We start from the raw sequence: 111,489 nt of genomic DNA, 5'->3' as shown, positions 1-111,489 counted from the left end.
CCCGTAACCTGCAACATGGCCAGCCAGTTCGCAGGATGGGCCCGCTTCGGCGTCGATCGCGCTGCCGAGCAGATTCTCGGCTCGCGCCTGGCAAAGATCGAGACTTTCGGCAGCTATTCCTGCCGCACCGTCGCTGGCAGCAGCCGCCTGTCCGGCCATGCCACCGCGAACGCAATCGATGTTTCCGGCTTCGTATTGGAAGACGGCCGGCGTATTTCCGTGCTCGAGGATTGGGACGGCGGCACCTCTGCCGAACGCCGTTTCCTCCGCGTGATCCATGCCAGCGCCTGCAAGCGCTTCGGCACCACCTTGGGGCCAGCCTACAACGCGGCGCACAGGAACCATTTTCACTTGGAAGCCGACGCCGCCAGCTTCTGCCGCTGAGCGCGTCCTATGGTAACGAGTGGCCGGCCTGGGCCATGCATCTGTCGGACCTTCAACCCACCTCCCCTTCTAACAAGGCAGAACTGGAAAAATGCCCCGCCTACGCTCTATCGCCCGCACGTTCGTGGCTCTTGTCGCCGCGAGCCTGACGCAACCTGCCATAGCCGAGACGTCGCACGACGAGCAGGTCTGGTTGAATCTTACCGCCATGGGACCCCTCTCGGGAAATCTGATTTATTTCGCCGAAGTCCAGCCGCGGATCGGCGATGGAGTGTCGCGCATCGACCCCTTGCTGTTGCGGGGCGCGGTGGGTTGGAAACTCTCGCCCAAGGTCTCGGTGTATCAGGGCTACGGCCACATCGTCTCGCCTGTGGAAGGCGGGCGCGACATCAATGAGGAGCGCAGTTTCCAGCAGCTCAATCTGGGGCTTGGCACGCCGCTCGGCGGAGAGCTCTCCTCGCGTACCCGGCTGGAACAACGCTGGCGCTCAGACGGCAGTGACGTCGCCTGGCGCGTTCGCGAGATGCTGCGCTACGAAAAAGCGCTGCGGCCGGCTGACGATGCGGTCAATGCCCTCGTCTATTCAGAACTCTTCGTGGCGCTTAACGATACCGACTGGGGTGCACGCGGCGGCTTCGACCAGCTGCGTACCTTTATTGGCGCCGAGATCGGCCTGCCCGGCACATCTACTGTCGAACTTGGCTATCTCAACCAGACGATCGACCGCACCGGCGGGCGCACCCAGATGAACCACGTCGCCGCAGCGGCGCTGTTCTTCCGTCACTGAGCACAACTTGGGCACAAAAAAGCCGGGGCTCCACATGGTGCCCCGGCCTTTTTCAACTCGCCGTCCGGCGAATCTGATCAGAACGGCAGGTTGTAAAGCTTGACCGCGTTGTCCTGCAGCACCTTCTTCTGGACCGTGCGGTCGTAGCCGCCGAGCACGTCCTTGAGGTGCGCCTGCACGCCCGGATAGAGCGAGGTCGGGTGCGGGAAGTCGGTCTCGAACATCACCTTGTCGAAGCCGATCGTCTCGAGCAGGATCTTGGGCGCGACCTTCTCGAACCAGAAGGTGCACCAGAAGTGATCGCGGAAGTACTCGGCCGGACGACGGTTAAGCGTCTTGGAGAAGCGCGGCAGCATCTCGTTGAACTGGTGCTCCAGCGCCTCGATGGCAAAGGGTACCCAGCCCGCGCCGCTCTCGATCAGACCGATCTTGAGCTTGGGGTGCTGGTCCAGACGGCCCGAGACGCACCAGTTGCCCAGCGTCGCCGCGTTGCCGATCGAGAACATCGTCGCGACGACTGACAGCGTCTGCTCGAACTGGAAGCCTTCCCAGGTCAGCGTGTTGGGATCGACCGCCGAGTTGAGGTGGAAGTTGAGCGGCATGCCGGTCGCTTCACACATCTCGAGGAAACCGGTCCAGTAATCGTGCATGAAGCTGGGCACGCCGACGCGCTCGGGCGTGTCGGGCAGCACGAAGCCACGCAGGCCGATGTCATGGCAACGACGAGCTTCGGCCTCCATCGCCTTCTGGTCCCAGAAAGGCAGGTGCGCCATGTTGAAGATGCGCTGGCCCGAGGCCTCCTGGAACTCTGCGGAGGCGTCGTTGTACATCTGCACGATAGCGAGCGCGAGGTCGTTGTCGCCGAGCGACATCAAAGATCCGGCCTGGGTAACGCCCGAGTTCTGGAAGCCGATCTGCGCGTAGACGCCCATATCGTCCATCGCCTGGAGGCGCTCCTTGAGCTGGTGCCCGCCCGGATGGGCCTGCTCCAGCTTCGGGAACGCGAGGCGGCCCAGCAGCTTGTTGTTGTCGGCACGGATGACGTTGCCGCCCATCGAGCCAAAGTTGCGGTCACCAACGTACCAGCGCTCGACGCCGTCCTTGTCGAGCTTCACGTGCGGCACCTTGTCCTTGTACTTGGCAGGTGCGCGGCTGGTGAAGAGGTCCGGCGCTTCGGTGATGTGCGTGTCGGTATCGACGATCTTAATACCCTCGAACATTGGATCGAGGCCGCCCGACTGGGTGGAGTAGTCGACTTCGCGGATGACACCGCCTTCGGTATAGCCCTCAGCGGACCAGTACTTGCGGGCGTTTTCCGCCATCTCCTTGGTGTCGGCGTCCGACATGGTAATCTCCCGAAATGCGCATAAAGCTGAATAGACATTATTTCGCAGCGGAAGCCCACAAATTCAATGGATAGCTCAACGCCGCCACGATGAATCGGCCGTAACGTAAGCCCTTCGCCTAAGCCGGGCTTGCGAGCCATCGTGGCTCAAGGCACACTCCGCCAGTACGGGAGAAGAGCATGTCAGACCCAGCCACACTGGACGCGATCCGCGTCGATTTCGACGCCCCCGACAATGTCCCAAAGGACCGTATCGTCGATCTCGGTTTTGCCATGGGTTCGGTTCCCAACGATCTTGTCGACCCTTACGCACCCAGTGGATGGCTGTCCGGTCCCGAGATCCCCCGCCTGCTCTATAACCCGCCCGCCATGTCCGGACTCGGCGCGATCTCGGGCAACCGCAGCGGCAGTTGGGTGGTCCCTCACTACGAGGACATAGAGCGGGTCTATTCGGACAACGAGCACTTCTCGAATGCCGGCACTGCCGAGTTCCAGCGGCTGATCGGTGAAACCTTCAAGTCGATACCCCTGGCAATCGACCCGCCCGACCACTCCAAGTATCGCTTGTTCCTGATGCCATACTTCTCACCAGCGCGGATCACCCGCGATATCGAGCCGCGCATCCGCAGCATCTGCGTGGAGATGATCGAGGCCGTCGCCGACAAGGGCGAGGTCGACATGGCCTGGGACTTCGCGCGCGTGTTCCCGGTGCGCATCTTCATGGGCCTGATGGGCTTCCCCGACGAAAAGTTTACGCAGTTCCTCGATTGGGAGTGGGACATCCTGCATTCCGGCAGCTTGGAAAAGATGCAGGGGGCCTTGCGCGGAGTGCTGGAGTACTTGCGCGGCTTCATTGCCGAGAAGGAGCGCGACCCCGACGAGCACCTCGTTTCCGCAATCGTTCACGGCAAGCTGGAAGGCCGCGGCCTTACCGACGATGAAAAGATCGGCATGGTCTGGTTCCTCTGGCTGGGTGGCCTAGACACTGTCGCGGCCACGATCGCGCAGATGTACCGCCGCATGGCCCTTCAGACCGAACTTCAGAAACGCATTCGCGAGAACCCGGAACTCATAAATTCGGCGGTCGAGGAATTCCTGCGCACACAGCCGATCCTCTCATCAGCACGCACGGCCAAGCTGGACTTCGAGTGGCACGGCATCCAGGTTCACAAGGGCGACACCTTCCAGTGCCTGAACCCTGCCGGAAACTTCGATCCCGCCCGCTTCGACAACCCGCGCGAATTCGATCCCGAGCGGAAGGCCAATCGCCACTTCACCTTCGTAGGCGGCGTACACATCTGCCTGGGTGCCCACCTCGCGCGCCGCGAACTGCGCGTGCTGCTGGAAGAGTGGTTCAAGCGCATCCCGGAATTCCGCGTCAAAGCGGGTGCCGACACGACCGTGTTTCCGGGCCTGCTCTCCATCCGCAACCTGCCGCTGGAGTGGGACGTGGCCTAGAGCCGAGCCGATCATGCCGATCCTCCCTCACGATGGGGAGGATCGATCCAGTTGCCTCAGAACGTCACCGCCGATTCCACCGGCAGGTCGCCCCGATGGGCGGCGGCGTAAACCTCGGCAGCCTTCATGACCCGCATCATATTGCGGCTGGAGATCTTCTCCAGGTCCTGCCGCCCGTAGCCGCGCCGGGCCAATTCGGTGAACAGCGCCGGATACGTCGAGACGTCCTCCAGCCCTTGCGGCAATGCCCCAATGCCGTCAAAGTCGCCGCCGATGCCAACGTGATCCACTCCCGCGACCTTGGCGATATGGTCGATGTGGTCCGCCACTTGCGCCAACGTTGCGCGGGGTTGCGGATGAGCCGCGACCCATGCCTCCAGCGCCGCTTTGGCCGCTTCGGGATTGCCGACATGGAGCGCCTCAACGCGCGCCTTCTCCGCTTTTTGGGCTGCTGACCAGACGCGCGATTCCTCACTTACGAAATCCGGCACGAAGTTGACCATGACGAGACCGCCATTGGCCTTCAGTCGCGTCAGCACGTCATCTGGCACGTTACGCGGATGGCCGTTGATGGCGCGCGAACCGGAATGGCTGAAGATCACCGGCACCTTCGCCACATCGAGCGCTTCGTGCATGGTCTCTGCGCTGACGTGGCTGAGGTCCACGAGCATTCCGATGCGCTGCATCTCGCGGACCACGTCGCGGCCGTAGTCGGTAAGTCCGCCATGCTCGGGAGCATCGGTCGAACTGTCAGCCCATGCGGTGTTCTTCGAATGCGTGAGCGTCATATATCGCGCGCCCAGCGCATACATTTGCCGCAGCACGCCCAGCGAGCCACCGATCGAGTGTCCGCCTTCCATCCCGATGAGAGAGGCGATCCGACCCGCTTGCATCGCCTTCTCCACCTCGGCCGTGTTGGTCGCGAGTTGCAACCGGCCCGGGTAGCGCGCGACGAGGCGCTTGAGGACATCGATCTGTTCCAGCGTGGCCTGAACCGCCTGCTGATCGTTCAGTTCAGCGGAGACGTAGACCGACCAGAACTGGGCTCCCACACGGCCTGTTCGCAGTCGGGCAAGATCGGTGTGCATCGCCGTCGCGTTCGTCGCCGGATCGGCTGTTCCTTGCCACTCCGCGAAATTGAAGCCTTCGATCACGTTCTTGCGGCGCTCACGCAGCTGGATCGGCACATCGTTGTGGCCGTCCCACACGGGGGCGGCGCGGAGTGCTGCGGCGGCGACTTGCTCCGGACTGGCGGCGACAGCCGGGCAGGTCAGTCCGATCGCGAGCAAAGGTGCAAACAGGGAGAGGCGGCGCATGGCTATCCTTTGCAGCGGCAGAGGACAGCCATGAAAGGCAATCCGATCAGGTCCGCAACAAAATTCAGAAACTCTGCCGATCCCGGCCGTCTTCTCAGACCGGCCGCCCGCGCCACTTTCGCTCGGCGACGAACTTCAGCGCCTCGTTCATATCTTTGAGACCCTGCGATGCTTTCTTTCCCAAGCTGCGCGGCACCAACCGCGCGAGCGGCCCGCCCATGATCTCGCCGTTCACCACCTGGCAGCGAGTCGGCGAAAGTTCATGGATCTCGACGAACCGCATGATCTTGAGCAGGCCGGCAGGCCCTGAAACCGCGTACTCCAGCAGTTCGTTCTGCCGCACCTTGGTGACCTGCGCCTTGGCCTTTTGAGGCTTCATGCCGGAAAGGTGCACGACGAAGCGGATCTGCTCGCCCTCCTCGGCGTGCCCCAGCGTGTCCTGGTAGAGCGGGTTCCAGCCCCCCCAGCCCTCGAAGTCAGCGATGAAGTCCCAGACCAGCTCGGGCGGGGCCTCGATAGTGGTCCGGTGCCCCAGGCACGCCCCCTTGAGCCGCCCAGGCTCGTCGCACGCTCCTGAGACATCCCAGCTATCTTCCGATGCCTGATTCAAAGCAGCGCCTCCGCCAAAGTCCGCCACTGCTCACGCAGCGGTGCAAACCCAGCCTCACGGTCAACGATGACTTGCAGGCACACGTGGTCGGCACCTGCATCGAGATGGGCTTGCACCCTGGCGACCGAAGTCTCCACCGAGCCGATCGCGAACAGCGCGTGGAGCAGGCGATCGCTGCAAGCATCGATCTCGGCATCGTCAAAGCCGAGCCGCTTCCAGTTATTCCGGTAGTTCGGCAGCCGCGCGTAGTTCTCCACCGCACCAAGCGCCAGCGCGCGGGCCTTGGCGGGATCGCTCTCGATCACGACGCCCTGCTCGGGGGCGAGCAGCTTGTCAGGACCGAGGATCTCCCGCGCTTGCGCCGTGTGATCGGGCGTGACCAGATACGGATGCGCACCTGCTGTTCTCTCACCCGAGAGCGCCACCATCTTCGGTCCAAGCGCGGCGACGCACGTGTGGTCCATCGCCATGCCCGCCCTCTCCAGGCCATCGAGGAAGGCCCCGGTCGCTGCCAGGGGCTTGCCCCACTGCTCGCCGATGATCGGCCCATGACTGACCCCCACGCCCAGAAGGAACCTTGCCTTTTCCTCCTCGCTTCGGACCGCGTACCAAGCCGCAACGTCGGCAGGATCATGCTTCCAGATGTTGAGGATGCCCGTCGCGATCAGCGCCTTCTTGCTTGCCGCGAGAAGGTGCTCAACATCATCCAGCACGCCGGCATCGACGCCTCCTGGAACCCAGAGCGCCCCGAATCCCAGCTCGTCGAGTTCGGCAGTGGCCTCAAGCGCCTCTGCGCGGTCGCCATAGCGCAATTCGAGAGACCAGATTCCCACTTTGCCGATGGCAGGTGCGCTCATGTTCGTTTCCTTCTGGTCGCCGCAGCGCCTTCGGGCATGCCCGTCCTGACATGCCACTCGCCCACTTTGGTTCGCTGCCCGCGTGCGTTCAAGCCATTTGCCATGCCGCGCGATGCCCCATCGCCGGAGCGAGGCTTGATCGGGACGGCCCGCGCGCCTAGCCAAAACGTAATGGACGAGTTCGACTACATCGTCGTCGGTGGCGGCAGCGCCGGGTGCGTGCTCGCCAACCGGCTGAGTGCCGATCCGCGCAACCGCGTGCTGCTGCTCGAAGCGGGCGGGCGGGACAACTACATCTGGATCCGGGTGCCGGTGGGATACCTCTACTGCATCGGTAATCCGCGCACCGACTGGTGTATGTCGACCGAAGCGGAGGAAGGCCTTGGCGGCCGATCTCTGAAGTACCCGCGTGGGAAGGTGCTGGGCGGCTGCTCCTCGATCAACGGCATGATCTACATGCGGGGGCAAGCAGCAGACTACGATGGCTGGCGGCAAGCCGGCAATGCCGGATGGGGGTGGGACGATGTCCTGCCTTACTTCAAGCGAGCCGAGGACCACTACGACGGCGCCAGCGCATTCCACGGCGCTGGCGGCGAGATCAGGGTAGAGAAGCAGCGCCTGCGCTGGGACATTCTCGAGACCTTTCAAGACGCCGCCGAACAGTACGGTCTTGTGCCGATTGCAGACTTCAACACAGGAGACAACGAAGGCTCAAGCTTCTTCCAGGTGACCCAGCGCCGTGGCTGGCGCTGGAGTGCGGCGGACGCGTTCCTCAAGCCGGTGCGGACACGCACCAACTTGCGCGTCATCACCAATGCCCATGTCGATAAAGTGCTGATCGAGAACGGCCGCGCCACAGGCATTTCCTGGCGGCAGGGCAAGGAAGAGCGATTTGCCCGCGCGCGCGGCGAGGTCATCCTGGCGGCGGGCGCGATCGGCTCTCCGGCCATTCTGGAACGTAGCGGCATCGGCGACGCCGCGCGTTTACGCGATCTCGGCATCACGCCGCTGATCGACTGCCCGACCGTCGGAGGCAATCTACAGGACCACTTGCAACTGCGCTGCGCCTATCGGGTCTCCGGTGTCGCCACGCTCAACCAGCGAGCGGGGCACCTCTTCGGCAAGGCCCTGATCGGGTTGGAGTACCTGCTGCGGCGAACCGGCCCGATGGCGATGGCGCCCAGCCAGCTTGGGCTCTTCGCCAAGAGCAATCCGCGCTATGCGACCGCTAATCTCGAATACCACGTCCAGCCGCTTAGCCTTGCTGCATTCGGTGGCGCACTCGACGTCTTCCCGGCCTTCACCGCCAGCGTCTGCAATCTGCGTCCCGAGAGCCGCGGGACCACTCACATCGTCAGCACCGATCCAGACGCCGCCCCCGCCATTCGCCCCAACTATCTCTCGGCGGAAGAGGACCGGCGCGTCGCTGCCGAAGCGATCCGCATCACGCGCCAGATCGTGGCCCAACCCGCGATGGCCAAGTATAAGCCCGAAGAGGAACGGCCCGGCGCGCAGTTTCAAACCCAGGAGGACCTCGTGCGGGCCGCAGGAGAGATCGGCACGACCATCTTCCACCCTGTCGGCACGGCCGCCATGGGCAGCGTGGTCGACGCCCGCCTACGTCTGCGAGGCGTCGCGGGTCTGCGCGTGATCGACGCTTCGGTCATGCCGACGATCACCTCCGGGAACACCAATGCGCCGACCATGATGATCGCGGAGAAAGGCGCAACCTTGATCCTGGAGGACGCGCGCGGCGCCGCAAATGCCTGACCGCCTGACACCCTGACCTGTTTCTGGTCTTCGCCTCGACTGGCGGCAGCGCCCTCTGGCGGCTTCTTCGGTGACCGCCACCTTGACGAACCGCGCGCTAGCCCCCTCCTTGTGGTCTCGGGCTGAGATGCCTCTCGCGCCCGATGCTGGGCCGAGCCGCGACCCGAACGTGACAGAAGGAGCCGACATGACCGTCAACACCGCCACCGCTCGCTACGAAGGCCTCGGCAAGACCGGCAAGGGCCACGTCGCCACCCGCTCTGGCGCGATCGATGCCAGTTATGGCTTCGCCACCCGCTTCGAGGATGCGCCCGGCACAAACCCCGAAGAGATGATCGCCGCGGCCCACGCCAGTTGCTTCACGATGGCCACCAGCTTCGCGCTTGCGAAAGCAGGCTACAGCGATGGCACGCTGGAGACAGAGTGCAAGGTCACACTGACGCCGGATGATGGCGGCTTCACGGTGACGAAGTCCGAGCTGTCCCTCACCGCCAATCTCAGCGGCATCGCGCAGGACGAGTTCGAGCGAATCGCCGCAGAAGCGAAAGCGGGATGCCCGATTTCGAAGCTCCTCAACTGCGAGATTACGCTGACGACGAAGTTCGAGAGCTAAAGCCGCTTAAGGACTCTGCGGTTCGCTGAACGGTTTGCTGTCCGTCCAGGCGCACCCTTCACGAATGTCGCCGCCGATGTTGAGCGTTGCCGTGAAGGGAAAGCGCCGGTCGGACATGCCGTCGCTGCAGGCGCCGGGCGTCACGGTCATATCGAAGGTATCGCCCTGAAAGGTGCCACTCAGCCCCAGGCCGTTGCGGCCGCCAAAGCGTTTGACGGGGATCTTCGTCCCATCAGGCTGCGAAGGCGTGGAATACGTCAGCGTGCCGCCGCGCGCCTTGCCTGCCCAGAACGGTTCTGTCCCTACGAAGTGGAGCGTCTCATCCGGGGAAATCGCGGTGAACGGCTGGTTCGACTGGTCGTCGCCGGGAACCCCGCTCCCCCCGTGGCCCGCCCCGGAATGACAAGCCGTCAGCAAGAGGAGCGCAATCGCAGGTGCGGAGGGCAGTAGGCAGGTTCGGGCAAGCTTCATGCGCGTTCCTTAACAGGCCGAAGCCGCCACTGCATCCTTTCCGAGAGACCGTAGCAAGCCCTGTGCCGCGGCAGGCGCCTTTTCCTTGGCACCGGCGATAAAAAACGCGAACACGTCTCGCCCCTCGCGCGACCAGCCCCGCACCTTGTCCGCCCAGGCATCGAGCTCAGCCTGTGGATAGCCCGCAGTTTCCTCCGTGCGGCAGCGCTGCAGGCGCGCATAGACAAATGGCCCGCAAGCCTCTGCGAACGGCGGGTACTCGTCGCTGTTTGCCACAACGACCGCCACGTCAGCCTTGGTCGCCAAGTCGAAGAAAGCGAAATCGGCAAAGCTCTCATGCCGCGCCTCGATCGCGTGTCGCAGCGGCACTCCGGCATGACTCTTGGGTAGCAGTGCCAGAAATGCCGCGATCTCGTCGGCATCGAAGCGCTTGGTGCTCCTGAGCTGCCAATTGATCGGTCCCAGCTTCTCACCCAGTTCGACAAGCCCTTGATCGACGAACTTCGCGACCGACTCTCCCGCCTCGCCAAGGTTCTTCCGGTTGGTGCAGTAGTTCGAACCTTTCAGCGCAAACCGGAAATGATCCGGCACCGCGTCGCGCCACTTGGCGAAAGTGGCAGGCTTCTGCAGCCTATAAGCGGTCGCATTGATCTCGGTGCCCGTAAGGTGCTGGCCCAAATACTGGAGTTCACGCGTTTGCGGCAGTCCTTCCGGATAGAAAGTGCCGCGCCACGGCGCATAGATCCATCCTCCGATGCCGACCCGGATCGCACCTGTCACCATCGGTCAGGCGCAGCCTTCGACGTATTCGAGGTGGGGCTCGCGGCCGGCATGAATCATGCTGACGTTGCCGTCGCGATCAATCTCGAAGCGCAGACCAGAGCTGCCTCCGCCAGGCCGCCAGTCCAAGTACTTGGCGGGTGTCTCGACATACTTGTGCGGCTGAGCGACGGCATCCGGATAGGCCTCGCGCACGTCGGCCTCGCTCGCGCCGACGGCGATGCCGCGCGCGGTCTTCAGGGACGAACCGTCCATCGCGGTGATCCGCATCACCACGTTGCCGTCGGTTATCGCGTGTAAGCGACGCTGCGGATCGGAGTACGTGACACAGGTCTCGGAAATCTGCACCGCGTCCCGCTTCAGCGTGGCAGGAGGGCTCTGTCCCACAATGATCTCACCCACCCCCTCTGCCCGGAGCGCCTGCGGATCGGGTGCTGTTGTTTCCCCTGAGGGGTTGGATGGTGATGCCAGTGGCGCGCGCCCGTCCTGGCTGCCTTTGTCCGGCAAAGACGCTTCATCCGGCTGTGGCTGCCCACACGCTGTCACCAGCAGGGCGAGTATGGCGGCTGGAATAACACGATTCATTGCCATGGGATCGCACGAGATAACGGCCCGGTCCAGCGCCCCTGTGCTCCCTTGTTCGGAACGGCATGCCGTCAGCGGCGTTGAATATCCGAATGCTCGTACACCACGAGGTATTATTATGAGACGGACAACCCCAAGTGGCGCCAAGCTGGCCAGCGGTGTGCTGGGCGGTGGGGTGGTCGCCGGCCTGCTGCTGTCGCTGGCCGTCCCCACCACGATGAAGCGCGGGGGCGATGGCTGGCGAGACTTGATCCCCGCTGCCGCGGCCGGAGTTGAGGACGACTCCTCAACCTTCTGGATGGAAGCCCCTCCGCAGGATCTCACGCCCGCCGCTTGGCAACCTACGGACAGCTGGGAAGAGCCGCAATGGGCGGACGAAGGGTGGACCCCCTACGCGGATGAGCCGATCTATGGCGATGAGCCTCTATTCGAAGCCGACCTGACAGTCCCGGTGACGCCACTGCCGGCCTACGAACCGGTCGGAGCGCGTCTGGCGAGAGTGGCTGGTCATGTGGCAGCGGATGCGGCCGCAGCTTCCGCCGAAGCCGCGCGGATGGCAGCCGCGGACGTCAGGATGGAGATTGCCGCCGCCTCACAAGGTGAGCAGGACAACACGCGCGAGCCAGAGGATTTCGAGACCGCTTTCGTCGTTCAGTAGTTATCTGCACACCGCCGCGGCAGCCGGAGCGTTCATCGCTCCGAAAGCCTCCAAACCGTAGCTGCCCACTTTTATCGCCAGTGAAGGGGCAAAGCATTGGGCGCCGCGCGCGTGGTTCTGACTATGGCGGTGATAGGCGGCGCGGCAGGAGCAGTCCTGGCAGTCGCTACCGTGCCCGCTTTTGCGCCTTACGAAAGCCGCAGCACTCCTCGCCCCGCTCCTGTGATCGAGGCATCGACGACCGCCCCCGAAGCGCAGGAGCCCGCCTACGACCTTGTGCCGCGTACTGCTCCGGAAAGTCCGTTCGGGGAACTGGACGTTATACCTGAGCTTCAGGACGGGACTGTCGTGGTGGAAGTGCCGCAGTGGACGCGGGAAGGCATGGAGTGGATGCTGTTCGCCCGCCGCGCGATGCGCGAATGGCGCGACATGGCCGTGCCGGGCGAGGATGAGGCGCAAGGCTACTTTGACGGTGAGCAACGCTCCTCACAACGCGACGGCTGGCAGCATGAGCCGCGCTATGGCTACGATGCGCTCCACGAGGGTCGCCCGCGTTCCGGCGATCCGGAGAATGGTGGCTATTACTACGGTCGCCCCGGAAGCCCTCCACCGCCAGTCGAGCCCGGCTTCCGCCCGGCGCCGGAAGGTTTGCCATTCGCCTTCGAGCGTGCCTTTCCCTCTGCGCCAGGCGGCGTAGGTGCCGTACAGCGGCAAGGCCCTCGGACCGGCAACGACGACGCCGCGGCGAGTGCCGCTCGCCGCGCGCGCCAGGCTGCCGAGGACGTCCTGTCAGCGGAAAGCGCCGCTCAGTAGGTCTTTGCTTCCTCTGGTGAAAGCTGCCGGATCATTCGCACCGCACATCGCTGCAGCCCGATCGTGCTCGGGACGACAAGCGTGACGTCGCGGCCATCGCAGATTTGTCCCGGGCCGAATTGATCGAAAGCTATCGTCTCCGACCAGTTGATGTCGGGACAAGGCCCGAGCGTCTGGAACAGGTACTTCCTGTTCGCTCCAATTGTCACGACGATATTCTCGCTGCCCTGCTCCGTCGGGCGAGCACGCTGAAAGCCGTTCACTTGCGACGGGAAGAAGCATGTCCCCGGACTTTTGGCGGTGCTTGCCATGGCCGCCCCTGTGTCACTTGCTCCCAGGGTGGTGCATGCGGAGAGCAAGGCTCCACCCGCGAAGGCAGCGGCGGTCATTAAGGTCAGGCGTGTTCTCATGGCATTCTCCCGGCTGAAGCCGATCCCACCACTGCCAAGCCAACGAGCCTGCCCCCCTCATGTTCCACAATGTGGTCCTCAATCGGGTGGAGTGTTTCTCAAACCTCTGGAAAACGTGGGACAACCCGTTCCGAATCGCTCGCGTCCATGCCTATGGAGGTGCGGGTGAGCGCAACCATCGTTATCGGCCATGATCCCCATGGCGCCCCGGTCGAGATAGACGTCGGCGAACTGCTGGCGACGCGCCTGCTCGTCCAGGGAAACTCAGGTTCGGGCAAGTCGCACTTGCTGCGCCGCCTGCTTGAGGAAAGCGCCCCCCTGGTCCAGCAAGTCGTGATCGATCCCGAGGGTGACTTCGTCACTCTGGCCGAGGAGTTCGGGCACGTCGTGATCGACGGTTCCGCTTATGCCGAGGCAGAGATCGGACGCCTCGCCGCGCGTATCCGCAAGCATCGCGCCTCCGTCGTCCTGGCGCTCGACGAGTTGGAGATCGACCAGCAGATGAAGTGCGCCGGGCAGTTCCTATCGGCGCTATTCGATGCCCCGCGCGAAGAGTGGTTCCCCGCCCTCGTGGTGGTGGACGAGGCGCAGATGTTCGCCCCCGCCGCTGCCGGCGAAGTGAGCGAAGAGGCCCGCCGCATCAGCCTTGCCGCCATGACCAACCTGATGTGCCGTGGCCGTAAGCGCGGTCTGGCCGGGGTGATCGCCACGCAGCGGCTGGCCAAGCTGGCCAAGAACGTGGCGGCGGAAGCTTCCAACTTCCTGATGGGCCGCACCTTCCTCGACATCGACATGATCCGCGCCGCGGACCTGCTCGGCATGGAGCGCCGCCAGGCTGAGGCGATCCGCGATCTTGCACGAGGCCAGTTCCTCGGCCTTGGTCCCGCGATCAGCCGTCGCCCGGTAGCCGTTAATATCGGTGCGGTGCGCACCGGCAGCCGCGCGGTGGTCCAGAGCTTCGCGCCGCCGCCGACTTCCTCGCCCGAGGAACTGCACGCGCTGCTGCACGACAACCTGGCCGACCCCGTGCGCGAACTGCCGCGCCCGACCCCGCCGCGTGCCGACCCGGAAGAACTCGCTGAGCGCATCGCCGCCAATGACGCCCCGCCTCCGCCTCGCCGTCCGGACTTGCCGGAGATCGATCCCGTCGAAACCGAAGCCGCCATCGCCGAAATCCTGACCGAGATGGCCGCGGAGGAAGGCTGCACCTTCCAGCCCTCGGCCACGCTGTTTCAGGACTTCACGCTGCGCTGCCGGATGCGCGGTCTTCCGACCCGCAGCTTCGACGCGGTGCGTTTTCGTCGTCGCTTCGCGATGGCCGTCGCGGGCATTGAGGACCCAGCGGATGAACGCTGGACTGACTTGCTCGCTCTCGCTGCCAGCGTGCCCGATGACCTGCTCGCCCCGTTCCTGCTGATAGGCCGCGCCGCGATGGAGGGGAGGCCTTGCCCTGACGACGCCGAACTCGCCGAAATCTACGGCACCAGCTCACCACGCCGGATACAGCGCCTGCTAGACTACCTGGAGAAGGACGGCTTGATCGTGCTGCGCACGGACTTTTCCGGCAAGCGCTCAGTCGGGCTGCCGCATCTGGGACTCGCCACCGGCGCCGTCGAAGCCTAGGTTTCGCGCGATGGCTGAAATCGTCAATCTGAGGCAGGCCCGCAAGGCAAAGAAGCGCGCCACGGACGCTGCCGATGCGCAAGCGAGCCGCGCTCTCCATGGCGTCACCAAGGCCGAGCGTCTTCAGACGAAGCAAGAGGCGGATCGCCTCTCTCGCACCGTCGACGGCGCGCGCCTGGATGATCGTTCGGGCAACCGCGACTGATGCGCACCACGTATCTTGAGGCCAGCGTGCGCCTTTACCATCTGCACGATGCGGGCGAAGGCGGCGCGGCGACGACACTGTTCTACGGCCCGCTGTCCGAGGCGCTGGTGATCGCAGCTCAGCAGGACGAGGCGACGCAGGCAGGTCTGTGGATCGCCACGGATAACGATGTCGTGCCCTATCTGGACCTGGAACAATGAGTTCGGCTCCTCGATAGCAACCCTCCGTTGTGCGCCGGCCCGGCTTGCCCTACCGGCAGGGTCCATGCAGAGCCTCGACGAACACCTCGAAGCAGCCCTGAGACGCGTCGAACAGGCAGCCCGACTGCGCGTTTTGCGCCCCGCCGGACTGAGAGCGAACGGCCGCGTCGAGCGTGAGGGCCGCACCCTGCTCGATTTCTCCAGCAACGATTACCTTGGCCTCGCCACGCACCCCGTGCTGACGGAGCGCGCCCGCGAATGGACTGCGCGACACGGCACCGGCAGCGGGGCTTCCCGGCTGGTCACCGGCACCAGCGAAGAGGTTCTAGCGCTTGAAGCCAAAGTGGCTGCGTTCAAAGGCACGCAGGCCGCGCTCGTCTTCGCCTCGGGATGGCAGGCCAATGCTGCGGCCATCCCTGCGCTGCTCTCCGCGCTCCCCGGAGCAGCGGTATTCTGCGACCGGCTGAACCACGCCAGCATGCACGCTGGGCTCGCCATCGCCGGCGCCCGCCAGCACCGTTTCCGTCACAACGACCTGGACCACCTGGAGGACTTGCTCGCCACGAAAGGCGCAGAAGCTCCGGCGCGCGTGATCCTGACAGAAAGCGTGTTCAGCATGGACGGAGATGTCGCCGACCTGCGGCGCCTCGTACAAGTGGCGCGCGCGCATGGCGCCTTCCTCTTCGTCGACGAGGCCCATGCCACGGGCGTTCTCGGGCCAGGAGGCGCTGGCCTTTCCGCGACCGTGCCCGGCGGGGTGGACGTGGTGATGGGCACGTTCAGTAAAGCGCTGGGTGGCTTCGGAGCTTACGTGGCGGGATCGCGAGCGCTGATCGACTGGCTGACAAATGTCGCGAGCGGCTTCGTCTTTTCGACGGCGCTACCTCCCGGTGTTCTCGGCGCCGTGGATGCCGCGCTCGACGTCGTACCCGCAATGAACTCCGAGCGCGCGCATCTCACCGCTCTCGCGGATCGCCTCCGTGCCGGACTGGCTCGCCTTGGGCTGGACCACGGCACCTCGGCCACCCAAATTGTGCCCGCCGTGATCGGCGCAGAGGCCGACGCGATGGCGCTCGCAGCGGCGCTGGAGGAGCGCGGCTTTCTTGCCGCGGCCATTCGCCCCCCTACGGTGCCACCCGGTACCAGTCGCCTGCGGCTCGCGCTGCGAGCCACTCACACCGAAGCCGATGTGGACGCCGTCATCGAAGGGATCTCCGCGTGTCGCTAGGCCTGCTTTTCTGTCATGGCTGGGGCTTCGACGGCACCGTGTGGGATGCGCTGGCGGGTGAGCTGGCAGAGTTCGCGCAAGTCCGCGACGATGCAGGTTACTTCGGTGTCCTCGCGCAGCCTGCACCGCCCTGCCCCTATATCGCTGTCACGCACAGCTTCGGGGCCATGCGCCTGCTCGACACACCTCCGCCGGGCCTCATCGGCCTTGTCGCCATCGCCGGGTTCGACCGCTTTACGGCGACGGACGGCTTTCCCGGCAGTCCGCGCCGAGTGGTTGACCGCATGATCAGTGCCCTCGCGCAGGAGCCCCCGATCGTCCTTACCGATTTCCACTCCCGGCTGGGCAGCCGAGCCCCCGTTGGCGCGCCAAACGCAAAGCGCCTTGAAGCCGACCTCGTCACTATGCGCGATGGCGACCTGCGCGCCCGCGCCGCAGCCATTGCCGTGCCAATCCTCTCCCTTCAGGCGGCGCACGACCCGCTGCTCTCTCTCGGTGTGCGCGAGACCGTCTTCGCCGCTGCGCCCGGCGTCATGCGCCGCACGCATCCGGACGCTGGCCATCTCCTGCCAGTGGAAGAACCCGTCTGGTGCGCCGAGGCGATCCGCGCCTTCGCGGGTACCCTGGTATGAGCGGAGAGAGCGTGGCGAGCGCGTTTGCCGCCGCCGCCAACTATGATCGCCATGCCCGCGTGCAGCGGCTCGTCGCACGCGAATTGGCCCGGCGCATCGCCGCGCTGCCGCTTGCGCCCAGCCCGCGCGTGCTCGAGATCGGCTGCGGCACTGGCTTCCTCACCCAAGCTCTGCGCGAGCAAGGGCTAAGCGGCGACTGGCTGATCACGGATATAGCTCCGGCAATGGTGGAGCGGGCTCGCGCTCGCCTGGGCAGCGCGCCCTCCTATGCCGTCCTCGACGGAGAGCATGGGACGCCGGAAAGCGGCCCCTTCGACCTCATCTGCTCCAGCCTCGCAACCCAGTGGTTCGCCAACGAGCCTGCCGCCCTCGCTCGCTGGCGCAAGTGGCTGGCTCCCGAGGGCCACGTCATGATCGCGACGCTCGGCCCCGGCACGTTTGAAGAATGGCGCGCCGCCCATGCCGCCGAAGGCCACGTGCCCGGCACGCCCGCCTTTACGCCCGCCGCTGCTCTCGAGGACCTGCACCCTGCAGAACCGCTGACGTTGGACCGCTATCGCGAGCGTCACGCCGATGCCCGTGCCTTTCTGCACACGCTGCGCGGCATTGGCGCAGACACCTCCGCTCCTGGTCATCGCCCGCTACCGTCCGGCACCCTGCGCCGCGTGATGCGCCGCTTCGAAGCTGCCGGTGCGATTGCGACTTACGAGGTGATGACGTGCCATCTCTCTCAGGCTAGCGGGCCAGCATGAATCATCCACGCATCATCGTCACCGGCACGGATACCGGCATCGGCAAGACTGTCTTCGCCGCCGCCCTCACCGGGGCACTCAGCGGGCATTACTGGAAGCCGGTACAGGCAGGGCTCGATGACGATGGCAGCGGCGATGCCGATACGGTCGCCCGTCTCGCCGGCGTGCCTCGTGCGCAGATCCTGAGCGAAGCCTATCGCCTGACGACGCCTTGCTCTCCCCATCGCGCGGCAGAGATCGACGGCGTGACCATCGATTGCGATGCACTCTGCCCCCCGGCAATTGACGCGCCTCTGGTGATCGAAGGCGCAGGCGGCGCGCTCGTGCCGGTCACCCGCACCACGCTTTATGCCGATCTGTTCGGCCGCTGGGGCCTCCCCGTCGTGCTTGTGGCGCGCACGGAGCTTGGCACGATCAACCACAGCCTGCTCAGCCTCGAAGCTCTGCGGGCACGCAGAGTGCCGGTGCTGGGCATTGCCTTCGTGGGCGAAGGCAATGAGGACAGCGAAGCAACCATCGCGCAGATCGGCCAGGTCAAGCGCCTGGGCCGCCTGCCTCGGCTTGCCACCCTTGACGCGCCGACGCTGACCGCCGCTTTTGCCGCCAACTTCCGAATTGAGGACTTCCACGCGTGACATCTGCGGTATGGCATCCCTTCACCCAGCACGGTCTGGGGGAGCCGATCCCGCTCGTCGAACGAGCCGAAGGCGCACTGCTCCATACGCGCGGAGAAGACGGCGAAGCACGCACCGTGATCGATGCGATCTCCTCCTGGTGGGTTACAACTCACGGGCATTGCCACCCCCGCATCATGGCCGCAATCGCAGAGCAGACAACCAAGCTCGACCAGCTCATCTTCGCCGGCTGGACGCATGAACCCGCCGAACAGCTCGCCGCCGGCCTGACTGCTATCATGCCGGAGAGCCTGACTCGGGTGTTCTTCTCGGATTCGGGATCCACCAGCGTTGAAGTCGCGCTGAAGATGGCGCTGGGTTACTGGTCCGCCCGCGCCGAAAAGGATGGCGGCACGGCGCGCCACAAGATCATCGTGATGGAGCATTCCTACCACGGCGACACCATCGGCGCGATGTCGGTCGGCGCGCGGGGCGTGTTCAACCGTACGTACGAGCCACTGCTGTTCGATGTCGCGCGCATTCCCTATCCCGCCGCAGGCGCCGAGCAGGCCACGCTTGATGCGCTGGAAGCACTCTGCCGCGAACCGGACGCGGCTGCGCTGATCGTGGAGCCGCTGATCCTCGGCTCCGGCGGCATGCTTATCTATCCGCCTCACGTGCTGGCGGAAATGCGCGCGATCTGCGCGGCTCACCAGGTGCTGTTCATCGCGGACGAAGTGATGACCGGCTGGGGCCGGACCGGCACGCTGCTGGCCTGCGAGCAGGCGCAGGTGGTGCCTGATATCCTGTGCCTCTCCAAGGGGCTGACCGGCGGTGCTGTTCCACTGGCGGTCACTATGGCGAGCGAGCCGATCTTCGAGGCGCACTGGTCCACCGACCGGGGAAAGATGTTCTTTCATTCCTCCAGCTACACCGCAAATCCCATCGCTTGCGCCGCAGCCAACGCCAATCTCGCGATCTGGCGGGAAGAACCAGTGCTGGAGCGCGTCGCATTGCTGGCGGCCATGCAGGCCGAACGGCTAGACGCGCTGGGACGGTACTGCCACTTCGACAGCCCGCGCCAACTCGGCACGATCGCCGCGCTCGACCTGCGGACCGGCGAAGCTGCCGGCTATCTCGATAGCCTTGCGCCGCGCCTTATGGCCTTCTTCCGCGAACGCGGCGTGCTGGTGCGTCCACTCGGCAACACCGTCTACGTCATGCCACCCTACTGCATCACTCCTGAGCAGATAGGCACCGTTTGGGATGCCATCGGAGAAGCGGCGATTTCTACCTGAGCTGTTCCGTGCTGCAGCAGTTCCGTCCGAACCGACGTTCTCCGGCCTGCACTGTTCAAAAGAGCAAACATTTGCTATAGACACGTCATCGCCGCCCCCGATCTGCAAATCGGCGACTGAGAGACCACGCGCTCCCGCATTCAGGAGAGCTGCCATGGACCTCAATCAACTTCTCTATCAGCATCAGGTCGCCGTGATCCGCACCGGTGCAGAACCCGTCACAGACTTCGGCTCACGCTTTGATATTGTCTCGCACTACGAGCGGCGCATCGTCAAAATGCGCGAGAAGCTAGGCGTGCCACAGTACCCTACGTGGATTGAGAGCGGCACCCACGCTGCGGACTGACGCGCGAGCAGAGCACGGCCTCACTGCCATTCTCGTTCATCTCCCGTCTGGAAACGCAGTCCTACGGACGGACCGAGTGAACAAAAACTGTAACAATCGGTTCCGGTCCTGCATAGGAGACCGTTCCCGTACCTGAGGCTGCGCACGGCGCATCCGATGGCGCTGGCCGAGGCGACAACGTCGCAGGCGTAGCGTGACGGACGCACGAGAGGACACCATGGACGCCGAGATGAAGACGCTGCGCATCCAGGAGAACATCCTCGCTCGGCATGAGCGCCGTGTGCTCGACTGGCTCTGCGCACGAATGCCGGCTTGGGTCACGCCCGACCTGCTGACCGCGCTGGGCGTATTTGGAGCAGTGCTCACCTTCGCAGGCTACGCAGCCAGCAATCTTGCAGAAGAGTGGCTGTGGATCGCAATCGTCGGCTACGTAGTCCAATGGTTCGGCGATTCCATGGACGGCAGCCTTGCGCGCTTCCGCCGAATCGAGCGCCCTTCCTATGGCTACTTCATCGACCATAGCTGTGACGGATTGACGACAGCATTGATCGTCTGGGGCATTGGCACGACGCCCTACGTCACCATGGACGTGGTCATGGTGGCACTGGTCGGCTACCTCTTGCTCTCCATCCACGCTTACCTCTCGGCGCGCGTGCTTGGCGAGTTCAAGCTCTCCTACCTGGCCGCTGGACCAACCGAACTGCGTTTCCTGCTGATCGGCCTTACGATCATGATGATGGTCCTCGGAGCCGGTCCAGGCCTGTTCGGTGCGATCTCGGGCTTCGACCTGTTCGTGGGTGCAATCGGCGCTCTCTTGATGACGCTGTTCATCGTCCAGACGGTGATTACCGGGCGTCGCCTGGCTATTCGGGAGCGACGCTGAAAAAGCGGCCGCAGCGGCAGCGTCAGCCCAGTTCCATGACGCTTGGCTTGCTCGACCGCTCGATCATACCGGTGGTTTCCTCGCCGTCCCAGATGTAGCGGGCGTGCGCTTGTTGCACGATCGGGAAGTCCGCAGGCAGTATCGGGTGCCCGCGTGAACGCACGTTGGCAAACGTGACCCCTTCGACGGCCACCCGCCGCCCATCGACTGTTTCCAGCACGAAAGGCACGCTCTCGCCGTCCGTCATCAGCTTGCGCAGCCATGGCACCTCGACGGGGCGAGCCGGCGTTCGCCTGCCCTGCGCGTCGATGACGAACCCCTCAGCGTAGCTGGGCTGCCCGTTCTCTCTCGGAGGATAGATATTGAAGCCGAAGGCCCTGCCGCTGGGAAAGACGGCCGATTGCCAGCAGTGGCCCGTGAACCCGGAAAATGCTCGGAAGCCCGTCCGGCGGATGCGCAGGCCGTTGCCGCGAAAGGACCGCTCCTCTCCATCGATGCGCAAGGATCCCTCACAGCGGAAGAGCTGCTCATACCGCGGGCTCATGAAATCACCCTGCTCTCCACCAAGCGCTTCCGCGGCCTCAGGCAACAGCGAACCCGGCACCCATGGAACTGCGGCCATCGTCATGGCGACATCGATGCCGACATCCGCTTGCAGGAGCTGGGTTTCGTCGGGAATCGGGCTGTCGATCAGGCTTTGCACCGTCAGCGCGCTCGCCTCACCCTCGAAAGCGGCAGTCCAGAGGCGGAAGGGATCGACGCAGCGAAAGGAGAGCGGGCCAGTGGCGCGGACCGTCGGAAGTCCATCTAGGCCGGAAGCCTCCCTTGTCTCCCCATCGCCTCGGCGCTGGTAGAGCCTGCCGTCCGGAAACACGACGTCCAGCCACAGTTCGTGCCGGTCCCACTGTTCGGCCACGGCCTCCACGCCGATGCGCATGGCAAAGGCGCCGTTCTCTTCCTCGATCCACACGTTGACCGCGTCGCGCATTCCGGGCTCGGGGCGCTCGGCCAGCACGTACTCGCGCTCAACGGGAATGCCGCCGCTCAGACCGCTGGAAACCATCAGCCTCTCCTCCTGCTTTCATGTGGAGAAGCTGTCACGGCTGGCGTGCGAGGTCACGCCCCTACCCGGCCGCTGGAGCGATATAGGTGAGCGGACGCAGGGCCGGTGGCCCCGCCGCAATCAGGCGTAAGGCGGCTTGTGCTGGCCCTTGGGGCTGAGCGTGAAGATCTCGCAGCCGTCTTCGGTGATGCCGATCGAATGCTCGAACTGCGCCGACAGCGACTTGTCGCGAGTCACGGCCGTCCAGCCGTCGGCCAGCAACTTTACCGGTGGCTTGCCGAGGTTAATCATGGGCTCGATGGTGAAAAACATGCCGGGCTTGAGCTCTGGCCCCGTGCCCGCGCGTGCCGCGTGGACCACTTCGGGCGCGTCATGAAACAAGCGGCCCAGACCATGCCCGCAGAACTCGCGCACCACGCCGTAGCGATGCTGCTCCGCATGCGCCTGAATGGCTGCGCCGATGTCGCCCAAGCGCGCGCCCGGCTTCACCTGCTCGATGCCGATCATCAGGCATTCGTAGGTGACCTCAACCAGCCGACGGGCTTTCAGCGGAACGTCACCGACGAGATACATACGGCTGGAATCGCCATGCCAGCCACCCAGCAGCGGCGTGACGTCGATGTTGACGATGTCACCGTCCTTCAGGGTCTTCTCGGACGGGATGCCGTGGCACACGACATGGTTGATCGAGATACAGCATGAATGCTGATACCCGCGATAGCCGAGTGTCGCAGGAACGGCGCCACCGTCGAGAGTCATCTGACGCACTTTGTCGTCGATCGCCGCAGTGCTGACGCCGGGCTGCACCATGGATGCCACTTCGTCGAGGATCTCGGCCGCGAGACGGCCCGCGCGGCGCATGCCCTCAAACCCTTCGGGTCCATGCAGCTTGATGGTGCCATCACGCAGGACGGTGTCCTGGGCGTCGATCGTCTGGTATTCGGTCATGCCGGCGATATAGCCGCAAAGCCGGCAAATTGCGAGTGGTCAGCGTGGCTTGGTGAAATCGCCCCGATAGTTGGGCTTGACCACGGCAAGAACTGCTTCGGTCACGGGTAGCGTGATCTCGTAAGTTCCCTCCGCGTAAGGACCGGCTGCATACGGGCCGACCAGTATGCCAAGGCGATCAAACGTCAGGTCGTCGGACGAGCCCAGGATCAGCGTACTTTCGACCGGGTCGATGCACTCGTCGAACTGATCGCCGCCATCGCGCTCCACTGGCTCACCACGCCGCTTCTCCCGCTCCTTGTCGAGAGCGGCGCAGAACGGCTCGCGGATGGCGGCGCTCAGCGCCTTCTTGCTAGTGAACAGGTCCGTCGGCTCGTGGGCCTTCTGCTTCGTCTTGTCCCACAGCAGGCTGTCGAAGAATGCCATCCCATGCGCGCCACCGGTGTAAGTGTATTTATCGGCCGATAGCGAGAGCCAGCGCGGGATGCTGGTCACCACCTCCCATTCCGTACCGAAGCTGTGCTTGCGATAGGGATAGCCGGCCTTGCCTGCTTCGCGCTGGTCTGTTGCGGCACTTCGCTTAAGCTCGCGGAGGGCCTCGGCCAGGCGCTTGTCGAGCAGCGCCTTGAGGTCGGGGATGGCGCCTGCAGCGGCGGGGTAGGAGTATTCGAACTCGAATAGCTCGTTTTCGATGTCAACCGTACGGCCTGCCCCTTCCCGAACTCCGACCCCCGTCGGCGAGGCCAGCGCCGAGCTCGGCACGGCTGTTGCCGCAGCCGTTGCGGGCCTGGCGTCAGCCGTGGCTTCCGCAGGCGCTTGCGCGTCGCATCCAGCGGCCGTGAGGGCAATTGTGGCCAGGAACGCAGTACGCTGCATCTTTTTCCTCTCGCGCTGGTTGCAAACCGGAGTCTACAGGCTGGATAATGACTGACAAAGACGCTTTGATCGAGCCCGACCGGGGCCAATCGGCCATTCCCATTCACTTGGTCGATAAGGACGGACTCGAAGAATTCCTGAAGCGCTGCACGGTTCCGCAACGTGCGGCACTGACTGCGCAAAAGTTCAAGGCCGAGGGCTATTCGCACGCAATCATGCCTCGCGACGGAGACGAGTGGAGTGTCGTTGCCGGCGTCGCCGATACTGCGTCGCTCTCCAGCTGGTGCATGGCCAAACTGGCCGAGGTGCTGCCGGCCGGCACCTATCGCCGTGTCGGCGGGGAGCCGGGCGCGGCGCTCCTCGGCTGGATCACCGGCCAATACCGGTTCGAGCGCTACTTGTCGGAACCCGGCACGGACGGTCCGCGTATCCTTCTGACCGGAGAACCCAAGGCAATTCCCGAGGTTCTGGCGCAGGCCGAAGCGGTCGCACTCGTGCGCGACATGGTCAACACTCCGGCCGAGGACATGGGCCCGGCCGAGATCGAAGCGCGCGCAGAGGCAATCGCCAAGACGCATGGGGCGCAGCTTCGCGTCACCCGCGGCGACATGCTCGAACGCGAGTTCCCGATGGTCCACATGGTTGGCCGCGCCGCCGCTCGCAGCCATGCGCCGCGCATGATCGAGATCGAGTGGGGAGACCCCGCACACCCTCGTATCGCTATAGTCGGCAAGGGCGTGTGCTTCGATTCGGGCGGGCTCGATATCAAGCCAGCCTCGGGCATGCTGCTGATGAAGAAGGACATGGGCGGCGCTGCGCACGCGCTCGCGCTGTCGCAGCTTGTCATGAGCTTGGGTCTGCCGGTGCGGCTGCACGCACTTGTCCCCGCGGTCGAGAATGCCGTCTCCGGCAACGCCTTTCGCCCTGGCGACGTGCTGCGCTCGCGCGCCGGCATCACCGTGGAGATCGGCAATACGGATGCCGAAGGCCGCCTGATCCTGGGCGATGCCCTGACGCGCGCCGGAGAGGACAATCCGGAGCTGCTGATCGATTTCGCCACTTTGACAGGCGCCGCGCGCGTCGCCGTCGGCCCTGATTTGCCTGCCCTCTTCGCGCGGCGGGATGAAACGGCAGAGGCTTTGCTCGATGCCGGCGCGCAGGTTGACGATCCCTGCTGGCGCTTGCCGCTGTTCGAGGGTTATCGCGAATACCTGAAGTCCGACATCGCCGACATCAACAACTCGGGCAGCAGCGGCTTCGCGGGAGCTACGACCGCGGCTCTGTTCCTCGACAGGTTCGTCCCCAAGGACACTGACTGGGCGCATTTCGATACCTTTGCATGGCGCCCCGCCGCCAAACCCGGCCGACCGAAAGGCGGCGATGCCCTGGGTCTGCGTGCGGCATGGCGCATGCTGGCACAGCGGTATCGCTAAACTTGCGAACCCACGGTGACCCGTCTAAGCGCCCCCATCTTTCCCTTCGGAGATAACCGCACGTTGCCGCTAGAGGATTCCTACACACGCCTGGACGCGCCGGATGCGCTGCTGACGCTTAGCGGACCGAGCGTCTGTGCGGATCCCGGTCACCTGGCGGTGCGGGGCGATCTGGCTCACATCAAGCTCGCCGGGCGCTGCTTCGTGCCGCATTACGCTGTGCCGATGCTGCATCGCGCCAAAGCCGGCGCGGTGCTTCTCGCGCAAGGGCGGACCGACGCCGAGGTGCTTGGCACCCTTGGTGAGGGAACGCTGTTCGAAGTGCTGGACATGGCGGGAACCTGGGCCTGGGGTCAGGTCGAGAATGATGGCCTTGTCGGATACACCGCGTTGACTGGACTGGAGCCCGTCGCATGAGCGCAACCGTCTTCGTTGATGGCGCCGCCGGGACGACTGGCCTCGAAATCGCCGAACGGCTTGCCGGCCGCCCCGAGTTCACGCTGGTCGTGCTCGACGAAGCACGCCGCAAGGACGATACTGCCCGTGCCGAGGCGCTGAATGACGCGGACTTCGTCATCCTGTGCCTGCCAGACGAAGCCGCCCGCGATGCCGTGGGCATGATCCGCAATGACAAAGTGCGCGTGATCGACGCATCCTCTGCGCACCGTACTGCCATCGGCTGGACTTACGGCTTGCCTGAGGTGGTGGGCGCTGAGGCGATCGCCCTGGCGCGGCGTGTCAGCAATCCCGGCTGCTACCCCACCGGCTTCATCACTTTGCTTGCGCCGCTGGTCACGGCAGGGCTGCTGCCGAAGGACTGGCCTTACGTCTGCCATGCCGTATCCGGCTATTCGGGTGGCGGCAAGGCGCTGATCGGACGCTTCGAAGAGGATCAGGACATCGCCTTTCGGGCCTATGGCCTGGCGATGGGGCACAAGCATGTCGCAGAGATGCAGCGCCACGTTGGCCTCTCTCACCAGCCACTGTTTGCGCCCGCGGTCGTCCCTGCGTTCCGTGGTATGCTGGTGGAAGTGCCGCTGCACCTTGCCGCTATGCCACTCGCCGCCGCGCCTGATGTCCTGCTCGCCAGCCTTGCGGAGACGTATCGCGGTAGCCAGATTATCAAGGTTCGGGAGGATCAGCCTGACGAACTGCTCCTGCACCGCGCGATGGCGCCGACCGACACGGTCGAGCTCTTCGTGTTCGGTGCACGCGATGGCTCGCAGGCGCGGCTCGTTGCGGTACTCGATAACCTCGGCAAAGGCGCTAGCGGTGCCGCGGTGCAGAATCTGAACATCATGGCGCGGCTGGACGAAACGGCTGGCCTGCGCCTCTGACGCTGAATATCTTGGGACGCGATATGGAGATGCATAACGTCCCCGCCACCCGCCAGCCGACTTGTGTGGTCAGTTTACGGCGGCTACAACTGCCCAACATTTAAGCAGTCGTGCCTCATTAATCATCACCGCGCGGAATACCTGCGCACCGAAGCTGCGTCCAAGCTGTTCACGACGCAAGAATTCGCGCGTTTCCGCTCTTTTCGCGCTTACACAAGTATCCTACCACGGACCAACTGGCCTGGCACGATTCTTGATGAGATCGCGCACGAGGCATCGGGTTCGACATCGCTCCACACTGGACGATCGGGCCGAGCGCGGGGGTATTCGCAGGCGTGAAGAAGATTGAAGCAATCATCAAGCCGTTCAAGCTCGACGAGGTGAAGGAAGCGCTGCACGAAGTGGGAGTGTCCGGCATCACGGTGACTGAAGCGAAGGGGTTCGGCCGCCAGAAGGGGCACACCGAACTTTATCGCGGCGCCGAGTACGTGGTCGATTTCCTGCCCAAGGTGCGCCTCGAAGTCGTCGTGCCCGACCAACTGGCTGAGCGCGTGGTCGAGGCGATCACCGAAGCGGCACAGACTGGCCGTATCGGCGACGGCAAGATCTTCGTTGTACCAGTCGAAACCGCCGTGCGCATACGCACCGGCGAACGTGACGACGCCGCGCTTTAAGGTCAGAAACGAAATCCCGTCCGGCGCGGTATCGAAGGCGCTGGATCGGACGTCACCGGTACGGGGGACCGGTCGCCGTCTCGGAGATATCCATCACCCCTAAGCTTCTTCTGGGATCGGAAGAGTCAATTCGGAGTAGAATACCCATGGCGAGCGCAAAGGACGTCCTGAAGCGGATCAAGGATGAGGAGATCGAGTGGGTCGATCTTCGCTTCACCGATCCTAAGGGCAAGTGGCAGCACCTGACGATGGTCTCCAGCCTCCTCGGTGAGGATGAGCTGGAAGACGGCCTGATGTTCGACGGCTCCTCGATCGAAGGCTGGAAGGCCATCAACGAGTCGGACATGATCCTCAAGCCCGACCTCGACGCGGTCTATGTCGACCCGTTCTCGGCCACGCCGATGATGATCCTGTTCTGCGACATCGTCGAGCCTTCGACAGGTGAGCTCTATGGCCGCGATCCGCGCTCGACCGCGAAGCGCGCCGAGGCTTTCGTGAAGTCGGCCGGCTTTGGCGACACCGTCTACGTCGGCCCGGAAGCCGAGTTCTTCATGTTCGACGACGTGAAGTTCTATGACGGTTACGACGGCAACGGCTTCAAGATTGATGACATCGAACTGCCGACCAACTCGAACCGCGATTACGACATGGGCAACCTTGCTCACCGTCCGCGTGCCAAGGGTGGCTACTTCCCCGTCGCTCCGGTCGACAGCGCCGTCGACATCCGCGCCGAGATGGTCTCGACGATGATCGAGATGGGCCTGCCTTGCGATAAGCACCACCACGAGGTGGCCTCCGCGCAGCATGAGCTCGGCCTCACCTTCGGCACTTTGGTCACCACCGCGGACCGCATGCAGATCTACAAGTACGTCGTGCACATGGTCGCGCAGGCCTATGGCAAGACCGCCACTTTCATGCCCAAGCCGATCATGAAGGACAACGGATCGGGCATGCACACGCACATCTCGATCTGGGACAAGGGCAATCCGCTGTTCGCCGGCAACGGCTATGCGGGTCTGTCCGACATGTGCCTGTATTTCATCGGCGGCGTCATCAAGCATGCCAAGGCGCTGAACGCCTTCACCAACCCGACCACCAACAGCTACAAGCGCCTGGTACCGGGTTATGAAGCGCCGGTACTGCTCGCCTATTCGGCACGCAACCGCTCGGCTTCGTGCCGTATTCCCTACGGCACGGGCGCCAAGGCGAAGCGCGTGGAATTCCGCTTCCCCGACGCGATGGCCAATCCCTACCTGTGCTATGCCGCGCTGCTGATGGCGGGCCTCGACGGAATCAAGAACAAGATCCACCCGGGCGAAGCCATGGACAAGAACCTCTACGATCTGCCGCCGGCCGAGCTTGCCGAAGTGCCGACCGTGTGTGGTTCGCTGCGCGAAGCACTGGAATCGCTCCAGGCTGACCACTCCTTCCTGCTCGAAGGCGGGGTGTTCACGCAGGATCAGATCGAAGCCTACCTCGAACTCAAGTGGCCGGAGGTTCTCCGCTGGGAGACCACTCCTTCGGCTGTCGAGTTCGACATGTACTACAGCGCCTGATCAGCGCCTCTCCCGCAAGGGGGAACGAGTTCACCGAGTGGGCGTCCGGAGCAATCCGGGCGCCCTTTTCGTAGCACTCGGCACGCCAACAACGCTTCAGCCAGGCGCGGCATCTATTGAGCGTCAAGCGGGCGTGCGAGCCCGAGCAGAAGAGACGCGAGATCCCGCAGCCATCGCCAAGGCGATGAAGGATCATGTTTGAACTAAAAAATGAACCGGTTTCATTTTCATGCGATCTGCTGCTGAAAATAGGGGGGCCGGTCGCACAATGTCTTCGTTCTCACGGCGCGTAGCCGCGTCTTCAGTCTTGTCCATGCTGCTCATCGAAGCTCCGGCCCGAGCACAGACTGCCAGTGCGGGCGCCGCACAGGCCGGCGGTACGGCAGCACCGGCGATCTCCTCGCCAGCGCCGCTCACCGTCCACGACGAGGATCCGATCGCGCGCGCGCGAAGGGAGGCTGCGCGTTTTGCCGAGATCGACAGGCTCAAGACGCAGGGTCAATCCACTGACTTTCCTGGTGTCTCACAAACGCTGACCAAGGATGCAGGAGGCTTTCGCACCTGGCTTTATGAGCACGACCTCTACTTTCGGGGAGTCAGCTCCAACACTGTATCGTACGACATTGCGAGCGGTAACGATCAGCTCTCGCCACAGACTTACACCGGCCAGAAACTCACGCTCTCGCAAAGCAACGAATTGCGCCTGAGCTGGAAGATCGGCGGATCCGGGGAAGACATCACCCAGATCAACGTCGGCACCTTGATCAACTTCACAAACTGGCGTCCGATCGGCCCCTCACGCGCCAAGTTTTCCAACCTCAACATCTACAGCAGCTTCCTGGACCGGACGATCGAGGTCAAAGCAGGGTACGGCCAGACCATCTCGGACTTCGTGGGCATCTTCGCGGGCGGCAACCCGATCCTGGCGAGCGGCCTGGCGGCATCGATCCCGCTCTCGACTGGCATGAGCGGCGGCACCGCTGTCGCGCCCAGCGTCAGCCTGCAACTAAACGGCGGCGACGGATTCTATTCGAAGTCGGCAGTCCAGCGTAGCCTCATTCCCGAAGGAATGTCCGCTGACGCCGCCAACGCAGGCGCTGGCCTGAAGTTCAGCCGCCCTGGCGCGAAGGCGCTCTACATCCAGGAATTCGGTGTGCGCCGGGTTGCATCTGGAAGCACCCGCCAAATTTGGCTTCGCGGCGGCGGCAGCTACAACACCACTCTCTACGACCGGCTCGATGGCAGAGGGCAGGAACGCAACTGGTCCATCTATCTCCTGGGCGACTACCAGATCTATCAACCCGATCCGCGGCTGTCTTATAGGGGCATCTCGGTAGGCGCTTCGGCGTTGTTCGCGGCAGATTCCGTGAATGTCTACACCCGCAGCCTGGAAGGACGGGTTTATGCTCTCGGCATGGTACCGGGGCGTCCGCTCGACCAGGTGACATTCACCATCGGATCGAACCGTTTCAGCCGCACAGGTGGACGTGCGATCGAAGCGGCCGGCCTGAAGGCGAACCGCGACCAATTCTCTGTTGGCATGCTCTACGCCATCCATGCCATGGACGGGCTCTTCATTTCGCCATCGGTCAACTACATCCGCAATCCAAGCTTTGTAGGAGACTTCAAGCCGGCAGTCGTCCTTAGCGGATCGGCCACCGTGCTGTTCTAGCCGGGCGGAGCAGCGCCGAGCTTGACATATAGAACTATAGGTTATATGCCGCAGCCGTCGGAGGGAACTCCGACGCACGGCGGGTGCGGGTGAGCGAAGGCCTCGTTCAACCATCCCGCACCATGCGACCCGCGCTCCAGACGGGCGCCTGCACCCGATGCGAAGCCATTCTTGTCCTACCGGCACTCTCCTTGGCTTGCCGGATCGGGCCGGCGCCAATTGCGAGCCTCTCCCGCCGGCGCTTCGCACAATAGAGGTCGAGTTGGCGGTCCGCTTTCGCGCCTCCCCCGCCAGCCGTTCGCAAGATGGAACGCGAGCCAAGCCTGTCGCGCCAGGCCGCGCCGGCCGCACGTCCGCCGTCGTCCTGTTCCCCCGGCGTTATCCCGCACTCGCCAGCGGGCGATCAGCCGTGTCCCGTAGGGTTAGCCCCTCCACTCCCGGCGCTCTTCAGACTGGCGCAGCACTTCGTACGCGACCTGATAGGCCTGGAATGCCTTTGCGGCTTCCGCATCGCCCGGCCGCACGTCGGGGTGCACTTCCTTGGCCTTGGCACGCCAGGCCTTCTTCACCGCGTCGAAATCGGCATCGGGATCGAGCCCGAAGACCTCCAGCGCGCGCATCTCGTCCCGCGTGCGAGTGCCGTCGCCCGATCCGCTCCAGCCGTAGTGCGAGGCTTCCTTGTAGCCGGCATTCTGCGCATTCTCGCTGGACTCGCGCTGCGCGGCTTCCTCTGCATCGAGACCCGCGAAATAGTCCCATCCGGCGTTGTACTCGGCCGCGTGCTTTTGGCAAAAATACCAGCGGTCCGCGCTGTTGGGCGACTTTGGAGCCGGGCAGTCGCCGGGATCGTTGCAGCCGTGGCGGTCGCAGATCCGCACGCTGGCCGCTTCGCGCCCGCTTCCGTATCCACGCCAGCGCGGGAATCCCCAGTCGTTGGATCGGCGCGCTTTGCTCATGACGACGGCGATAAGCTGCGACTCGTCAGCGACGCAAGCCCACTTTCACCTTTACGGTCGATTCCCGTTCAAAGGATATTAACGCTCCGAGTGGCACATGCTGCATTGCAATATGCCCTTAGCTACCTTATACTAAGCAAGCTGACCAAATGAGGATATCATGAGCGATCGTCTTACCGTTTCCGCCACGTTCTCGGTGCTGATGATGGCGCTTTACGTGGTCATCGGCGCACCGGCCTGATCGCCAGATCGCTTCAAACGGGCAGAACTCAAGAAGTTCTGCCCGCTGTTTATAGCGTCAATCGATGGTAACGGTCACCGCACGGCGGTTCTGCGCCCATGCCTGCTGGTCGGAACCCACCGCGACCGGACGCTCCTTGCCGTAGCTCAGAGTCGAAAGACGGCTCGGATCGACGCCCAGGCTCACCAGATAATTCTTGGCCGCATTGGCGCGGCGCTCACCCAGAGCAAGGTTGTATTCGCGGGTGCCGCGCTCGTCGGCATGCCCTTCGATTGTCGCGCGCTTGGCGGGATAGCGAATCAGCCACTGCGCCTGCTTGGCGAGCGCCGCCTGATCCTGTGAGTCGATGTCATAGCGATCGGTGTCGAAATAGATCGTGTCCGACCCCGCCATCAGCTGCATGAACTCGGCCTGGCTGCCAGGCGTCACGCCCATCTGACCAGTGTCGGTCGACGTGGCCGGCGGGCCCGGTTCGGGTGGAAGCTCCTTGGGGGCCTTGCTGGCGCAAGCCGACATGGCGAGCGCACCGGCGAGGAGAATTGCGGCAGGTCCGAGCTTCGCATGGGCAGACATCGAAATCTCCTTTTCAGCGCGACCACAGTGGTCGCCAGGTATAAACATCCCAGTCACTCGTACCACATCGTCACGCCAGCGTAAGCGGCTAGAGCGCGATGCCTAGGGGCGTACGGGCCCCCAGGCGGGGTCGGAAGCGCCAACCGGAGTGGGCAACCGCCGCTCGTTACGTCCGGTTAGGTCGACTTGCCAGATCGAGGCCTGACCCGAGCCGCGCGCAGTGCGGAAGAACTGCACGATGCGGCCGTTGGGCGACCAGGTCGGCGCCTCGTCCTGCCAGCTGTTCGTCAGGTAACGCATGCCGCCGCCATCGGGGCGCATGACAGCCACGCGCAAGTCCCCGGCGATATGGGTGAACGCGATCAGGTCGCCCCGCGGGCTCCACTCCGGCGTCGCCGCACGGCCGCCGAGGAAGCTGATCCGGCGCTGGTTGGAGCCATCGGCATTCATCACGTAAATCTGCTGGCTGCCCGAGCGATCGCTCTCGAACACGATCTGCTGGCCATCGGGCGAGTAGCTGCCGCCGATGTTGATGCCTGGGCCGTTAGTCAGCCGCTGCGGCGTACTACCGCCGGCCGCCGAAACGCGGTAAATGTCGGTCGTACCACCCACGGACATGGAATAGAGCACCCACTTGCCGTCCGGCGACCAGCGCGGCGCCAGAGTGGGATTGCCGGTGCGCGCAATGAGCTTCTGCGTGTCGGAGGCCAGATCATAGGCGTAGATACTCGGCTGGCCGTTCAGGTACGACAAGTAGAGGATCTTGGAATAGTCCGGCGAATAACGCGGCGTCAGCGCCATTGCCTGCCCGCTGGTGAGATAGCGGTGATTGGCTCCGTCTGAATCCATGATCGCCAGCCGCTTCATGCGCCGATCCTTGGGTCCTGTCTCGGCGATGTAGGCGATCTTGGAATCGAAGAACGGGCTTTCACCCGAAAGGCGCGAATAGATGAGGTCCGAACACTTGTGCGCAGCACGCCGCCAGTCGGACGCCGCGAACTGCCAGCCGCCTTTCACGAGTTGGCGAGTGAGCGAGACGTCATAGAGATAGCATCCGACAGTCAGTTGCCCGGCCGCATTCGCCCTGACGTAGCCCTGGACAAGCATGTCAGCCCCCCTCCCTGACCACAGGGAGTATTCAGGTGACTGTACTTGTGGAAAGCTCGGACTGGGCAGCCCTTGCGGCCCGCTCGGCTTGAACAAGCCGTTGTTCCGCAGATCCGAGGCGATCACTTGCGCGATCGCTTGTCCCAGTTGCGTGGTCGAGCCCGCATTGGTCTGGGTCGGCACGTCACGATCGGTCGCGAAGTTGGTGATCGCGATGCCGAGGTCCTGCCATTCGTTCTCGTCCGAGACGCTGCCCACGAGGCCCCCGTCCTCCGCCGCCGGAGTCGATGCGACCAACGGCGGAGCGGGAACCGGCGCATTCTGCGCCATCAGGGGTGTCGTCGCACCCAGAGCCAGGAGAAAGACGAGCGTCATCGAGCGGACGGTCATTGCGAAAGCCTCTTGTCGAATCGGAACTGCGAGACGCGCTTCCACGCGTCATAGTATTCCTCGGGGAGATCGAACGGTGCGGCAAGGCGAACAGCGCGGATCGCCTGTTCGGCATGCCTGTCCGCCTGGTTGCGATTGACGTCGCTGATGCCGAGTTGGCGGACGATCGTCGGGGCTCCGGCAAGCGAGCCGTCGCGGTTGAGGTTGAACGACAGGATCGTAACCAGATCCTCAGCGTCAGGACCTTGCGGCGCCTGCCATTTCGGCTTGAGCTGGCGCGAAATGGCGCTCGCAAGCGAAGAGCGTACTGCCGGCCCGATCGTGGCGGCCGACGGGCTGGTGCTCGTGGAGCTGCTGGAGGAGCCACCGGTCACGCCCTTGAGAAAGTCGTCGCCGATGCGGCTGCCACCCGCCGGCGCGTTCGACTTCGCAGGAGCTTCCGCGGCAGGGGCTTTGGCGGCGGGCGCTTTGGCGGCAGGCGCTTTGGTCGCCGCCTTCAAGGCCGGAGCTTTCTGAGCATGAGCTTTCGGCTCCGGCGCCTTTTTCGGAGAGGCCTCTGGAGCCGGTCGCTCCGCCTTCGGCTTGGGCGTAGCCTTTGGTGTCGGCGTAGGACGCCGGGTTGCGCGAGGGGTTGGCTTCGATGGGGGTTCCGCCTTGCGAGGCGCGGGCCGGGGCGGAGGCGGTGCTGGCTCGGGCGGTGCCGGCTCAGGCGGTGCCGGCTCCCGCTCGGCAGGCGCTTCGGCTGGCTGCGGCTCACCCAAAGTAGGGGCGACCGAAGGCGCTGCGGGACTACTGGGCTGGGGCGCCGTCGAGGTTAGACCGACCTCTTCGCTGATCGTCACCTCGATACGCTCTGGTGGCTGAACCACTGGCGTGGTCTCCGGACGCAACAGCAGGGCAGCGACCAGCGCAGCGTGAGCCGCGATCGCTATGCCCAGGCCGAGGCCTTCCTCCTTGCGCAACGCCAGAGCCATCTTCGTTCCGGCTATCCCTAGGCGCCTGAACCGCCGCTGACGCTTGTCACCAGCGAGATCGACGTGAACCCGGCGCGGTTGAGCTCGCCCATGACGCGCATGACCGTGCCATAGTCCAGCGCCTTGTCGGCTCGCAGAGTCACCAGCGGTTTCCTGCCATCGGGCCCTGCCGGAACAGCCATCAGACGGTCTGTAAGTTCACCAGGCGCAAGCGGCGCGTCCTCCAGGTAAACAGTGCCGTCGGGCTGGATCGAGATCGTCATCTGCCCGGCTTCCTCGGCCATCGCTTTTGCGCGGCTATCGGGAAGCTCGATCGGCACCGCGGCTTTGAGCAAGGGCGCCGTCACCATGAAGATGATCAGCAGCACCAGCATGACGTCGACTAGCGGCGTGACGTTGATCTCTGCCATCGGCGCGCGGCCGCTCCGGCCCCGTCCCCTGCGGCGACCACCGCCTGCCAGTCCCATGGCCATCAGCGCTGCTCCAGCTGGCGCGTGAGGGCGGCGTGAAGCTTATCGGCGAAGCGCTGCAGCCGCGCTTCAAACCCGTTCACGCGGTGCGAGAAACGGTTGTAGGCGATAACCGCCGGGATCGCGGCGAACAGGCCGATAGCGGTCGCGAACAGCGCCTCGGATATGCCAGGTGCCACGACCGCGAGCGAGGAGCTCTGCTGCTGGCCGATCTGGAAGAAGCTGTTCATGATGCCCCAGACGGTGCCAAACAGACCGACGAACGGCGCAACCGATCCCACTGTGGCGAGGAAGTTCAAGCGGTCCGACAGCTTGTCCGCTTCCTCCCCTACTGCCGAATTCATGACGAGTGCGATCCGCTGGCGCGCGCCTTCCGGATCGGTATCGCCCGCGGAATTGTGCTTGTACTCGGCCAATCCTGCGCCAGCCACTTTGCCCATCGGCACTTCACTGCGCCGACGCTCGCGCTGGTAGGCATCGAAGTTCTCGGCGTCCCAGAAGCCCCGCTCATAGGAATTGCAGCGTCGAGCAATGCCGCCCATGCGCAGCATGAACGACACGATGATCATCCAGGTCCAGATGCTGGCCAGGACAAGACCCACCATGACCGCTTGAACGACGATGTCCGCATCGAGGAAGAGCTTGACCGGATTCAGCCGGTCCGGCGCGCCCACTGCGGCGTTGGAGGCGGCCATAAGCAGATCGAACGTCATTCTTGTCCTTCCAGAGGTGCTTTGCCCGAGTTGCCATCAATCATGCCGCCCGCGAAGTCAGCAAATGCCTTCTGCCACGCTGCAGGCTGACGGCGCGGGCGTCCGTCAGGCGCGATGAAAGCCACGCGTACCGTCGCGTCGACGAGCCTGGTTTCCCCGCACCATGCGCTCTGCCGCAAAGTGCTGCTAGAGCGACCGATCTGCTCCGCGTGGGTTTCGATATGGACGGTATCGCCAAGCCGGGCGGGTGAGCGGTACCGGATGTGGACCTCGGCCACCGCATAGCTTCCCTCACCCGCAGCGAGCGAAGCGGCCTGATCCACGCCGAGCATCTCCAGCAAATCGGATCGAGCCCGCTCAAGCCAGCTCAGGTAATTGGCATGGTAGACGATACCGCCCGCATCGGTGTCTTCGTAGTAGACGCGCAAGCCATACCAATGGACCGGGCCATCGATGCTGCCGCCTGCGGGTTGGGGGAGTGCTATCATTTGCGCGCAGTCCTTAACGTCGCCGCGGGTCGCTGCAAAGGCATCGCGCGCAAAACGTGGCGCAGAAGCGCTAAGTCGCCTTAGCTGAACGGCGGCTAAACGGCTGCCCTGCCAAACACCGAATACGGTGCGGCGCTCAATCCGCGATCATGTGAAAGAACTGACGTCCACCGAAGATGTGCACATGCAGGTGAGCCACTTCCTGGTGGCCGTGCCCGCCCATGTTCACCATGAGGCGATAGCCGGGCTGATCGAGTTCGAGCTGGCGCGTCACCTCGCCGACCGCGCGCATGAAGCCGGCGATCTGTGCGTCGCTCGCCTTGGCGGTAAAGTCATCCCAGGACACGAAGGGTGCCTTGGGTATCACCAGCACGTGTACCGGCGCCTGAGGGCGGATATCGTTGAAGGCAAGAGCGTGATCGTCCTCGTAGACCTTGCTGCACGGCAGTTCGCCGCGCAGGATTCTCGCGAAGATATTGTCGTTATCGTAGGGCAGCTTGGGATCGATCGGCATCGGTCAGGTGTCCTCAGGAGGTGCGCGAAGCTTTCTCGGCAATGCCGGACACGCCTTCGCGTCGGTCAAGCTCGGCAAGCACGTCGGCAAGAGGGATATCCTTGGCCGACAGCAGCACGAGCAGATGGAACATCAGGTCCGCCGCTTCACCGACAAGTGCCGTGCGATCCTCGACCAATGCGGCGATCACCGTCTCGGTCGCTTCTTCGCCCAGCTTCTGCGCGATCTTGTTCAGACCGCGTGCGTGCAGCTTGGCAACATAGCTGCTGTCAGCGTCGGCTTCGCGGCGAGCGGCAATCGTCGCTTCGAGCCGCTCAAGAGTGTCGGAAGTGGCCATGCGCGTCCATCCATGCGGCGCGAGGCGAGGTGGGTCAAGCGCAAGCCACGCTCAACTTGCGCCAACAGCGGCGACGTCAGTCCCGGGGGCGCTTTGTGGAGAACTTGCGTCCAATCGCAACGCCTGCGACGCCCAGCGTTAGCAGGACCAGAGCGCTCGGCTCTGGAAGCGGGACACTCCCCGTGGCGGCGAGCGCCGATGCGGCCGGGATCACGGCCAGGAACGATGCAGACAGAAATTTCGGCAGAGAGCGATTGCGCAGCACGAGAACCTCATTGCACGTTTGGTGCAATTCTTAACGCAATCCCTGTGCCATCTGGAAAAAGCACGCCGCCTGGGCGGGTCGAAATGGTTAATGCAAGCGGCGTGCAGCACGCACCTGTAAAGAACGCCGACAGTCAGCTTCGCGCTGGCAATCCCGCCGCGCGCAGCGCCGCGTGAGCGTCCGCCACTGAATGTTTGCCGAAGTGGAAGATCGAGGCGGCAAGAACCGCGCTTGCCTTGCCCTCTGTTACACCGGCCACGAGATGCTCGAGCGTGCCCACACCTCCGCTCGCGATCACGGGAACTGCCACCGATTCGGCGATGGCTCGCGTCAGCGCGAGGTCGTAACCGGCCTGCGTGCCGTCGCCATCCATCGACGTGACCAGCAGCTCGCCCGCCCCCAGCCGCGCAAGCTTTGCCGCGTGTTCCAGCGCATCGATGCCAGTCGGCCGGCGCCCGCCGTGCGTGAAAATTTCCCAGCGATCGGGCTCCACCTGACGCGCATCGACTGAGGCAACGACGCACTGGCTTCCGAATCGCGCGGCAATGTCTGAGACCACCTCGGGCCGCGCCACCGCGGCCGAGTTCACCGCGACCTTATCCGCCCCTGCGAGCAACAAGGCGCGTGCATCCTCCGCCGTGCGGACACCGCCGCCGACGGTAAGCGGCATGAAGCAGACTTCTGCCGTCCGCCGCACGATGTCGAGCAGAGTGCCGCGCCCCTCGTGAGTGGCGGAGATGTCGAGGAAGCACAGCTCGTCAGCACCTGCGGCGTCGTAGGCGCGAGCCTGCTCGACGGGATCGCCGGCATCCCTGAGGTCGACGAAATTCACGCCTTTCACGACCCGCCCATTGGCGACGTCGAGGCAGGGGATGACTCGAACCCGGACGGTCATGCTACTCGCGCTCGCCCATGGCGATCGCCGCTGCGAGGTCGAGGCGGCCGTCATACAGGGCTCGACCGGTGATCACGCCCTCGATCCCATCACGGGCATGGAGCGTGAGCATGCGAATGTCATCGAGCCCCTTCACCCCGCCGCTGGCGATCACCGGCAAATCGGTGCGGCGTGCCAGATCCACCGTCGCCTCGACGTTGCAGCCCTTCAACATACCGTCGCGGCCGATATCGGTGAACAGCAGACTAGCGACACCGGCGTCCTCGAAGCGGCGAGCCATATCGACGATAGAGACATCCGAGACTTCGGCCCAGCCCTCCGTCGCAACCATGCCGTCACGCGCGTCGACTGCAACGACTATGCCGCCAGGATACTCACGCGCCATGTCCTTCACGAACTGCGGGTCCTTGAGCGCCGCAGTGCCCATCACCACGCGGCTTACGCCAAGATCGAACCATCCTGCGACCGCCTCGGGCGTGCGGATGCCGCCGCCAAGCTGCACATGACCAGGAAACACCTCCACGATCGCTTCGACGGCTTCGCGGTTCTCGGCCCGGCCGGCAAAGGACCCGTCGAGGTCCACCACGTGCAGATATTGCGATCCCGCCTCGGCAAAGAGCATGGCCTGCGCCGCAGGGTTGTCCCCATAGACCGTCGCTCGGTCCATATCTCCTTCGGCGAGACGGACGACCTGGCCCTGCTTGAGGTCGATGGCGGGGAAGACGATCATGCCAAACTATCCTTCAAGGCCGCCACTCCAGAAAGCGCGCCAGCAGGGAGAGGCCATACGCCTGGCTCTTCTCCGGGTGGAACTGCACGCCGACGACATTGTCTCGGGCGACTGCTGCGACGAGGCCGCCACCATGGTCGGTCATCGCGGCGACCGTGCGCCCATCTTCGGGTGCGAAGTGGTAGGAGTGCAGAAAATAGGCCTCGCCCGGCTCGATCAGTCCGGTTGCGGGATCATGGAGGCCAAGCGAGACGTCGTTCCAGCCCATGTGCGGCACCTTGATGGCGGGATCGGTCCGCTCGACCGGGCGGACTTCGCCTTCAATCCAGTCCAGACCGCGGGTCACGCCATGCTCCAGACCACGGGTGGCGAGCAGTTGCATGCCTACGCAAATACCGAGGAACGGTGCGCCGCCGATCTGCACCCGCTCGGTCATCGCCTCCACCAGATGCGGGATCGCCCGCAGCCCCTCGGCACACGCCTTGTACGAGCCAACCCCGGGCAGGACTATGCGGTCCGCAGCGCGCACGATGTCGGGATTAGACGTGACATGGACGTTGCTGGCGCCAGCAGCCGTGAGAGCGTTCGCGACTGAGTGAAGATTCCCCGCCCCGTAGTCGACGAGGGCCAGGACCTCAGCCACCGAGCTGCCCCTTGGTGGAAGGCACCGCATCCCCTTTGCGCGGGTCCAGCTCCACCGCTGCGCGCATGGCGCGCGCAAAGCCCTTGAAGATGGCTTCGCAGATGTGATGGTTGTTAGTGCCGTAGAGCAGTTCGATGTGCAGGGTGATGCCGACAGCCTGTCCGATTGAGTGGAACCAGTGCTCCACCAGTTCAGTGTCGAGTTCGCCCAGCTTCTCCTGCGTGAAGGCAGCCTTCCACACAAAATAGGGCCGACCCGAGATGTCCAGCGCTACGCGTGCCAGTGTCTCGTCCATCGGCGAATATGCGGAGCCGTAGCGGCCGATCCCGCGCTTATCACCCAGCGCCTCGGCAATCGCCTGCCCGATAGCAATGGCGCTGTCTTCGGCCGTATGATGCTGGTCGACGTGCAGGTCCCCCACCACGCGGCAGGAAATGTCGATAAGCGAATGGCGCGAGAACTGCTCGATCATATGATCGAGAAATCCGATACCGGTAGATATCTCGTAACGGCCAGTGCCATCGAGGTTCACCTCGACGGCAATGTCGGTCTCGTGCGTCTTGCGGGCGATCCGGGCGGTGCGCATGGGCGGCCTATAAGCTTGCCGGGCGAGGAATCAATTACCCTGATCGACTCGGCGCCGGGAGCCTGGTGAGCACAGTATCCGCCTTCTCCGCTGAAAAGAGGCTAGGAAACGACCGGGATTGTTGAAAATGCTTATCGAAGCGGCTTGACCGGCCGCGACTCGATGCGCAGTTAGGCGCGATGACCGAAACGCCCGACAGCCTCATTCCCTACGACGAGATCGTGCAGGAGGCGCTGCGCGCCGTCGTCGGCCGCGTGCTGGGCCAGGTTGTTGCAGGCGGCGGCACACTGCCAGGCAATCACCACTTCTACATCACCTTCAAAACCGGAGCGCCGGGAGTGTCGGTACCCACGGAACTGAAGGCGCGTTTCCCGGACGAAATGACCATCGTTCTCCAGAACAAGTTCTGGGACCTGATCGTGCGCGAGGATGCGTTCAGCGTAGGACTGAGCTTCAATCAGTTGCCCGCCAAGCTGGAAGTACCATTCTCGGCCATTACAGCTTTCGTCGACCCGGCCGTCGATTTCGGACTGCAGTTCCAAGCGATGGCCGTGGACGATGACGACAACGATCACGATCCGGACAACGACGGCGCGGAACGGGACGCCGCATCGCGCATTACTTCGAGTGAAGAAGGATCGAACGTCGTTTCGGTGGACTTCGGCAAAAAGAAGTAGCGGGCCTTCGGCCCGGGATCGGTGAGACGATGGGCAAGACCACGGTGGGCAAGGCAATGGGTGATATTTCGGCCAAAGGGCACGACGTCGCCCATGCCGCGAAGGACGTCGCGCATGCCGCGTCAGATAAGGCAAAGGCGATGCTCCCCGGCAAGCCGAGCGAGCTGCACGGCCCCAGCCCCAATCCCCACACCAATCTGCTGATCGCCGATGTCGCCCTTCGCGGCAGCGCCATGCTGGCCCGTCGTGCGGTCGAGCATGGCTTGCTCGGCTCGAAATACGCACCGCGCAAAGCCAAGGCCATTCTTCGCGGCCGCACCTTTGGCGAAACGCTGTTCCACACTGCCATAGCGCGTGTGGCGACGCGCTCGGTACCCGGAGCGATCCTCGTCGGTGGCGGCCTTCTCGCCAAGACTCTCTACGACCGCAGCAAGTCTCATGCTGCGCGAGTCGAGGGTGAGGAGGACTTGCACAAGATGGCCGAAAAGGGTGAGGAATAAGCGAACGGGTTGAGGGCCGGCCACCCGTCTGTCTTGATTTGCGTAAGCTGCAGCGCCATCAGCGGGCATGACCAGCCTAGACTCTCCCGCTCTATCCATCCCCGATTCCGACGCGCTCCACAGGCGCGGGTTGATGTTTATCCTCTCCTCGCCCTCGGGAGCGGGAAAGACGACGGTGGCACGCATGCTGCTTGCGCAGGATACGCGCCTGCACATGTCCGTTTCCGTCACCACTCGCGCGCCCCGTCCCGGTGAGGTCGACGGCCGGGACTACATCTTCGTCGAGCAAGCCGAGTTCGACCGCATGGCGGACGCGGGGATGTTCTTGGAGTGGGCGCACGTCTTCGGACACAGCTACGGCACGCCAAAGGCAGAGGTGAAAGCCGGCCTGAAGGACGGCAAGGACTACCTGTTCGATATCGACTGGCAGGGCACGCAGCAGCTCCACCAGAAGATGCAGGCTGACGTCGTCCGCGTTTTCCTGCTGCCTCCGAGCATCGACGAACTGCGCCGTCGCCTGAAAGCCCGCAACACAGACAGCTCGGACGTAATCGCCGCCCGCATGGAGCGCGCCAAGGCCGAGATCAGCCACTGGGACGCCTACGACTACGTGATCGTCAACGACAACATCGAGGTTTGCCATGCCAAGGTGGCGCAGATCCTGGCAGCCGAGCGCATGCGGCGGACCCGCCAGACAGGGCTGATCGGCTTCGTGCGCGAGATGACGTTACCCGACGCCTGAGACCCACGGGCTCCTGCCAACGCGGCCCCTGTCCTGTCCAGCTTGTCCTGTCGGGCTTGTCCTGTCAGGCCGCAGCGGATAGGCGCAGCAGCGCTATTCCTCTGTCGGAGAAAACCTCAGCCATGTCCCAACTTGAAGCCGCGATCGAATCCGCCTGGGAAGCGCGCGACACTGTCACGCCGGCGAGCGAAGACGTGCGCGGCCCTGTTGAGCAAGCGCTGGAATTGCTGGACACAGGCGCGGCCCGTGTTGCCGAGCCTGACGGCTCGGGTGGCTGGAAGGTCAACCAATGGCTGAAGAAGGCGGTGCTTCTCTCGTTCCGCCTGAACGACAACGCTCCTATCGAATACGGCGCCGGCGGCGCACCGGCGTTCGACAAGGTTCCACTCAAGTTCGCCGACTGGGACGCGGAGCGCTTCCGCGAGGCTGGCTTCCGGGTGGTACCCGGCGCGATCGCTCGCCGCGGAGCCTTCATTGCCAAGGGCGTCGTCCTTATGCCCAGCTTCGTCAATATCGGGGCCTACGTCGGCGAGGGCACCATGGTCGACACTTGGGCAACCGTCGGCTCGTGCGCGCAGATCGGTCGCAACGTCCATATCTCCGGTGGCGCCGGGATCGGTGGCGTGCTGGAGCCACTCCAGGCAGGGCCCGTAGTCATCGAGGACAACTGCTTCATCGGCGCCCGTTCGGAAGTGGCCGAGGGTGTCGTGATCGGCGAAGGGTCGGTGCTTTCGATGGGCGTGTTTATCGGTGCATCGACGAAGATCGTGAACCGTTCGACCGGCGAAGTGCACATAGGCCGCGTCCCGCCCTACTCCGTCGTGGTCCCGGGATCGCTGCCCGGCAAGCCTTTGCCCGATGGAACGCCTGGCCCGTCGCTTTACTGCGCGGTCATCGTTAAGACCGTCGATGCGCAGACACGATCCAAGACCGGAATCAACGAACTTCTGCGGGACTGACCGGACCACGTCGGGTCGGCCGACGGAACGGCCGACCCACTGGTGCGTTGCCTTGTTGAGAGTTCCGCCATTGGCGGCATCGCAGCGAGGAGATACGCCATGGAAAACGAAGGACGCGAAGTCCACATCGAACGCAACGACGCTCGGGCGGGAAGCACACCGCACATCGTTCGCTATGTTCTGCTGATTGGCCTTGGGCTGGCCATCGTCGCGCTGACGGTGGTGTGGGTCACGGGCGCGATGAACGCGAATCAGAGCGGCAGCCGTTATGACGATTCCGTGCGAGCAGCCGCCGAACAGGAGCAGCGCGAAATGCAGCAGCAGCAGTAAGCCACTACCTGCAGGATAGGTCCGCAGCCCCTGCTGCGATCAAGACCTTGTATCCCTTCAAGAGCCGGACCGGCGCGAAAGCGACGGTCCGGCTCTTGCCGTTTATGCGTTGCTCGCTCGCCGGCTGCTGCAGCCGCGCTAACGTTGGTAAATGCCACCTTAACCCCCAGCGTTAGGAAACTCTTAACGGGCTCAGCAAGACACATGGGCTGGTGGGGGCAACGAGAGGATGATGACTCATGCCTAAGTCTTTCCGGATCGAGGCAAGAGTAGAAGCCGTACGTGTTGAGCGCGCGCCCTCCTCGCTTTCACGGCAGGCGCATGCAGCCGCTGCACAGGCACGAGTGCTGAAACCGGCGCTATCCACATGAAGTGGGATGGTCAGGCACGATCAGACACTCCGGCGTTCGTCGCGAGCACCAGCGACTGGCTGGATCCACGCGAATGCGCGGAGGTGGTGGACGGTGCCCTGCGGGCGTTGCCCCAGGAAAAACACCTGGGGCTGCTCTTCCTGGAAGTGCGCGGCCTGAGCGAGCAACTCGATCTGCTCCTCAGCTCAGGTGAGAGTAGCCCGCTTCACACCGTTGTCTCTCTCGCCGCCGCGCTACCGCCTTGCACACGCATGGCACGGCTCGGACGCGAGACGCTCGCGCTGATCTTCCCGAGCCTCACGTCTCTTGCCGAAGCGGAGCGCCTGGCTCAGGCGGTCGCGTCGGGTCCGCTGCTTATTGGCGGCACCTGGGCTCCACCGGTGCCTCTGGACACCCGGTCCGGCCTCGCGGTCGCCCCCGGTCACGGGCAGTCCTTCAATACCCTGCTGGCCCGCGCGGAACTCGCCGTCATCGAGCTTCGGCGCCAGAATGCCTCGAGTTTCGCCACTTATCGCTCCGATTTTCATACGCGGGCGTTGCGCCGACGCCGGCTTCGGCAGGATCTGGAACGTGCGGAAGAGGAGGGGCAGTTTGAGCTGTTCTATCAGCCGCAGATCGACCTTTCGACTGGCAGGACGATCGGCATGGAAGCGCTTCTGCGTTGGCGGCATCCGGCCTACGGGCTTCTGCCGCCAAACGGCTTTTTAGCAGAACTGGAGCAGATGCCGCAGGCCAAGCGAGTGGACAAGTGGGTGCTCCAGGCTGCCACGGCGCAAGCGGCAGCCTGGAGCGGAGCTCAGCCGCTGCGCGTTGCGATCAATATCTTTCCTGATCGCCTTGGCCCCGAGTTGGTGCAGGACGTGGAGCGGGCGCTCGACGCGCATCACCTCGCGCCGGAAGCACTGGAGATCGAGATCACCGAACGCCACGCGCTGGACGACCTGGACGGCGCGGCCTCCACGGTGCGATCGCTTCGTAATCTGGGTGTATCAGTGGCGCTTGACGATTTCGGGACCGGTTTCGCTTCGCTCAGCGCGATCAGCGCTCTCGACGTCAACCGGCTCAAGATCGACCGCAGCTTCGTGTCCGACATGCTCACGAACGGCAAGAGCGTGGCCATCATTGCAACGCTCATCGAACTGGGTCGCCGCATCGAAATGTCGATTCTGGCCGAAGGCATAGAAACCGCTGAGCAGCGCGACCTGCTGCACGCCTTCGGCTGCAACGAAGGCCAGGGCTACCTCTTCGGAAAACCCGGCCCGCCGGAACTGCTGTGGCCTACAGGCGTATCGCCCGCAGCAGCCGTACCGCATGCCGAAACCTGCACCGGACCGGCCTGACAGAGCGCTCACCGACGCCGAAGACGTGTCGGTGAGCGCTCCGCAATATGGCTATTCGGTGGTTTGCCCGTCGAAGTGCTCGTGCGAGGAATCCGCGGCGGCCTTTGTTTTGTGGACGGTGCCATCGATGTGCTCGGGCGGACCGTAGATGGTGTAGAGGCGCAGCGGCTCTTCTCCGGTAGATTTCACGTTGTGGCGCGCGCCCTGAGGCACGATGACGCCATCGTCGGCCTTCACCTTGTTGCAGACGCCGTCGATCCAGACTTCGCCCTCGCCCTGCTCGATGCGGAAGAACTGATCGCGGTCGTCGTGCACTTCCTCGCCGATCTCGTCGCCGGGCTCGATGGACATCAGCACCAGTTGCAGGTTGTGCCCGGTGTAAAGAACTCGTCGGAAATCGGTGTTGTCCTCCGTGAGCTCTTCGATGTTTCCGTGGAAACCCTTCATCTCGTCTTGTCTCCTTAAGCCTCTTGGCCAGATCCTGACTATATCAGCGGTTTACCGCCCGTCACCGCTATCGTTGCGCCCGAGACATAGCTTGCCTCGTCCGTCGCCAGCATCACGTAAGCAGGGGCGAGCTCCTTCGGCTGGGCAGGCCGCCCTATCGGCGTGTTCTTGCCGAACTCCTTCACCTGCTCGACCGGCATGGTGGAGGGAATGAGCGGGGTCCAGACAGGACCGGGTGCCACGCAGTTCACGCGAATGCCCTTGCTGCCCAGCAATTGCGCCAGCCCTCCGGTGAAGTTCTGGATCGCGCCCTTTGTCGTCGCATAAGGGAGCAGAGTCGGCTTCGGAGTATCGGCGTTGATCGAGGTTGTGTTGATAATCGCGCTGCCCTCTTTCATGTGCGGGAGAGCGGCCTTGGCGAGATAGAACATCGCGTGGATATTGGTGGCGAAGGTCTTGTCCCACTCCTCGTCCGGAATGTCTTCCAGCGCCTCGAAGGTCATCTGGTGCGCGGCATTGTTCACCAGGATGTCTACCCGGCCGAACGCCTCAACGGCCTTGTCGATGATCGCGCGGCAGTGCTCCGCCCTGCTGATGTCGCCGGGGACGAGGACGGCCTTGCGCCCCGCCTGCTCGACCCAGCGCGCGGTCTCCTGCGCGTCTTCGTCTTCGCACAGATAGGAGATGAGCACGTCCGCGCCTTCGCGCGCAAACGCGATTGCGACGGCGCGGCCGATCCCACTGTCTCCGCCGGTGATAATCGCCTTCTTGCCTTCGAGCCGACCGGAGCCGCGATAGCTCTCTTCGCCGTGGTCCGGCTTCGGGTCCATCTGCGCGGTCTTGCCCGGCACGTCCTGCTGTTGTTCGGGTAGTGGTGGCTTCACCATCTTGTCGTTCGGCATGGGCTTCGCTCCTCTTGGAAGGTTCTGCCGCATGGAAGCGCGGAGCATGCAGGCGGTTCCGTCTCTGTCAAATCGAGGCGGACGACTTGGGCTCGGCCGTGTGCGAAGTACGCTGACAGCTTTTACGCACTGGGCCGGCTTCGCACGCGTTCGGCGCACGCGAAAAGCGGCCGCTCGCATCTCAGGAACTTCGAGCCACTGCGTCTTGTTCTGAACTACGCCGGACAGATTCCCCGGTCGATGATCTGAGGAGGACGAATGGCGCAAGGGAAGCACAACGTGAGCAAGCGTCGCACTGCCGTTATCACCGGCGCCTCCAGCGGCATCGGCCAAGCGACCGCCGAGCTGTTCGCGAGCAAGGGCTGGTCCCTGGTCCTGGCGGCCCGAAGTGCGCCGGATCTGGAATCGGTCGCGCAGCGGTGCCGCATAGCAGGCGCCGAGGTTCTGGTAGTCCCAACCGATGTGAGCGATGCTCAGGCCGTGGCGGCACTCGCCACGGCAGCCCAGGCGTTTGCGGACGGGATCGACTTGTGGTTCAGCAACGTCGGGGTTGGCGCTGTCGGCAAGTTCCTGGAAGTTCCGATCGAGACGCATGACCAGATCATCCGGTCCAACTTGATCGGCCACATGAACGATGCACATGCGGCCCTGCCGATCTTTATCGCGCAAGGGCACGGCGTGTTCGTCAACATGATCTCTGTGGGAGGCTTCACTGCGGCCCCCTTCGCCACGTCCTACTCTGCCAGCAAATTCGGGCTCAGAGGCTTTTCCAAGGCGCTGCGAGCAGAACTGGCCGATTACCCGGACGTTCACCTTTGCGACGTCTACCCCTCCTTCGTGGATACCCCTGCCCTGCGCCACGCCGGCAATTACACGGGCAAGGCCCTTTCCGCGCCTCCGCCGCTGCTAGATCCGCGGCGTGTGGCCGAAGCGGTGGCGCGCCTGGCTGATCACCCCCGCTCCAGCGTCATGATTGGCGCGCCGACGTGGGCTGCACGCTTCACTCATTCCATTTCGCCCGCGCTCAACACGCGCAGCATGAAGGCCGCGTTTGAGCGCTATTTCGCGTCTGCGGGCGCGGCTCCGATCACTGATGGCAACGTGCTCTCCCCCCCGGAAGACGGAGCCATGATCGATGGTGGCATGCGCGCTTCGCCGCCCAAGCGAGCGGCAGGGTTTGGGCTTGCAGGCGCTGCGGGAGCCATCGCGGTCGGCGCAGTGGCCCTGCTGGTGAAGCGAGGGGCCCGCCGTCACTAGCCTCTGCCTGCGCGACCAACGGAGCGATTTTCGCGGCACTCTGGATTGCCGGCACGGGCCGCGCTAGGACTGTAGCAGCTCGTCACATCGCTGACGCCTTCGGAGCAGCTTATCCCCATGCGCCCAGCCTTCCGTTCCTTTGCAACCGCTTCGGCGGTGATTGCCCTCGCCTTTGCCCACCCCGCGTTTTCCCAATCCCCGTCATCGCCTTCCTCACAGCAGCTAGCGCCGCTGCCGGAGACCGTGCCCAGCGATCTGCCGCGCAATGCCCGGCCGACGCACTACGATATCGAAGTGACCCCGGATGCCAAGGCGCTCACCTTCACGGGCCAGGCGGGCATCGATCTTGTCGTGTTCACGGCCAGCGATACGCTCACGCTGCACGGCAACGGCCTGACGGTCTCTTCCGCCAGCCTGAAGCCTGCACAAGGCGCGGCCATTCCCTTGCGCGTCACTGCCGACGAGAAGAGCCAGACGCTTCGCTTCGTCGCCGCCAACCCGATCCAGCCCGGTAACTACCGGCTCGACGTGAGCTATGCCGGCACCATCGGCCAGCAGCCCTCCGGCCTTTTCGCGCTCGACTATCCTGACAAGCGCACCGGCAAGGAGGTACGTGGGCTGTTCACCCAGTTCGAGGCGCCCGACGCCCGGCGCTTCGTGCCCAGCTTCGACGAGCCCAGCTACAAGGCCACCTTCGACCTTGCGGCCGTTGTTCCGGCCGATCGCATGGCGGTGAGCAACATGCCGGTCTCGCGCGAGGAGACGCTGCCTGGCGGCCGCAAGCGAGTGACCTTCGCCACCACGCCGCGCATGAGTTCGTATCTGCTGTTCTTCGCCTTGGGCGACTTCGAACGTTCGACCAAGACGGCGGCTGACGGTGTCGAGGCAGGTATCGTCGCGCCAACCGGCAGCGGCAACCAAGCCGACTATGCACGGGAATCGCTGGCCGAGGTTCTGCCGTGGTTCGATGACTACTTCGGCGTGAAATATCCGCTGCCCAAGCTCGACAACGTCGTGGCACCAGGCAGTTCACAGTTCTTCGGCGCGATGGAGAACTGGGGCGCGATCATGACCTTCGAGCGCATCCTCCTCCTCGATCCCGCGACCACCAGCCCAACCGGCAAGCAAGACATCTACAGCGTTCAGGCGCATGAGACCGCACACCAGTGGTTCGGCAATCTCGTGACGATGTCCTGGTGGGACGATATCTGGCTGAACGAAGGCTTCGCAAGCTGGATGGCCGACAAGGTCACGGCGCACTTCAATCCCGAATGGAGCTGGGAGCTCGGCGGGATTGACGGGCGTGAGGCCGCCATGGCGCTCGACGCGCTGCCGACGACGCACCCGGTGGTCCAGCAAGTCCGCACCGCGTCCGAGATGGAACAGGCCTTCGACGCCATCACGTACCAGAAGGGACAGGCGATCATCGCCATGCTCGAGGATTACGTGGGCGCCAACACCTGGCGTGAGGGCATGCGCAGCTACATGCGCCGCCACGCCTACTCGAACACCGTGAGCAAGGATCTTTGGTCGGCGATCGAGGGCGCGGGCGGCAAGGACGTCGACCTGATCGCGCAAGCCTTTACGCATACTCCCGGCGTGCCTCTGCTGCGGGTGAAGGCCGTGCGATGCGAGGGCGGAAACAGCCAGCTTGACCTGGCGCAGGATGCTTTCTCGCTCGATCCAGGCGCGCGAGGGGGGGAAAAGCCGACGTGGCCCATGCCGCTGCTGATCCAAGTGGGCCAGAACGATCCTGCACGCCACTTGATGACTGCCAAGACCGACAAGGTCGTGCTGCCGGGCTGCGGGCCGGTGCTCGTGAACAGCGGGCAGCTTGGGTACTACCGCACGCTCTATGACGACGCCTCACTGAACAAGCTGGTTTCGACTTTCGGCTCTCTGGCAACGGTCGATCAGTATGGCCTCGTGCGCGACAACCTGTCGCTCTCGCTGGCGGGATACCAGGACATGTCGGCGGGCCTCAGGCTCCTCGCCTCAGTCCCCGGGACGGCCGACGCAGCTTTGGCCACCAGCGCGGCCGAGCAGTGGCAAGGCCTCTACGGCATTCTGGAGGAGGGTCCCGCTCGCAAGCAGCTGGCGTCTTTGATCTCCAGGACCTGGGCGCCTAAACTGGAGCAACTTGGCTTCGAACCTCGCGCAGATGAGCCGCTGAACCAGACCAAGCTGCGCGCGCAGCTGATCCGAACGCTGGGCACGGTAGGCGATCCGCGGGTGGTAGCCGAGGCGCGCCGCCGGCTCCAAACGCTTGCGACGGATCCCGCATCGCTTGACGGTCCGCTCAAGGGCACGTGGCTATCCGTGGCGGCGAAGAACGCCACCCGCAGCGACTGGAAGCTCCTGCGCGAACAAGCCGCCAAGGCGGACGGCCTGGTAGAGCGCCAGCTGTACTACAGCAGCCTGGGTCTCGCACAGGACGAGGCGCTCGCGCGGCAGGCGCTGGCGTTTTCCATCTCCGGCAAACCGGACGTAACCAGTGCACCCCAGATCATCACGTCGGTTGCGCAGGCGTATCCGGAAATGGCGTTCGACTTTGTGCGCGCCAACCAGAAAGCTGTCGACAAGCTGATCGAGCGACCCGGACGTCCCCGTTTCTTCGCAAGAGTCGTGGGATCGAGCACCGATCAGGCGATGGTCGGCAAGTTGACAGAGTACGCAGCAACCCTGCCGGAGGATGAGGCCAAGCCGGTGATCCAGGCTCTGACAGGTCTGAACCAACGGCTCGCCAATCGTCCGCGCCAGCGCGAACAGCTGGCGGCGTGGCTGCAGAAAGCGCCGCGCTGATTCGGCGCTGCGGTCGCGCTCTCTCACGTCGGAGCGCGCGACCGCAGCTCGCTAGCGCTAAACGGGGGTCAGGCGTTCCCCGCGACCCAGCAGGCGAGCGCCATGAGCAGGCCGGCAAAGCGATTGGCACGAAAGCGCGCCAGCGCGTTGCCACCATCCTGGGCATTGAGCGTCAACACCTGCCAAGCAAGGTGCACGGCCATGGGCGCCAATGCCAGCAGCGCGATCCAGTCCCAGCGCAGCAGCCAGAACGCGCATGCCCAACAGGCGATCGCTAGGGCATAGAAGGCCGCCACCCCGCCTCGCACATGGGCGCCCAGCCGCAGGGCTGAGGAGCGTACGCCGACCAGAGCGTCGTCCTCACGATCCTGCAAGGCATAGATCGTGTCATAGCCGATCACCCAAGCCATCGATCCGGAGTAGAGCAGCGCGAGTGTCGCCATTCCGTCGCCGCGCACTTCGACCCAGCCCACCAGCGCCGCCCACGAGAACACCAGCCCCAGCCACGCCTGCGGCCACCATGTGATGCGCTTCATGAAGGGATAGGCGGCGACCGGCAACACGCTGGCGACTGCGACAAGCTGTGCCTGCCACCGCAACTGCAGCAGGACGAGGAGACCGACGAGGCAAAGTACCAGAAGCCAGATCCAAGCAACTTTCGTCGTCACGCGCCCGCTCGCCACCGGCCTTGCCGCCGTGCGGGCGACTTGGCGGTCGATATCGGCATCGACGATGTCGTTGTAGACGCAACCCGCGCCGCGCATCGCGACTGCGCCGAGCAGCAGCCAGGCGATAAGGCCCCACCGGTCCTCACCGCCGGCGAGCAGCACACCCCATGCTCCGGGCCAGAACAACAGCCACCAACCGATGGGCCGGTCAAACCGCGCCAGCAGCGCCAGGTCTCGTAGTTGCGGAGGCAGCGCGGCGACGAGGCCACGGTGCTGCGTATCGGGAACGATCTGCGCCATGCCAGCGACGATAGCCGCGCGAGCCGCAATCGGCTAGGTGCAGTCCATGCCCGCCACTCCTGCATGGCCGCCCAAGAGCGCACCGCGCCTGTTCGTCCCCGATCCGCTCGCTGCTGGAATGGCGGTTGAGGTAGAGGGCCCGCAGGCGCACTACCTCTCGCGTGTCATGCGTGTTGCGCCAGGGGGAGCCGTCGTCCTGTGCGACAACACCACGGGTGAGTGGGTCGCCGAAGTGACCGAAGTCGGCAAGCGCGGCGTCTCGCTCACCGTGCGCGAACGGCTGCGCGAGCGGGAAAACGTACCGGACTTCTGGCTCTGCGCGGCGCTTCTGAAGAAACCGAACTTCGATCTTGTGCTGGAGAAGGCGACCGAACTTGGCGTGCGCCGCATTCAGCCGGTGATCACCCGCCGCTGCGTCGCTGACAAGCTGAACGAAGAGCGCGCCCGCACGATCGTCACCGAGGCGGCAGAGCAGTGTGCGCGCACTGCTCTGCCCGATGTGGCCGAGCCGCTTCGGCTTGAGGCACTGCTCAAAGCTTGGCCGGAGGAGCGCACCTTGTTCTTTGCGGACGAGAACGGCGGGGCACCGATCAAGGAAGCATTCGCGATTCACAACGCTCCGGCCGCGTTGCTGGTCGGACCCGAAGGCGGCTTCGACGATGCGGAGCGCGCGGCCGTCCGCAATCACCCCCAGGCAAGGGCAATCAGCCTTGGCCCGCGCATTCTGCGCGCGGAGACCGCCGTGATCGCCGGGTGCGCATCGTGGATGGCGATGGCAGGCGATTGGCATAATTCGCTGGCGCGCTCGGGGACTGTGGCCTAACGGCTCGCGCATGAGCACCCGCGAGGTTTCGGATCGGGATGATCCGGTGATCGAATCTATCGCCCAGCTTGCCGAGCCCATGGCTGCGGGCGAAAAGCCGCGCGCCCAATGGCGCATCGGCACCGAGCACGAGAAGCAGGTCTACGCGCTCGCCGATCGCCATGCCCCGTCTTACGACGAGCCCGGCGGCATTCGTGATCTGCTGCTGTCGTTGCGCGAGTTCGGTTGGGAGCCGATCGAGGAAGGCGGACACGTCATCGCCATGAAGGGCGCAGACGGCAACGTCAGCCTGGAGCCGGCAGGCCAACTTGAACTTTCGGGCGCTCCTCTCGAGACGCTGCACGAGACCTGCAACGAGACGGGCCGGCACCTGCAGCAAGTGAAGGCAATCGGTGACAAGTTCGGCGTGGGTTTCCTGGGCCTTGGCATGTGGCCGGACAAGCGGCGCGACGAGCTGCCGATCATGCCCAAGGGCCGCTACGCCATCATGCTGCGCCACATGCCGCGAGTCGGGTCTCTCGGGCTCGACATGATGCTGCGCACCTGCACGATCCAGGTAAACCTCGACTACTCCAGCGAGGCGGACATGGCGCAGAAGTTCCGCGTCAGCCTTGCCCTGCAGCCGATGGCGACAGCGCTGTTCGCAAACTCGCCGTTCACCGAAGGCAAGCCCAACGGCATGCTTTCGTATCGCAGCCACATCTGGTCGGACACGGACCCGCATCGCACGGGGATGCTGCCTTTCGTGTTCGAGCAAGGCTTCGGATACCAGCGCTACGTGGACTACATGCTGGATGTACCGATGTATTTCGTGTTCCGCGACGGAAAGTACATCGACGCCGCCGGCCTCTCCTTCCGTGACTTCATGGCCGGCAAACTGTCGGTGCTGCCCGGCGAGTTGCCGCGGATGAGCGACTGGCAGGACCACCTCTCCACTGCCTTCCCTGAAGTGCGCCTCAAATCCTTCCTCGAAATGCGCGGCGCGGATGGCGGCCCTTGGGGCCGGATTTGCGCGCTTCCGGCGTTCTGGGTCGGCCTGCTGTACGACCAGGGGGCGCTGGACGCGGCATGGGACCTCGTGAAGGGGTGGGACATGGATGGCCGCGAACGCTTGCGCAGCGAAGTGCCGCGACTGGGGCTCGACGCGCCTCTGCCCGGCGGCGGAACCCTGCGCGACATCGCCGCCGAGGTGCTTGCCATCTCTCGTTCGGGCCTCGCAGCGCGCGCCAAGCTGAATACCATGGGCGAGGACGAGACGGGCTTCCTCGCGCCGTTGTCCGAGATCGTGCAATCCGGCAAAGTTCCGGCGCAGCGCCTGCTCGACAAGTTCCACGGCGAATGGAACGGCGACATCGGCCGCATCTATGAGGAACGCTTCTGACGCATACGCCTGCACGGTAACGGCGGGCAGGATCGCCATTGGCCTGTCATTTCACCCTCCGATAGAAGTCCATCATGAACTCCCAGATCAACCGCAGCCTGCCGCTGCTCCTAGCGTCGTTCCTGGCCGCCTGCGCCGCTCAGCCAGCTCCTGACAGGCTCACGCCGCAGGCCCAAAGAACGCCTGTCCAAGTCGGCGTTATCGCCATCAATGACTTTCACGGTGCGCTTGAGCCGCCCAAGCAGGCGGTCAACATCAAAAACCCCGACGGCAGCGTCACCGGCGTGCCGGCAGGCGGCGGAGCCTGGCTTGCGTCGGCGATCGACGAGTTGAAGGCCAAGCACCCCAACAACGTGGTGGTGGCCGCAGGCGATCTCACGAGCGCCTCACAGCTTGCATCGTCGCTGTACCTCGACGAGCCCGCAGTCGGGGTGATGAATCGGATCGGACTTGAGTTCAACGCGGTCGGGAATCACGAATTCGACCGGGGCTGGAACGAGCTCCTGCGCCTCCAGAATGGCGGCTGCGAGAAGAACACCCGGCGCCAGCCCTGCCGACTGGAGCAGTTTGCCGGCGCCGATTACAAGTATCTCTCCGCCAGCACTCTAAAGGACGACGGCTCGACGCTGCTCCCGGCGACAGGCGTCAAGACTTTCGACACCGCGGCTGGTAAGATCACGCTCGGGTTCATCGGGCTATCCTTGCGCACCGTGCCTGCGCTGGTCTCGCCAGACGCTCTCAAGGGCCTCAGCTTCGCGGACGAAGCGGACACGATCAACGCGCTGGTGCCACGACTCAGGGCTGAGGGTGCGGATGCCGTGGTCGTGTTGATCCACCAGGGCGGCAAGACTGAGGCACTTGATGATCCCAATGGCTGCGAGGGGCTGTCCGGCGATATCGTACCCATCCTCCAGCGGCTGAAGCCCGGCGTCGATGTGGTCGTCTCCGGCCACACGCACTGGGCCTATACGTGCGAGTACCCCTCAGCTGGAGCGGCCCAGCCGATCCTCCTGACCAGCGCCGGCGTCTACGGCAAGCTCGTCACGGACATCACGCTCTCCTTCGATCCCGCTACCCATGCGGTGATCGGGAAGAAGGCGCAGAACATCATCGTTCAGTCGGAACCCTATACCGCCACAAGAGGCCGGATAGAGAACACCGACAGGGTACCACAGTTCGCACCGAAGCCCGAGGTCGCCGCTTATGTGAAGCGCTATGCTGACAATGTCGCAGGCGAAATCTCCCGGCCGGCCGGCAGGTTGTCTGGTCCGGCGCCGAAAACCGACGGTAGCGATAGCTGGACCGGCGGACCGCTTGCCCAACTGATCGCCGACAGCCAGTTAGGCGCCACTCGCGATATCGGGGCACAAATTGCGTTTACCAATCCGTTCGGAGTCCGCACCTCACTGATGCCTGCTCCGAACGGCGCAGTGACCTTCGGGCAGCTCTATGCCGTGCAGCCGTTCAACAATGAACTGGTCGTCCAGAGCATGACGGGCGCTCAGATCAAGGCCGTGATCGAAGAGGGCCTTGATGACGAAGACGTCCAGCAGGTGCTCACGCCTTCCGCCAACTTGCGCTTCAGCTTCGATATGCGGCGCCCATCCGGGGCGCGCGTCGTGTCGTTGACGCTGGATGGCAAACCACTGCACCCGCGTGCCACCTACCGGGTGACCACGAACAATTTCCTTTCCGAGGGTGGTGACTTCTTTTCCGAATTCACCAGGGCAACGAACAAAGTCCGGGGCGGGTTGGACATCGACGCGCTGGAGGCTTGGCTCACTGCCGTGCCGATGCGCAAGGTTCCCGACGAAAAGCGGGCCGTGCAGATCGGCGGTAACTAGGTGCGGGAGAGCGCGGTTGCCGCTCTCCTAGAACCCTGCTCCGTCTGGCCAGTTCGGCGCCGCAAGCCCCATGACCTTGAATAGAGTGCCCATCTGATCTTCAGCAGTGAGGCGATCTAAAGCGGCCGCGATCGCGTCGCCGTGCTCGGGCGACGACCGCGTGAGGCTCTGCGCCCGAGCTTCGATGCCCAAGTCGCGCAGCCAAGCGCCTTGCCCCACTGTCCCGAGCCAACGGCACCCCCGCGACAGCGCGACGTCGGCGAGCGTGGCGAAGTCCACGTGCGCCGTGAGATCTGCCGCGCCGGGTTGCTCGAAAGCATCAAGCTTGCGGTGGGCGCGCACGGCTTGAAGGGTGGAGCCTGTGCGCGGGGCATCATGTCCGTAGTCGATGAACAGCGCCGCCCCCCCTTGCTCGACAAGCCGGCCGGCAGCTTCGGAAACGATAGCGGCCGCGCCGGGAGTGGTCTCGATCAATGTGCCCGGTTCGGCATCGCGCAGAGCCTCGGGGACCGCGGCGTCCATGGGGCGGTCTCCAGCCACGCCGACGAACCGCTTCCCCTCAAGGGCGACCATCCGCTCGCGCCATCCGGCTGGCGTCATGACGAGCTGCCGGACTGGCAGCGCGTCGAGAAACTCGTTTGCCACCAGCAGGATCGGGCCCTCGGTGGGGACCGTGGAAAGATCGTAGTGCCACTGCGCCTGCGGGACGGCGTCGATCTGGATCGTCTTGAGAGCAATTGAGCTCTCGACGAAGTGCACCTTGGGCGCCAACCCATGCCGCGCCGCTGCACGCAGCGCATCGCGCGCCAGCGTACCGCGGCCGGGACCAAGCTCGACGTAGTGGACCGGGTCCGGGCGACCAGCACGTATCCAGACGTCCGCCAGCCAAAGACCAATCAGTTCGCCGAACATCTGGCTGATTTCCGGCGCGGTAATGAAATCGCCGCCCTCGCCCAAAGGATCGCGCGAGGAATAATAGCGAGCGTTCGACTCGCCCATGAAATACATGACGCTGATCGGACCCGTGTTCGCGATCAGGCGGCGGAAAATCGCTGCCAGCGTATCCTTATCGTCCGCAGCACCATCCTCAGCCTGCGGCCCGGCCACCGTCATGCCGGGACCGGCCGCCCTGTCGCCAAGGGTGGTTTGCTTAGCGCGCGCGCGACGATGGCGAGACCAAGGATCATCAGCGGGATGGTTAGCCATTGGCCCATCGAGAGGCCCGTGCGCATCGCGAAATCCTGCAGCTGCGCATCGGGCTCCCGGAAGAACTCGACGAAGAAGCGCGCAAGGGCGATGCCGGTGGTAAACACACCCACCAGCAATCCGGGACGAAAGCGGGCGCGCGTCTTCCAGAACAGCAGGAGCATGACGATGATCAGCGCCAACCCCTCAAGCGCAGCTTCGTAAAGCTGGCTGGGGTGGCGGGGCAGTGGTCCGCCGTCCGGGAAGATCATGGCCCAAGGCAACGAGGGATCGGCAACCCGCCCCCAAAGCTCGCCATTCACGAAATTGGCCAGACGACCGAACAGCATGCCGAAGGGCACGCAGACCGAAATGTAATCGGCCACCCGCAAGAAGCTGAGGCCGCCGCGCCACGAAACCCAGGCAATTGCAAGGATCACGCCGATCAGGCCGCCATGAAAGCTCATCCCGCCGTTCCACAGCGAAAGCAGCTCGCCGGGATGGCTCCATAGGCTAGGTATGCCGGTGTCACCGCCAGTGTAGAAAGTTGCGTAGCCGAGGCGGCCACCAAGGATGATCCCCAAGGTGCAATAGAAGAACAGGTCGTCGGCATGGCGCTGCGCCAGTGGCGCGCCCGGCGCCTTGATCATCCGAGTAAGGTGCCAGTACCCCAGCAGGATGCCGGCAAGGTACGCCAGCGAGTAATAGCGCAGCGTAAAGAAGCCGAGGTCGATGCCGTTCCTCAGCCCCAGATCGGCCCAGTGAATCGGATTGTGGGCCGCGGCGGCGGCGGACAGAATCAGCAAGCGTGCAGCCTCGTGATTGTTTCAGCGACGCGCCATGGGGGCGCGCCATTTCCCGCGCCTTCTGGCATAGGCGGGCGAACGAGGAAAGTCGCGTTCTGCGCCCCCGGGGCCATCGTGGCATACAATTGTGTCCCCACCTTTCTTCTTGTCCCGCCACCCTCTAGACGTTGGACATGCATGTAATCCGGATCCCTTCGCCGCGCGCGGTTATCGACCGGCGCGGTCTCACCACTCGCATCGCCGCTCTTGTGGAGGAGCACGGCGCAACGGGTGCTCGCAAGGAAATCGTTCCGCTGCTGCGCGACGCTCTGGCCCAAGGACGCGAAGAGATCGCCGAACGCCTTGTCGCGACGCCCAGCGCGGGCCATGCGCTGGCCGAAGCACAGGCGTTCCTTGTCGACCAGATTTTGCGCATCGTCCACGATCACGTGGTCACCGACGTATACCCCGCCAGCAACCGCTCGAAGGGCGAACGCCTCACCATCGCGGCAGTTGGAGGTTACGGCCGGGGCGAAATGGCGCCGCACTCTGACGTCGATATCGCATTCCTCACTCCGATCCGCTGCACGGCCTGGTGCGAGCAGGTTATCGAGGCGATGCTGTACTTCCTGTGGGATCTTGGTCTCAAGGTCGGCCAGTCCAGCCGCTCGCTCGACGAGATGGTGCGCATGTGCAAGTCGGACCTCACCATCCGCACCGCCATGCTGGAGGCCCGCTACGTCTGGGGCGACCAGGACTTGTTCGAGGAAGCCCGTCAGCGCTTCTGGAAGGACGTGGTCTCGGGCACGGAACGCCAGTTCGTGGCCGAGAAGCTGGCCGAACGAGACAGCCGGCACAAGCGGATGGGCGACAGCCGCTATGTCGTTGAACCCAACGTCAAGGAGGGCAAGGGCTCCCTGCGCGACCTCCACACGCTCTACTGGATTGGCAAGTACATCCACAAGGTGCGCTCGCCCGCCGAACTTGTGAACGTCGGTCTGCTGACGCCGAAGGAGTATCGGGCGTTCCGTCGTGCTGAAAACTTCTTCTGGGCAGTGCGTTGCCACCTTCACACGATCACCCGCCGCACCGAGGATCGTCTGACGTTCGATCTCCAGCGCGAAGTGGCGGCCCGGATGAACTATGCCGATCGCCCCGGGAAGAGCGCGGTCGAGCGTTTCATGCAGTACTTCTTCCTGCAAGCCAAAGTGGTGGGCAACCTCACCGGCGTATTCCTCGCCCAACTCGACGAGCAGGTCGCGCAGCGTCCGGTGCGCGGCCTGTTGGCGACGTTCCGCGCCAAGGCGCGCACGGTCAAGGGCTACAAGGTATTCGGCGGACGCATCCATGCCCCTTCCGAAAAGTGGTTCGCCGAAGATCCCGTCCGGCTGCTCGACATCTTCGTGATCGCCGATCGCGAGGGGCTTGAAGTCCACCCTGAAACCTTGCGGACGATCGCGCGAGACGCGGTCCTGATCCGGGACGAAGTGCGCAAGGACCCGCGCGCGAACGCGCTCTTCCTGGAACTGCTGACCAGCCGCCGCGACCCGGAGAAAGCCCTGCGGACCTTGAACGAAGCGGGGGTCTTCGGCCGCTTTGTCACAGAGTTCGGGCGCGTCAACGCCCAGATGCAGTTCGATATGTACCACCACTATACGGTGGACGAACACACCATCCGGGCCATCGGCCTGGTGGCGCGGATCGAGCAGGGCGAACTGCAGGACGATCATCCACTCGCCTACGAGATCATCGGCAAGGTCCGGTCCCGACGCGCGCTCTATGCCGCCGTGCTGCTCCACGACATTGCCAAAGGCCGGGGTGGCGACCACTCTGTCCTCGGCGCCGAAATTGCGATGAAGCTGTGCCCGCGGCTTGGACTGGACGAGGAAGAGACGGAACTGGTGAGTTGGCTGGTTCGCCACCACCTCATCATGAGCGCGACCGCTTTCAAGCGCGACTTGTCTGACAGCAAGACGATTGGCGACTTCGTCGGGCTGGTGCAATCGATCGACCGGCTGCGGCAACTGACATTGCTGACGATCGTAGATATCCGCGCAGTGGGCCCTGGCACCTGGAACAGCTGGAAGCGCCAACTTATCGGCGGCCTCTATGGTGCCGCCGAAGAGCGTCTGCGCCTCGGCCACGCCGAATATGGGCGCGAGAACCGGATCGCCGCGAAGCGGGCTGCCGTCGAAGCTCAGCTCGGCAGCGACACAGCCCTACTTGAGGAGATCGGCGATCATTTTGCCGATGCCTACTGGATCGCAGAGCCCGACGACGTGATCACCAAGAACCTGGCGCAGTATCAGGCATCCATGGATGAGCCGCTCTCGATCCAGAGCGAGTACTATCCTGCCCGCGGCGCGACGTTGGTTACGGTCATCGCAGCGGATCATCCGGGGCTGTTCTATCGGATAGCGGGCGGAATCCACTTGGCGGGCGGCAACATTATCGACGCGCGCATCCACACGACTCGCACCGGGCGAGCGGTCGATAATTTCCTGGTGCAGGATCCCCTTGGAAGGCCCTTCCAGGAAGAAGCTCAGCTGGAACGGCTGCGCACCTCCATCGAAAATGCCCTCGCCAACCGGGTGCAGCTGTTGCCGCAGCTACATGCCCGCCCCGATGCCCGTCCGCGTGCCGACGCGTTCGACGTGCGCCCGCGCGTGCTCGTGGACAACAAAGCCTCGAACCGTTTCACCGTCATCGAAGTCAACGCGCGGGACCGGCCCGCCCTGCTCAACCGCCTTGCCTACACGCTGTTTGATGAGCGCCTGATGGTACACTCCGCCCATATCGCGACGTACGGGGAGCGCGCGGCGGACACGTTTTACGTGACCGACCTTCTGGGGGACAAGTTGCTGTCGCAAACACGCATCCGAGGTGTTGAAAAGCGCCTTCTCGAGGCTGCGAGCGAAGCGACCGGGGAAGCTGCGGCAGCGTAACTACATTAGCCGCGAAAGCGGACTTGCGCTTCGGTGAGGGGATGCCATGTTTGCTGCATCGCAACAAAGCAATGGGTCCGCATGTCCTCATCTAACGCTAATGGAAAGCACCCGCCCCAAACAGCCCTCGTCCTGCAAGGAGGAGGCGCGCTGGGCGCCTACCAGGCAGGCGTCTACGAGGCGCTCGCCAATACTGCGCTTCAGCCGGACTGGGTCGCCGGCATTTCCATCGGCGCAATCAACGCGGCGATCATCGCTGGCAACCCGGCGGAACGCAGGGTCGAGCGTCTGCGCGCGTTCTGGGAAATGGCTTCAGGCGAGTTGCAGTTCAAGCTGGGCCATCCGCAAGGGTTTGCGCGCCGCGCCCTGAACGAAGCTTCCGCGCTGATCGCTGCAACCGCCGGTGTACCGGGCTTTTTCACGCCGCGCTTTCCGCCGCTGCCGGCGGAATGGCCTGCCGAACTCGGCCAGCTTAGCTACTACGATACCGCCCCACTGCGCACGACGCTGATGAAACTCGTCGACTTTGACCTGCTAAACAACGGACCGATCCGCTTCAGCATCGGTGCGGTGAATGTGCTCAATGGCAACTTCGCCTATTTCGACAATCGCGAGGACACGATTGGCCCCGAACACATTATGGCATCGGGCGCCCTGCCCCCGGGCTTCCCCCCGGTTCAGATCGGCAGCGACTGGTACTGGGATGGAGGTCTCGTCTCCAATACACCGCTGCAGTACGTGCTGGACCATCGCCCTCCTTGCGAACTCACGGTGTTCCAGGTTGATCTGTTCAGCTCGCGCGGCACCGTCCCTCGCACAATGGCGGACGTGCTGCAGCGTGAGAAAGATATTCGGTATTCCAGCAGGACTCGCCTGAACACCGACTTGTCGAAGAAGATGCAGGCGCTTCACTCCGCCGCCCGTCGGCTGGCAAAGCGCCTGCCACCAGAGATGTGCGACGATCCCGATCTGCGTATCCTGCTCAGCCATGAGCCTGAGGAGCCGGTTGCGATCATGCACCTCATCAACCGCTGCATGCACTATGAAAGCAACTCGAAGGACTACGAGTTCTCTCGCACCACAGTGGAAGAGCACTGGTATGAGGGGCATGAAGACGCCTCTTATTCGCTTGCCCATCCCGAATGGATCGACCGCAAGCATGCGGACGATACGATCGCCACGTACGATCTGGCCGGTGATCGTCCGCGCCGAACCGCTACGCTGGGCTCTGCCATAGGAGATTGTATATGAAGCTGAAGGACAAGGCCTGCATCATCACCGGTGCGGCAAGCGGGATCGGCAACGCTATCGCACACCGCTTCGCTTCCGAAGGCGCGAAAGTGGCCATTGCAGACCTAAACCTCGATGCGGCGCAGAAGGCAGCGGACGACATTGCCGCCAAGTTCGGCACTTCAGCCATGGCCGTCGTGATGGATGTGAGCAGCGAGGAGCAAGTGAACGCCGGCGTGGCGCAAGTCGTCGAGGCCTGGGGAGGCGTGGATGTGCTCATCTCCAATGCCGGCATCCAGATCGTCAACCCGGTCGAGCACTTCGCTTTTTCAGACTGGAAAAAGATGCTCGCCATTCACCTCGACGGCGCCTTTCTCACCTCCAGGGCCTGCTTGCCGCACATGTATGCGAAAGGCGCTGGCTCGATCATCTTCATGGGCTCGGTGCACTCTAAGGAGGCAAGCCCGCTCAAGAGCGCCTATGTCACGGCCAAGCATGGCCTGCTGGGGCTCGCCCGCGTGATTGCCAAGGAAGGCGGCTCGAAGGGGGTCCGGACCAATGTGATCTGCCCTGGTTTTGTCCGCACGCCGCTGGTGGACAAGCAAATCCCGGAGCAGGCCAGGGAGCTTGGCATCTCTGAGGAAGAGGTGATCAAGAACGTCATGCTCGGCAAGACCGCCGACGGCGAGTTTACAACTGTCGAGGACATCGCGGAAGTCGCGCTGTTCTTCGCGGCGTTCGAGACCAATGCGCTTAACGGCCAGTCGCTTATCGCCAGCCACGGCTGGTTCATGGAGTAATCCGGGACTAAGGCGGGCCAATGTCCCGGCTAATCCTGTTCAACAAGCCCTACGGCGTTCTCAGTCAGTTCACCGACCGGGGCACCGAGAGCGCACGCTCAACGCTATCTGACTACATCACCGTGCCTGGCGTCTACCCTGCAGGGCGGCTCGACCGGGACAGCGAAGGACTGCTGCTCCTGACCGACGACGGTCGTCTTCAAGCCCGCATCGCCGACCCCCGCTACAAAATGGCCAAGACTTACCTCGTGCAAGTGGAAGGGGCAGTCAGCGAAGAGGCCCTGAACGCACTGCGTGCGGGCGTGACACTCAAGGACGGCCCGACCCGGCCTGCTCAGGCCGAACCTGCCGCCGATCCCGACTTGTGGCCTCGCGACCCCCCGGTTCGATATCGCAAATCGGTGCCGGATTGCTGGCTACGGCTCACCATCCGCGAAGGCCGTAACCGGCAGGTGCGCCGCATGACCGCCGCAGTCGGCCACCCCACGCTGCGCCTCGTTCGGGAGAGCATCGGAGAATGGTCGCTCAACGATCTGCAGCCCGGTGAATGGCGCGAAGTGACCGTATAAGCGGCCGCCCCGTCTCTCACGGCCCTTCCCAGGCTGCCGCTGCTCGCAACCTCTCCAGCGCGGCGTCTCGTCCGATCAGCGGAAGCAAAGCCGCCATGTCCGGCCCATGATCCATCCCGGTGAGCGCCAGGCGCAGTGGCAGGAAGAGCGCCTTTCCCTTGCGGCCGGTGCGCACCTTGAGCGCACCGGTAAGCCCCTGCCACGGGCTTTCTCCCCACGTATCTTCCAGCACCTGCACCGCCTCACCCACGTACGCCCGGTCTTCATCAGCAAGCGCGGGAGTGACCACGGTGCCGGTCACCACTCGCCACCAGTCCTGTGCTTCTGCAACGCGAGCCAAATTGGGGCGCACGACCTCCCAAGCCGCAGCGTCCATGTCCTCCGGCAGGCGATCCGCAACCGCTTCATAAGGCAGAGCGTGAACCACAGCCGCATTGACGCGCTCCAGCTCAGCCTCGTCGAACCGGGCGGGAGCCCTCCCGAAGTGCGACAGATCGAACGAAGACGCGAGGGCGGCCATATCGAGCGAAGGATCGACGGGATCGCTCGTCCCCAGCCGGCCCAGCAACGCTACCAGCGCTGCGGGTTCGATCCCGGCGTCCCGGAACTGGGCGACTCCCATGGAGCCCAGCCGCTTCGAGAGCTTACCTTCCGTACCCGTAAGCAGCGCCTCATGGGCGAACCGGGGAACAGGTGCGCCCAGCGCTTCAAACATCTGCACTTGCGCCGCTGTATTGGAGACGTGGTCCTCGCCCCTGAGAACGTCAGTGATGCCCATGGCCACGTCGTCAATCGCGCTTGGCAGCATATAGAGCCAGGAACCGTCCGCCCGCCGCACGACGGGATCAGACATCTGCGCAGGATCGAACCGTTGCGGCCCGCGAATCCCATCGTCCCATTCGATGGGCCGCTCTCGATCCAGTAGAAAGCGCCAGTGCGGCTTGTCACCGGATTCGATGCGGCGCGTCCGCTCATCCTCTGGAATGGCCAGCGCAGCGCGATCATAGACCGGCGGCAAACCGCGCCCGAGCAGCACTTTACGCTTGAGCTCGAGTTCCTGTGGCGTCTCCCAGCAAGGGTATACCCGCTCAGCCTCAGCCAGCCGCGCAAAGGCCTTCTCATAGATGGCGAAGCGCGCGGACTGCCGCTCCTCGCCTTCCGGCTCGATCCCGAGCCAGGCGAGGTCGGCCTTGAGCGCGTCGACGTACTCCTCGCGGCTACGCTCCGCGTCGGTATCGTCGATGCGCAGGAGGAAGCGCCCGCCGTGATGCTTGGTTAGCAGCCAGTTGTGCAAGGCCGTGCGCACGTTTCCGACGTGCAGATGGCCAGTGGGCGAGGGCGCGAAGCGAGTAACGACAGTCATCGGCCGCCGGATTAGGGCGCGGCTGGGATCAGGTCAATTTAAGCCGAGATACGCTGGCCGGCACAAGATCACGTGGAAACGCGCAGGTAGGCCACCACGCGTGAACCGAAGTGCCTGTCATAATACCGCGACAGCACGTCCACTTCATGCTTATCGATCGAAGTGCCGGAGTAGCGTACCCCAAGGGAAAAGAGCGCCTGGCTGCGTTCCACCCCCACATAATGATTGGTGTAGCTGCCGCCCGGCCGCAAGCGGGTTGCCCGCGGATCGTCACGCGAAGAGCCGCTGGTGTGACCGACCCCTCCGTATAGAGTGAACGGCAGGCCGGGGATCCCGACGGAGGCACTCGCGTCGACGTGCAGGTTATGCCCGCCGATGGCTTTCTGCGAAGGCGCGAAGTCCGCGCCGAGCACCACTTGCGCCGGGCCGATGGTGTGCGCAACTTCGCCGGTGATCTCGGCATAGCTCATGCCAGAGCGACCGATGAAAACGTTGCCGCGTGCACCGGCGCTGAAAGCAAACCCGCTCGCATTCAACAGCGTGTAGCGCGGTGCAATCGTCAGCGCCACGTCAGCCCCGCCGTGGCGGGGGCTATCGCGCAGAGTCACCGCGCTCACATCGAAAGTCAGGTCATTGCCGGAGGGGACAGTGGCAAAGACCGACACGGCGGGCTTGCCATCGCTCCAGCCCAGGCCGCGCTCACGCCGGTCGGTCTCCACCTCCAGCGACACGCTTGCGCTTGCCACTGGCTGGGCCTGCGCGGCAACCGAAAAGAGGGCGCCGCATGTGGCGATCGTCCAGCAGCAAGCTCGTGTCTTCATTGTCTCGTCAGATACTTTCAGTTGGCGGCAAAGTGATGCGCCGACTCTATCGCAGCCAACGCCGCGTGGGAATCGCTGGCGGCTGCGCTTGCAAGATGCGCATCAATCGCGCCAGCCTTGTTTTGGACAAGCCGGGCAGCCTCGGCCTCACGCCCCTGACAGCCTCCTGGCAAGCTGCTTGTGAAGCTCTGGTCCTGAGGCAACATGGACTTCAACGCGTGCCCTCCCTGACCAGCGACGATAACTCGCTCGACTGACACGTCGGCAGTTATGAGGCAACGGCGGTTGCTGGGCCGCGTCGGTGCCGACATGCCGATCGACCGCATACGCGTCTCCACGTGCGCGCGATAGTCTACCTGATAGGTGCTGCCGCGGTGATCCATGTCGACCCGGTGGACTGGCGCGTGAACTGGAGTGGCGCCAAGCGTGGCGGCTGTGGCGAACGCGAGCAAGCTCATGGATATCTCCCCTTCTCTGCGAAATGCCTAAAAATAAGGCATTGCTGCACAATCTTTGTGCACACGGCAGTTAGGGGGTCTATGCTTCTCGATTGTTGCCCAGTTGTGGACTTCTCTGTCTCGAGAGATGCCTGTGATTTGGGTGGCGGAAAGGATGGCAGCCTTCCTGGGGCCGGGAGAATGGCACCAGCAGCACGTGCATTCCTCCGCGTACCGCTTGTCCGGCATCCCGACGACGCTTGCAGCAGGAAGCAAGCTCCACCCACAAAAAAACCCTCCACAAGGAAGGGTTCGTTCGCAACACGGTCATGCAGAGAACTGCACCCGGTTGATACGAGCGGGGGCCAGCGCGCGGATGACGCGCCGCCCGGCCCCCGGCCGGATTACATCGCCGCGTCGGTGGCCGCTTCCGTGGCCATGCCGTCTTCGGCCATCATGGCGTCGGTCGCCATCGGGTCAGCAGCCAGAGTTTCCTCAGGCATTACCTCAACGGTCTCGGTGGTCACTTCTTCAGTCGGAGTTTCCGAGCTGCCGCAAGCGGCGAGAGCCAGAGCGGCGGCCGACGCGAATGCGGCGTAAGCAATCTTCTTCATGCGAATCCCCTTGCATTGTTTGGCGCAGGCGCCAACGCTTGCAGGCAAGCCTGCGGTGCATTCTTTAGACGAGTGGATGATGCAACGCAAACGGGAATAATGCTGCTGCTCTTTGCCGCCAAAGCGCCACCCTTGCCGACATATAAAGATTTCTTTATATGCATCGCGAAATGCAGCTCGAAGCTCTTCTCAAGGCCCTTGCCGACCCTACACGCTTGCGCATCATGCGCTTGCTCGCGCACATGGAGCTGGCAGTGGGAGAACTGGCGCAAGTGCTTGAGCAGAGTCAGCCTCGAGTGTCGCGCCACGTGCGAATCTTGTGCGCAGCCGGTTTGGCGGAGCGACGCAAAGAGGGTAGCTGGGTGTTCCTGCGCGCAGCCATCAGCGAGACGAGCGCCCTTCCGCTAGCCATAGCGACCGCACGACTGCTGGCGGTCTCGGAAAGCGATGACGGCGCCTTTGCAGCGCAGTGTCGGGAGGACCGACAGCATCTTGCCGCGATCCGTGCGGCACGGCAGGCAAGCGCAGAAGCTTACTTCGCACGCCACGCCGGTGAGTGGGATACCTTGCGCTCGTTGCACAGCCCTGACGAGGCGGTGGAGGAAGCGCTTAAGGCAATGCTGGACGGCCAATCGCTCGGCGCGCTTCTCGACGTTGGGACCGGCACCGGCCGTATGGCGGAGCTCTTCGCTCCTCACGCTGCGCAGGTGACAGCGCTGGACAAGAGCCCGGAAATGCTGCGCGTCGCGCGATCAAGGCTCGACAAGCTGCCCTCTGGCGCAGTCAACCTCGTCCAAGGCGATTTCACTGCCCTGCCCTTTTCCGCGGGTATCTTCGACACGGTGCTCTTCCATCAGGTCCTCCACTATGCGCAGAATCCTACCGTCGTGCTGGCCGAAGCAGCACGGGCGACTCGTCCGGGCGGGCATATTGCGATCGTCGATTTCGCCGCGCACGACCGGGAAGAGCTTCGCGAACGCCACGCGCATGCACGCCTGGGTTTCACCGATGAACAGATGATGGGCTTCCTTGCCGATGCAGGCTTCGCAAGCAAAGACGTGCGTGCCGTCGCGGGGCAGCCTCTTACGGTGAAGATCTGGACAGCCCGCAAGGACGGCAAACAAGAGGCGACGGCTCAAACGCCACGCCAACGGGAAGAGAATGAATGGCAAGCGTGATTGAGGCAGAAGCAGAACGGACCGCAGCGCCGGGGGTGTCGCCCTACGCAGAACTGCCGGGAGACATCGCCGTCTCCTTCGAGTTCTTCCCGCCCAAAACCGAGAAGATGGAGGCGCAGCTCTGGCAGGCCATTGCCGATCTCGCGCCCTTATCGCCCAGCTTCGTCTCCGTAACTTACGGCGCGGGCGGCACCACGCGCGAGCGCACGCACGCCACGGTGGCACGCATCGTGCGCGAAACGAACCTCGCGCCGGCCGCACACCTCACGTGCATCGCGGCAAGCAAGGCAGAGATCGCCGACATCGCCGATCAGTACTGGCAGGCAGGGGTGCGCCACATCGTTGCGTTGCGCGGTGACCCGCCGCCTGCAGACGGAGGCCGCTTCGTCCCGCACCCGGAGGGCTATGCCAGCGCCGCCGAACTGGTCGCGGGCCTTAAGCACCAGCACGATTTCGAGATCTCGGTTGCCGCATACCCCGAAATTCACCCCGAGGCCGTCAGCGCGCAGCACGATCTCGACAACCTGAAGCGCAAGATCGACGCTGGCGCAACGCGCGCGATCACACAGTTCTTCTATTCAACCGACGCTTACCTCCGCTTCCTCGACAAGGCGTTGGCAGCGGGCATCGAGACACCCATTCTGCCCGGCATCATGCCGGTGACGAACTTCGCTGCGATACGCCGCATGTCCGGGAACACCGAAATTCCGGACTGGCTCGTCACCATGTTCGAAGGCCTCGACGATCGGCCCGGCCCGCGTGCGCTTGTCGCCGCAGTGGCAGCCGCAGATTTGTGCCGACGCCTCTACGAGGGTGGCGTTCGCGACTTTCACTTCTATACCCTCAACCGCGCCGAGCAGGCTTACGCCATTTGCCAGTTGCTCGGCCTGCGGCCCCAGGAGATCACCCCATGACCGCGCGCGAAACGTTTTTGGCCGAGGCCGCCAAGCGCATTCTCATCACGGACGGCGCTTTCGGCACCGAAATCCAGAACTGGAAGCTCCAGGAGGCCGACTATGCCGGCGATCTGGGCCTGGCCAAAGAGCAAAAGGGCAACAACGATATCCTCGCTCTGACGAAGCCCGAGGTGCCAGAGGCGATACACCGTGCCTACTTTGAAGGGGGCGCCGACATTGCCGAGACCAACACCTTCAGCGCCAATCGCATCAGCCAGGCAGACTATGCCGCCGAGCACCTCGTGCGCGAAATCAACGTCGAGAGCGCCAAGCTCGCCCGCCGCCTTGCCGATGAGTATGCAGCGAAGGACGGTCGCCCGCGCTTCGTCGCCGGAGCGATCGGGCCTACGAACAAGACCCTGTCGCTCAGCCCCGACGTCAATGATCCCGGTTATCGGGAAATTGACTGGGACACGCTGGTGGACGTCTACCTCGAGCAGGCACGTGCGCTGGTCGAAGGCGGTGCCGACTTCATCCTGATCGAAACCGTGTTCGACACGCTTAATGCCAAGGCCGGGATCATGTCCGTGCGAAAGCTGGAGCAGGAATTGGGCCGCGAAGTGCCGATCATGCTTTCCATGACGCTGACTGATCTATCCGGCCGCAATTTGTCGGGCCACACCGTCGAGGCGTTCTGGCACGCCGTCCGCCATGCCAAGCCGGTGACGGTCGGCCTCAACTGCTCGTTCGGCGCGACGCAGCTGCGACCGCACGTCAAGACGCTGGCGGAGACCGCAGACACGCTGATCATGATCTACCCCAATGCCGGCCTACCCAACGAACTGGGTGCCTATGATGAGATGCCCGACACAACCGCCGGCTTCGTCGCGGAGTGGGCCATCGCCGGCCAGGTGAACGTGCTGGGGGGCTGCTGCGGCTCGACCCCCGCACACATCGCGGCCATGGCCAAGGCGGTGGCCGGCCTACCCGCACGCCAGCTTCCAAAGCTGGAGCCGGTGACTCGGCTTGCCGGGCTCGAGCCGTTCATCATGGCGGCTTGACTTGACGAAAGCGCCTGCCTGGACCGTCCGACACGCCGGACCCGACGACGCGAGCGCGCTGGCGCTGGTGGGCGCGGCGACGTTCCTGGAGACTTTTGCCGGGGCGATCGACGGCCCAGCCATTGTTGCGCACTGCGCCGCGAACCATGCTGCGGAGAGCTACGCGGGGTTGTTCGCTAAGGGCGCGCAAGCCTGGCTCGGCGAAGTGGAAGGCGGCGCGCCCGTTGGGTATGCGCTTATCGCCAAGCCCGAGCTTGATGCCGCTCGGCCCGGCGACATCGAGCTCAAGCGAATCTACACGCTCTCGCGCTATCACGGCAGTGGCCTGGGCGGTGCGATGATGGCTGCAGCCGTCGCCGGCGCAAGCGGCCATGAGCGACTGCTGCTGGGCGTCAAGGCCGACAACCACCGTGCCATCGCCTTCTACCGAAAGCAGGGCTTCGACCCGATCGCCACTCGCCAGTTCAACGTCGGCGGCAAGCTCTACGACGATCTCGTGCTTGCCCGCCCTCTCGCCTGACAGACCGGAACACCCCATGACCACCCCAACTTCTGCCCGTTTCGTCAACATCGGCGAACGCACCAACGTCACCGGATCGGCCAAATTCAAAAAGCTCGTCATGGCCGGCGACTATTCCGCCGCCGTCGAAGTTGCGCGCCAGCAGGTTGAGAACGGTGCGCAAGTCATCGACGTCAACATGGACGAGGGCCTGCTCGACGCAGTCGAGGCGATGACGACCTTCCTCAAACTGATCGCTGCCGAGCCCGACATCGCCCGCGTGCCGATCATGATCGACAGCTCGAAGTGGGAGGTGATCGAGGCGGGCCTCAAGTGCGTGTCGGGCAAGCCGATCGTCAACTCGATCAGCATGAAGGAAGGCGAGGCGCCGTTCCTGGAGTCCGCGCGCAAGTGCATGGATTATGGCGCCGCCGTGGTGGTCATGGCCTTCGACGAAGTCGGCCAGGCGGACACCAAGGAACGCAAGATCGAGATCTGCGAGCGCGCTTACAAGCTGCTCACCGGCATCGACTTTCCGCCCGAAGACATCATCTTCGATCCTAACGTTTTCGCAGTCGCCACCGGCATCGAGGAGCACAACAACTACGGCGTCGACTTCATCGAGGCGGTGAAGGTGATCCGCGAGCGCTGCCCGCACGTGCACTTTTCAGGGGGCCTGTCGAACCTCTCGTTCTCGTTCCGCGGCAATGAGCCGGTGCGCCGCGCCATGCACTCGATCTTCCTTTATCACGCGATCCCCGCCGGGCTCGACATGGCCATCGTCAACGCCGGCCAGCTTGACGTCTACGACCAGATCGATCCCGAACTGCGTGAGGCCTGCGAGGACGTGATCCTCAACCGCCCTGCTCGAAGTCCGGACGAGACGCCGACCGAGCGCCTCGTCACCCTGGCCGAGAAGTTCCGCGGCACGGATGCCGTGGCTGAGAAGCAGGCGGAGGAATGGCGCAGCTGGGAGGTCACCAAGCGTATCGAACACGCGCTCGTCCGCGGGATCGACGCCTACGTCGTCGAAGACACCGAGGAGGCCCGCCAGGCTGCCAAGGAGCGCGGCGGCCGCCCGATCGAGGTGATCGAAGGCCCCCTGATGGACGGCATGAACGTCGTCGGAGACTTGTTCGGATCGGGCAAGATGTTCCTGCCACAGGTGGTCAAGTCCGCACGCGTGATGAAGAAGGCGGTCGCCCACCTGATCCCCTTCATCGAGGCGGAAAAACAGCCCGGCGCCAAGGCCAAGGGCCGCATTATTATGGCCACCGTGAAGGGCGACGTCCACGATATCGGCAAAAACATCGTCGGCGTGGTCCTGCAGTGCAACGGCTACGAGGTGATCGACCTCGGTGTCATGGTGCCGTGGTCGAAGATCCTCGAGTCGGCGAACGAGAACGATGCCGACATCATCGGACTGTCGGGTCTGATCACCCCCTCGCTCGATGAGATGGTGACAGTGGCCGAGGAGATGCAGCGTGCGGACCTCAAGATCCCGCTGCTGATCGGAGGCGCGACGACGAGCAAGGTTCACACCGCGCTTCGAATCGACCCGGCCTACGAGGGCCCGGTGATCCACGTGCTTGACGCCAGCCGGGCTGTCGGCGTCGCCTCGCAGCTGCTCTCGGACACGCAGCGCGACGGCTACGTCTCCTCCGTCTCGATCGACTATGCAAAGGTCCGCGAGGCTCGCGAGGGCAAGGGACAGAGCGATCTGCTCTCGCTCGCAGACGCTCGAGCCAACGGCTATGCTCCCGACTTCGCCGACAAACCCGCCGCTCCCGCGCAGCCCGGCCTGCACGTGTTCGAGGAGTGGGACCTTACCGATCTGGTCGAGATCTTCGATTGGACACCGTTCTTTCGCGCCTGGGAACTGGCGGGCACTTACCCCGCAATCCTGACGGACGATGTTGTAGGCGAGAGCGCCAGCGGACTTTTCGCCGATGCGAAAGCCATGTTGGAGAAGATCGTTTCGGAGAAGTGGCTGACGGCAAAGGGCGTCTGCGGACTGTGGGAATGCCGGCGTGAGGGCGACGACATCCTCCTGCCGGATGCCGACGTCCGGCTTCCGTTCCTGCGTCAGCAGTTCAAGAAATCGCGCAGCCGAGCAAACTTCTGCCTTGCCGATTTCATCGACCCCGCAGGCGACTGGCTGGGTGGTTTTGCAGTTGGCATCCACGGCATCGAGCCGCATCTGGAGCGGTTTAAGGCGGCGCACGACGACTACTCGGACATTCTTCTGAAAGCGCTCGCCGACCGTTTTGCGGAGGCCTTTGCCGAGCGCCTCCACCAGCATGTGCGCACCACCTTGTGGGGCTACGCGCCGGGTGAGCAACTCACCAATGAAGCGCTGATTCGCGAGGAGTACCGTGGCATCCGCCCCGCGCCGGGTTACCCCGCCTGCCCTGACCACTCGCTCAAGCCGATCCTGTTCGACCTCTTGAACGCCCAAGAGAACGCAGGCATCACCCTCACCGAAAGCCAGGCCATGCTGCCGACTTCGGCTGTCTCGGGTTTTTACTTCGCCCATCCCGAAAGTCAGTACTTCGGCGTTGCCCGGATCGGACGCGACCAATTGGAGGAGTACGCGGAGCGGCGCGGCATCGATCTCCGCACAGCAGAGCGCTGGCTGCGCCCCAATCTCGACTGATGAGCGCACGGCTGGAAGCGAGGATCGTCAGCAGCGAAGCGGTGTTCCAGGGTTGGTACACCTTCTTCCGCCTTCGGGTGGAGTTGCCCGACGGCGTCACCGCCGATCGCGAGTTGCTCCACCGCGATTGGGGCTGTGCGGTGCTCCCCTACGACCCCGTGCGCCGCGTTGCCATGCTCATCACCCAGCCGCGTCCCGGAGCGCTGTTCCATGGTGTGCCGAGCCCGTACGAGGCGATCGCCGGTGGCCTCGACGGGGCAGCCCCGGAGACCCGCATCTTAGCCGAGGCGATGGAGGAAGGTGGCTTGCGACTGAGCCACGTCGAGCCGCTGGTGAACATGTGGTCCATGATACCGGCTTCGACCGAGCGGGTGCAGCTTTACCTCGCCGAATACTGCGCTGACGATGTGATTGGTCCCGGTGGCGGCGTCGCGGGTGAGAGCGAGAACATCACCGTGCACGAGATCGGCCTCGACGAATTGCGCGAACTCACCCTTTCAGGAGAGCTGACGGATGCGAAGACGCTGATCCTCGCGCAGGCTCTTCTGCTCAAGCATCCGGAGCTGTGGCCCGGCTGAAGGCTGGCAGGCTCTTCCGGCACTCGCGTCGATGCGGCAGAACATGCTAAGCGGCGCAAACACCATGCTTCAGACCGCCTCTCCCGACGTCCTGGCCGCGCTTCAAGACACCTTCGGCTTCTCCGGCTTTCGCGGCGTTCAGGAGCACGTTGTCGCACGCGTGCTGAATGGCCAGTCCACTTCGGCGGTCATGCCCACTGGCGCGGGCAAGTCGCTGACGTACCAGCTTCCCGCTGTCATGCTGCGCGGTACCTGCGTCGTGATATCGCCGCTCATCGCGTTGATGCATGATCAGCTACGCAGTGCGACTGCCAACGGCATTCGGGCCGCAACTCTGACGAGTGCCGATACCGACCGCATGGCGACAATCGACGCTTTCCGCGCCGGCGAGCTCGACTTGCTCTACATCGCCCCCGAACGTGCGAGCCAGCCGCACTTTCGCGAACTGCTCTCGAGCGCTCCGGTGTCGCTGTTCGCAATTGATGAGGCGCACTGCGTCTCCGAATGGGGCCATGACTTTCGCCCCGACTATCGTCTGCTGCGTCCCTTGCTCGACGCGTTTCCCGATGTTCCGCGTCTTGCGCTCACGGCAACGGCAGACCGGCACACGCGGGCCGACATCCTCGCTCAGCTCGGCATACCAGAGGACGGGCTGATCGTTGCAGGATTCGATCGGCCGAACATCCGCTACGCTATCCGTCCGCGCGACAATGCGCTGCGCCAGCTCAAGGGCATCCTTGAGGAGAACCCTGGCCCCGGCATCATCTATGCTCCCACCCGCGCCAAAGTAGAGCAGCTAGCGGCATCGCTCGGCGCGACAGGACGACGTGTGTTGCCCTATCATGCCGGGCTCGACTCCGCCGTGCGCGCTCGCAACCAGGCCGCATTCGTCGCTTCGGAGGACATGGTGATGGTGGCAACGGTCGCCTTCGGCATGGGCATCGACAAGCCCGACGTCCGCTTCGTCGCTCACGCCGGAATCCCCAAGTCGATCGAGGGTTACTACCAGGAGACCGGTCGCGCCGGACGCGATGGCGATCCCGCGGCCGCTATCATGCTCTGGGGCGCGGATGACTTTGCCCGCGCCCGCCAACGCGTTGGCGAAGTGGAAGAACACCGCCGCGCGTCCGAGCGCCAGCGACTGGACGCATTGGCCGCACTGGTCGAGACTGCGCAATGCCGCCGTGCGATCCTGCTGCGCCACTTCGGCGAAGACCCACCTGAAACCTGCGGCAACTGCGATAACTGCCTTGAGCCGGCCGAAGTAACAGATGCCACCGAACTGGCGCGCAAACTGCTCTCGGCAGTCTATCGTACCGGACAAAGCTTCGGCCTCGGCTACTTGGAGAAAGTTCTCAGCGGACAAAGTGACGAGCGGGTGCAACAGCGGGGGCACGACAGCCTGTCGGTATTCGGGATCGTGGGGGCCAGTGAAGCCCCCCTATTGAAGCCGGTCGCGCGCGCTCTACAGGCGCGCGGCTGTCTGGTACCTACAGAACATGGCGGCCTTGCGCTCGGCGGAACCGCGCGCGAGATCCTGAAAGGCGAGGCGGCGGTACAGATCGTCGTCCCTCCCAAGCGCGAGGGCCGCCGCAAGCAGCGCGGGAGTGGGGGCGCCAATCCGGTAAATGATCCGCTATTCGAGGCATTGCGCACCTTGCGCCGCGAACTCGCGCAGACTCAAGGCGTGCCACCTTACGTGATCTTCCACGATGCCACTTTGCGCGAGATGGCGAGTGCTCGGCCCTCCTCGCTTTCCGAGATGGGCCGCATCTGCGGCATCGGGTCGCGCAAGCTCGACGCCTACGGTGACGCCTTCCTGGCTGTTATCAGGCAGCAATGAACGCCGTAACGCGGTCTTAAGCACATCCGTGCCATGTAAAGCCGCATGGACCCGATCTCGAGCTATCGCGACTTTACGGAAGCCCTCAAGGCCTTCACGGGCATGTCGCCGCAGATGCTACACGTTCATGCGGGCATGGCAATTTACCTTGCCAGTCAGTTGCTGCTCGGCAGCCGCCGCGCCTCCTGGGTGGCGCTTCTGGTCGTGCTCGAGATAGAGCTGTTCAACGAAGTGATGAACTATCTGTTCTACGGTTCGTGGCGCTGGGCCGATACGCTCTCCGACATCGCGTTCACGCTGTTCTGGCCCACGATGTGCGTCAGCGTGGGCAAGTACCGGCGGTGGAGATGGGCGCGCCGACGCATGGTGCAGGCCTTGACGGCTAGTCAATTGACGGTTCCTGCCAGCGCCTGATCAGCAGCCGCTCTTCTTAGCCCTCCGAGACAGAAGGGCGGTGAGTGGGCCGAAAGCAAGTCAGATCCGTCCTGCGGCCTTACTTCAGTCCGCCTCGCCGGTACCCTGCACTGAGAAGCGCGCCGGCTTTGACAGCAGCATCGGCAAATCGGGCGAGGAAATCCGCGATTCGCGCCCATTCTTGTGGATCAGCACAACACGCCCCATTCCCGGAGTGGCAACCACCGCCGTCACCGTATCGACCCAGACATGCAGGGTTTGCCTCAACTCCTGAAGAGAGTCCTCGGCAGTGGTGGCATCACCTGCGGCTTCGAGTTCCGCCTCAAGCTCGAGAATCCGGCTCGTCGCCTCGCCGATGCTGTCTGCTCCCGAGCTCTCGCCGCCCAATTCCACAGTCATATTGCGTCCTTTTCCTGTCGTGCGCAGACCTTGGTAACGCGCGGCGGGAAAGCAAGCTGCAAGGAGGGACCCATCGCCGCGGCGTCGGCAGGCAAAGGCCCTGAGACGCGTTGACAGACGAGACCGGAGATATGATACACAGTGTATCGCCGCTGTCCAAATGGCGACGTCCGGGAGAACCGCCATGGCAACAACCGCCGAACTGCCGCTCGCGAAGCGGGATTACTTTTCCGATCACTCGCTCCTTGTTGATCCCTACGCCTACTTCGAGGCGCTTCGTGCCGAAGGGCCGGTTCACCGTGCCCCGAACGGCGTGATCTTCGTCACCGGCTTTCAGGAGTGCGTCGACGTCCTGCGCGACAATGACAACTTCTCCTCCTTCCAGACTCAGCTAGGCCCGATGACGCCGCTGCCATTCGTGCCGGAGGGGGAGGACATCAGCGAACAGATTGCGGCCGCGCGCGAGCCTCATGCGATGTCCGAGTTGATGGTCGGCTACGACGGTGAGCAGCATGCCAATGCTCGATCCCTGCTGAACCGCTTGTTCGTTCCGTCCCGACTGCGTGCCAATGAAGAGTACATGTGGAACTTCGCAGGCGAACTGGTGGATGATGCAGTCACCCATGGCGGGTGCGAACTCATCAGCGAAATCGCTACGCCCTATGTCACCCTGGTAATCGCCGACCTGCTCGGTGTGCCGGAGGAGGACCGCGAGGCGTTCCGCAAGGTGATCGATGAGGGACCGCCGCCAGGAAGCCTCGACATGGGCGAGCAGCCCCGAGAAAGTCAGGTACTGATGTTCATGGCGCAGTTCTTCATGCGCTATGTGCAGGAACGCCGTGGCAGCCCGCGCGAGGACGTGCTGAGCGAACTCGCCAATGCCAATTACCCCGACGGCTCGGAGCCGGACGCTCTGGAAGTGGTGAAATCGGCCATGTTCCTGTTCGCCGCTGGCCAGGATACGAGTGCAAAGCTACTCGGCAATGCCATGCAACGCGTTGCTCGGGATAAGGCGCTGCAGGCGCAGCTGCGGGCTGACCCCAAGCTGATCGCACCGTTTCTGGAAGAAGTGCTGCGCCTGGAAGGCTCAGCCAAGGCGACCTTCCGCTTGGCCAAGCGGCCTACCCGGATCGGCGGCATGGACATCAAGCCGGGCGACCGCATCTTCATTGGCATCGCCGCCGCGAATCGCGATCCGGGACGCTGGGAGAACCCCGAGGCATTCGAGATCGGCCGCCGCCGCATTCAGGAGCATCTGGGCTTTGGGCGCGGCGCGCACACCTGTCTCGGCGCGCCGCTTGCGCGCGTCGAAGTGCGCGTCATCTTTCAGCGGTTCTTCGAAAAGACCAGCGATATCACCTTGGCCGACGAACACTTCGGCCCCCACGGTCAAGTGGCGCTGGATTACGAGCCGAGCTTCATCATCCGCGGCCTTGCCAAGCTGAACCTCAAGCTTACGCCAGCCTGACGCAATCGAAGGCCCTCTCTCCTGGTGAGGGAGGGCCATGGCAGAGGCGGCTGTCAGATCACAGTGGATTATCGAGCTGAATGATCGGCTCTTGGCTGGCGCGCTGCGTCGTCTTCTCTTGGCGCGGAGCCGCGAAGCTGGCGAGCACCGGCTTGTCGCGGCCATAGATATCGTTGAACTTCTTAAGCTCACCGTCGATCGACCGCGCCATCGTGAAGTAGGTGATGTAGACCGGGAAAGTCCGCGTCATCTCCACCTTGGTGTACGTGCCCGAGCGGGAGATCTCGGCCGCCTGCTCCGGCGGCATCTGTGCGCCCAGGATGGCCATGGTCATGCCCAGCTCCACCGCGCGCTCGGTACGAATGCACCCGTGGCTGAACGCGCGCACCTCTGAATTGAAGAACTGCTTGGCCGGCGTATCGTGCAGATAGATGGCGTGCGGATTGGGCATGTCGATCTTCATCATGCCCAGCGCGTTGTTCTTGCCGGGCTGCTGGACAACGGTGATCATCCCGTCAGCCAACTGCGTGCCCTTGTAGCCGTTCGCACGAGCCCAGCCGGGGTTGCCTAAAACCTTCGCGCCGAGTCCCTCGCCCTTCACGATCGACTGCGGCACTGTCCAGGTTGGGTTGAACACGACTGCGGACACCGTCTCCGCCAACTGCGGCGTCGCGGTACGACCGGGTTTGCCGACGACCGTCTTGTACGTCCGGATATTCTTGTTGCGCACGGTCAGCCGCAGCTGGAACTCGGGCACGTTGGTCATCAGGTAGACATCGCCCAAGTCACGCGCCAACCACCGCCAACGGTCCATGTTGACGCGGATCAGCGACTTGCGGGCAGCCTGTGCCTCCGGAGTAGCCGCCAAATCCTGCTTGAGAGCGGCATAATCGGGATGCGTCGGCGCGAGCTTGGCGACCACGCCTGCCACGTCATGCTCGCTCAGCGCTTGCGCCATCAGCTGTGCCGTCGGCATCAGATCCTGATCGGGGTCAACGGCGAACCATTGCACGCGAGAGGTCATTGGCGTTCGTCCGTCGCGCAGGTCTTCGACCAGCCAGGAGAACGAACGGCTGGCGACCTGATCGAGCTGATCGCTGGGTCCCTGTGCGATGGCGGCCTTCAGCGCCTCCGGCTGATAGTCCTTGGCAAACAGGCCCTCGCTCTTGATGTTCTGAATCGTGGCGAGCAGCGCCCGGGCATCACCCAACGACCACGACATCACGGGTTCGAGCACCGGCAGCGTTTGCACGACCGGCGTGCTGTGGGCGGACGGGCTATCCTGCGGGCTGGCCGGCAAACCGCGGACTGCTGCTGGAGGAATCGGCGCGGCAGTGTCGGCCTCCCACTCTTCGGAAGTCGGCTGCGCCTTGATCTGCTGCGCAAGCGCCGCCGGCCCCGCCAGTGTGGCGAGAAGCGTCGCGCTCATCGTGAAAGCCCCGATGCCCATGCGCATCCGATAAATCTTGCGTGCCAGAAGTCGCTCCAAACCAATGATGCCGATGTGAGGGGGACGGACAGACTCGGCCGTCCGCGGCGGCTCAGAATAACCCCTCGTACGGTGCAACATCAAGCATTGCTCCTGACTATGCGATGAATTGGGACTAAGAACCAACCACTAAGCGTTCGATGAATGGCTTGCGCACGGTCCATGGACAGGCAAAAGCCTGCTCCATGTCTTCCTCAGCGCCTGCCCCTTCGAGCCTCCCGGCGGTCCTCGCGGTCGCCGCGGGGATCGTTACGTTCAGCGCGATGGACGCAGCGATCAAGGGCGCATCGCTGATGGTGGGGGTCTACACCGCCCTGCTGCTTCGCAACATCATCGGTACTGCGATCATGCTGCCCTTCTGGATCGCTGCCACGCCTCGGCTACCGGCTCGCCCTGTCCTGGCTTTGCATGCGCTCCGCTCCGCGGTGAACACAGGCATGGCGCTGCTGTTTTTCATTGGCCTCGTAAGAATTCCCATGGCCGAGGGGATAGCACTTTCGTTCATCGCCCCGCTGATCGCGCTCTTCCTTGCGGCCGTGTTTCTGGGTGAGAGAATTCGCGCGCAGGCGGCGGTTGCCACGCTACTGGGACTGGCCGGCGTCTTGGTAATCGTCGGCAGCCGCTTGGGCACGCATGAGGCCAGCTCCGAGGATCTTGTGGGGGTGGCTGCCGTCCTCGCATCGGCTGTTCTCTACGCGGTCAATCTGGTGCTGCAGCGCAAGCAGGCGCTACTTGCAGGGCCCGTCGAAATTACTCTGTTCCAGAATCTGTTCGTGGCGATGATCCTCAGCCTGTTCGCGCCATGGCTGCTCGTGGCGCCACCGCCGGACGTGCTCGGTTTGATAGCGATCGGCGCCGTCTTTGCGACAATAGCGCTCGCGCTGTTCGCCTGGGGCTATGCCCGCGCCGAGGCTCAGGTGCTTCTTCCTCTCGAATACACCGCATTCGTGTGGGCGGCGCTGTTCGGCTGGATCTTTTTTCAGGAGCAACTGAGTGCCGCCCTGCTGGCAGGCACGATCCTGATTGTGCTGGGCTGCTGGATCGGCACGCGCAACCCGGCTCGCGAGCATATCGAACAGACCGCAGTCTGATGTCCGTGCCCTTGACCTGAGGGCCCCAAGCGCGCATCGGCTGGCCGACGAATCCGCTTGTCGCACTGCAGCACGGACGGGGGAATGCCGGGCTGTGCGACGGGCTAAAACACCAAAGGGGAAAACGCCCACATGACCCAGGTCGGACAGGATACTCTCGGCACGCGCAGCACCATGACGGTGGGCGGCAAGGAGATCGCCTACTATTCGCTGAAGAAGGCCTCGGAAAAGCTGGGCGACGTCTCGCGCCTGCCTTTCTCGATGAAAGTCCTACTCGAAAACCTGCTGCGTTTCGAGGACGGCGGCTTCACCATCTCGACCGACCATATCCAGGCAATTGCGGACTGGCAGAAGAACCCGGTCACCGGCAGCGAGATCCAGTACCGCCCGGCGCGCGTGCTGCTGCAGGACTTCACCGGCGTGCCTTGCGTCGTCGACCTCGCCGCCATGCGTGACGCCATCAAGGCGCTGGGTGGCGACACCAGCAAGATCAATCCGCTTGTTCCCGTGAACCTCGTCATCGACCACTCGGTCATGGTCGACGAGTTCGGCCACCCGCGCGCGGCGGAAGAGAACGTGGAGATCGAGTACCAGCGCAACATGGAGCGCTACGACTTCCTCAAGTGGGGCTCCAAGTCGCTCGACAACTTCTCCGCCGTTCCTCCGGGCACCGGCATCTGCCACCAGGTGAATCTGGAATACATCGCGCAGTCGGTCTGGACCTCGCAGGACCAGAACGGCCAGCTGATCGCTTATCCCGACACCTGCGTAGGCACCGACAGCCACACCACGATGGTCAACGGCCTGGGCGTGCTGGGCTGGGGCGTCGGCGGCATCGAGGCTGAGGCCGCGATGCTTGGGCAGCCCGTCTCGATGCTCATCCCCGAAGTGGTCGGCTTCAAGTTCACCGGCGAGCTGAAGGAAGGCGTCACCGCCACCGACCTCGTGCTGACCTGCACCGCGATGCTGCGCAAGCACGGCGTCGTCGGCCGCTTCGTCGAGTACTTCGGCCCGGGCCTCGCCTCGCTGAGCCTCGCCGACCGCGCCACCCTCGCCAACATGGCGCCCGAGTACGGCGCGACTTGCGGCTTCTTCGGCATCGACGACAAGACGCTCGACTACTTGCGCCTCACCGGCCGCGACGAAGACCAGATCGACCTCGTCGAGGCTTATGCCAAGGAGCAGGGCTTCTGGATCGAGCCGAACGGCACTGACCCGATCTTCTCCAGCATGCTGGAACTCGACTTGTCGACCGTGGTCCCCTCGCTCGCCGGACCCAAGCGCCCGCAGGACTGGGTCTCGCTCCCCGACGTGGACAACGTGTTCAACGCCGACATGGAGAAGATCTACAAGAAGACGGCCAGCCGCGTCGCCGTGGAAGGCAAGGACTTCGATATCGGCGACGGCGACGTCGTCATCGCAGCGATCACCAGCTGCACCAACACCTCCAACCCCGCAGTGCTGGTCGCGGCCGGCCTTGTCGCCAAGAAGGCGGACGAGCTGGGCCTGAAGCCCAAGCCCTGGGTCAAGACCAGCCTCGCGCCGGGTTCGCAGGTCGTGACTGATTACCTCAACAAGGCCGGCCTGCAGGCGCACCTCGACAACATCGGCTTCAATCTGGTCGGTTACGGCTGCACCACCTGCATCGGCAACTCCGGACCTCTGGCCGAGCCGATCAGCAAGGCGATCAACGAGAATGGCCTCGTCGCCAGCGCGGTGATCTCGGGCAACCGCAACTTCGAAGGCCGCGTCTCACCTGACGTGCGCGCGAACTTCCTGGCTTCGCCGCCGCTCGTCGTCGCCTACGCGCTCAAGGGCACTGTCGTGGAGGACTTCGTCACCACGCCGATCGGCGTCGGCAACAATGGCGAAGCCGTTTACCTGCGCGACATCTGGCCGACCAACAACGAGATCGCCGACACCATTGCGACCTGCATGGACCGCGCGATGTTCCAGGCCCGCTATGCCGACGTCTACCGCGGCGACGAACACTGGCAGTCGATCAACGTGACGGGCTCGGAGACCTACTCCTGGCGCGCCGGTTCCACTTACGTCGCCAACCCGCCCTACTTCGAGGGCATGGAGATGACGCCGGCACCGGTCAGCGACATCATCGAGGCCAAACCGCTGCTCATCCTGGGCGATTCGATCACCACCGACCACATCTCACCGGCCGGCTCGATCAAGGCTGACAGCCCCGCAGGCCAGTGGCTGATGGAGCATCAGGTCGCCAAGGCGGACTTCAACTCCTACGGCGCACGTCGCGGCCACCACGAAGTGATGATGCGCGGCACTTTCGCCAACATCCGCATCCGCAACGAGATGGTCCCGGGCATCGAAGGCGGCATGAGCCGCTACGGTGAGGAAGTGCTGCCGGTGTACGACGTCGCCATGCGCTACAAGCAGCAGGGCACGCCGATGGTCGTGGTCGCCGGCAAGGAGTACGGCACCGGCTCCTCGCGCGACTGGGCGGCCAAGGGCACCAACCTGCTGGGCGTGCGCGTGGTCATCGTCGAGAGCTTCGAACGCATTCACCGCTCGAACCTGGTGGGCATGGGCGTGCTGCCGCTGCAGTTCAAGGACGGCCAGACTCGCGAGACGCTCAGCCTGACCGCTGACGACAGCTTCACCATCAAGGGTGTGGCCGATCTCAAGCCGAGCCAGGACGTCGAAGTCGAAGTCACCCGCAGGGATGGCTCGACGTTCACCTTCACTGCGCTGTGCCGCATCGATACCGCCAACGAAGTCGAGTACTTCATGAACGGCGGCATCCTGCAGTACGTGCTGAGGAAGCTTGCCGCCTGATCCCGGCGACGCATCACTGATGCTAAAGAGGCCCCGTCTTGCCAAGTGCAAGACGGGGCCTTTGCTTTGATGACCGCTCAGTACGGCGGCCACGAAAACAAAGAAGGCGGCGCCGAACGGCACCGCCTTCCAACGTTCGCTTTCTGTGTCAGCGTTAAGCCGCTCTTTGCATCCACTTCCGCCGTCCAGCGACCACCGCGGCTGCCGCTCCAAACAGGATAAGCATGGGCGGCGCCGGAACCGGTGTACCGCTCGTGCCGCTAGTCCCGCTTGTCGTGGTCGTCGTCGTGGTGTTGCCCGAAGTCGTGGTGGTCGTGCTTGTCACATTGCCCGACGTCGTCGTCGAAGTGCTGATGTTGCCCGAGGTCGTCGTGCTCACATTGCCCGAGGTCGTGCTTGTGCTCACGTTACCTGACGTGGTCGAACTCACATTGCCTGAAGTCGTGCTGACGTTACCCGACGTGGTGGACGTGACATTGCCGGAGGTCGTCGTGCTCACACCCCCTGTCGTCGTGGTCGTCGTGGTAGATCCTGGTCCGCCCGAGGAGGAGGAGGAGGAGGAAGACGAAGAGGACGACGAAGAGGACGAGGAAGAAGATGAGCCCTGCCCTCCGCCATTGGTCGTCGAAGTGATGACGATGCTTCCACCGCCGCCACCGCCGCCTCCGCCGAAAAACCCGCCGAAGAACCCGCCTCCAAAGCCCCCAAGCGGCCCGCCGCCGATCACGACGGGTGCGCCACCGCCTCCACCCGAGGGCATGATCGGAGGCGCGGGCGGGATGTATGGGGGAGGCAGCGGCACCATCGCCATTTGCGGCTGCGTGCAGCAAGTACGCTTGATCACCTTGCGCACGCGCTTGACTGTCTTTGGCCGCTCCGCCCTGGCCATACGCACCGGTTTGGCCTGCTTGACCTCCTTGACCTTGCGGTACTGCCCTTCCTTCGCAGGCGTTTCAGCGACGTGGACCGCGCCACCGCCAATCAGAGCGCAGCCCGCCGCACATGCGGAGAGTTTTGCAAGGGCCATCCGGACAGACATAAGCGGTGCTCTCTTCTTGATTTCCTGACGGACGCGGGATGGATCGGCACAACCGGTCGACCACATCGATCTGCCATAGAGAACGCAGAGAGTGCTTAACGGGACAACGACGTTAACCTTGATTCTGCAGTCCCAAACGGAGATTCCGCGCTGCTTGATGCCCGGCAACCTGCACTTGTGTCGAAACGGGACTGAACCGCATCACTAGTGTAAACCGTAGAGACATTACTTCGTCGGTTAACCTTCACCGGCCTCGAACAGACCACCCTGACCGCCACTAGGCGGCGCGAGGCCCAAGTGGCGCCACCCAGCATCGTTGAGACATCGCCCGCGAGCCGTGCGAGCCACAAGTCCCAGCTGGATCAGGTACGGCTCGACAACCTCTTCGATCGTGTCGCGAGGCTCGGAGAGGCCTGCCGCCAGCGTCTCCACACCTACTGGCCCGCCGCGATAGATGTCGGCAATCATCATCAGATAGCGGCGATCCTGCGCGTCGAGGCCGAGCGCATCGACTTCCAGGCGGGTCAGCGAATCGTCGGCGATCTCACGCGTGATACGCTCGCTGCCGGCGACGTGCGCGAAGTCTCGCACGCGGCGCAGCAGCCGCCCAGCCACGCGCGGCGTGCCCCGTGCGCGCCTCGCGATCTCAGTGGCGCCACCTTTGTCGATCCCCACACCCAGCAACTGAGCGTTGCGGCTAACGACATGCTCGAGTTCAGCCACGGTGTAGAAGTTCAGCCGTACCGGAATACCGAAACGGTCGCGCAAAGGCGTCTGCAGCAGGCCCTGACGAGTCGTCGCGCCGACGAGAGTGAACGGTGGCAAGTCGATCCGCACAGACCGGGCCGAAGGCCCCTCACCGATGATGAGATCGAGCGCGCGGTCTTCCATGGCGGGATAGAGCACTTCTTCGACCACGGGATTAAGTCGATGGATCTCGTCGATGAACAGGACATCACCGTGTTCGAGATTGGTGAGCAGCGCCGCCAGATCTCCCGCCTTTGCAATTACCGGGCCGCTGGTGGCGCGAAACCCCACGCCGAGTTCGCGTGCGACGATTTGTGCCAGCGTGGTCTTGCCCAGCCCCGGGGGGCCGAAGAACAGCACATGGTCCATGGCTTCGCGGCGCGAGCGGGCCGATTCGATGAACACGCGCAAATTGTCCTTGGCCGCGGCTTGGCCGACAAACTCCGTCAACGTCTTGGGCCTGAGCGCCGCGTCGACATCCTCGGGCTGGCGCGCGGAAGCGAGCAGGGGATTGTCCGTCATAGCGGCCGTCCCCAATTTCGGCCCCGCCTAGACGGCAACCTCGGCGCGGCGAAAGCCGATCCGCTGCGCCGCTCCCACGTCAGGCAGTGACCCACAGAGACCTGCGCGGGCTCTCCATCCGCATGCGGCCGCAACTGGCCCCACTGAGAACTCGCTTGGCGCACAGTCACCCCGCCGCTTTCTTGAGTGCCACGCGAACAAGGTCGTTCAGCCCTGCGCCCTCGCCCAGTTCCTTTACCGCCTGCGCCACTGCAGTGCTGGCTACGGCGGGCTTGAAGCCAAGATTCTGCAGCGCCGAAAGAGCATCCGCTGTTTCCGAGCCTGCTGGCGCTGAGACAGCGGCATTGCCGGGACTAACCGGCAAACCACCCGCCTTATCCTTCAGCTCGTTGACGATCCGGGTCGCGAGCTTTGGTCCAACGCCGTTGGCGCGTGCGACCATGGCGGCGTCCCCTCCGGCACAGGCGCGCTGGAGTTCCTCGGTGGTGAGGGCGGAGAGGATCGCCAGGGCCACTTTGCTGCCGACGCCCTGAATGGCAGTGAGAAGGCGGAACCAGTCCCGCTCTCCCGCCGAAGCGAAGCCGATCAGGCGCATGTCGTTCTCCGACACCTGCAAGTCGGTGAAGACCACCGCTTTGTCACCCCGGATGCCCAGCGCCTGTAACGTGCGGGCTGAACAGTGCACAAGGTAGCCCACCCCTTGCACGTCAATGATCGCCCAGTCGGGGCCGAAGTCCTCAAGCGTTCCGGAAAGACGGGCGATCATGGTTTGTTCCTATGGCAGGTGCTGCAAGCACCGGCAAGCCCGCGCCATCTGCTGCTCTTTCTTAGCGGTGGCTACCCAGCATATTGGCATGGGTGATCGCCACCGCGAGAGCGTCGGCCGCGTCAGCCCCCGCCAGCTGCACGCCGGGCAGCAGGATCTTGAGCATAGCTTGAACCTGGCTCTTTTCCGCTCGCCCCGTGCCCACAAGGGCTTTCTTGACGAGGCTCGTCGCATACTCGGCTACGGGCAAGCCGGCACGCGCGATCGCCAGAAGGCAGACGCCGCGGGCCTGCCCCAGCTTCAGGGTGGACTGAGCGTTGGTGTTGACGAAGACTTCCTCCACCGCGCCGCTGTCCGGGTGGTGCGTCAGGATAACGTCGGTGAGTTCACGGTCCAGCACAACCAGCCGCTCAGCCAGGCTGGCAGCCGCGTCGGTCTTCACCTGCCCATTTGCGACGTGGCTAAGTCGGCTTCCTGACTTGGCCACGATGCCCCAGCCTGTGCAGGCAAGGCCGGGGTCGAGGCCGATAATGAGCAACCGAGGTCCTCTACGGGAGTACCGTTAGCCCAGCTTCTCCATGACCTCTTCGGACACTTCGTAGTTGCCCCAGACGGTCTGCACGTCGTCATCGTCGTCGAGCGTGTCGATCAGCTTGAACAGCGTCGATGCATTGTCTTCGCCCACGTCGACCTTGAGGTTCGGCTTCCAAGCCAGCTTCACGCCCTCAGCCTCGCCCAGCGACTTCTCCAGCTCGCCGGCGACCTCGTGCAGGTTTTCGACGGTGGTCCAGACTGAATGACTCTCACCATCGCTTTCGACGTCGTCCGCGCCAGCCTCGATCGCCGCTTCCAGGACTTTCTCCTCGTCGCCGACGCTGCCGGGGTACTCGATCAGGCCAAGACGCTCAAAACCATGGCTGACGGCGCCCGAGGCACCAAGGTTGCCGCCGTTCTTGGAAAACGCGGTGCGCACGTTGGTCGCGGTGCGGTTGCGGTTGTCGGTCAGCGCCTCGACGATGATGGCGACGCCGCCGGGGCCGTAGCCCTCATAGCGCACTTCCTCGTAGTTCTCGGCATCGCCCTTGCTGGCCTTGTCGATCGCGCGCTGGATATTGTCCTTGGGCATCGACTGCGCCTTGGCCGCGTTGACCGCCGCGCGCAGGCGCGGGTTCATGTCCGGGTCGGGCATGCCCATCTTGGCCGCCACCGTAATTTCGCGGCTGAGCTTCGAGAACATCGCCGAGCGCTTCTTGTCCTGCGCGCCCTTGCGATGCATGATGTTCTTGAACTTGGAATGGCCTGCCATGGTCTGCCCGTAGTCTGTGCCCGCGCTTCGGCGCGCTCGCTTGAGGATGGGCGCCCTTACAACAGCCCTGCGCGCGAGGGCAACCGGCGACCGAAAGATCCGGCCGAGCACCAGCGCGCAAGTCCTGCGCAGATGTGTTCTGTACGGCCGCCTGCTACAGCAGAACGGCAGTGCCGGAGCAGCTGACCATCAGCATCGAGCCGGACTGTCCGATCACCTCATAGTCGATGTCGACGCCCACGACCGCGTTGCCGCCGAGCTTCGCTGCTTCGCTTTCCATCTCTTCCAACGCCTCTTTGCGGGCGCGCTGGAGGACCTGCTCGTATTTGCCGGAGCGGCCGCCAACGATATCGGTGATGCTGGCGAACAGGTCACGAAAGACATTCGCGCCGACAATCACCTCTCCGGTGACGATGCCGAAATATTCGCGGACCGGACGGCCCTCTACTGTGGGGGTGGTGGTGACGATCATGACCGCTCCTGCTCCGGTTGAGAGTCGCAGACTAGCTCATCGGCGACCGAGCGCCACCCACCGAATCAACCCAGCCCGAGAGCAGCCTTATAGGTATCGAGAACCATTTCCATTTCCTTGCGGTCGTCCGGCTTCATCTTCCGCAGGCGCACGATCTGGCGCATGATCTTGACGTCGTAGCCCACTGCCTTCGCCTCGGCATAGACGTCGCGAATGTCGTCGGAGATGCCTTTCTTCTCCTCCTCGAGGCGTTCGACGCGCTCGATCAGGAGGCGCAGGCGGTCGTCAGTGGTCTCGGCCATGAAACTTGGGCTCCGGTGAATCGTTGGTCGGCGCCCATAGCGACACCGGCTAGGTTGAGCAAAGCGAAGCCCTGTGGAAAGCGGGCAAAGCCGGGCTCAGTGCGAGGCAGCGTTCTTCTTGAGGCTCTCTTCCATGCGCGCGAGCTGCTCAGGAGTCGCCTCCGTCTGATGCTTCTCCTTCCACTCGGCAGCAGGCATTCCGTGGATCAGCTCGCGTGCCGCGGCTTTGTCGCCGGAGTAACCTGCATCGCGAATCCAGTCTGCGAGGCAATTACGGCAAAATCCGGACAATCCCATCAGATCTATGTTCTGCGCGTCGTGCCGGTGGCGCAAGTGGCGCACCAGTCGGCGGAAGGCGGCGGCGGCCTGAGCATCGTCCAGCTCGTCAAGTGGATCGCTTTCATTCATATTTCCGTCTCCTTCGTCCTTGGTTTGTCATGCTCCCTTTGCCATATGGGCCTGCGATCGCAACACGGCAGGCAGCAATTGGCACGTACTGAGACTGACAAGGGCATCCGCCGCAGGCGCAAGGCCAAAATCCTGGCGACATTGGGCCCGGCAAGCAACACGAAGGAAACCATCGCCGCCTTGCTTCGCGCGGGCGCCGATGCATTCCGCGTGAACATGAGCCACGGCGAACATGAAAGCCACGCCAAAACCATCGCATTGATCCGAGAGGTGGAGAAGGACTTCGGCCGCCCGCTCGCGGTGCTTTGCGATCTTCAAGGCCCGAAGTTGCGAGTCGGCAAATTTCGCGACGGCTCGGCGTTCATTCGCCACGGCGCGCACTTCACACTTGACCGCAACCCGGAGCCGGGCGACGATACCCGCGTCGAACTGCCGCACCCTGAACTCTTCGGTATTCTGCAGAAGGGTCAGCGACTGCTGATCGACGACGGCAAGCTGCGCTTGAAAGTGATTCGGGCCGAACCCGATTCGCTGCTGTGCTCGGCTGAGGTCGGCGGGCCGATCTCGGACCGTAAAGGCGTGAACGTGCCGGACACGCTGGTGCCGGTTCCGGCTCTTACCGAAAAGGACCGGCGAGACCTGGCATTTGCGATCCAGCATAAGGCGGACTGGATCGGCCTCTCCTTCGTTCAACGGCCCGAAGACGTCGCCGAAGCGCGCAAGCTGATGGGCGGGCATGGCGCCCTCATGGCCAAGATCGAGAAGCCGAGCGCGATCGATAGCCTCGACGAAATTATCGAGCTATCGGACGGCATCATGGTCGCCCGTGGCGATCTTGGCGTCGAACTTAATCCCGAAGAAGTCCCGCCGCTGCAGAAGCGCATCATCGAGAAGGTGCGTCTCGCCGGCAAACCGGTGGTCGTCGCGACGCAAATGCTCGAATCGATGATCGAGCGCCCAACCCCCACGCGGGCTGAAGTCTCCGACGTCGCCAATGCCGTCTACGACGGGACTGACGCGGTGATGCTCTCCGCCGAGACCGCCGCCGGGCAGTGGCCGGTCGAAGCCGTGACGATCATGGACCGCATCGCCGTGCAGGTGGAAGCGGACCTGACGTATCGCGAGCGCATCCACCTTACCGAGACCCCGCCGGATGCGACCATGGCTGACGCGCTATCAGAGGCTTGCGCCAGCATCGCGGATGCATTGCCGATCGAAGCCATCATCTGCTTCACGCTGTCCGGGATCTCGGCACGACGTGTTGCGCGCGAACGCCCCTCCGCGCCGATGCTGGTGCTAACGCCCAGCCTGGAAAAGGCGCGACGCCTGGCCTTGTTGTGGGGCGCGCATCCGGTGTCGACGCGCGACATCGGCAGCTTCGAAGAGATGATCGCCAAGGGCAAGCGCATGGCGCTACGCCATGGCTTTGGCGGGGCTGGCTCGCGGCTGGTGATTCTTGCGGGCGTACCTTTTGGTGTGCCAGGCTCGACCAACCTGCTCCACGTGGTAACGCTCTCCGGCAACGAGCTTACCGGCCACCAGAAAAGTTAGCTACGACTCCCGAAGAGGGCGGACCCAATACGCACGTGGGTCGCTCCGAGCATGACGGCGGTCTCGAAATCGTCGCTCATGCCCATGGAGAGTCGCGGCAGGTCGTGGTCCGCCGCCAGCTTGGCTAGCAGCGCGAAATAAGGGGCGGCCTCTACACCGGCGGGTGGAACGCACATCAGGCCGACGACGGGAATGTCCGCTTCCCGCGCCTGCGCCAGCAACGTCGGGACCTCTGCAATAGGGCAGCCGCCCTTCTGTTCTTCCTGGCCAATGTTGACCTGAACGAAGCAGGGCACCTGACGGCCCGCCTTGTCCATCGCCTTGGCTAGCCCGGTCACGAGCGAAGGCCGGTCAAGCGAGTGGATGCAATCGAACAGTGCCACCGCGTCATCGGCCTTGTTGGACTGAAGCTGCCCGACGAGATGCAGCCGGATCCGCGGACCCATCTCCAGGAGAGCCGGCCACTTCGCCTGCGCTTCCTGCACGCGGTTCTCGCCAAACACGCGCTGCCCTTCCGTGATCAGCGATTCGATCCGCTCAGCGGGCTGCGTCTTAGAGATGGCAATCAGTTCCGTCGCGTCCGGTTCACGCCCGGCGAGCGCGGAAGCCTTGGCGATGCGGGTGCGGATATCCTCTAGGGGTGTGGCTGGCTGATCCATGGCGCGCTGCTATAGCGCCTGCGTGCGCAACCGCTACCCGCCCTGCAGCTTGCCCGCGATTTGGCTCATCAGCGATGCCCGGATCGACGAGCGCCTGGAAGCCGCGCTGCGCCGCCTGCCGCGCGGCAGCGGCTTCATCTTCCGCCACTATCACTTGCCACTGCCGGAACGACGCGCCCGATTTCGCGCGCTCATGAAAATCAGCCGGCGACATGGACACCTGACGGTGCTTGCGGACGAGGCCCAGCAAGCACGGCGCTGGAAGGCACAAGGCGCCTACGGTTCTTCGAAGAGACTGACGCGAGGACTCGCTCTTCTGCGGCTGGTGACCGCGCATTCGCTGAAGGAAATCGGCGATGCGAATCGCATGCGGGCGGATGCCGTGCTAATATCGCCAGTGTTCTCGACCCGCACCCATCCCGGCGCGCCAACGCTCGGCTCGATCCGCTACAGACTTTTGGCGGCACGATCCCGCGTGCCCGTGATAGCGCTGGGCGGCATGAACCCGGCCCGAGCGCAGGCAATCGGTGCCAACCGATGGGCGGCAATCGAGAGTCTTGCACACCGTTGCAAGCCACTGTTCCCGATCCATTCTTGACGGCGAGTCCCGCTAGCGCGCATTATTGCAGCCGAACCTAGGGTACCTACAGAACATGGCGACACGTCCCATCGCGCCCGGCCGGCGGATCGCCAAGCCGGACTGGCGCGCCGTCCTCAAGCGCTCCGTGCGCCGCGCAAGCGAGCTGACCGGCGCGATCACGCTGTTCTCGGCGATGCTGTTCTTTGCCCTGTCGATCCTCAGCTATCACCAGACGGATCCATCGACATCCACCGCCGCCGCAGATGGGGCAGTGCAGAACTGGATGGGGCCGGCAGGCGCATGGCTTGCGGATTTTGCGCTCCTGCTGCTGGGGCCGGTGTGCATCCTGTTTGTGCCGCTGCTTTATGTTTTCGCACGCAAGCTGTGGCGACTGGTTGAGGAGGAAGACGGCAGCGTTGAGCCCAGCGACGAGCGCTGGTGGCGTCCTGTCGGCGTGCTGGCGCTGGCGATGGTGCTGATCGCCACGGTGCTCTCGCTTGGGTTCACCCAGCCTGGCGGTGTTCTGCCGGCTTCCATGGGCGGTATCGCCGGATTGCTGGGGGCCAAGATCGTGCATGGTATCACCGGGTTCCTCCCGGAGCAGCTGCAGGGCTGGGCCATCTTCGGGATTGCTGTGGCATGTCTGTTCACCGGCACCGCGCTGGCCGGAAAGGTGTTCGCGTTCGACTGGGGCATTCTGCTTTCACTGCCGGGCAAGCTGGGCCGGGTGGCGGATGCGCTGCCGGTGCCAGAAGCGCTGGAGCGAGTGCCGTCGCGTGAGAAGGCGGAGACTACGCCGCGCGTGCAGACCCCAGTTGCCGCCCCCGCCCCGCCACTCAGCGCTTCGGATGAAAAGCCTCGCAAGACTCCTGAGATCGTCGACCCCAGCAGACCTGCTCCTCCGGCGCAGTTGGCATCGGCGGGCCGACAGAAGGACTTCTTTGACCAGTACGAACTGCCTGGTCTCGACTTGCTGACTCCGCCGAAGCCGGGCTCCCAAAAACCGATCGACAAGCTTAGCCTGGAGCGCAACGCGCGGCTGCTGGAAACCGTGCTCGACGACTTCAACGTCAAGGGCGAGATCACCGCAGTCCGCACCGGCCCCGTCGTGACCATGTATGAACTGGAGCCTGCGCCCGGCATTAAGGCGAGCCGTGTGATCGGTCTGGCTGACGATATCGCCCGCAACATGAGCGCGATCTCGGCGCGCGTATCCTCCATCCCCGGCCGCACGGTGATGGGCATCGAGCTTCCCAACGTCGATCGGCAGATGGTGTCCTTCCGAGAGATGGTCGGGTCCGAGGCTTTCGCCAGCCACAAGGGTATGCTGCCGATTATCCTGGGCAAGGACATCGCAGGCGAGCCGGTCGTCGCTGACCTGGCCACCATGCCGCACTTGCTTGTCGCGGGCACCACCGGCTCGGGTAAGTCGGTCGGTCTCAACTGTATCCTGCTCTCGCTGCTTTACCGCATGACGCCGGCTCAGTGCCGCATGATCCTGGTCGATCCCAAGGTGCTGGAGCTCAAGAGCTACGACGACATTCCGCATCTGCTCTCGCCGGTCGTGACCGAGCCGCCCAAGGCTGTGCGCGCGCTCAAGTGGGCCGTGGAAGAGATGGAGCGGCGCTATCGCATGATGAGCGAGATCAGCGTCCGCAATCTCGCCAGCTTCAACGAAAAGGTCCGCGCCGCCGCCGCCAAGGGCAAGCCGCTGGGACGCCGGGTTCAGATCGGCTTCGATCCCGACACCGGCGAGGAACTCTACGAGGAGAACCAGCTCGACTACCAGACGCTGCCGCAGATCGTGCTCATCGTCGACGAGCTGGCCGACCTCATGGTCACAGTCGGCAAGGAGATCGAGGTGCTGATCCAGCGCCTCTCGCAAAAGAGCCGTGCCGCCGGCATCCACCTCATCATGGCGACGCAGCGTCCCTCGGTCGACGTCATCACCGGCGTCATCAAGGCCAACCTGCCGACGCGCATCAGCTTTGCCGTGACCAGCCGCATCGACAGCCGCACGATCCTGGGCGAACAAGGCGCCGAGCAACTGCTGGGCAAGGGCGACATGCTCTACAAGCCCAACACCGACCCGGTGAAGCGCGTCCACGGTCCCTTCGTCAGCGACGAGGAAGTGGAAGGGGTCGCCGACTTCTGGCGCGGCCAGGGCAAGCCCGACTATGTCGACGCCGTCACCGAGGAGCCGGAAGACGGCGGCTTCGGCTTCGAGGATATCGACGCGGCTTCGGACAACCCCGACGAGCGCAAGTACCGTCAGGTATGCCACCTCGTCTTCGAGAACCAGAAGGTGTCGGTCTCCTGGCTCCAGCGTCAGATGGGCGTGGGCTACAACACCGCCGCCAAGTGGGTGGAGCGCATGGAGAACGACGGCTACGTCGGCCCTGCCAACCACGTCGGCCGCCGCGACATCTACCGCGACGAGAACGGCAACCCGCTCTAGGGTTCTCAGGCGCTGAAGGCTTGACCGGCGCCACCTCCTCGCCCGGCTTCCGCATCGTGCCTTCCGTTCGCAGCATCAGCAGGGTAGATCCCTGCCGGTGACCGCTACACCTGACCCGCTGGAACGCCACTGATGGAACACGCACAGAGCTTCCTGTTGAGCGACGGCTTCCTGCTGCTGGGCACCGCGCTCATTTTCGTGCTGCTGTTCCGCCGGCTGGGGCTCGGCGCCACGCTGGGCTATCTCATGGCGGGAGCGGTCCTTGGCCCCTATGCTCTCAACCTCGTCGGCGATGCGGAGAGCAAGATCGGCATCGCCGAACTGGGCATTACCCTGCTGCTGTTCATTGTCGGGCTGGAACTGGCACCACGCCGGCTGTGGCGCATGCGCCACGAGATCTTCGGTCTCGGCTTGCTGCAAGTCGTCGCTTGCGGGCTGGCGGTTACCGGCGTGATCTATGCCTTCACCGGCTTCACTCTGACCGCCTCGCTCGCGCTGGGACTGCCACTCGGGCTATCCTCGACGGCACAGGTGCTGCCGATGCTCCAGAGCGCGGGCCGGCTCCACACGCCGTTCGGTGAGCGCGCTTTCGCGATCCTGCTGTTCCAGGACCTCTCGATCATCCCGCTTATCACGATCATCGCCGCGATGAGCCGCAACCCTGCCGCGGCAGAGGGGCCGCCCGGCTGGCTGCTGGTGGTCTACACTTTCGTCGCTATTTTCGGACTCATCGCGGCCGGTCGTTTTGTCATTCGGCCCTTGTTCCGCCTCATCGGCAATCTCGGCGAACGGGAGATGTTCGTCTTCGCCGCTCTGTTCACCGTGATCGCATCCGCCGCGGCCATGGAGTGGCTCGGGCTTTCGACGGCTCTCGGCGCGTTCATCGCCGGTGTCATGCTGGCGGATACGCCGTACCGACATGAGCTGGAGGCGGATGTAGAGCCGTTCCGCACGATCCTGCTCGGCCTGTTCTTCATGTCCGTCGGCATGATGCTCAACCTCGAGGCGATTGCCCAGCGCCCCCTCTTCGTCGCTTCGCTGGCACTGGCGCTCATCGCCACCAAAGCCTTCGTCATCTTCCTGATCGGCAAGGCCTTCCGCATGGACTGGCGCAGCGCGCTCGCCCTGGGACTGCTGCTGAGCCAGGGTGGCGAGTTCGGGTTCGTGCTGTTCGCGCAGGCACAGGGCGCGTTGTTGATCTCGCCCACTGCCTCCAGCGTCTTTGCGGCGATCGTCACCCTCTCGATGATTTCGACCCCGTTCCTGATGAATGCGACGCGCCGGATCCGCGAGGCGCCGGCCAGCGCTCCAGAGACGCGCGATGGTCCGCAGGCTGATGGCTCCAGCGCGCTGATCGTCGGCTACGGGCGCTTCGGACAGACCGTCGCGCAGATGCTGATCGCCGCCGACATCCCGGTGACCCTGATCGACAGGGACGTGGAGATGATCGACGTGGCGCAGAATTTCGGCGCCAAGGTCTACTTCGGCGACGGCACCCGCATCGACTTGCTGCGTCAGGCCGGTGCCGCCGATGCCCAGCTTATCGCCTTCTGCATCGATGGCGAGCAAGTCACCGAAGCCTTCCTCGAAGCTGTTCATCACGCCTTCCCGCACGCCGAGATCTGCGTGCGGGCGTTCGACCGGCGTACGATGCTGCGGCTCAAGGATGCGCCCGTTCGCTTTGTCGTGCGCGAGGTTCTGGAGTCCGCAGTGCGGATGGCCCGCTTGAGCCTGGAAGCGCTGGGCAATTCGGCAGAGAGCATCGATCTCGCCGAAGCGGCATACCGCGCGCGTGACAAGGAGCGCCTGAAGGCGCAGTTCGCAGCCGGCGACGTAACGGCGGCGCGTGATCACATCTTCACCACTCCGAACGGGCGTGTGGACCAGCCTTCCTGACCTCTCCGGACATCGGACCGTGCGCGAACAATCTTTCAATCCAGCGAAACATTGTTATCATAGTCTCAGGCCCTTTCGGGTGAGCGAAACGCCGCCCGCAACCGGAGATCGAGCATGCGTGTTGGAACGGTCCGCGAAATCAAGAACCACGAATATCGCGTCGGTCTGACTCCCGAAAGCGCCTGCGAACTGGTGGCGCATGGCCATGAGGTCTGGGTGGAGACAGGTGCCGGCCTGGGTATCGGCGCATCGGACAGCGACTACGAAGCGCAGGGCGCTCGGATCGAAGCGAGCGCCGAGGCGATCTTCGCCGAGTGCGAGATGATCGTGAAGGTCAAGGAGCCGCAAGCCGGCGAATGCGCGATGCTGCATGAGGGGCAGATCCTCTACACTTACCTCCACCTCGCCCCTGATCCCGAGCAGACCGCCGACCTCGTGAAGTCCGGCGTCACCGCCATCGCCTACGAGACGGTGACGGGTCCCGGCGGCGCGCTGCCGCTGTTGAAGCCGATGAGCCAGGTCGCCGGGCGCATGTCGATCCAGGCGGGTGCAACGGCGCTGGAGAAGGCGCACGGCGGGCGCGGTGTGCTGCTGGGCGGCGTGCCCGGCGTCATGCCCGGCAAGGTCGCGGTGATCGGTGGGGGCGTGGTCGGCTTCAACGCGGCGCAGATGGCAGTGGGACTAGGGGCCGACGTCACCATCCTCGACCGCAGCCCCGAAGTGCTGGAGCGCCTCGCGAACCACTTCGAGAGCCGCGCCAAGACGCGCTTTTCCAGCAAGGCCAACCTGGCAGACAGCGTCGCGGAGGCGGACCTGGTGATCGGCGCCGTCCTCATCCCCGGGGCCGCGGCGCCCAAGCTGGTGAGCCGCGCCATGCTCGAGACGATGAAGGCGGGCGCGGTGCTGGTCGATGTCGCCATCGACCAGGGCGGCTGCTTTGAGACAAGCCACGCCACCACCCATGCCGATCCGACCTTCGTGGTGGACGGCGTCGTGCACTATTGCGTCGCCAACATGCCCGGCGCGGTGGCGCGCACCAGCACGTATGCGCTCAACAACGTGACCCTGCCCCACGCCCTCGCGATCGCGGGCAAGGGCTGGCAACAGGCCCTACGCGATGATCCGCATCTCGCGGAAGGGCTGAACGTGCATGCGGGCCAAGTGACGTACAAGGCCGTGGCGAAAGACCTGGGCTACGACCATGTGCCAGTGGCGGAGGTGCTGAAATAGTGCTCTGTATTGACCGCATGTAACCCACGCGTTACCTGTCACCTGTAGGTTACAGGAGCCAGGATATGCCAATCACGATTGCCGATCGGGCAGAGCGATTAGCGAAGCGGAGAGCCACCCTCGCAGTCGTGATGGGGACCCTCCTCATCGTCACCCAAGCCCAGCGTATGGATCACAGCGTAACCGCTGGTCCGGCAAGCTGGATAATCACCGGGGTGGTCCTCGTAGCGTTCGTATTGTGGGCGAGTGGCCTTTTCCGCAACGGCGCGCTTCGCGGCATCCTCAACGACGAAAGTAGCGACCTGAACCGAAGGCGATCCATGATGATCGGTTTTTGGAACATGCATGCCACGGCAGTCGTGTGCTACGCGCTCACCTTCCTCAAGGATTATGGACCGCGTGATGCGATCCAAATCATCATGACGGTAGGTATCAGTTCCGCGTTCATAAGCTTTGGAGTGTCTGAGCGGGTTTCTGCACGTTCATGAAAGAGCGTCTGCTTAACCGAATCCGAGAAAAACGTGAGCAGCATGGCTTAACCCAAGCAGAACTGGCCCATCGTATCGGCGTGTCGCGTAAGACCGTGAACACGATAGAGAATCTCGTCTTCTCGCCGTCGGCTTTACTGGCGATCAAACTTGCCAAAGAGCTGGGCTCGACCGTGGAAGAACTTTTTTGGATTGACGACGATGTATCGCCGCGACCGGGTTGACGATAGGAGCCGCGAATGTTGTCGGATTGGGCAGACCTGAACATCCGTTTTTCGGCGTGCCCCGGACAGGGGCCTCCGTCGGAAAAGCGGTGGCAAGGTGCCGATCTAGCGAGGTGCTCGATTACATGATCGGGCTTGTCGCTGGGCCCGCCTTTTTCTGCGTCTCTCGGCGCCGGGTATAGGCATAGCGGCCTCGTCGCTTAGCGCTTTGCCTCTGAGGACTTCTCGAGCGAAAATTGCGCGACATCGTCCACGAAGGACATTAATTTCTTTCACAATGTTTTGGATCATCCACAGACGATAAGAAGCCAGAAATGCGGCGAGCAACGAAGCCTACCCACGTCCGCAATCGGGTGAGCCTGGTCCATCTTCAAGCCGCCGTACTCCTTACGCCAGCTGTAGTAGCTCTGCTCGGTAACACGATCCGGCGGCACGCGTCTGCGACGGTGCCACCCTGCGCCAGAACGATCTCCGCCTCCCCGCAGCTTGCCAATGATCTCCTCAGGCTTGTGATGCTTGCCCATTCCATTCTGACGTCCCCCCAATTTTTCTATCCATTCTGAGTGAAAGTTTTCCGGCCTTGTGAAGCCTTTGGGCAAGGAGCTGGGAAATGAAGAAGTCGAGGTACACTGAGGAGCAGATTGCCTTTGCGTTGAAGCAGGCGGAGACGGGTACGCCGGTTGCGGAGGTGATCCGCCGGATGGGGGATCTCCGAGCAGACATTCTACCGTTGGAAGAAGGTGTACGGCGGACTTGGTGTTGGCGAGCTGCGGCGGGTGAAGCAGCTTGAAGAGGAGAACCGCAAGCTCAAGCAGTTGGTTGCGGACCTCAGCCGGACAAGCACATCTTGCAGGACGTTTTGTCAAAAGAGCTCTGACGCCTGGGCAGCGGCGCGAGCTTGTTGCGCACGTCCAGGCGTCTCACGGGGTAAGTGAAAGGCGTAGCTGCTCGGTGCTCGACGCACACAAGACCATTCGGGTGGACAATGGGCCAGAGTTTATCTCGAAGGCCCTGGACCGGTGGGCCTATGAAAATGGCGTAACCCTGGACTTTTGCCGCCCAGGCAAGCCGACGGACAATGCATGCGCGGAGTCGTTCAATGGTCGCTTGCGCAACGAGTGCTTGAACGCTCACTGGTTTTTGTCGCTCGCCGACGCCCGAGCCAAGATTGAGGCCTGGCGGCGGGACTACAATGAGAGCCGTCCTCACACATCGCTTGGCTGGCTGACGCCAGTCGAATATGCTGCTGCTACGGCCGCCCGAGCGGCCGAATGATTGCCGGATACTCACGCCTAGGCTGGATGAGAAACCGGGGGACCCTCAGCATATCGCTTGTTCCGCATATCGATGATCTCCTCGTGAGCGCTGCGCAATAACTCAGGAAGCGCGTCGCGCGCACAGCCACTGCCGCTCCCGCCCGTGTGGAGCCGGGCGTAAGTGGCGACGAAAGCGGTCATCAGCATATCCAGTTCGAGGAATGCGATCATATCAGCCTTGAACCGGTATGCGGCCAGCCTGTCTCTAATGTGTTTCAAGACCGTTACGTGGTAAAAGGACAACGATAGTCGCGAAAGCTGCTTCAACTCCTTGTCAGCCGCCTCAAGGACACAGCGGCCTTCCTCGGCACGCGCATAGAAAGTGTCCTGCCATTCTTGAGGCAGATACTGGATTACCTCTTCGGTGATGACATAAGAGGAACCGTGGTCGTCATCTACGTCTGTGTCACTCATGCAAGTCCTTCAATTCGTTTCGCCAGCGGTGAGGGCCGTCCTGGCGCCGTCGATCTTGCCGGCATGTCCTGGCACTTCTTCCAACCGGCGCAACTCACTTAAGCCGCCGCGCTGCTCGCCGTAGCGCGCATTCTTCGTTCCGGTGAGGCTCCGAACAACGTGCAACTCTGCGGCACGAGCGGCGTTGACATCAACGGGCAGCATTGTCGCCTCCTCACAGGGCGACGGCCAAAGCGTTTAGTGCCTGCGTGTCCGAAAAGCTGAGAGCGCCGACAACTTCTACACTTTCTACCCGGACCGAACCAATAAGAAGCGTGGCGCATTTAGGAGCACTGCCCCTGCTCTACACCCATGTCCGATAAATGCGATTCTCGGACATAAACGGGGGCGGATGAAAACATGGGTGGCTAGCGTCAACAACTACGGTTTGCTACAGGTCGGCGACTATCATATTTCCGTAGCGAGCAGAGCGAACGCCATGACGATCCATCGAACCCGGATAACCTCTGACGGGCGTATTCAGCTACCTGCCCAGCTTCGGCGAGAGCTGGGGTTGAGCGCTGGCGATACAGTCGATTTGGAGACGCAGGACGGCCAGTTTGTGGTGCGTCGGCCCTCCAAGGGGCTTGAGCGGATCCGCGCACGCCTGGCCAAATACATCGATCCTGGCACCGACCTGCAAGCTGAGCTCAAGGCGCAGCGGGTAGAGGATGCGCAGCGTGGCTGACGCTCTCCTCGATACCTCGGTTCTGATCGCATTCGCTATGGGCGAGGCTCACCACATTGATGAGGACAAGCTGCTGTCAGGCGCTGCCGTGTCCGCCGTCAACCTGGCCGAGTTTAGGTCCGTGCTGCTGCACAAGAACGTAGAGGCCGACGACATCGATGCGACCATCCGCGACTTCAACCTCAAGGTGCTGCCCTTCGGATCGGCGGAAGCCCAGATTGCCGGAAACCTGGTCCCAGCTGCTCGGCCGCTCAGGATCGGCCTTGGCGATTGCGCGTGCATCGCCACCGGCATTGTCACCGGCCTGACGGTGTGGACGGCCGATCGCGACTGGACCAAGCTCGACGTCCCCGCCGAGATCAACCTGATCCGCTGATCGGTGGCGCAAGACCTCCTCCCCATTTGCGCGCAACTGCCCGCCGACCTCGCGGCCGAGATCGAAGGCGCGCGCGAGACGCGCGCGGCCGCAAAAGCACCGTCCACGCAGAAGGCCTATGCCTCCGATTGGAACCGCTTCTGTCAGTTCTGTGAGGCCCGGAACGTCGAGGCGCTGCCGGCGCATCCCGACATCGTAGCATTGTTCATCCACGTCGAGGCTGAAGCTGGCATTGCGCCAGTGACGATTGGCCGCCGCGTGGCCGCGATCGTGCACCATCATCGAGATGCCGGGCTCGCGTCTCCTACCGCGCGCGACGACGCCGGGGTCATCGCCGGAATGCTCGCCGGCGTGCGGCGTAGTATGCGCGGAAAAAGGAGCAAAAGTCGCCGGTACAAGCTGATGTGTTGAAGGCGATGTTAGCGACGATCGAGGGCATGGGGGTTCGAGCCAGGCGCGACCGGGCGATCCTGGCGCTGGGCATGGCCGGGGCGTTCCGCCGCTCCGAATTGGCGGGGCTCAGGCTCGAGGATCTCAAGTTCACTAACACGGGCCTAAGGATCACCATCCCCAAGTCCAAGCGCGACCAGGAGCGCGCGGGCCAGACGATCGCCATCCCTGAAGGTCGCTTCATTCGCCCAGTTACGCTGCTGCGGCACTGGCTACACGCGGGCGAGCTTGACCGGCCTGATCTCGCCTCCGGAAAGCCGCGGACGGGCCCGGTGTTCCTGCGCCTGACCCGTTCGGACGTCCCCACCAGCGCCGCCATCACCGATAGGACGGTAGCGCGCTTGGTCAAAACGGCCGCTGCCGCGGCTGACCTCGATCCTTCGCTCTATTCCGCGCACTCACTGCGCGCCGGCTTCCTTACCGAAGCGGCAGCGCGGCGAGCGAACCTGTTCAAGATGAAGGATCACAGCCGGCACAAGTCGCTCGATACTGTGGCAGATTATGTTCGGGATGCCGCGATGTTCGACGATCATGCCGGCGACGGGTTTTTGTAGCGGGGTTGATGCCGACAAGGGGTCCGGTGAGAGGATGTCCGGAATCGTACGCTAGGCCCTCGGCGGACGGGAACGGCACTGAGTGGTGGATAGCTGCCCTGGCCGGTTTTGGTCAAACGGTGACGATAGCTGCCGTTAAATCGTGGTAGCGGCGGCGCCTGCTCCCCGACCAACTCACGCCGTTCATCAGCACGAGAGCGAACGTCGGCTTGTTCCAAGACCCGCCGTTCGGCTGAAGTAATCCTGCCAGGCGTCAACGCGCCTAAGTCCGTCGTTCGGGATCGTTGACGCTATTCCCGAAAGCAGTCCTTCGTTCATGTTGGGCCAAGGCCTGGCACAGCCCTCTTTCTTTTCATCAAAACTACTAATGGAGGTCGGTCAGCGCGAATGATAGCTCTTGACGGTTGCGGCCATCGGCAGGCCGACAGCACTTCGGTTCAAGAGATGGAGGATGTCGATCAGTTGCAACGCTGGCAAGGTATGGGGCTGCTTGCAAAATCATTTCGAAGTAACGCCGACTACGTTGCCTTGAAGCTGTTAGCGAGATTCGTCACAGCTGTAGCGAGGGCGTCAACATCCTTCATGGAATTGAACAGCGCGGGCGTAACCCGCACGCACGCCCCTTTCTCGATGCCGGTGCGGTGAACGGTGAAGATCCCATACTGGTCCAGCAAAGCAGCGGCGAGCTGGCGGTTGCCTTCCTTGCTGGTGATGTCCCGTAGGCGCAAGGATGTGATCGCGCCATATAGGGTCGGATCGTCCGGCGTCAGCACCTCCACGCGCGGGATGTGGCGCACCTGAGCTACCCAGCGATCCCGCAATGCGCGAAGGCGCAGCATGCGGCGTTCGTCGCCGATCCTTTGATGAAACGCCAGCGCTGCGGGAGCGGTAAGGATTGCGGCGAAGTCGCTGGTGCCCGTGTGTATGCGACTCCAGATGCCGTGATCCCCAGCCTCAGCAGGATCAAGATCGATCCGGTCCAACGCGGACTTGCGGATGTGGATTGCGCCCAGACCGAGTGGAGCACCGAGCCACTTGTGGCAGTTCACGCCCACAAAGTCGCAGTCGAGCGAGGCGATGTCCGCATCGCACTGATACCAGCTATGCGCCGCGTCGACGATCGCATCGATCCCGCGGGCGCGCGCCATCGCTGCGATCTCTCGCACCGGAATAACCAGGCCGGTACGATGGCTGAGGCGAGTGAGCAGCACCAGCTTCAGCCTCGGGCTCTCCTCGAACGCGCGCGCATAAGCTTCGATGAGGTTCTCGCGGGTAGCGGGTTCCGGTAACGTGATGCGCATGACGCGCGCGCCGTGTTGGCGGGCGAGACTGTCCATGCACGCCTGCATGGAGTCGTAGTCGAGATCGGCGTAGAGTATGCTGTCTCCTTGCTTAACCCGATTGTAGCCGAGGATCAGGGCCTTCAGCGCTTCGGTAGCGTTACGGGTGAATGCGAGTTCGTCCGCCGGTACGCCCATTGCTTCGGCGAGCTGATTGCGCACCGCGTTGGCGTCGGCGGCGAAGCCACGCCGTGAATAGTAGCTGGTATCGCGATTCACGCGTGCGAGGTTCTCACGGTAGGCGGCGAGAACGGCGCGCGGCATCATTCCCCAGTTGCCGTTCTCTAGCTGGATGACCTCCCGGGTGACGTCGTACTGGGCGGCAATCTGCTGCCAGTAAACCTCGTCGGTGGTATCAGGGGCAACGGGGGCGACCTGTGCCTCTAAGCGCGACGCCAACGGCGCGAGCGCCAGTGCTCCTGCCAACATCGTGCGCCGGTCCAGGCCGCCCTGCACCATCAGAACGTCACCCCAAGGCGGATGTAGTACTGGCCCCCGTCCGTGTCGTACGGCGCGTTGCGGGAGTAGATCAGGCCGCGCACAGCCTGATTGGTCGCTTCATCGGGGTAGCTGTCGAAGATGTTCTCCGCACCCACGCGCAGCGTCAGGTGTTCGTCGAAGGTGTATGCGGCCGAGAGGTCGAACAGGGTCATCGCGCCGAAGTCTTGGAAGATCTCGCCGGTGGCGTTGCCCGAGACGTCCGTCCAGCCACCGTAATAGCGCGCTCGGCCGAGCACTGAGACCGGGCCTAGTTCATAGCCAAGCGTGGCTGTGGCATTATGCTTCGGAAGCCGGTCCTCGAAGATGCGCCGCTGCGTGGCGTTGCCCACGGCGGCGGTGCTGCCCGACAGCACCTTCGTGACGTTGTAGTTGTAGGCTACAGTGGCGTTCATACGCCCGGCGCCAAGCATTGCGGCATAGCTCAGCACGGCGTCGATGCCGCGAGTGCGCGTATCGAAGTCGTTGGTGAAGTAGCTGATAGATGTGAAGCCTTCCGGGTTCGGGTAGCCAGCTGGAACCGCAAATGTGCGCGACTGGCTGAACCGGTCTGTGAGCTTGATCTGGTAGGCATCCAAGCTGCCGGTCAGCCCGAATTCCGTGCGGAACGTGAGGCCGGCGGTAATCGTCTTGGACTTTTCGGGCGTCAGCGCCTCGGCGCCCAGCAGCACTGCGAGCGGGTCACTAGGGGATAGGCGGCCTTGCGTGTAGATGGTCTGCGTGGTGGTATCGAGGCCCTGAACCGTGGCGCGGGTGTTGAGTTGGCCCGGTGTCGGCGCACGGAACCCCGTCGAGTACGTGGCGCGAAGGCCCAAACCGTCAGTCGGATCGACACGCGCCGACAGCTTGTAGTTGAACGTGTCGCCAAAGGCCGAGAAGTCCTCGTAGCGACCCGCGGCGCCTAAGGTTAGCTGGCTCACCGGCTTCCACTCGAGATCGACGTAGCCGGCATAGCTGGTTTGGCTCCAGGTGCCCACACGATCGGGGCCAAAGCCAGGGAAGCCGTTGGAGCCGCTGGCAAGGCCAGTCGCTGCACCCGGACCGATCAAGTAGGAGGCTTCCTCGCCCGCGCTGACCTCGTAAGTCTCGCGACGGCGCTCGGCACCGAAGGCTACGTTGATTGGCTCTGCGGCGCCCACGCTCAGGCGGTAGACGAAGTCGGCATTGAGGTTGGACTCACGCTGGTGCAGCGCGCCCATGTAGAAGCTCGTCGGGCTCAGCGGACCCATTGAGGCGTTCAGGCTCTCCTTCATTCCGTACTCGATGGTGCTGCGGCCCCAAGATCCGCTCAGGTCGTAGCTGAAGACGTCGCTGGGATCGCCCCGGAGGCCGCCGACGGTCTGCAGGTCGCTATTTTTTGTGGTGAGGCGCGGCGTGAAACCAGCGGGGTACAGGTCCGAAAAGGAGAAGCCCGGAAAGACGCTGCTGGCGCGATAGACGCTGGCCGTGGCGTCGGGGTTGCGCCAGTTGAAGTCGGTCTGCCCCTCACCCGATTGGGCGACGAGAAAGCCATAGACCTGCACAGCGTCGCTGAAGGCATACTTTGCGTCGATCGCGCCGCGCAAGCGCGTCTCGTCAGGCTGGCCCCAACGCTGGACCGGGTTTGGCACGTTCAGTTGTGGGTTGGACTCCTGAAACTCAATCGCGTCTGGGCGCTGGCGTGTACGGGAAGTGGCTTCGGCCTTGTCGTAGTCACCAGTGAGAACGACGCTGCCACTTTCGCCAAGGGCTATGCCGCCGCGCATCCCGACCTGATAGTTGTTGCCGTCCCCCTCGTAGTATTGCGAGAATTGCGAGTAGGCGCTCATGCCCGGCTCGTCCTCAAGGATGATGTTGATGACGCCGGCGATCGCGTCGGAGCCATACTGGGCGGCGGCGCCGTCGCGGAGCACTTCGATGCGCTTGATCGCCAGCGAAGGAATGCTGGCGAGATCGGCCGCTTGCGCACCGCGTGTGCCGAGCAGGGCCGAGCGGTGGTAGCGTTTGCCGTTCACCAGGACGAGGGTTTGGTCGGGCGAAAGCCCGCGCAGCGTTGCCGGGCGCACGAAGGCTTGGCCGTCTGCCGCAGGGAGGCGCTGGACGTTGAACGAGGGCAGAAGCTGCGCGAGAGTGTCGTTGATGTCACCCGACACACTTGAGCGGACTGTCTGCGCGGGAAGAACATCGACCGGAGCGAGCGTATCGAACTGTGTGCGCGAACGCTCGCGCGTGCCGGTTACGATGATGCCGGCATCGTCGGCAGAGGCCAGAGAGCTGCCTGGAGCCCCGGGTGCAGTTTGGGCGAGAGCCGGGAACGAGGCGAGCGACAGCGCGAGCAGGCTCGCACCGGTGAGGATTTTCATGAATACCCTGTTTTCTGCGACCGCCGGCAGTGCCCGGCGCGGCCCCGCTAAGCGTGGACAATGACCGGTCGATGACAGAGCGGACAGATGTGACTCTTGATCTGCGCCGGCAGGTTTATCCACAGCTGGAGGATTTCGAGTTCTAGCCACCCGCCGAGAGAGGATGCTGGCATGCCTACTATCACTGGCACGAACACGACAGGCGAGCCCGGCCCACTCAGGAAGGCCATCGACAATTTCGTCGCGCCACCGGACGCGGTCTTGGTCGCAGGGGTGAAGTCCCGGAGGACTGGGCTCCCATGGCCCAGTACCTCGCTGTCGATGAATTCAAGCGCGTGGGCGCCTACCTGGAAGAGCTAGACTACAACTCGCATTGTGAATTCCTAACGCCCTGGGCAGCAAGCGACACCCGGTTCGAAATGACAGAGTATCACTCCAACGAGGTGGGGAAACGCCTTGTTCCAGGAGATCGAGGAAGGGCACTATCGCGGCAGCAGACGACCACTTTCGGTCAGTGGGCGGTCGATGCTTGAGCGGCTGCTTACGATAAAAGCTGCCATACGTGTCGTCGAATGAAGGGCAGCCTATCGATCGAGTGCCTAAAATGACACGCCGCCTTTTTTGTCGTGCGAGAAAACAATGCTATGCGAACAGCGCGCAAGTCAGGCCAACTCAAGCCGGTCCGCCAAAGTCTCGCGAGCGATTACACCCTTGGCCATAAGCAACGCTCGGACGACCGTTGGCCGGACCCAGAAGAACCGTGCGGCTTGCGCCATCTGCTCCTCGGTTGGCCGAGAAAAATTAACGAAGCGACGCAGTGCTTCCACTGGCACCAGCAGCTCTTGCGCGAACCGGCGCTGAAATTTTTGGCGGTCCGTCTTGGCTCTGCTGATCACGCCGAGACGTGTTTCCCGGGTCCAGATGATGTCGCCGATATGGCGGGCAATCTCAAATCGACGGTCCATCGCCGTATCAAACTGGAGCGCGGCACGCGATGTGCGATCATCAGTGCTCAGGTTTGCACCGAAAGGAAGTTGCCGGGCGGTTGCGGTAGCGGTTTTGAGAGTTTCCCACCGCACACCCAACATGTCGCCCAGATCGTGCCAGTAGACCCGTTCACCCAACCCGAGCGCCGTGCGAAGGCTTGTCGCGGCGTCCTCTGCCGCCTGCCACGGGATCTGCGAGGACCGTCCCATCGGCGTCCGGTTGAGAAATTCGTCCATTCTAAAGATTACTGCCGAGGCTTCAGCGGCCTCAAGCACGCGATGCAGCGCGTGCGGTGCGATAATGCCGGGTGCAGCTACCGCCGCCTCGTCGATCGCTCGCTCGCCTAGTCTCTCTTCATACGCCACCATCGCGCTGATGACGTCCTGCGGAGACCGGTCGGGATCAAATCCGAGGCATGCTTCCAATCGGCGCCACCCTGCCAGTTCCTCGTCGTCGCGCTCCGTGCGGAGTTGCTCGATGAGCGCTTGCAGCGGCACCGCATCGTTATGCGAAGCGCAGCGATCGAGCACTGACTGCAGCAGGGTATCGACACCGGTCTCATAATGCGCTGCTTCAATGGAGAGCGGCTTTTGCAGCAGATAACTGACGCTCTCGTCATCGATCGTGCGCAAGTTCGAAGGGGAGACGATGACGCGGTCGCCGACGCCGTAGAACATGAGCGGCGGCCATGCTTCGTCACCTGGGCCGGAACTGAGCTCATGGGCAAGCCGCCAATCCGGCGACGGCGATCGTGCATCGTCGATCGGTTCCCACCTAAGCCGCCACCAGTTCTCTGCAAACCAGAAAGCGAGTCTAACGGTCGAAGCTCGGAAATAATCGCGGCCGTGGTTGTCAGCAACGTCAAATAGCCGCGTTAGGACATGCTCGCGCAGAGAAATCTTCACGTCCGCAACATCGGACGTGTCGAGGCCGTTCATCGGCCACCGAAGATCAATTGCAAAGTCCACGAGTCGTCAGCTATAGAAATCCTGGGCGGCTCGCAACGCGGCAATGATTGAATCCGCATTGGGAGCACGCGCTGCGGCACACCGCTCAGCATGCTCCTCGAAGCGGTCGATCACCTTGCGCGCCATCGCGTCCGACCTTCGGACCGGGTAGCCATGGTAGAGCGGCTTAGTCGCGTTGGTGATCGCGAATTCGTAAATCCAGCCGTTGTCATCAATCGTCCAGAGCTTGGCTGGCACTTCCTGGCGCTCCTGCTCGCTGAACAGGCCGGCGGCAATCCCGCGTTTCAACAGTGGCATGATCCGACGCGCGTCATCGATCGTGAATCCTGCGTCTTCGCAAAACGTGCGATCAGGGGCGTAGCCGTGAAACGCCGCGAGATCCCATAGCTCGGGGTTGCGCTTGTGCTTGCCATAGCCTTCGTACTCTGCGCGGCCGAGAAGGTCGCTGATTGCCGCCGCGGACGGCGTCATCGGACTGAGCGATCGCTTATCATTTTCAGACGACCGGGGCGGCAAATCTCGGGGGGTTGGCTGCTTCCTCACATTCGTGACACCGGCTTAGAACGGCGCGCTTCCGACAGAGCTCAGATCCTTTCCAAACGACGCCGCGGGTCGAACGAGTACTGCCATATCCACGCGTGGTTCGCGCGAAAACGCAATAGGCACGGTGCCCCGGGCGATTTTCGATCATCTTACGGACTTGGCACACCCGAGCCAAGTCTGATGCGGGAGTGACGAATGCCCGACTTCAGTCAAACAACGACGGCATGAGCGAAGGATGGCACGTCGGCTGCAAACGAGAGCTGTCGTTCGGCGCGGCCGTCGGAAATGGCGGCTTCGATCCATGGGCTGCCGGCGGGCTCATCGGCCACGACGACGATACTCCCTCGCCGAACCCGCGTGATGTCCGTTGCTGCGAAGGCGAAGTGTCATCAGCCCTTCAGGCCACCGAACATCGACCGGATCTCCGCATCGCTCATATTGCGATGGGACGTGACGCCGCCTCCGCGGTATCCCTCCTCCGGATCGTCCCGCGGCTCATGCTCCTCCAACGCCTCCCGCCGCCATCGGATGTCGCGCTTCACTGTGTCGGACGAGAATCCGCGCTTCTCCATCAGTGCGAGCAGGCTCCTCTCGAACTCGTCGAGGGTCGTGATCGTCTCGAGGTCGCTGTCCACGCTGCGCGTGAAGGTCCACATGGCGGATTGGACGGCGGTCGCGGCCCGCTCTTGATCGTTGCCGTGGGTGAACAGCGCCTCGTCCATGCTCTCGATGTCCTCGAGCGGCAGGCACATCGCCCTCTTCTCGAGCATAGTGGCGGCAGCTTCCGTGGCGACTGATCGAACGCGTGCCTCCACCGCGGTCGGCAGGAGCGTCATCGCGGACCTCTCGAGTAGCGAGCAGATCTCCCGAACCTCCTCCTCGTCGACCCCCTCCTGCTCGATCCCTATCAGTGCCGCGAGCATCCTGTCGATCAGCCCTTGGTCACGGAACTCGTCGCAGAGGTCGAGGGCGAGCTCCAGATACGCGAAGCGCGGCGCCCTGCCGCCATCGCGAACCCTGTCGAGTGCCGCGGTCCAGACCGGCGTCGAACCCTTCCAGTCGCCCCGACGGGCACGAAAGATCGCGAAGCATTCGCCGAGCTCGCTGGCGGTCTCGATGCAGGGGACGATAAGCGGCATCAAGCGATCGACCCGAATGACGTCCCGGAGATAGTCGCGGAGGCCAGGATTGGTGAAGTGGACGAGATTGTTGAGGAGGCTGAGGGCTGAGCCCTCGATCTCCTGATAGGCGGCTCGGAACCGAGCCTCGATCTCCGAGGGGCGCAGAGTGTTGCCAAACGCCATGGCGACGCGCACGAAACTGTCTTTCAAAAGAGTGATCCCAACGAACGCGCCGTTGATCACCATCGCGAGAAGCACCGTTCGCGCATCATCGGACATGTGCTGTCTGTAGGGCCGGTCCCAAAGCTCGTGCGGATTGTCGAGGACGTGCTGGATCAGCTCGCGCGTGGGCCGCTCATCAAAGGCGAGATACTCCGACCGCGTCAGCATCTCGATCAGGCGCGGATTGAAGTTCTTGTGGTCTATCATGGCCAGATAGAAGCCGCCTTTGAGAATGGCGTCTTTCTGGATCTCGGTCAGGCCAGAGAAGTGGATGTGGTTGTAGAGAATCCGCGCCTTCGCCTCGCGGGTGTAGGCGCCGACATTCAGGATGTAGCTGCGGACTCCCCTTGCCGCGCCGAGGCGGGCCGACAGCATCTTCGCCTGCGCAAGCACGTAGTCGCGCGTCGTGAGGATGAACCTGAGATCCTTCTGAGCCGCCACTCGGGACAGCAGGGGCGGCAGCCTCGCATCCAGGCCGCGGACGTGGTCCGCAGAGAGACCGACCTGGCCAAGGAAGTCGTCGAAGAAGATCAGACGCCTCTCGCCCTCGCTGGCGGCCGCCATTGCCTCCTCGACATCGTCCACGACGAAGATCCGCCAACCCTGCTCGGCATGGCGCCACAGCAGGATCTGAGCCAGCGTGGTCTTCCCGACGCCCGGCGCGCCCGCGATGATCAAGGCCCCCGTGTCCGCCAGCAGCGTCTCCGCGTCGGCCACGCTCTGGTTTTGAACAAAGCGCGGTATCATGCCCCGGATGATTTCCAGCTCCGCCGCGGTCCGGTTATAGACTCCGCTGTGGATGATGCGCTCCAGCACGGCCGAGCTCGCCATCCACAGCTTGAAGTGGCGCTTCTCTACCTCCGGATGGAGGCGGAGGAGATTGTTGAGATCCTCGCGGCCCAGGATGTCGGCCTCCGCTAGCGGCACCTCCGGCATCGCCGCCACGATCTTGGCCTTCAGCGCCTGCGTCATCGAGACGGATGTCGCCAGCAGGTATCGGCTCGGCGCGAGAGCGATCGCCTTGGGGCATTCAAGACGCATCGCCCGCACCAGAGCCGCTGGGCCGCTGCGGGCGTAGTGCTTCGCCTGCACGACGATCTGCTGCGGTCCAGACATGTATCTTACATCGACGCCCTGATCCCTGCCGGGCCCGAAGCTCTCCAGCCTCCGCGACCAATAGGCCTGCAACAAGTCGCGGACGAGCTCTTCGAAATCGAGAGGGGAGAGATCGTGGAAGTCGTTCATGTCGAGCGCTGCAGTCTCCGAATTTTCCTGCCAGAAGGAAAGAAGGAAATGATCAGAGCAGCCGGTCCGCGCCTCGCCTGATTCCATCCCGCCGCACCGATCCCGCTCGGCCAATCTCGGAAAACGCTATGACGATCGATCTCACGCGCCCGGTCGGCGCGATGCCTGCACGAAGGCAGAGCTGGAGAACGGACAGGAGAAGTCCCGCTGCCTGCTCCTTGGCCCAGACTCTGTCGCTCCCTCATAGCCGGTCGGCGCTGTGCTGGACGTCGGCTTCTAGCGGGACCTGCCCTTCGACACATCACCTCGGAACGGCAGGAGAGTCCCAAACCTCGCCTTTCTCCTCAGCCTTCCAACTTCATGAACAAAAGGCGGCTCTCAGGGAGTGGATCTGGATGGTCGAACGTCGGCTTTGTCGGCGTGAGCGGACGAGCTGTTTTCGTCAGGGATGTCGTGGCAAGCGGACGTGATCGTCAGCGCGGCGCATACCGTTCGAGCATCGGGGGGCGGTGAAGGCATTCGGCGAACTTGAAGGGCCGAGTACATAGCGGAGCTACGTCCGCTGCGCCGGGATGGAGCGGGTTCATCAAGATGATGTCTGCCTCCTGAAGAACCGCCGATTGTACCGCCACGATCAGAGACCGCCTTTCTGCTGCCCAGGCATCGACAAAGGCGGCCTTACCGTCATCCGTAAGCTCATGCGGGATACGCTCTGCTTCCTGGCTAATCGTGGTCCACCCGAGAACAAAGTCAGCATCGAACGCCTCAGCGGTTGCCTGTGCGTACCTCAGGGCCACGAGCACAGCCAACCCGGCTTCGCTGGCGAAGTTCACCAGAGGCGTGCCCGGGGAAGAGTAGCGGCCGCCTAGCTTCGCTGCTCCTGCGCCATCAAGCGCGACGTGTTCTGGACGCGTAAGCCGCCATACTTTCATCGTTGAGGAATAGCAGACCACTCACCAGATCTCCAACCGCGGTAAGCGGGCTCTTGGGCGTGTCCGGAAAGGCAGCTCGCGCCCGAGGCTGTGTAAAAACGCGAGGCTGTGCTAGAGTTTTCCCGCATTTGCGGGAGGCTTTGGAATGGGCCGTTTCGTTCAAGGCTACAACCTGCAGGCAGCGGTGGATGCCGAACACCACCTCATTGTCGCGCATGAAGTGGTGAACGAGGGCAATGACCGGCACAACTCGCGCCC

Annotated in this window: 112 protein-coding genes and 3 pseudogenes (1 of these 115 only partly in view); 62 read left to right on the top strand and 53 right to left on the bottom strand. The window is 63.7% G+C overall.

Annotation, left to right across the window (positions count from 1 at the left end; all coding sequences use genetic code 11):
* Together ABVV53_RS02400 and ABVV53_RS02395 are read left to right on the top strand one after the other, a co-directional pair.
* Positions 1-384, top strand: partial view of an extensin family protein gene (locus ABVV53_RS02400; protein ID WP_353982723.1) — the 3' portion only. The gene continues 276 nt to the left of window position 1, outside the view; 384 of the gene's 660 nt are visible here — the last part of the coding sequence; its start codon lies beyond the left edge, outside the window; its stop codon occupies positions 382-384.
* Positions 385-475: 91 nt separating this feature from the next.
* On the top strand, positions 476-1,171 hold the full coding sequence (locus ABVV53_RS02395) for a DUF2490 domain-containing protein (RefSeq protein WP_353982722.1): 696 nt from the start codon (positions 476-478) through the stop codon (positions 1,169-1,171).
* Positions 1,172-1,248: 77 nt separating this feature from the next.
* On the opposite strand, the gene ABVV53_RS02390 is transcribed toward ABVV53_RS02395, so the two are convergent.
* Positions 1,249-2,517 carry an amidohydrolase family protein gene (locus tag ABVV53_RS02390; RefSeq protein ID WP_353982721.1) on the bottom strand — a complete coding sequence of 423 codons (1,269 nt, stop codon included), beginning with the start codon at positions 2,515-2,517 and terminating at the stop codon, positions 1,249-1,251.
* A gap of 179 nt (positions 2,518-2,696) precedes the next feature.
* Between ABVV53_RS02390 and ABVV53_RS02385 the strand changes: the two genes are divergently transcribed.
* Positions 2,697-3,974: a cytochrome P450 gene (locus tag ABVV53_RS02385; protein ID WP_353982720.1), complete on the top strand. Its 1,278-nt coding sequence runs from the start codon at positions 2,697-2,699 to the stop codon at positions 3,972-3,974.
* Positions 3,975-4,030: 56 nt separating this feature from the next.
* On the opposite strand, the gene ABVV53_RS02380 is transcribed toward ABVV53_RS02385, so the two are convergent.
* From ABVV53_RS02380 to ABVV53_RS02370, 3 genes are all read right to left on the bottom strand, one after another.
* The gene (locus ABVV53_RS02380) at positions 4,031-5,290 is read right to left on the bottom strand and encodes a dipeptidase (protein ID WP_353982719.1); all 1,260 of its coding nucleotides are present in this window, start codon (positions 5,288-5,290) and stop codon (positions 4,031-4,033) included.
* A gap of 94 nt (positions 5,291-5,384) precedes the next feature.
* Positions 5,385-5,900: an SRPBCC domain-containing protein gene (locus ABVV53_RS02375; RefSeq protein ID WP_353982718.1), complete on the bottom strand. Its 516-nt coding sequence runs from the start codon at positions 5,898-5,900 to the stop codon at positions 5,385-5,387.
* Entirely contained in the window at positions 5,897-6,757 is an 861-nt protein-coding gene (locus ABVV53_RS02370) for a TIGR03620 family F420-dependent LLM class oxidoreductase (protein ID WP_353982717.1), read from the bottom strand. Before ABVV53_RS02370 ends, ABVV53_RS02375 begins: the two co-directional genes overlap by 4 nt.
* Before the next feature lie 171 nt (positions 6,758-6,928).
* Between ABVV53_RS02370 and ABVV53_RS02365 the strand changes: the two genes are divergently transcribed.
* Together ABVV53_RS02365 and ABVV53_RS02360 are read left to right on the top strand one after the other, a co-directional pair.
* Positions 6,929-8,527 (top strand): GMC family oxidoreductase, encoded by a 1,599-nt coding sequence (locus ABVV53_RS02365; RefSeq protein WP_353982879.1) that lies wholly within the window; start codon positions 6,929-6,931, stop codon positions 8,525-8,527.
* Between the two features lie 187 nt (positions 8,528-8,714).
* Positions 8,715-9,140, top strand: coding sequence for an OsmC family protein (locus ABVV53_RS02360; protein WP_353982716.1), 426 nt, complete (start codon positions 8,715-8,717; stop codon positions 9,138-9,140).
* Between the two features lie 6 nt (positions 9,141-9,146).
* Here ABVV53_RS02360 and ABVV53_RS02355 read toward each other — a convergent pair whose 3' ends face one another.
* Genes ABVV53_RS02355 through ABVV53_RS02345 form a run of 3 tightly spaced genes read right to left on the bottom strand, consistent with a single transcriptional unit; the run spans position 9,147 to position 10,982 of the window.
* The gene (locus tag ABVV53_RS02355; RefSeq protein ID WP_353982715.1) at positions 9,147-9,611 is read right to left on the bottom strand and encodes a COG3650 family protein; all 465 of its coding nucleotides are present in this window, start codon (positions 9,609-9,611) and stop codon (positions 9,147-9,149) included.
* 9 nt (positions 9,612-9,620) lie between these two features.
* Positions 9,621-10,391, bottom strand: a complete 771-nt coding sequence (locus ABVV53_RS02350; RefSeq protein WP_353982878.1) for a DUF72 domain-containing protein — start codon at positions 10,389-10,391, stop codon at positions 9,621-9,623.
* A gap of 6 nt (positions 10,392-10,397) precedes the next feature.
* Positions 10,398-10,982, bottom strand: a complete 585-nt coding sequence (locus ABVV53_RS02345; protein ID WP_353982714.1) for a hypothetical protein — start codon at positions 10,980-10,982, stop codon at positions 10,398-10,400.
* A 112-nt stretch (positions 10,983-11,094) separates the two neighbouring features.
* Between ABVV53_RS02345 and ABVV53_RS02340 the strand changes: the two genes are divergently transcribed.
* Positions 11,095-11,634, top strand: coding sequence for a hypothetical protein (locus ABVV53_RS02340; RefSeq protein WP_353982713.1), 540 nt, complete (start codon positions 11,095-11,097; stop codon positions 11,632-11,634).
* Between the two features lie 96 nt (positions 11,635-11,730).
* Positions 11,731-12,447, top strand: a complete 717-nt coding sequence (locus ABVV53_RS02335; RefSeq protein ID WP_353982712.1) for a hypothetical protein — start codon at positions 11,731-11,733, stop codon at positions 12,445-12,447.
* Here the strand turns inward: ABVV53_RS02335 and ABVV53_RS02330 are convergent.
* Complete coding sequence (locus ABVV53_RS02330; RefSeq protein WP_353982711.1) at positions 12,441-12,857, bottom strand: DUF6491 family protein; 417 nt, start codon at positions 12,855-12,857, stop codon at positions 12,441-12,443. The genes ABVV53_RS02335 and ABVV53_RS02330 overlap by 7 nt on opposite strands.
* A gap of 165 nt (positions 12,858-13,022) precedes the next feature.
* On the opposite strand from ABVV53_RS02330, the gene ABVV53_RS02325 reads away from it, so the two are divergent.
* From ABVV53_RS02325 to ABVV53_RS02280, 10 genes are all read left to right on the top strand, one after another.
* Positions 13,023-14,480 carry an ATP-binding protein gene (locus ABVV53_RS02325; protein WP_353982710.1) on the top strand — a complete coding sequence of 486 codons (1,458 nt, stop codon included), beginning with the start codon at positions 13,023-13,025 and terminating at the stop codon, positions 14,478-14,480.
* A 10-nt stretch (positions 14,481-14,490) separates the two neighbouring features.
* A complete protein-coding gene (locus ABVV53_RS02320; protein WP_353982709.1) occupies positions 14,491-14,685 on the top strand; it encodes a DUF4169 family protein in 195 nt (64 codons plus the stop codon).
* The gene (locus tag ABVV53_RS02315; protein WP_353982708.1) at positions 14,685-14,885 is read left to right on the top strand and encodes a hypothetical protein; all 201 of its coding nucleotides are present in this window, start codon (positions 14,685-14,687) and stop codon (positions 14,883-14,885) included. The genes ABVV53_RS02320 and ABVV53_RS02315 overlap by 1 nt, the downstream gene beginning before the upstream one ends.
* Positions 14,886-14,949: 64 nt before the next feature.
* Positions 14,950-16,113 carry an 8-amino-7-oxononanoate synthase gene (bioF, locus tag ABVV53_RS02310; RefSeq protein ID WP_353982707.1) on the top strand — a complete coding sequence of 388 codons (1,164 nt, stop codon included), beginning with the start codon at positions 14,950-14,952 and terminating at the stop codon, positions 16,111-16,113.
* Positions 16,104-16,745, top strand: coding sequence for an alpha/beta fold hydrolase (locus ABVV53_RS02305; RefSeq protein WP_353982706.1), 642 nt, complete (start codon positions 16,104-16,106; stop codon positions 16,743-16,745). The genes bioF and ABVV53_RS02305 overlap by 10 nt, the downstream gene beginning before the upstream one ends.
* Positions 16,742-17,497: a methyltransferase domain-containing protein gene (locus ABVV53_RS02300; RefSeq protein ID WP_353982705.1), complete on the top strand. Its 756-nt coding sequence runs from the start codon at positions 16,742-16,744 to the stop codon at positions 17,495-17,497. Before ABVV53_RS02305 ends, ABVV53_RS02300 begins: the two co-directional genes overlap by 4 nt.
* Positions 17,494-18,132 (top strand): dethiobiotin synthase, encoded by a 639-nt coding sequence (bioD, locus tag ABVV53_RS02295; protein ID WP_353982704.1) that lies wholly within the window; start codon positions 17,494-17,496, stop codon positions 18,130-18,132. The genes ABVV53_RS02300 and bioD overlap by 4 nt, the downstream gene beginning before the upstream one ends.
* A complete protein-coding gene (locus ABVV53_RS02290) occupies positions 18,129-19,409 on the top strand; it encodes an adenosylmethionine--8-amino-7-oxononanoate transaminase (protein ID WP_353982703.1) in 1,281 nt (426 codons plus the stop codon). The genes bioD and ABVV53_RS02290 overlap by 4 nt, the downstream gene beginning before the upstream one ends.
* Positions 19,410-19,563: 154 nt before the next feature.
* The gene (locus tag ABVV53_RS02285; protein ID WP_353982702.1) at positions 19,564-19,755 is read left to right on the top strand and encodes a hypothetical protein; all 192 of its coding nucleotides are present in this window, start codon (positions 19,564-19,566) and stop codon (positions 19,753-19,755) included.
* Between the two features lie 217 nt (positions 19,756-19,972).
* Positions 19,973-20,638 (top strand): CDP-alcohol phosphatidyltransferase family protein, encoded by a 666-nt coding sequence (locus tag ABVV53_RS02280; protein WP_353982877.1) that lies wholly within the window; start codon positions 19,973-19,975, stop codon positions 20,636-20,638.
* 22 nt (positions 20,639-20,660) lie between these two features.
* Here the strand turns inward: ABVV53_RS02280 and ABVV53_RS02275 are convergent, their stop codons facing one another.
* The 3 genes from ABVV53_RS02275 to ABVV53_RS02265 all read right to left on the bottom strand — a co-directional run bounded on the left by ABVV53_RS02275 (position 20,661) and on the right by ABVV53_RS02265 (position 23,525).
* On the bottom strand, positions 20,661-21,701 hold the full coding sequence (locus ABVV53_RS02275) for a hypothetical protein (protein ID WP_353982701.1): 1,041 nt from the start codon (positions 21,699-21,701) through the stop codon (positions 20,661-20,663).
* Between the two features lie 120 nt (positions 21,702-21,821).
* Positions 21,822-22,649: a type I methionyl aminopeptidase gene (map, locus tag ABVV53_RS02270; RefSeq protein ID WP_353982700.1), complete on the bottom strand. Its 828-nt coding sequence runs from the start codon at positions 22,647-22,649 to the stop codon at positions 21,822-21,824.
* Between the two features lie 39 nt (positions 22,650-22,688).
* Positions 22,689-23,525 (bottom strand): DUF3298 and DUF4163 domain-containing protein, encoded by an 837-nt coding sequence (locus tag ABVV53_RS02265; RefSeq protein ID WP_353982699.1) that lies wholly within the window; start codon positions 23,523-23,525, stop codon positions 22,689-22,691.
* Between the two features lie 47 nt (positions 23,526-23,572).
* On the opposite strand from ABVV53_RS02265, the gene ABVV53_RS02260 reads away from it, so the two are divergent.
* From ABVV53_RS02260 to ABVV53_RS02235, 6 genes are all read left to right on the top strand, one after another.
* Positions 23,573-24,958 (top strand): leucyl aminopeptidase family protein, encoded by a 1,386-nt coding sequence (locus ABVV53_RS02260; protein WP_353982698.1) that lies wholly within the window; start codon positions 23,573-23,575, stop codon positions 24,956-24,958.
* A gap of 15 nt (positions 24,959-24,973) precedes the next feature.
* Positions 24,974-25,375 (top strand): SH3 domain-containing protein, encoded by a 402-nt coding sequence (locus tag ABVV53_RS02255; protein WP_353982697.1) that lies wholly within the window; start codon positions 24,974-24,976, stop codon positions 25,373-25,375.
* Positions 25,372-26,295, top strand: coding sequence for an N-acetyl-gamma-glutamyl-phosphate reductase (gene argC, locus ABVV53_RS02250; RefSeq protein WP_353982696.1), 924 nt, complete (start codon positions 25,372-25,374; stop codon positions 26,293-26,295). Before ABVV53_RS02255 ends, argC begins: the two co-directional genes overlap by 4 nt.
* Before the next feature lie 335 nt (positions 26,296-26,630).
* On the top strand, positions 26,631-26,969 hold the full coding sequence (locus ABVV53_RS02245; RefSeq protein ID WP_353982695.1) for a P-II family nitrogen regulator: 339 nt from the start codon (positions 26,631-26,633) through the stop codon (positions 26,967-26,969).
* A 146-nt stretch (positions 26,970-27,115) separates the two neighbouring features.
* Positions 27,116-28,525, top strand: a complete 1,410-nt coding sequence (gene glnA / locus ABVV53_RS02240; protein ID WP_353982694.1) for a type I glutamate--ammonia ligase — start codon at positions 27,116-27,118, stop codon at positions 28,523-28,525.
* Between the two features lie 313 nt (positions 28,526-28,838).
* The gene (locus ABVV53_RS02235; protein ID WP_353982693.1) at positions 28,839-30,197 is read left to right on the top strand and encodes a carbohydrate porin; all 1,359 of its coding nucleotides are present in this window, start codon (positions 28,839-28,841) and stop codon (positions 30,195-30,197) included.
* 422 nt (positions 30,198-30,619) lie between these two features.
* Here the strand turns inward: ABVV53_RS02235 and ABVV53_RS02230 are convergent, their stop codons facing one another.
* The 14 genes from ABVV53_RS02230 to hisB all read right to left on the bottom strand — a co-directional run bounded on the left by ABVV53_RS02230 (position 30,620) and on the right by hisB (position 40,079).
* Positions 30,620-31,153 (bottom strand): J domain-containing protein, encoded by a 534-nt coding sequence (locus tag ABVV53_RS02230; protein ID WP_353982692.1) that lies wholly within the window; start codon positions 31,151-31,153, stop codon positions 30,620-30,622.
* A gap of 298 nt (positions 31,154-31,451) precedes the next feature.
* Positions 31,452-31,967: a peptidoglycan-associated lipoprotein Pal gene (gene pal, locus ABVV53_RS02225; RefSeq protein WP_353982691.1), complete on the bottom strand. Its 516-nt coding sequence runs from the start codon at positions 31,965-31,967 to the stop codon at positions 31,452-31,454.
* Between the two features lie 102 nt (positions 31,968-32,069).
* A complete protein-coding gene (gene tolB, locus ABVV53_RS02220; protein WP_353982690.1) occupies positions 32,070-33,464 on the bottom strand; it encodes a Tol-Pal system beta propeller repeat protein TolB in 1,395 nt (464 codons plus the stop codon).
* Positions 33,461-34,438: a hypothetical protein gene (locus ABVV53_RS02215; RefSeq protein ID WP_353982689.1), complete on the bottom strand. Its 978-nt coding sequence runs from the start codon at positions 34,436-34,438 to the stop codon at positions 33,461-33,463. The genes tolB and ABVV53_RS02215 overlap by 4 nt, the downstream gene beginning before the upstream one ends.
* Positions 34,439-34,455: 17 nt before the next feature.
* Positions 34,456-34,911, bottom strand: coding sequence for an ExbD/TolR family protein (locus ABVV53_RS02210; protein WP_353982688.1), 456 nt, complete (start codon positions 34,909-34,911; stop codon positions 34,456-34,458).
* Positions 34,911-35,621: a protein TolQ gene (gene tolQ / locus ABVV53_RS02205; RefSeq protein ID WP_353982687.1), complete on the bottom strand. Its 711-nt coding sequence runs from the start codon at positions 35,619-35,621 to the stop codon at positions 34,911-34,913. Before tolQ ends, ABVV53_RS02210 begins: the two co-directional genes overlap by 1 nt.
* Positions 35,618-36,109, bottom strand: a complete 492-nt coding sequence (locus tag ABVV53_RS02200; RefSeq protein ID WP_353982686.1) for a YbgC/FadM family acyl-CoA thioesterase — start codon at positions 36,107-36,109, stop codon at positions 35,618-35,620. The genes tolQ and ABVV53_RS02200 overlap by 4 nt, the downstream gene beginning before the upstream one ends.
* A gap of 136 nt (positions 36,110-36,245) precedes the next feature.
* On the bottom strand, positions 36,246-36,623 hold the full coding sequence (locus ABVV53_RS02195; RefSeq protein WP_353982685.1) for a histidine triad nucleotide-binding protein: 378 nt from the start codon (positions 36,621-36,623) through the stop codon (positions 36,246-36,248).
* A 13-nt stretch (positions 36,624-36,636) separates the two neighbouring features.
* On the bottom strand, positions 36,637-36,960 hold the full coding sequence (locus ABVV53_RS02190; RefSeq protein WP_353982684.1) for a phosphoribosyl-ATP diphosphatase: 324 nt from the start codon (positions 36,958-36,960) through the stop codon (positions 36,637-36,639).
* 76 nt (positions 36,961-37,036) lie between these two features.
* Positions 37,037-37,225 carry a PEP-CTERM sorting domain-containing protein gene (locus tag ABVV53_RS02185; RefSeq protein ID WP_353982683.1) on the bottom strand — a complete coding sequence of 63 codons (189 nt, stop codon included), beginning with the start codon at positions 37,223-37,225 and terminating at the stop codon, positions 37,037-37,039.
* 133 nt (positions 37,226-37,358) lie between these two features.
* Complete coding sequence (gene hisF, locus ABVV53_RS02180; protein ID WP_353982682.1) at positions 37,359-38,120, bottom strand: imidazole glycerol phosphate synthase subunit HisF; 762 nt, start codon at positions 38,118-38,120, stop codon at positions 37,359-37,361.
* A 1-nt stretch (position 38,121) separates the two neighbouring features.
* The gene (gene hisA / locus ABVV53_RS02175) at positions 38,122-38,850 is read right to left on the bottom strand and encodes a 1-(5-phosphoribosyl)-5-[(5-phosphoribosylamino)methylideneamino]imidazole-4-carboxamide isomerase (RefSeq protein ID WP_353982681.1); all 729 of its coding nucleotides are present in this window, start codon (positions 38,848-38,850) and stop codon (positions 38,122-38,124) included.
* A 13-nt stretch (positions 38,851-38,863) separates the two neighbouring features.
* Entirely contained in the window at positions 38,864-39,493 is a 630-nt protein-coding gene (hisH, locus tag ABVV53_RS02170) for an imidazole glycerol phosphate synthase subunit HisH (protein ID WP_353982680.1), read from the bottom strand.
* Positions 39,486-40,079 carry an imidazoleglycerol-phosphate dehydratase HisB gene (gene hisB / locus ABVV53_RS02165; protein ID WP_353982679.1) on the bottom strand — a complete coding sequence of 198 codons (594 nt, stop codon included), beginning with the start codon at positions 40,077-40,079 and terminating at the stop codon, positions 39,486-39,488. The genes hisH and hisB overlap by 8 nt, the downstream gene beginning before the upstream one ends.
* 179 nt (positions 40,080-40,258) lie before the next feature.
* On the opposite strand from hisB, the gene ABVV53_RS02160 reads away from it, so the two are divergent.
* From ABVV53_RS02160 to ABVV53_RS02135, 6 genes are all read left to right on the top strand, one after another.
* Positions 40,259-40,756: an SspB family protein gene (locus tag ABVV53_RS02160; protein WP_353982678.1), complete on the top strand. Its 498-nt coding sequence runs from the start codon at positions 40,259-40,261 to the stop codon at positions 40,754-40,756.
* A 29-nt stretch (positions 40,757-40,785) separates the two neighbouring features.
* Complete coding sequence (locus ABVV53_RS02155) at positions 40,786-41,256, top strand: hypothetical protein (RefSeq protein WP_353982677.1); 471 nt, start codon at positions 40,786-40,788, stop codon at positions 41,254-41,256.
* Between the two features lie 67 nt (positions 41,257-41,323).
* Positions 41,324-41,998, top strand: a complete 675-nt coding sequence (gene gmk / locus ABVV53_RS02150; RefSeq protein WP_419956735.1) for a guanylate kinase — start codon at positions 41,324-41,326, stop codon at positions 41,996-41,998.
* A gap of 122 nt (positions 41,999-42,120) precedes the next feature.
* Positions 42,121-42,957: a 2,3,4,5-tetrahydropyridine-2,6-dicarboxylate N-succinyltransferase gene (gene dapD, locus ABVV53_RS02145; protein ID WP_353982675.1), complete on the top strand. Its 837-nt coding sequence runs from the start codon at positions 42,121-42,123 to the stop codon at positions 42,955-42,957.
* 99 nt (positions 42,958-43,056) lie between these two features.
* Entirely contained in the window at positions 43,057-43,287 is a 231-nt protein-coding gene (locus ABVV53_RS02140; RefSeq protein WP_353982674.1) for a hypothetical protein, read from the top strand.
* A gap of 367 nt (positions 43,288-43,654) precedes the next feature.
* On the top strand, positions 43,655-44,998 hold the full coding sequence (locus ABVV53_RS02135; RefSeq protein WP_353982673.1) for a GGDEF domain-containing phosphodiesterase: 1,344 nt from the start codon (positions 43,655-43,657) through the stop codon (positions 44,996-44,998).
* A 51-nt stretch (positions 44,999-45,049) separates the two neighbouring features.
* On the opposite strand, the gene ABVV53_RS02130 is transcribed toward ABVV53_RS02135, so the two are convergent.
* Complete coding sequence (locus tag ABVV53_RS02130; protein ID WP_353982672.1) at positions 45,050-45,445, bottom strand: cupin domain-containing protein; 396 nt, start codon at positions 45,443-45,445, stop codon at positions 45,050-45,052.
* Positions 45,446-45,483: 38 nt separating this feature from the next.
* Positions 45,484-46,347: an SDR family oxidoreductase gene (locus ABVV53_RS02125; protein WP_353982671.1), complete on the bottom strand. Its 864-nt coding sequence runs from the start codon at positions 46,345-46,347 to the stop codon at positions 45,484-45,486.
* Positions 46,348-46,626: 279 nt separating this feature from the next.
* Here ABVV53_RS02125 and ABVV53_RS02120 point away from each other — a divergent pair, with 279 nt between their 5' ends.
* Together ABVV53_RS02120 and ABVV53_RS02115 are read left to right on the top strand one after the other, a co-directional pair.
* Positions 46,627-47,604 carry an SDR family oxidoreductase gene (locus ABVV53_RS02120; protein ID WP_353982670.1) on the top strand — a complete coding sequence of 326 codons (978 nt, stop codon included), beginning with the start codon at positions 46,627-46,629 and terminating at the stop codon, positions 47,602-47,604.
* 117 nt (positions 47,605-47,721) lie between these two features.
* Complete coding sequence (locus tag ABVV53_RS02115) at positions 47,722-50,406, top strand: M1 family metallopeptidase (RefSeq protein WP_353982669.1); 2,685 nt, start codon at positions 47,722-47,724, stop codon at positions 50,404-50,406.
* Between the two features lie 68 nt (positions 50,407-50,474).
* Here the strand turns inward: ABVV53_RS02115 and ubiA are convergent, their stop codons facing one another.
* Complete coding sequence (gene ubiA, locus ABVV53_RS02110; RefSeq protein ID WP_353982668.1) at positions 50,475-51,374, bottom strand: 4-hydroxybenzoate octaprenyltransferase; 900 nt, start codon at positions 51,372-51,374, stop codon at positions 50,475-50,477.
* A gap of 46 nt (positions 51,375-51,420) precedes the next feature.
* Between ubiA and ABVV53_RS02105 the strand changes: the two genes are divergently transcribed.
* The 3 genes from ABVV53_RS02105 to ABVV53_RS02095 all read left to right on the top strand — a co-directional run bounded on the left by ABVV53_RS02105 (position 51,421) and on the right by ABVV53_RS02095 (position 55,422).
* The gene (locus tag ABVV53_RS02105) at positions 51,421-52,197 is read left to right on the top strand and encodes a 16S rRNA (uracil(1498)-N(3))-methyltransferase (RefSeq protein WP_353982667.1); all 777 of its coding nucleotides are present in this window, start codon (positions 51,421-51,423) and stop codon (positions 52,195-52,197) included.
* A gap of 10 nt (positions 52,198-52,207) precedes the next feature.
* Complete coding sequence (locus tag ABVV53_RS02100) at positions 52,208-53,578, top strand: glutamate--cysteine ligase (RefSeq protein ID WP_353982666.1); 1,371 nt, start codon at positions 52,208-52,210, stop codon at positions 53,576-53,578.
* 74 nt (positions 53,579-53,652) lie between these two features.
* Positions 53,653-55,422: a bifunctional metallophosphatase/5'-nucleotidase gene (locus tag ABVV53_RS02095; RefSeq protein WP_353982665.1), complete on the top strand. Its 1,770-nt coding sequence runs from the start codon at positions 53,653-53,655 to the stop codon at positions 55,420-55,422.
* Positions 55,423-55,449: 27 nt separating this feature from the next.
* On the opposite strand, the gene ABVV53_RS02090 is transcribed toward ABVV53_RS02095, so the two are convergent.
* Together ABVV53_RS02090 and lgt are read right to left on the bottom strand one after the other, a co-directional pair.
* Positions 55,450-56,535: a class I SAM-dependent methyltransferase gene (locus ABVV53_RS02090; RefSeq protein WP_353982664.1), complete on the bottom strand. Its 1,086-nt coding sequence runs from the start codon at positions 56,533-56,535 to the stop codon at positions 55,450-55,452.
* Positions 56,532-57,410 (bottom strand): prolipoprotein diacylglyceryl transferase, encoded by an 879-nt coding sequence (gene lgt, locus ABVV53_RS02085; protein WP_419956738.1) that lies wholly within the window; start codon positions 57,408-57,410, stop codon positions 56,532-56,534. The genes ABVV53_RS02090 and lgt overlap by 4 nt, the downstream gene beginning before the upstream one ends.
* Positions 57,411-57,586: 176 nt before the next feature.
* Between lgt and ABVV53_RS02080 the strand changes: the two genes are divergently transcribed.
* From ABVV53_RS02080 to ABVV53_RS02065, 4 genes are all read left to right on the top strand, one after another.
* Positions 57,587-60,337: a [protein-PII] uridylyltransferase gene (locus tag ABVV53_RS02080; protein ID WP_353982662.1), complete on the top strand. Its 2,751-nt coding sequence runs from the start codon at positions 57,587-57,589 to the stop codon at positions 60,335-60,337.
* Positions 60,338-60,418: 81 nt separating this feature from the next.
* A complete protein-coding gene (locus ABVV53_RS02075) occupies positions 60,419-61,588 on the top strand; it encodes a patatin-like phospholipase family protein (RefSeq protein WP_353982661.1) in 1,170 nt (389 codons plus the stop codon).
* Positions 61,585-62,367 (top strand): 3-hydroxybutyrate dehydrogenase, encoded by a 783-nt coding sequence (locus ABVV53_RS02070; protein ID WP_353982660.1) that lies wholly within the window; start codon positions 61,585-61,587, stop codon positions 62,365-62,367. The genes ABVV53_RS02075 and ABVV53_RS02070 overlap by 4 nt, the downstream gene beginning before the upstream one ends.
* Before the next feature lie 20 nt (positions 62,368-62,387).
* Positions 62,388-62,936, top strand: a complete 549-nt coding sequence (locus ABVV53_RS02065) for a pseudouridine synthase (RefSeq protein WP_353982659.1) — start codon at positions 62,388-62,390, stop codon at positions 62,934-62,936.
* Between the two features lie 16 nt (positions 62,937-62,952).
* Here ABVV53_RS02065 and gltX read toward each other — a convergent pair whose 3' ends face one another.
* The 4 genes from gltX to ABVV53_RS02045 all read right to left on the bottom strand — a co-directional run bounded on the left by gltX (position 62,953) and on the right by ABVV53_RS02045 (position 66,171).
* Positions 62,953-64,299 (bottom strand): glutamate--tRNA ligase, encoded by a 1,347-nt coding sequence (gene gltX, locus ABVV53_RS02060; RefSeq protein ID WP_353982658.1) that lies wholly within the window; start codon positions 64,297-64,299, stop codon positions 62,953-62,955.
* A 68-nt stretch (positions 64,300-64,367) separates the two neighbouring features.
* The gene (locus tag ABVV53_RS02055; protein WP_353982657.1) at positions 64,368-65,045 is read right to left on the bottom strand and encodes a TorF family putative porin; all 678 of its coding nucleotides are present in this window, start codon (positions 65,043-65,045) and stop codon (positions 64,368-64,370) included.
* Positions 65,046-65,137: 92 nt separating this feature from the next.
* A complete protein-coding gene (locus ABVV53_RS02050) occupies positions 65,138-65,578 on the bottom strand; it encodes a hypothetical protein (protein WP_353982656.1) in 441 nt (146 codons plus the stop codon).
* Positions 65,579-65,961: 383 nt separating this feature from the next.
* Positions 65,962-66,171 (bottom strand): hypothetical protein, encoded by a 210-nt coding sequence (locus ABVV53_RS02045; RefSeq protein WP_353982655.1) that lies wholly within the window; start codon positions 66,169-66,171, stop codon positions 65,962-65,964.
* Between the two features lie 170 nt (positions 66,172-66,341).
* On the opposite strand from ABVV53_RS02045, the gene ABVV53_RS02040 reads away from it, so the two are divergent.
* The 8 genes from ABVV53_RS02040 (at position 66,342) to ABVV53_RS02005 (ending at position 75,296) form a co-directional block, all read left to right on the top strand.
* Entirely contained in the window at positions 66,342-67,349 is a 1,008-nt protein-coding gene (locus ABVV53_RS02040; protein ID WP_353982876.1) for an ArsR/SmtB family transcription factor, read from the top strand.
* Entirely contained in the window at positions 67,337-68,263 is a 927-nt protein-coding gene (gene metF / locus ABVV53_RS02035; protein WP_353982654.1) for a methylenetetrahydrofolate reductase [NAD(P)H], read from the top strand. The genes ABVV53_RS02040 and metF overlap by 13 nt, the downstream gene beginning before the upstream one ends.
* The gene (locus tag ABVV53_RS02030) at positions 68,260-69,306 is read left to right on the top strand and encodes a homocysteine S-methyltransferase family protein (protein ID WP_353982653.1); all 1,047 of its coding nucleotides are present in this window, start codon (positions 68,260-68,262) and stop codon (positions 69,304-69,306) included. The genes metF and ABVV53_RS02030 overlap by 4 nt, the downstream gene beginning before the upstream one ends.
* Before the next feature lies 1 nt (position 69,307).
* The gene (locus tag ABVV53_RS02025; RefSeq protein WP_353982652.1) at positions 69,308-69,826 is read left to right on the top strand and encodes a GNAT family N-acetyltransferase; all 519 of its coding nucleotides are present in this window, start codon (positions 69,308-69,310) and stop codon (positions 69,824-69,826) included.
* 16 nt (positions 69,827-69,842) lie between these two features.
* Positions 69,843-72,461, top strand: a complete 2,619-nt coding sequence (metH, locus tag ABVV53_RS02020; protein WP_353982651.1) for a methionine synthase — start codon at positions 69,843-69,845, stop codon at positions 72,459-72,461.
* The gene (locus ABVV53_RS02015) at positions 72,461-73,039 is read left to right on the top strand and encodes an NUDIX hydrolase (RefSeq protein ID WP_353982650.1); all 579 of its coding nucleotides are present in this window, start codon (positions 72,461-72,463) and stop codon (positions 73,037-73,039) included. The genes metH and ABVV53_RS02015 overlap by 1 nt, the downstream gene beginning before the upstream one ends.
* 64 nt (positions 73,040-73,103) lie before the next feature.
* Positions 73,104-74,882: a DNA helicase RecQ gene (gene recQ / locus ABVV53_RS02010; protein ID WP_353982649.1), complete on the top strand. Its 1,779-nt coding sequence runs from the start codon at positions 73,104-73,106 to the stop codon at positions 74,880-74,882.
* A gap of 45 nt (positions 74,883-74,927) precedes the next feature.
* Positions 74,928-75,296, top strand: a complete 369-nt coding sequence (locus ABVV53_RS02005; protein WP_353982648.1) for a hypothetical protein — start codon at positions 74,928-74,930, stop codon at positions 75,294-75,296.
* An 84-nt stretch (positions 75,297-75,380) separates the two neighbouring features.
* Here the strand turns inward: ABVV53_RS02005 and ABVV53_RS02000 are convergent, their stop codons facing one another.
* Entirely contained in the window at positions 75,381-75,695 is a 315-nt protein-coding gene (locus ABVV53_RS02000; protein WP_353982647.1) for a hypothetical protein, read from the bottom strand.
* 184 nt (positions 75,696-75,879) lie between these two features.
* Here ABVV53_RS02000 and ABVV53_RS01995 point away from each other — a divergent pair, with 184 nt between their 5' ends.
* Entirely contained in the window at positions 75,880-77,163 is a 1,284-nt protein-coding gene (locus tag ABVV53_RS01995; RefSeq protein WP_353982646.1) for a cytochrome P450, read from the top strand.
* A gap of 58 nt (positions 77,164-77,221) precedes the next feature.
* Here the strand turns inward: ABVV53_RS01995 and ABVV53_RS01990 are convergent, their stop codons facing one another.
* Positions 77,222-78,619, bottom strand: coding sequence for a L,D-transpeptidase family protein (locus ABVV53_RS01990; RefSeq protein WP_353982645.1), 1,398 nt, complete (start codon positions 78,617-78,619; stop codon positions 77,222-77,224).
* A gap of 218 nt (positions 78,620-78,837) precedes the next feature.
* On the opposite strand from ABVV53_RS01990, the gene ABVV53_RS01985 reads away from it, so the two are divergent.
* The 3 genes from ABVV53_RS01985 (at position 78,838) to ABVV53_RS01975 (ending at position 83,615) form a co-directional block, all read left to right on the top strand.
* The gene (locus tag ABVV53_RS01985; protein ID WP_353982644.1) at positions 78,838-79,743 is read left to right on the top strand and encodes a DMT family transporter; all 906 of its coding nucleotides are present in this window, start codon (positions 78,838-78,840) and stop codon (positions 79,741-79,743) included.
* Between the two features lie 132 nt (positions 79,744-79,875).
* Complete coding sequence (acnA, locus tag ABVV53_RS01980; protein WP_353982643.1) at positions 79,876-82,548, top strand: aconitate hydratase AcnA; 2,673 nt, start codon at positions 79,876-79,878, stop codon at positions 82,546-82,548.
* A 224-nt stretch (positions 82,549-82,772) separates the two neighbouring features.
* Positions 82,773-83,615: a hypothetical protein gene (locus tag ABVV53_RS01975; protein ID WP_353982642.1), complete on the top strand. Its 843-nt coding sequence runs from the start codon at positions 82,773-82,775 to the stop codon at positions 83,613-83,615.
* 209 nt (positions 83,616-83,824) lie between these two features.
* On the opposite strand, the gene ruvB is transcribed toward ABVV53_RS01975, so the two are convergent.
* The 7 genes from ruvB to ABVV53_RS01940 form a co-directional block, all read right to left on the bottom strand.
* On the bottom strand, positions 83,825-84,856 hold the full coding sequence (gene ruvB, locus ABVV53_RS01970; RefSeq protein ID WP_353982641.1) for a Holliday junction branch migration DNA helicase RuvB: 1,032 nt from the start codon (positions 84,854-84,856) through the stop codon (positions 83,825-83,827).
* Positions 84,857-85,022: 166 nt separating this feature from the next.
* Positions 85,023-85,622 (bottom strand): Holliday junction branch migration protein RuvA, encoded by a 600-nt coding sequence (ruvA, locus tag ABVV53_RS01965; RefSeq protein ID WP_353982640.1) that lies wholly within the window; start codon positions 85,620-85,622, stop codon positions 85,023-85,025.
* Between the two features lie 61 nt (positions 85,623-85,683).
* The gene (gene ruvC, locus ABVV53_RS01960) at positions 85,684-86,160 is read right to left on the bottom strand and encodes a crossover junction endodeoxyribonuclease RuvC (protein ID WP_353982639.1); all 477 of its coding nucleotides are present in this window, start codon (positions 86,158-86,160) and stop codon (positions 85,684-85,686) included.
* Positions 86,161-86,184: 24 nt separating this feature from the next.
* Entirely contained in the window at positions 86,185-86,928 is a 744-nt protein-coding gene (locus ABVV53_RS01955; RefSeq protein WP_353982638.1) for a YebC/PmpR family DNA-binding transcriptional regulator, read from the bottom strand.
* A gap of 154 nt (positions 86,929-87,082) precedes the next feature.
* Positions 87,083-87,400: a heavy metal-binding domain-containing protein gene (locus tag ABVV53_RS01950; protein ID WP_353982637.1), complete on the bottom strand. Its 318-nt coding sequence runs from the start codon at positions 87,398-87,400 to the stop codon at positions 87,083-87,085.
* Positions 87,401-87,465: 65 nt separating this feature from the next.
* Positions 87,466-87,702, bottom strand: a complete 237-nt coding sequence (locus tag ABVV53_RS01945; protein WP_353982636.1) for a DUF2312 domain-containing protein — start codon at positions 87,700-87,702, stop codon at positions 87,466-87,468.
* Positions 87,703-87,798: 96 nt separating this feature from the next.
* The gene (locus ABVV53_RS01940) at positions 87,799-88,110 is read right to left on the bottom strand and encodes a DUF1244 domain-containing protein (protein WP_353982635.1); all 312 of its coding nucleotides are present in this window, start codon (positions 88,108-88,110) and stop codon (positions 87,799-87,801) included.
* Between the two features lie 45 nt (positions 88,111-88,155).
* On the opposite strand from ABVV53_RS01940, the gene pyk reads away from it, so the two are divergent.
* The gene (pyk, locus tag ABVV53_RS01935; protein ID WP_419956734.1) at positions 88,156-89,661 is read left to right on the top strand and encodes a pyruvate kinase; all 1,506 of its coding nucleotides are present in this window, start codon (positions 88,156-88,158) and stop codon (positions 89,659-89,661) included.
* On the opposite strand, the gene ABVV53_RS01930 is transcribed toward pyk, so the two are convergent.
* Positions 89,658-90,320 (bottom strand): YggS family pyridoxal phosphate-dependent enzyme, encoded by a 663-nt coding sequence (locus ABVV53_RS01930; protein WP_353982633.1) that lies wholly within the window; start codon positions 90,318-90,320, stop codon positions 89,658-89,660. The genes pyk and ABVV53_RS01930 overlap by 4 nt on opposite strands.
* On the opposite strand from ABVV53_RS01930, the gene ABVV53_RS01925 reads away from it, so the two are divergent.
* From ABVV53_RS01925 to ABVV53_RS01900, 6 genes are all read left to right on the top strand, one after another.
* Entirely contained in the window at positions 90,319-90,918 is a 600-nt protein-coding gene (locus ABVV53_RS01925) for a thiamine phosphate synthase (protein ID WP_353982632.1), read from the top strand. The genes ABVV53_RS01930 and ABVV53_RS01925 overlap by 2 nt on opposite strands.
* Positions 90,919-90,973: 55 nt before the next feature.
* Positions 90,974-93,358, top strand: a complete 2,385-nt coding sequence (locus ABVV53_RS01920) for a DNA translocase FtsK (protein ID WP_353982631.1) — start codon at positions 90,974-90,976, stop codon at positions 93,356-93,358.
* 132 nt (positions 93,359-93,490) lie between these two features.
* Positions 93,491-95,254: a cation:proton antiporter domain-containing protein gene (locus ABVV53_RS01915; RefSeq protein ID WP_353982630.1), complete on the top strand. Its 1,764-nt coding sequence runs from the start codon at positions 93,491-93,493 to the stop codon at positions 95,252-95,254.
* 114 nt (positions 95,255-95,368) lie between these two features.
* Positions 95,369-96,484 (top strand): alanine dehydrogenase, encoded by a 1,116-nt coding sequence (ald, locus tag ABVV53_RS01910; RefSeq protein ID WP_353982629.1) that lies wholly within the window; start codon positions 95,369-95,371, stop codon positions 96,482-96,484.
* A 65-nt stretch (positions 96,485-96,549) separates the two neighbouring features.
* Entirely contained in the window at positions 96,550-96,972 is a 423-nt protein-coding gene (locus tag ABVV53_RS01905; RefSeq protein WP_353982628.1) for a hypothetical protein, read from the top strand.
* Positions 96,969-97,196, top strand: a complete 228-nt coding sequence (locus tag ABVV53_RS01900) for a helix-turn-helix transcriptional regulator (protein ID WP_353982627.1) — start codon at positions 96,969-96,971, stop codon at positions 97,194-97,196. The genes ABVV53_RS01905 and ABVV53_RS01900 overlap by 4 nt, the downstream gene beginning before the upstream one ends.
* A 338-nt stretch (positions 97,197-97,534) precedes the next feature.
* On the opposite strand, the pseudogene ABVV53_RS01895 reads toward ABVV53_RS01900, so the two are convergent.
* A pseudogene (locus ABVV53_RS01895) lies at positions 97,535-97,720 on the bottom strand (transposase); the annotation flags it as partial.
* Positions 97,721-97,806: 86 nt separating this feature from the next.
* Here ABVV53_RS01895 and ABVV53_RS01890 point away from each other — a divergent pair.
* Positions 97,807-98,471 (top strand): annotated as a pseudogene (locus ABVV53_RS01890) (integrase core domain-containing protein).
* A gap of 17 nt (positions 98,472-98,488) precedes the next feature.
* On the opposite strand, the gene ABVV53_RS01885 reads toward ABVV53_RS01890, so the two are convergent.
* Together ABVV53_RS01885 and ABVV53_RS01880 are read right to left on the bottom strand one after the other, a co-directional pair.
* Positions 98,489-98,926, bottom strand: a complete 438-nt coding sequence (locus ABVV53_RS01885) for a hypothetical protein (protein ID WP_353982626.1) — start codon at positions 98,924-98,926, stop codon at positions 98,489-98,491.
* 9 nt (positions 98,927-98,935) lie between these two features.
* Complete coding sequence (locus ABVV53_RS01880; RefSeq protein ID WP_353982625.1) at positions 98,936-99,130, bottom strand: helix-hairpin-helix domain-containing protein; 195 nt, start codon at positions 99,128-99,130, stop codon at positions 98,936-98,938.
* Between the two features lie 199 nt (positions 99,131-99,329).
* On the opposite strand from ABVV53_RS01880, the gene ABVV53_RS01875 reads away from it, so the two are divergent.
* The 3 genes and pseudogenes from ABVV53_RS01875 (at position 99,330) to ABVV53_RS01865 (ending at position 101,033) form a co-directional block, all read left to right on the top strand.
* Complete coding sequence (locus tag ABVV53_RS01875) at positions 99,330-99,653, top strand: AbrB/MazE/SpoVT family DNA-binding domain-containing protein (protein ID WP_353982624.1); 324 nt, start codon at positions 99,330-99,332, stop codon at positions 99,651-99,653.
* The gene (locus ABVV53_RS01870) at positions 99,637-100,029 is read left to right on the top strand and encodes a type II toxin-antitoxin system VapC family toxin (protein WP_353982623.1); all 393 of its coding nucleotides are present in this window, start codon (positions 99,637-99,639) and stop codon (positions 100,027-100,029) included. Before ABVV53_RS01875 ends, ABVV53_RS01870 begins: the two co-directional genes overlap by 17 nt.
* A 3-nt stretch (positions 100,030-100,032) precedes the next feature.
* A pseudogene (locus ABVV53_RS01865) lies at positions 100,033-101,033 on the top strand (tyrosine-type recombinase/integrase).
* A 518-nt stretch (positions 101,034-101,551) separates the two neighbouring features.
* On the opposite strand, the gene ABVV53_RS01860 reads toward ABVV53_RS01865, so the two are convergent.
* Entirely contained in the window at positions 101,552-102,832 is a 1,281-nt protein-coding gene (locus ABVV53_RS01860) for an aminotransferase class V-fold PLP-dependent enzyme (RefSeq protein WP_353982622.1), read from the bottom strand.
* Entirely contained in the window at positions 102,832-105,213 is a 2,382-nt protein-coding gene (locus tag ABVV53_RS01855; protein WP_353982621.1) for a TonB-dependent receptor plug domain-containing protein, read from the bottom strand. Before ABVV53_RS01855 ends, ABVV53_RS01860 begins: the two co-directional genes overlap by 1 nt.
* Positions 105,214-105,512: 299 nt before the next feature.
* Between ABVV53_RS01855 and ABVV53_RS01850 the strand changes: the two genes are divergently transcribed.
* Positions 105,513-105,746 carry a hypothetical protein gene (locus tag ABVV53_RS01850; RefSeq protein ID WP_353982620.1) on the top strand — a complete coding sequence of 78 codons (234 nt, stop codon included), beginning with the start codon at positions 105,513-105,515 and terminating at the stop codon, positions 105,744-105,746.
* A 129-nt stretch (positions 105,747-105,875) separates the two neighbouring features.
* Here the strand turns inward: ABVV53_RS01850 and ABVV53_RS01845 are convergent, their stop codons facing one another.
* The 4 genes from ABVV53_RS01845 to ABVV53_RS01830 form a co-directional block, all read right to left on the bottom strand.
* Positions 105,876-107,168: a hypothetical protein gene (locus ABVV53_RS01845; RefSeq protein WP_353982619.1), complete on the bottom strand. Its 1,293-nt coding sequence runs from the start codon at positions 107,166-107,168 to the stop codon at positions 105,876-105,878.
* A gap of 6 nt (positions 107,169-107,174) precedes the next feature.
* Positions 107,175-107,639 (bottom strand): hypothetical protein, encoded by a 465-nt coding sequence (locus ABVV53_RS01840; RefSeq protein ID WP_353982618.1) that lies wholly within the window; start codon positions 107,637-107,639, stop codon positions 107,175-107,177.
* 461 nt (positions 107,640-108,100) lie between these two features.
* On the bottom strand, positions 108,101-110,299 hold the full coding sequence (locus tag ABVV53_RS01835) for an nSTAND3 domain-containing NTPase (RefSeq protein ID WP_353982617.1): 2,199 nt from the start codon (positions 110,297-110,299) through the stop codon (positions 108,101-108,103).
* Between the two features lie 473 nt (positions 110,300-110,772).
* Positions 110,773-111,252 (bottom strand): RES family NAD+ phosphorylase, encoded by a 480-nt coding sequence (locus ABVV53_RS01830; protein WP_353982616.1) that lies wholly within the window; start codon positions 111,250-111,252, stop codon positions 110,773-110,775.
* Between the last annotated feature and the right edge of the window lie 237 nt (positions 111,253-111,489).

Origin of the sequence: Novosphingobium kalidii, from assembly GCF_040534015.1 — a bacterium.
GTDB lineage: Bacteria > Pseudomonadota > Alphaproteobacteria > Sphingomonadales > Sphingomonadaceae > Novosphingobium > Novosphingobium kalidii.
This window is presented reverse-complemented; position numbering and strand designations above follow the sequence as displayed.

Bases quoted from the DNA above. Each gene is read 5' to 3' on its own strand.
- ABVV53_RS02260 (WP_353982698.1), top strand. From the start codon at position 23,573: ATGACTGACAAAGACGCTTTGATCGAGCCCGACCGGGGCCAATCGGCC.
- ABVV53_RS01985 (WP_353982644.1), top strand. From the start codon at position 78,838: ATGTCTTCCTCAGCGCCTGCCCCTTCGAGCCTCCCGGCGGTCCTCGCG.
- ABVV53_RS02080 (WP_353982662.1), top strand. From the start codon at position 57,587: ATGCATGTAATCCGGATCCCTTCGCCGCGCGCGGTTATCGACCGGCGC.
- ABVV53_RS02200 (WP_353982686.1), bottom strand. From the start codon at position 36,109: ATGATAGCACTCCCCCAACCCGCAGGCGGCAGCATCGATGGCCCGGTC.
- bioD (WP_353982704.1), top strand. From the start codon at position 17,494: ATGAATCATCCACGCATCATCGTCACCGGCACGGATACCGGCATCGGC.
- ABVV53_RS02105 (WP_353982667.1), top strand. From the start codon at position 51,421: ATGCCCGCCACTCCTGCATGGCCGCCCAAGAGCGCACCGCGCCTGTTC.
- ABVV53_RS01840 (WP_353982618.1), bottom strand. From the start codon at position 107,639: ATGACGCCGTCCGCGGCGGCAATCAGCGACCTTCTCGGCCGCGCAGAG.
- ABVV53_RS02015 (WP_353982650.1), top strand. From the start codon at position 72,461: ATGAGCGCACGGCTGGAAGCGAGGATCGTCAGCAGCGAAGCGGTGTTC.
- ABVV53_RS01930 (WP_353982633.1), bottom strand. From the start codon at position 90,320: ATGGATCAGCCAGCCACACCCCTAGAGGATATCCGCACCCGCATCGCC.
- ABVV53_RS02370 (WP_353982717.1), bottom strand. From the start codon at position 6,757: ATGAGCGCACCTGCCATCGGCAAAGTGGGAATCTGGTCTCTCGAATTG.
- ABVV53_RS01975 (WP_353982642.1), top strand. From the start codon at position 82,773: ATGGGCGGCGCCGGAACCGGTGTACCGCTCGTGCCGCTAGTCCCGCTT.
- ABVV53_RS01920 (WP_353982631.1), top strand. From the start codon at position 90,974: ATGGCGACACGTCCCATCGCGCCCGGCCGGCGGATCGCCAAGCCGGAC.
- ABVV53_RS02135 (WP_353982673.1), top strand. From the start codon at position 43,655: ATGAAGTGGGATGGTCAGGCACGATCAGACACTCCGGCGTTCGTCGCG.
- argC (WP_353982696.1), top strand. From the start codon at position 25,372: ATGAGCGCAACCGTCTTCGTTGATGGCGCCGCCGGGACGACTGGCCTC.
- ABVV53_RS02160 (WP_353982678.1), top strand. From the start codon at position 40,259: ATGACCGAAACGCCCGACAGCCTCATTCCCTACGACGAGATCGTGCAG.
- ABVV53_RS02215 (WP_353982689.1), bottom strand. From the start codon at position 34,438: ATGGCTCTGGCGTTGCGCAAGGAGGAAGGCCTCGGCCTGGGCATAGCG.
- ruvB (WP_353982641.1), bottom strand. From the start codon at position 84,856: ATGACGGACAATCCCCTGCTCGCTTCCGCGCGCCAGCCCGAGGATGTC.
- ABVV53_RS02100 (WP_353982666.1), top strand. From the start codon at position 52,208: ATGAGCACCCGCGAGGTTTCGGATCGGGATGATCCGGTGATCGAATCT.
- ABVV53_RS01945 (WP_353982636.1), bottom strand. From the start codon at position 87,702: ATGGCCGAGACCACTGACGACCGCCTGCGCCTCCTGATCGAGCGCGTC.
- bioF (WP_353982707.1), top strand. From the start codon at position 14,950: ATGCAGAGCCTCGACGAACACCTCGAAGCAGCCCTGAGACGCGTCGAA.
- ABVV53_RS02395 (WP_353982722.1), top strand. From the start codon at position 476: ATGCCCCGCCTACGCTCTATCGCCCGCACGTTCGTGGCTCTTGTCGCC.
- ABVV53_RS01940 (WP_353982635.1), bottom strand. From the start codon at position 88,110: ATGAATGAAAGCGATCCACTTGACGAGCTGGACGATGCTCAGGCCGCC.
- metH (WP_353982651.1), top strand. From the start codon at position 69,843: ATGACCACCCCAACTTCTGCCCGTTTCGTCAACATCGGCGAACGCACC.
- ABVV53_RS01995 (WP_353982646.1), top strand. From the start codon at position 75,880: ATGGCAACAACCGCCGAACTGCCGCTCGCGAAGCGGGATTACTTTTCC.
- ABVV53_RS02345 (WP_353982714.1), bottom strand. From the start codon at position 10,982: ATGGCAATGAATCGTGTTATTCCAGCCGCCATACTCGCCCTGCTGGTG.
- ABVV53_RS02095 (WP_353982665.1), top strand. From the start codon at position 53,653: ATGAACTCCCAGATCAACCGCAGCCTGCCGCTGCTCCTAGCGTCGTTC.
- ABVV53_RS02125 (WP_353982671.1), bottom strand. From the start codon at position 46,347: ATGCCGAACGACAAGATGGTGAAGCCACCACTACCCGAACAACAGCAG.
- ABVV53_RS01860 (WP_353982622.1), bottom strand. From the start codon at position 102,832: ATGGTGCAGGGCGGCCTGGACCGGCGCACGATGTTGGCAGGAGCACTG.
- ABVV53_RS01900 (WP_353982627.1), top strand. From the start codon at position 96,969: ATGAAAGAGCGTCTGCTTAACCGAATCCGAGAAAAACGTGAGCAGCAT.
- ABVV53_RS02300 (WP_353982705.1), top strand. From the start codon at position 16,742: ATGAGCGGAGAGAGCGTGGCGAGCGCGTTTGCCGCCGCCGCCAACTAT.
- ABVV53_RS02355 (WP_353982715.1), bottom strand. From the start codon at position 9,611: ATGAAGCTTGCCCGAACCTGCCTACTGCCCTCCGCACCTGCGATTGCG.
- ABVV53_RS02005 (WP_353982648.1), top strand. From the start codon at position 74,928: ATGGACCCGATCTCGAGCTATCGCGACTTTACGGAAGCCCTCAAGGCC.
- ABVV53_RS02380 (WP_353982719.1), bottom strand. From the start codon at position 5,290: ATGCGCCGCCTCTCCCTGTTTGCACCTTTGCTCGCGATCGGACTGACC.
- ABVV53_RS02070 (WP_353982660.1), top strand. From the start codon at position 61,585: ATGAAGCTGAAGGACAAGGCCTGCATCATCACCGGTGCGGCAAGCGGG.
- ABVV53_RS01870 (WP_353982623.1), top strand. From the start codon at position 99,637: ATGCGCAGCGTGGCTGACGCTCTCCTCGATACCTCGGTTCTGATCGCA.
- ABVV53_RS02045 (WP_353982655.1), bottom strand. From the start codon at position 66,171: ATGAAGAAGATTGCTTACGCCGCATTCGCGTCGGCCGCCGCTCTGGCT.
- ABVV53_RS02280 (WP_353982877.1), top strand. From the start codon at position 19,973: ATGGACGCCGAGATGAAGACGCTGCGCATCCAGGAGAACATCCTCGCT.
- ABVV53_RS02065 (WP_353982659.1), top strand. From the start codon at position 62,388: ATGTCCCGGCTAATCCTGTTCAACAAGCCCTACGGCGTTCTCAGTCAG.
- ABVV53_RS02285 (WP_353982702.1), top strand. From the start codon at position 19,564: ATGGACCTCAATCAACTTCTCTATCAGCATCAGGTCGCCGTGATCCGC.
- ruvA (WP_353982640.1), bottom strand. From the start codon at position 85,622: ATGATCGCCCGTCTTTCCGGAACGCTTGAGGACTTCGGCCCCGACTGG.
- ABVV53_RS02075 (WP_353982661.1), top strand. From the start codon at position 60,419: ATGTCCTCATCTAACGCTAATGGAAAGCACCCGCCCCAAACAGCCCTC.
- map (WP_353982700.1), bottom strand. From the start codon at position 22,649: ATGACCGAATACCAGACGATCGACGCCCAGGACACCGTCCTGCGTGAT.
- dapD (WP_353982675.1), top strand. From the start codon at position 42,121: ATGTCCCAACTTGAAGCCGCGATCGAATCCGCCTGGGAAGCGCGCGAC.
- ABVV53_RS02360 (WP_353982716.1), top strand. From the start codon at position 8,715: ATGACCGTCAACACCGCCACCGCTCGCTACGAAGGCCTCGGCAAGACC.
- acnA (WP_353982643.1), top strand. From the start codon at position 79,876: ATGACCCAGGTCGGACAGGATACTCTCGGCACGCGCAGCACCATGACG.
- ABVV53_RS02320 (WP_353982709.1), top strand. From the start codon at position 14,491: ATGGCTGAAATCGTCAATCTGAGGCAGGCCCGCAAGGCAAAGAAGCGC.
- glnA (WP_353982694.1), top strand. From the start codon at position 27,116: ATGGCGAGCGCAAAGGACGTCCTGAAGCGGATCAAGGATGAGGAGATC.
- ABVV53_RS02190 (WP_353982684.1), bottom strand. From the start codon at position 36,960: ATGGCCACTTCCGACACTCTTGAGCGGCTCGAAGCGACGATTGCCGCT.
- ABVV53_RS01855 (WP_353982621.1), bottom strand. From the start codon at position 105,213: ATGAAAATCCTCACCGGTGCGAGCCTGCTCGCGCTGTCGCTCGCCTCG.
- ABVV53_RS02275 (WP_353982701.1), bottom strand. From the start codon at position 21,701: ATGGTTTCCAGCGGTCTGAGCGGCGGCATTCCCGTTGAGCGCGAGTAC.
- ABVV53_RS02130 (WP_353982672.1), bottom strand. From the start codon at position 45,445: ATGAAGGGTTTCCACGGAAACATCGAAGAGCTCACGGAGGACAACACC.
- hisB (WP_353982679.1), bottom strand. From the start codon at position 40,079: ATGCGCACCGCCCGGATCGCCCGCAAGACGCACGAGACCGACATTGCC.
- ABVV53_RS02050 (WP_353982656.1), bottom strand. From the start codon at position 65,578: ATGAGCTTGCTCGCGTTCGCCACAGCCGCCACGCTTGGCGCCACTCCA.
- tolB (WP_353982690.1), bottom strand. From the start codon at position 33,464: ATGACCGTCCGCTCGATGACGCTCGTCTTTCTCCTGGCTCTGGGTGCG.
- ABVV53_RS01835 (WP_353982617.1), bottom strand. From the start codon at position 110,299: ATGAACGACTTCCACGATCTCTCCCCTCTCGATTTCGAAGAGCTCGTC.
- hisF (WP_353982682.1), bottom strand. From the start codon at position 38,120: ATGACCGTCCGGGTTCGAGTCATCCCCTGCCTCGACGTCGCCAATGGG.
- ald (WP_353982629.1), top strand. From the start codon at position 95,369: ATGCGTGTTGGAACGGTCCGCGAAATCAAGAACCACGAATATCGCGTC.
- recQ (WP_353982649.1), top strand. From the start codon at position 73,104: ATGCTTCAGACCGCCTCTCCCGACGTCCTGGCCGCGCTTCAAGACACC.
- ABVV53_RS01950 (WP_353982637.1), bottom strand. From the start codon at position 87,400: ATGATCGTCACCACCACCCCCACAGTAGAGGGCCGTCCGGTCCGCGAA.
- gltX (WP_353982658.1), bottom strand. From the start codon at position 64,299: ATGACTGTCGTTACTCGCTTCGCGCCCTCGCCCACTGGCCATCTGCAC.
- ABVV53_RS02265 (WP_353982699.1), bottom strand. From the start codon at position 23,525: ATGCAGCGTACTGCGTTCCTGGCCACAATTGCCCTCACGGCCGCTGGA.
- tolQ (WP_353982687.1), bottom strand. From the start codon at position 35,621: ATGACGTTCGATCTGCTTATGGCCGCCTCCAACGCCGCAGTGGGCGCG.
- ABVV53_RS02340 (WP_353982713.1), top strand. From the start codon at position 11,095: ATGAGACGGACAACCCCAAGTGGCGCCAAGCTGGCCAGCGGTGTGCTG.
- ABVV53_RS01990 (WP_353982645.1), bottom strand. From the start codon at position 78,619: ATGCGCATGGGCATCGGGGCTTTCACGATGAGCGCGACGCTTCTCGCC.
- ABVV53_RS02210 (WP_353982688.1), bottom strand. From the start codon at position 34,911: ATGGCCATGGGACTGGCAGGCGGTGGTCGCCGCAGGGGACGGGGCCGG.
- ABVV53_RS01850 (WP_353982620.1), top strand. From the start codon at position 105,513: ATGGCCCAGTACCTCGCTGTCGATGAATTCAAGCGCGTGGGCGCCTAC.
- ABVV53_RS01955 (WP_353982638.1), bottom strand. From the start codon at position 86,928: ATGGCAGGCCATTCCAAGTTCAAGAACATCATGCATCGCAAGGGCGCG.
- ABVV53_RS01915 (WP_353982630.1), top strand. From the start codon at position 93,491: ATGGAACACGCACAGAGCTTCCTGTTGAGCGACGGCTTCCTGCTGCTG.
- ABVV53_RS02330 (WP_353982711.1), bottom strand. From the start codon at position 12,857: ATGAGAACACGCCTGACCTTAATGACCGCCGCTGCCTTCGCGGGTGGA.
- ABVV53_RS01885 (WP_353982626.1), bottom strand. From the start codon at position 98,926: ATGAGTGACACAGACGTAGATGACGACCACGGTTCCTCTTATGTCATC.
- ABVV53_RS02115 (WP_353982669.1), top strand. From the start codon at position 47,722: ATGCGCCCAGCCTTCCGTTCCTTTGCAACCGCTTCGGCGGTGATTGCC.
- ABVV53_RS02385 (WP_353982720.1), top strand. From the start codon at position 2,697: ATGTCAGACCCAGCCACACTGGACGCGATCCGCGTCGATTTCGACGCC.
- ABVV53_RS01905 (WP_353982628.1), top strand. From the start codon at position 96,550: ATGCCAATCACGATTGCCGATCGGGCAGAGCGATTAGCGAAGCGGAGA.
- ABVV53_RS02040 (WP_353982876.1), top strand. From the start codon at position 66,342: ATGCAGCTCGAAGCTCTTCTCAAGGCCCTTGCCGACCCTACACGCTTG.
- ABVV53_RS02000 (WP_353982647.1), bottom strand. From the start codon at position 75,695: ATGACTGTGGAATTGGGCGGCGAGAGCTCGGGAGCAGACAGCATCGGC.
- ABVV53_RS02315 (WP_353982708.1), top strand. From the start codon at position 14,685: ATGCGCACCACGTATCTTGAGGCCAGCGTGCGCCTTTACCATCTGCAC.
- ABVV53_RS01925 (WP_353982632.1), top strand. From the start codon at position 90,319: ATGGCGCGCTGCTATAGCGCCTGCGTGCGCAACCGCTACCCGCCCTGC.
- ABVV53_RS02365 (WP_353982879.1), top strand. From the start codon at position 6,929: ATGGACGAGTTCGACTACATCGTCGTCGGTGGCGGCAGCGCCGGGTGC.
- ABVV53_RS02230 (WP_353982692.1), bottom strand. From the start codon at position 31,153: ATGAGCAAAGCGCGCCGATCCAACGACTGGGGATTCCCGCGCTGGCGT.
- ABVV53_RS02090 (WP_353982664.1), bottom strand. From the start codon at position 56,535: ATGACGGTGGCCGGGCCGCAGGCTGAGGATGGTGCTGCGGACGATAAG.
- ABVV53_RS02390 (WP_353982721.1), bottom strand. From the start codon at position 2,517: ATGTCGGACGCCGACACCAAGGAGATGGCGGAAAACGCCCGCAAGTAC.
- ABVV53_RS01880 (WP_353982625.1), bottom strand. From the start codon at position 99,130: ATGCTGCCCGTTGATGTCAACGCCGCTCGTGCCGCAGAGTTGCACGTT.
- pal (WP_353982691.1), bottom strand. From the start codon at position 31,967: ATGTCTGCCCATGCGAAGCTCGGACCTGCCGCAATTCTCCTCGCCGGT.
- ABVV53_RS02030 (WP_353982653.1), top strand. From the start codon at position 68,260: ATGACCGCGCGCGAAACGTTTTTGGCCGAGGCCGCCAAGCGCATTCTC.
- ABVV53_RS02235 (WP_353982693.1), top strand. From the start codon at position 28,839: ATGCTGCTCATCGAAGCTCCGGCCCGAGCACAGACTGCCAGTGCGGGC.
- ubiA (WP_353982668.1), bottom strand. From the start codon at position 51,374: ATGGCGCAGATCGTTCCCGATACGCAGCACCGTGGCCTCGTCGCCGCG.
- ABVV53_RS02195 (WP_353982685.1), bottom strand. From the start codon at position 36,623: ATGCCGATCGATCCCAAGCTGCCCTACGATAACGACAATATCTTCGCG.
- ABVV53_RS02140 (WP_353982674.1), top strand. From the start codon at position 43,057: ATGGAAAACGAAGGACGCGAAGTCCACATCGAACGCAACGACGCTCGG.
- pyk (WP_419956734.1), top strand. From the start codon at position 88,156: ATGGGCCTGCGATCGCAACACGGCAGGCAGCAATTGGCACGTACTGAG.
- gmk (WP_419956735.1), top strand. From the start codon at position 41,324: ATGACCAGCCTAGACTCTCCCGCTCTATCCATCCCCGATTCCGACGCG.
- hisA (WP_353982681.1), bottom strand. From the start codon at position 38,850: ATGATCGTCTTCCCCGCCATCGACCTCAAGCAGGGCCAGGTCGTCCGT.
- ABVV53_RS02155 (WP_353982677.1), top strand. From the start codon at position 40,786: ATGGGCAAGACCACGGTGGGCAAGGCAATGGGTGATATTTCGGCCAAA.
- metF (WP_353982654.1), top strand. From the start codon at position 67,337: ATGGCAAGCGTGATTGAGGCAGAAGCAGAACGGACCGCAGCGCCGGGG.